We start from the raw sequence: 99,816 nt of genomic DNA, 5'->3' as shown, positions 1-99,816 counted from the left end.
CGGCGGAGACCACCACGGTGTGGGACACCCCGGGGGTGTTGTCCACGAAATTGGTGATCAGCCAGTTCAGGTTCTGTGCGGCCTGGCTCATCTGATTCAACTCAACGCTCCTGGTGATCTGCGCCGTTGCCGTCGGTCCGGCCACCGAAACTATCGAATCCGGGCTGCTGGGCACCATGCTGGGAGCCCGGCTGGTTCGCCTGTTCGGCCCCGGCCCGGCGGCCCTGCTGGATGCCGCGGCGCAGGTTGGTCAGCCGGCCGCGGACCTCCTCGGGGGCCCGGGAGACCTGCGGACCGGTCAGCGGCGAGGCCTCGGCGGTGCCGGAGACCAGGTTGGCCTGCGGGGTCCGGCGGGGGAGGCCGGACATCGTGACGCCGCTGGTCGAGGGCTCGCGGACCTGCTCGGCGCGGCGCCAGCGCTCGTCGTTCGCGGACGGGCGCCACGGGGCGTCCCCGGTGCCGGGCTGCGGCTGCTGGCCCTGCTGCGGCTGCTGCTGACCCTGCTGCGGGGCCTGGGGCTGCGGGGCCTGAGCCTGCGGAGCCTGGGGCTGCGGGGCCTGGGCCGGCCGGCCCTGTCGGCCCTGCGGGTCGGACGGCTGGAACTCCGGCGCCGAGGTGCCGGGGCGGCGCGGCTGGTACGTCCGCGGCCGCGCCTCCTGCCCGCCCTCCTGCGGGTACCACGGTTGCTCGGCCGCACCCCCGGACGGGCCGGTCGGCAGCGCCATCGGCTCCGGCCGGGCCTGCTCCTGGCGCACCGGCTCGGGCCGGGCCTGCTCCTGACGGACCGGCTCCGGACGCGCCGGGTTCGGCACGCTGGGCAGCACCGGCTCCACCAGACCGAGGCCCAGCGGGTCACGCGGGTCGATCTGGCTGGCCTCGAAGCGCGGCCGGGCGAACTGCTGGGTGCTCTCCATCGGCGCCGGCTCGGCCGACGGCAGCGGCTGGGCCTGCTGCTGCGGCGGCAGCTGCGGCTGGCGGTCGCGCTGCGGCGCGTCCGGGCCGGGGCGCTGCGGCCGGCGCTGGCCCTGCGGACCGGGCTGGCCCTGCGGGCCGCCCTGACCGGGGCCGCCCTGGCCCTGCGGGGCCGGCCGGCGCTGCGGCAGGCCCTCCTGCGGGCGGTTGCCCGGACGGGCGCCGCCCTGCTGCTGCGGAGCGCCACCCGGCCGGCCCGGCCGACCGTGCTGCGGCTGCTCGCCAGTCCGGGGGCCCGGACCGCCGTCGAACTCGCCACCCGGGCGCGGCCGTTCCTGGCCGGGACGGCCCTGAGCGGGCTGCTGCTGGCCGCGGCGGGGCAGGCCGCCGAGGCCGCCCTGGGCCGGGCCCGGCCGGTTCGAGCCGCGCTGCGGCAGGCCGCCCTGCGGGGACTGCTGGGGCTGCGGGGACTGCGGGGACTGCGGGGCCTGCTGGGCCGGCTTCTGGCCCTGGGGCTGCGGGGCCTGCCGGCCCGGACCCTGAGGTCCCTGGGGCTGCTGGCCCGGCTGGACGGGGTTCTCGCGCAGCGACTTGCCGACCTGGCGGGTCGGCAGGCCACCGGCCCGGCCGCCGGGCGCGGCAGGCGCACCCGGGCCGGTCGGAGCACCCGGAGCACCCGAAGCACCCGGAGCGTTCGGTCCGGTCGGAGCACCGGGGCCGGTCGGGCCGGTCGGAGCGGTCGGGCCGCCCTGGCCGAGCTGCGGGCGGCCGCCCTGCGGGGCACCGCCGGCCGGGCCCTGGCCGAGCGCGGCCGGGCCGCCCTGGCCGGGCGGCACCTGGCGCTGCTGGCGCGGCGTCGGGGCGACCCCGCGCTGCTGCTTGGCCTGGGCGGGGCCGGGCCGGCCGGCGCCGCGGCGGTCGGCGGAGTTGGTGACGTCCACCGGGAGCATGACCAGCGCGGTGGTGCCGCCGGAGTCGCTGGGGCGCAGCTGGATGCGGATGCCGTGTCGCAGGGACAGGCGGCCGACCACGAAGAGGCCCATGCGGCGGGAGACGGAGACGTCCACCGTCGGCGGGTTGGCGAGGCGCTCGTTGATCTCGGCGAGGTCGTCGGGGCTCAGGCCGATGCCGGTGTCGTGGATCTCGACCAGGACGCGGCCGTCGGGCAGCGCGTGGCCGGTGACCCGGACGCGGGTCTGCGGGCTGGAGAACGAGGTGGCGTTCTCCAGCAGCTCGGCGAGCAGGTGGACGAGGTCGTTGACGACGCGGCCGGCGACCTCGGCCGACGGTACGGCGGCGAGTTCGATGCGCTCGTACTGCTCCACCTCGGAGGCGGCGGCGCGGAGCACGTCGACCAGCGGGACGGGCCTGGTCCAGCGGCGGCCCGGGTCCTCACCGGCGAGGACGAGGAGGTTCTCGCCGTTGCGGCGCATGCGGGTCGCGAGGTGGTCCAGCTTGAAGAGGTTGGCCAGCTGGTCCGGGTCGGCCTCGCGGCTCTCCAGTTCGGAGATGAGCGACAGCTGGCGCTGGATGAGGCCCTGGCTGCGGCGCGAGAGGTTGGTGAACATCGCGTTGATGTTGCCGCGCAGGAGGGCCTGCTCGGCGGCGAGGCGGACGGCCTCGCTGTGCACCATGTCGAAGGCGTGCGCCACGTGGCCGATCTCGTCGGTGGAGTCGACGGCCACCGGTTCGACCGTCGTGTCGACGTCGTGCGGGTCGCTCTCGGAGAGGGTCTTGACCAGCTCGGGCAGGCGGCGCTCGGCGACGTCCTCGGCCGCGGCCTGCAGACGGGTCAGCGAGCGCACCATCGAGCGGGCGATCAGACCGGCGCCACCGAGGGCGACGAGCAGCACCAGGGCGATGGCGGCACCGATGATGATGGCCTCGGTGTCGGCCTGGGACTGGAGGTCCTGGGCCTTGCCGTCGAGGTCCTCGATGAGCTTGGACTCGATCCGGCGCTCGGCGGTGATCTTGGCGCTGGCCTTCTCGTACCAGTCCTTGTAGGTCACCGGGTCGGTCTGGTGGATGCCGCTCGGCTGGAGGATCGAGCGCGCGTACCGGTCGGCGTCGGCGATCACCGAGTTGTAGCTGAGCTGGCCGCGCAGGTTGTCCAGGTCGTGCGCGGTGTAGATGTTGTTGAAGCTGGTGAGCGAGTTGTCGTACGAGGTGCGCAGGCGGATACCGAAGGACTCGTCGCTGGGGCTGAGGTCGGGGCCCTTGGGGTTGGCGAGTGCGGCGCCGATCAGGGCGCGCTGCTGCGAGGTGGCGTTCTTGGCCAGCGAGAACTGCTGCAGCGAGCGGGTCGCGACGAGCAGGTCCTTGTTGTTGGACGCGAGCGCGATGTCCTGGGTGATGGCCAGCAGGTCGCGGATGATCACGTCGTAGGCGGTGATCGTCGACTGGATGTTCTGGTTGTTCTGGTACGGCGTGTTGCGCGCGTCCGAGATCGAGTTCAGGTCCCTGCGGATCTGGAACAGCAGCGCCTTCCCACCCGAGAGTTCGAGGTTCTCGAACTTGTCCGAGGACGTGGTGAAGGTGCGGCTCAGGTCGTCGGTGGTCCGGCGGGCGGTGACGATGTCGTCGTCGAGCGGGTCGTTGGGGCGCGCGGTGATGTAGCCGGCGCTGATGTCGCGCTCGGTCTGCAGGGCGTCCGCGAGGTTGGTCGCCTTCTTGGCCAGGTCGGACAGGTTGGCCATCTGGGAGAGCTGCTGCGAGTTCTGCATCGAGGCCTGGATCCGCAGGCCACCGAGGACCAGGGAGACCAGGACGGGCAGGGCGAGCAGGGCGATCAGTCGGGTCCGGATGCGCCAGTTGCGCATCGCGAGCCGGCTCAGACCGGTGGCCCGCCGCCTGGTCAGGGTGGTCCGGAGCTTGTCCCGGGCGGACTTCCGTTCCTGGCCGTCGTCCTCCGGGTGGCCGGGGGCCTCGGGGAGCACCGGCTCGGGCGGGCCGCCGGGGGCCGCCGCCTGCTGGGGGGCTGCCACGGGCTCGTGCGACTCCGGGTTACCCGCGGCGCCGCTACCCCTTTTGAAACGTCCCTGCACTGGCGTCGCAACCTCTGGACCGGGCGTCCCGCCGCGTCGCCGCGGACCGGACGGTGTCGAGTTTCCTTCCGCTCCCCGGCTGGTCCGGGTGAGCGCGTCGCCGGGGTGGACTTCTCCCTACCCACGGTCCGTGGCATTCCAGCACAGCCGGGGAATCCCAACAAGGGCCGCCAGGACACGCCGCGCGGCGCTACCGAACGCGTGCGTGACTTCACTGACTGTGCCGTAACAGGACCGGAATACCGCATTTTTCGGACACTCGCCGGATACATGCCAACCCGGCCCGAGATCGAGAAGAGTCACAGACCTTCCGGAATGACCGTTATCGGAGATATGCCGGAAAATCCCGTTGCGGCGATATGTCGGATATCTGCAATTCGCTCATGAATTTGTGAGCAAAATCACAGTCTAATGTGTAGCTTTGGTCACGGTCCCTGTGGAATGAGATCTCGTAACCTGGCTGTCTCCGGAGCACGGCCCCGATCAGCCTGCCCAGAACCCCTCCGAATCATTCGGAATCACTCAGGTCGGTGACGATCCGCCGCGATCCGCCCGGCCGCGACCACGAGGTGCTCTCGATGTCCCAGGCGAAGAAGGCCGCCACCAAGTCCACGCTGCCCTGCCGCTCCACGGCGAACCCGCGCCGGACGACGCTGGCCTCGGTCGCGGACTTCAGCGCGATCCCGGGTGCCCGCAAGCCCGAGGACGCCGTCACCTACGGCACCGAACTGCCGGCCAGCACCGCCAACCCGCGCCGCACCCAGCTGATGGTCGCCCCGGCGCCCGTCGTCGTGCAGGACTGACCCGACCCCGCTCCGACAGGGCGTCGCGGCCGTGCCCCCGAGGGCGGCCGCGGCGCCCTGCGGCGTTCCCGGGCGGCTGCGGGGGCTCGCGGCCCAACCGCGCTGAACAGGGGCAAAGCGGTCAGCCGGGGCCCCACGCGATAGCCTGGACGACGATTGACGGGGCCGCGCCCACCGTGGGCGAGGCGCCCACCAGCGCCCGGGCGCGCCCCGGGCGGTCGACGAAGCGAGGGGTATCCCAGCCGTGCGCATTGCCAGGTTTTCCGTCCGGGAAGGGAGCCCTGCCGCCGGCAGCGTCTCCTTCGGCGTGGTGGAGGGCGACCCTTCCCAGCCCGACTCGCTGGTCGTCCACGCGCTGGCCGGCCACCCGTTCGGCCAGCCCCAGCCGACCGGCGAGAGTTACCGCTTCCAGGACGTCCGGCTGCTCAGCCCGATGCTCCCCAACAAGATCGTGGCGGTCGGCCGCAACTTCGCGGCGCACGCCGCCGAACTGGGCAACGACGTCCCGGACGTGCCGCTCACCTTCTTCAAGCCGTCCACCTCGGTGATCGGCCCGACCGAGAACATCGCGTATCCGCCGTTCTCCTCGGACGTCCAGCACGAGGCCGAACTCGCCGTGGTGATCGGCCGGATGTGCCGCGAGGTGCCGCTGGACCGGGTGCCCGAGGTGATCCTCGGCTACACCTGCGCCAACGACGTCACCGCCCGGGACGTGCAGAAGCGCGAGGGCCAGTGGGCCCGGGCCAAGGGCTTCGACACCTCCTGCCCGCTGGGCCCGTGGATCGAGACCGACCTGGACCCGGCCGACCTCGCCGTCACCTGCACGGTCAACGGCGAGCTCCGGCAGGCCGGCCGCACCTCCCAGATGGTCCGCTCGGTCGCCGAGCTGATCGTCCACATCTCCGAGGCCATGACGCTGCTGCCCGGCGACGTCATCCTCACCGGCACGCCCGCAGGGGTGGGCCCGCTCAACGTCGGCGACGAGGTCGCCGTCTCCATCGAAGGCATCGGCACTCTCACCAACAAGGTGATCAAGCGTGGCTAGTGAAAAGCTCAGCGGCTCCGCCGCGGGCAACCCGGCCGTCCGGGTTCGTTTCTGTCCGTCCCCGACCGGGAACCCGCACGTGGGCCTGGTCCGCACGGCCCTCTTCAACTGGGCCTACGCCCGCCACAACGGCGGCACGCTGGTCTTCCGGATCGAGGACACCGACTCGGCCCGCGACTCCGAGGAGTCGTACGACCAGCTGCTCGACGCGATGCGCTGGCTCGGCTTCGACTGGGACGAGGGCCCGGAGGTCGGCGGCCCGCACGAGCCGTACCGCCAGTCCCAGCGGATGGACATCTACGCCGACGTCGCCCGCCGCCTGCACGAGGCCGGCCACGCCTACCACTGCTACTGCAGCACCGAGGAGCTGGACGCCCGCCGCGAGGCCGCCCGCGCGGCCGGCAAGCCCTCCGGCTACGACGGCCACTGCCGCGAGCTGACGGACGAGCAGGTCGCCGTCTACAAGCTGGAGAAGCGCGAACCGATCCTGCGCTTCCGGATGCCCGACCGCACCCTCAGCTTCGACGACCTGGTGCGCGGCACGCTCACCTTCGAGCCGGAGAACGTGCCGGACTACGGCATCGTCCGGGCCAACGGCGCCCCGCTGTACACCCTGGTCAACCCGGTGGACGACGCCCTGATGGGCATCACCCACGTGCTGCGCGGCGAGGACCTGCTCTCCTCCACCCCGCGGCAGATCGCGCTGTACGCGGCGCTCGCCGAGATCGGCGTCGGCGACGGCGCCACCCCGCGCTTCGGCCACCTGCCGTACGTGATGGGCGAGGGCAACAAGAAGCTCTCCAAGCGCGACCCGCAGGCCTCGCTCAACCTGTACCGCGAGCGCGGCTTCATCCCCGAAGGCCTGCTCAACTACCTGTCCCTGCTGGGCTGGTCGCTGGCCGACGACCGCGACCTGTTCGGCATCGACGAGATGGTCGCCGCCTTCGACATCGCCAAGGTGAACGCCAACCCGGCCCGCTTCGACCTGAAGAAGTGCGAGGCGATCAACGCCGAGCACGTCCGCAAGCTGGCCCCGGAGGACTTCGTCCGCCGACTGGTGCCGTACCTCCAGGCCCCCGGGCTGCTGCCGGCCGAGCCGACCGCCGAGCAGCTGGACCTGCTCGCCAGGATCGCGCCGCTCACCCAGGAGCGGATGGTCGTGCTGAGCGAGATCGTCAACATGGCCGGCTTCCTGTTCGTCGACCCGGCCGACTTCGCCGTCGACCCGGACGACGCCGCCAAGGCGCTGACCGCCGACGCCCGCCCGGTGCTGGAGGCCAGCGTCAAGGCGCTGGAGGCGCTCGCGGACTTCAGCCCGGAGCCGATCCAGGCCGCGCTGCGCGAGGCGCTGGTGGACGGGCTGGGCATCAAGCCCAAGTTCGCGTTCACGCCGCTGCGGGTCGCCGTCACCGGCCGCCGGGTCTCGCCGCCGCTGTTCGAGTCGATGGAGCTGCTCGGGCGCCCCGAGACGCTGCGCCGGCTGAACTCCGCCCTGGAGGCCCTGCCGGCCGCCTGAGCGGGCCGCTGAGCAGGCTGCGGGCCCGGCCTCGTGCCGGGCCCGCGGCACACCCGGACGTCACCACCGGGTCGCCCGGCCGCTGCCTGGGGTTATCGATTTTGGAGCCGGGGCCGGCGTCGGGTAATGTTCTTTCTGCGCCGCCCGGGAGGGAACGGACGAGGGAGCGAAACCCTCCGCCCGGCCCCGAACGAGAGGCGCAACGCCTGAGAAGGCCCCGACAGGGGTTCAACTCTGGTGGGGTATGGTGTAATTGGCAGCACGAGTGATTCTGGTTCATTTAGTCTAGGTTCGAGTCCTGGTACCCCAGCGCAGTACGCAAGTCCAGCAGTACAAGTGAAGAACAAGCCCCCGTTGTGTAGCGGCCTAGCACGCTGCCCTCTCACGGCAGTAGCGCCGGTTCGAATCCGGTCGGGGGTACTGATCCCGCAAGGGATCACCTGGAAAGCCCCCGTTGTGTAGCGGCCTAGCACGCTGCCCTCTCACGGCAGTAGCGCCGGTTCGAATCCGGTCGGGGGTACTGATCCCGCAAGGGATCGCCAGGAAGCCCCCGTTGTGTAGCGGCCTAGCACGCTGCCCTCTCACGGCAGTAGCGCCGGTTCGAATCCGGTCGGGGGTACTCCAGAGCATGAAGCCGGTGGGTCACCCCACCGGCGCTTGCTTTGTGTTGGGGTATGGTGTAATTGGCAGCACGAGTGATTCTGGTTCATTTAGTCTAGGTTCGAGTCCTGGTACCCCAGCCAGAAATGCAGGGCCCCGGTTTCCGGGGTCTTTTTTTGCATTTCCCGGAGAATTCCGAAGGGCCCCGCGCGGTGGTGCTGCGCGGGGCCCTTTCCGGATGCGGCGGTTCAGCCGCGGCGGAGGGCCTCGGTGAGCCGGTTCGCGGCCTCGATGATGGCCTGGGCGTGCAGGCGGCCCGGGTGGCGGGTCAGTCGCTCGATCGGGCCGGAGACGGAGACGGAGGCCACCACGCGGTTGGAGGGGCCCCGCACGGGAGCGGAGACGGACGCGACGCCCGGCTCGCGCTCGCCGATCGACTGGGCCCAGCCGCGGCGGCGGACGCCGCTGAGCGCGGTGGCGGTGAAGCGGGCGCCCTGGAGGCCGCGGTGCAGCCGCTCGGGCTCCTCCCAGGCCAGCAGGACCTGGGCGGCCGAGCCGGCCTTCATCGGCAGGGTGCTGCCGACCGGGACGGTGTCCCGCAGACCGGAGAGCCGCTCGGCGGCGGCTACGCAGATCCGCATCTCGCCCTGGCGGCGGTAGAGCTGTGCGCTCTCGCCGGTGACGTCGCGCAGGTGGGTCAGGACCGGGCCCGCGGTGGCGAGCAGCCGGTCCTCGCCCGCCGCGGCGGAGAGTTCGGAGAGACGGGGGCCGAGGATGAATCGCCCCTGCATGTCCCTGGTGACCAGACGGTGGTGTTCGAGTGCGACGGCGAGCCGGTGGGCCGTGGGGCGCGCCAGACCGGTGGCGGCGACCAGCCCCGCCAACGTGGCGGGGCCCGACTCCAGTGCGCTCAGCACCAGAGCGGCCTTGTCGAGAACGCCGACGCCGCTAGAGTTGTCCATGCGCTAAGACTGCAGTCTCATTCCGCGAGACGCAAGTTCAATCTTCCGGGAAAAGCGCCACCCTGGATGCAGCAGCCCGGGAGACATCCAGGATGCGACCTCACCAGAGTGTCCGCATCGTGGACAGCGATCCGGCGTGCAGGTCGCGCGAACGCGCCCGCCACAGGGCGGCGGGAGCTCCGACCTCGACGACACGAGAAGGCCGGCAACGCGGCCGGCTGGAGGGAATCCGATGGGACGGACACTCGCAGAGAAGGTCTGGGACGACCACGTCGTGCGGCGCGCGGAGGGAGAGCCCGATCTGCTCTTCATCGACCTCCACCTGCTCCACGAGGTGACCAGCCCGCAGGCCTTCGACGGGCTGCGGCTGGCCGGCCGGACGGTCCGCCGCACCGATCTGACGATCGCCACCGAGGACCACAACACCCCCACCGTGGACATCGACAAGCCGATCGCCGACCCGGTGTCCAAGGTGCAGTTGGAGACGCTGCGCCGCAACGCCGCCGAGTTCGGCGTCCGGATCCACTCGCTCGGCGACATCGAGCAGGGCGTCGTGCACGTGGTCGGCCCGCAGCTGGGCCTGACCCAGCCCGGCATGACCGTGGTCTGCGGCGACTCCCACACCTCGACCCACGGCGCCTTCGGCGCACTGGCGTTCGGCATCGGCACCAGCCAGGTCGAGCACGTGCTGGCCACCCAGACGCTGCCGCTGGCGCCGTTCCGGACCATGGCCGTCACGGTCGAGGGCGAGCTGCCCGAGGGCGTCACCGCCAAGGACCTGATCCTGGCCGTGATCACCAAGATCGGTACCGGCGGTGGCCAGGGCTACGTCCTGGAGTACCGCGGTTCGGCGATCCGGGGCCTGTCCATGGAAGCCCGGATGACCATCTGCAACATGTCCATCGAGGCCGGCGCCCGGGCGGGCATGATCGCCCCGGACGAGACCACCTTCGACTACCTCAAGGGCCGTCCGCACGCCCCGCAGGGCGAGGACTGGGACGCCGCCGTCGCCTACTGGTCGACCCTGGGCACCGACGAGGACGCGGTCTTCGACCACGAGATCTTCATCGACGCGGCCGCGCTGACCCCGTTCGTCACCTGGGGCACCAACCCCGGCCAGGGCGCCCCGCTGGGCTCCGACGTGCCGGACCCGGCCTCCTTCGCCGACCCGCAGGAGCGCGCGGCCGCCGAGAACGCCCTCGCCTACATGGGCCTGGAGGCCGGCACCCCGCTGCGCGAGGTCACCGTCGACGCCGTCTTCGTCGGCTCCTGCACCAACGGCCGGATCGAGGACCTGCGCGCCGCCGCCGCCGTCGTGGAGGGCCGCCGGATCGCCGACGGCGTACGGATGCTGGTCGTCCCCGGCTCCGTCCGGGTCGCCCTGCAAGCCGTGGAGGAGGGCCTGGACAAGGTGTTCACCGCGGCCGGCGCCGAGTGGCGCCACGCGGGCTGCTCGATGTGCCTGGGCATGAACCCCGACCAGCTCGCCCCCGGGGAGCGCTGCGCCTCCACCTCGAACCGCAACTTCGAGGGCCGGCAGGGCAAGGGCGGCCGGACCCACCTGGTGTCCCCGCAGGTCGCCGCCGCGACCGCCGTCCTGGGCCGTCTGGCCGCACCGTCCGATCTGCCCTCCGACCTGGCGGACACCAACGTGGCTGTGGAGGCCTGAGAACCATGGAGAAGTTCACCACCCACACCGGCCGGGCCGTTCCGCTGCGGCGCTCGAACGTGGACACCGACCAGATCATCCCGGCCCACTGGCTCAAGAAGGTCACCCGTTCCGGTTTCGAGGGCGGCCTTTTCGAGGCCTGGCGCAAGGACGAGTCGTTCATCCTGAACCAGCCCGAGCGGCGGGGCGCCACGGTCCTGGTGGCCGGCCCGGAGTTCGGCACCGGCTCCTCCCGCGAGCACGCCGTCTGGGCGCTGCAGAACTACGGGTTCCACGCGGTCATCTCGTCGCGCTTCGCGGACATCTTCCGTGGGAATTCCCTGAAGAACGGACTGCTGACGGTCGTCCTGCCGCAAGAGACCGTGGAACAGCTCTGGGCGCTCACCGAGAGTAACCCTTCGGCCGAGATCACCGTTGATCTGGAAGCCCGCGAAGTCCGGGCCGAGGGCGTCACCGCGTCTTTCGAACTGGACGACAACGTCCGGTGGCGGCTGCTCAACGGGCTGGACGACATCAGCATCACCCTGCGGAACGAGGCCGACATCGCGGCCTTCGAAGCGACCCGTCCGACCTTCAAGCCCCGTACTCTGCCGGTTGCCTGAGATCCCCTCAGAACAAGCATTCTGGCGATCCACCGGATGGCCCGCCTCCCCTTCGGGGGGGCGGGCCATCCGCCGTTCCGGAGCACGAGTTAGCGCCGCGGCCCACCCCGGATTGCCCATTTGGCTTTGCCGGAGAGGGCCCCGCGCAAGTACAACTGCGGGTAGATGGCACAATCAGTACATGCACCGGCACCATGAACCTCCGTACGCGGGCGGCGAACCCGCGGCTCCGGAGTCCGTGGGCCGGGGATCCGAACGCCGAATTGACGATCGGCCGGACGTCGCCTCCGCACCAGCTGAGGGGCCGGACGACCAGGAAGTCGCAGCGCTCTACGCGCTTGTGGCCGAGCGGTTGAAGCAAGCTCACGCCCGCGTGCATGCGCTGAACGTGTCTGCCGATGCAAAGACCGCTCTCTCCCGTCAACTCCTCATCGTCACCGAGACCGCCAAGCGCGATCTTCCGGAGGCGGCAAGGCGGTTGAGTCGCTTTGTACATGACCTCGACGAGGGGCGCCCGCCCGTCGCCTGAGGTCGCCGACGCGCAAATCCATTGCGACACTAGGGTGATTCGCGCGTTTGGTAATTGAAAGTCCGCAGATACATACCTAACGTGCGAAAAGAACGGATGGAATCATCCGGCGCCCGTTTCCGAAGGGGAAGACGTGAACAAGGCTCAGCTTGTCGAAGCGGTGGCCGAGCAGCTGGGCGGTCGCAAGGCTGCCGCAGAGGCCGTCGACGCAGTGCTCGACACCATGGTCCGTGCCGTTGTGGCCGGTGACCGGGTTTCGGTCACTGGTTTCGGCACCTTCGAGAAGGTGGAGCGCTCCGCGCGCTTCGCCCGCAACCCGCAGACCGGCGAGAAGGTCAAGGTCAAGAAGACCTCGGTGCCCCGCTTCCGTCCCGGCCAGGGCTTCAAGGACCTGGTCAGCGGCAGCAAGAAGCTGCCGAAGGAAGGCCCCTCGGTGAAGAAGGCCCCCAAGGGCTCCCTCACCCCGGGCAAGAGCGGCGTCGCCGCCACCCCGGCCGCCAAGCGCGCCGCCACCAAGCGTGCCGCCACGGCCGCCGCCGCCGCTCCGGCCAAGAAGGCCGCCGCCAAGAAGACGGCGACCACGGCCGCGGCCAAGAAGGCGACCACCACCGCCGCCGCGAAGAAGGCGACCGCCACCAAGAAGGCGACCACCACCGCCGCCGCGAAGAAGACCACCGCGACCGCGACCAAGAAGACGGCCGCCGCCGCCAAGAAGGCGACCACCACCGCCGCCGCCAAGAAGACCACCGCGACCGCCAAGAAGGCGACCGCGACGGCCAAGAAGACGGCGCCGGCGAAGAAGACCGCCACCCGCAAGACCACCGCGCGCAAGACCTCTGCCAAGTAGTCCCGCGCAGCGGTCCTCGGACGGCCTTCGGCAGAGAGCCGCGGCACCCCCCTCCGTGAATTGCGGAGACCGGGTCGCCGCGGCTCTTTCGATTTCCGGGCGCTTAGTCAGGATTCCGCGACCGACGGTGACCAGGCACGGAGCGCGGCGGCGGGCGTGCCGGACGGCGGGGGAGGACCGGCGGGGGCGGTCAGCGCAGGACGGTCAGCCCGCGGCCGGGTCGGGGAAGGTCTGCAGCGTCACGAAGACCACCCGGCGGGCCTCGCCGGCGCCCTCGGTGCGGATCCGCACCCGCTGGCCCGGTCGCAGCAGCCGCAGACCGCCGGCGTCGAAGGCGGCCGCGTCGAACGGCACCGGGGTCCCGTCGTCGAGCAGCACGGAGCCGGCCCGGGTGGCGGGGTCGAAGGTGAACGCGGTGGCCTGCATGGCAGCAGCATAGCGAGCGGCCCCGGCCGGCCGGGCGGCGTCCCGCGGGGCGGCGGTCAGGCCCGCGCCAGCCGGGCGAACAGGGCGCCGGTGTACGGGCCGAGGCCGAGCGCCGCGGCCTCGCCGAGGTCCGCGCCGGTGTCGACGTCCCGGCGCACCGACTCCACGTCCGCCAGGAGGAGTTCGCGTGCCCCGCCGGCCGCGTGCCGGGCCCGCGAGCCGTCCCCGAAGGCGGGCGAGAGCGGGCGGCCGGGGGTGCAGGCGAGCAGCGTGGTGCCGAGGCCGGGGGAGTCCGGCAGGAAGGCCCGGCCGCCCGGTGGCACCGCGCCCAGCACCCGGGCCAGTTCGGCCGGGCGCAGGGCCGGCAGGTCCGCCGAGAGGGCGGCCAGCGGCGAGCGCGGGGCGAGCGCCAGGGCGGCCGCCGCGCCGTGCACCAGCGCCTCGTTGAGGCCCTCGCCGGGTTCGTCGGCGACCACCACCGCGCCCAGTGCCGCCAGCCGGGCGCCGGCCGCCGCGTCCCGGGTGACCACCAGGACCCGGGCGACGCCCGGGGTGGCCAGTGCGGCGGTGGCGGTGTCGAGCGCGAAGGACAGCGCGAGGTCCGCCCGGTGCGGCCCCGCGTACGGGGCCAGTCGGCTCTTCGCGAGGGCGAGCGGCTTGAGCGGCAGCACCAGCGACCAGTCGGTGATGGGTGCGGGGGGCGCGACGGGCCCGTTGGGGCGTACGGTGTCCTGGGTCATCGGCGTCATTGTGACGCCGGTCCCGGAGCCCTCGCCAGGCCGTCCGATCTGTGCGGACGTGCGTTTGATCACGCCTGCCGGGCGGGTTGGCGCGGTCGCTCGACAGCCGGTGAGCAGCCGGGCGAGACTGTTCCGCGCCCGTCACCCGGGCACCGGTCCCGCACCGGTGCGCGGCACCGGGAGGTTATGACCGCGGCACCCCACGTGCCGCTTCGGATGAGGAGGACCTGGGGTGGCCCGCCGCTCGTACGCCAAGTTCGGCAACGCCGACTACGGCATCTGGTACCGCTTCGCGGCCGTGCTGGTGAAGCCGGTGACGACCGCGCTGGTGAAGCCCGACTGGCGGGGCTGGGAGCACCTTCCGAAGGAAGGCGGCTTCATCGCCGCGGTGAACCACAATTCGATCATCGACCCGGTGATCTACGCGCACTGGCAGTACAACAGCGGCCGTCCGCCGCGCATTCTCGGCAAGTCCTCGCTGTTCTCGATTCCCTTCATCGGATTCATGCTGCGCAAGACCGGACAGATTCCGGTGTTCCGCGAGTCCACCGATGCCGCGCAGGCTTTCCGGGCCGCCATCGACGCCGTCAACGGCGGCCAGTGCGTGCAGTTCTACCCGGAGGGCACGCTCACCCGGGACCCGGACCTGTGGCCGATGACCGGCAAGAGCGGCGTCGCCCGGGTCGCGCTGATGACCGGCGCGCCGGTCATCCCGGTCGCGCACTGGGGAGCGCACGAGATCATCCCGCCGTACGGCCGTCCGGGCTTCGGGAAGGGCAAGTTCAACCTCTTCCCGCGCCACCGGGTCACCGTGGCGGCGGGGCCCGCGGTGGACCTGAGCAAGTACCGGGGGCAGGAGCTCACCGCGCAGGTGCTCAACGACGCCACCGAGGACATCATGACGGCGATCACCGCCGTGCTGGCCGACGTCCGCGGCGAGGAGCCGCCGGCCGAGCGCTACGACATGCGCAAGGCCGCCCGGAACCGCGCCGCGGCGGCCGCCGCCGAACGCCGGCGCGCCAAGGGCGGCAACGACGACGAGGAGGGCGGCCGGTGACCCGCTGCGCAGTGATGGGGACGGGCTCCTGGGGCACCGCCTTCGCGATGGTGCTGGCCGACGCGGGCAGCGACGTCGTCCTGTGGGCCCGCCGCCAGGAACTCGTCGACGCCATCAACACCACGCACGAGAACCCGGACTACCTGCCGGGCGTGCCGCTGCCGGGCTCCGTCCGGGCCACCACCGACGCCGCCGAGGCACTGGCCGGCGCCGACTTCGCCGTCCTGGTGGTGCCCTCGCAGACGCTGCGCGACAACCTGGCCGCCTGGACGCCGCTGATCGAGCCGCAGACCGTGCTGGTGAGCCTGATGAAGGGCATCGAACTCGGCACCGCCAAGCGGATGAGCGAGGTGATCGACGAGGTCACCAAGGTCGGCCCGGAGCGCGTCGCGGTGGTCAGCGGGCCCAACCTGGCCCGGGAGATCGCCAACCGGCAGCCCGCCGCCAGCGTCGTCGCCTGCGCGGACGAGGCGGTCGCCAAGCGGCTCCAGGCGGCCTGCCACACGCCGTACTTCCGCCCGTACACCAACACCGACGTGCTGGGCTGCGAGCTCGGCGGCGCGGTCAAGAACGTGATCGGCCTGGCCGTCGGCATGGCGGCCGGCATGGGGCTCGGCGACAACACCAAGGCGACGCTGATCACCCGCGGGCTGGCCGAGACCACCCGGCTCGGCGAGGTGCTCGGCGCCGACCCGCACACCTTCGCCGGGCTCGCCGGGATGGGCGACCTGGTCGCCACCTGCTCCTCGCCGCTGTCGCGCAACAACACCTTCGGCATGAACCTGGGCCGGGGCATGTCGCTCGCGGAGACCATCGCGGCGACCCGGCAGACCGCGGAGGGCGTCAAGTCCTGCGAGTCGGTGCTCGACCTGGCCCGGCGCAACGGCGTCGACATGCCGATCGTCGAGGCGGTGGTGGACGTCGTGCACAACGGGCGGCCCACCCAGGAGGCGCTCCAGGCCCTGATGTCCCGTTCGGCGAAGGCCGAGCGGCGCTGAGCGGCGCCGGCGGCGAGGCGGTGGTCCGGGGGCGGCTGACGCCCCGGAAACCCTTCGCACGGTAGTCTCAAACCCGATATGAGCATCGAACAGTCCTCCCCGAACCCGTCCGCTGCGAAGCCGCGCGTCGCGCTGGTCTTCGGCGGACGCAGCTCCGAGCACGGCGTCTCGGTGGTCACCGCCGGCAGCGTGCTCAAGGCGATCGACCGCGAGAAGTACGAGGTGCTCCCGATCGGGATCACCCCCGAGGGCCGCTGGGCGCTGGTCAGCGACGAGCCCGCCCGGATGGCCATCACCGACGGCCGGATGCCGGACGTCCCGGGCGTTGCCGAGTCCGTGGACGGGCAGGTCGCGCTGCCGATCGCCCCGGGCGACCGCGAGGTCGTCCTGAGCGAGCCGGGAAGCACCCCCAAGGCCCTCGGCGAGGTCGACGTGGTGTTCCCGCTGCTGCACGGCCCCTGGGGCGAGGACGGCACCCTGCAGGGCCTGCTCGAGCTGTCCGGCGTGCCCTACGTCGGCAACGGCGTGCTCTCCAGCGCGGTCGGCATGGACAAGGAGTTCACCAAGCGGATCCTGGCCTCGCACGGCCTTGGCGTCGGCCGGTACACCATCGTGCGGCCGCGCGACTGGGAGAGCGAGGCCGGCCGCGCCGCGGTGCGCGAGCGGGCCGCCGAGCTCGGCCTGCCGCTGTTCGTGAAGCCCTGCCGGGCCGGCTCCAGCATGGGCATCACCAAGGTCAAGGACCTCGCCGACCTCGACGCCGCGATCGAGGAGGCCCGCCGGCACGACCCCAAGCTGATCATCGAGGCCGGCGTGAGCGGCCGCGAGATCGAGTGCGGCGTGCTGGAGACCGAGGACGGCCCGAAGGCCAGCCTCCCGGCCGAGGTGCTGGTCGGCGACGGCTTCGACTTCTACGACTTCGAGGCCAAGTACATCGACTCGTCCGAGGTGCAGATCCCGGCGAAGCTCGACGACGAGCAGACCGCCGAGATCCGCCGCCAGGCGGTGGCCGCGTTCGACGCGCTCGGCTGCGAGGGCCTGGCCCGGGTGGACTTCTTCCTGCTGGAGGACGGCACCTGGATGGTCAACGAGATCAACACCATGCCCGGCTTCACCCCGATCTCGGCCTACCCGAAGATGTGGGAGGCCACCGGGCTGTCCTACCCGGAGCTGATCGACCGGCTGCTCCAGGCGGCGCTGCGACGCTCGACCGGCCTGCGGTAGCCGCACGCGAACGACGGAGGGCGGGCCGGGAAGCTCCCGGCCCGCCCTCCTCGGCGCCCTCGCGGGCTCAGCCCGGGATGGTGGCCTTCACCGCGCCGGTGAGGGCGGCGGCCGGGTCGAAGGGGTTGGCCGCCGCGCCGGCCGGGACGGTCACCTCGACGTAGGCGGCGCGCATGGTCGTCACGAAGCGGTAGCCGCCGTCGGTGAGCTTCTGCGACCACCAGGTGACGTCGTCCAAGGTCGGCGACCAGTCCTTGGCGTGCTCGCCGTCCAGTTCCTCCGGACGGTCGATGCCGCAACGCAGCACCGTGCGGGGCGAGCTGGCCCACGCGGCCACGAACGGCGAGGCGGGCGACGGGTCCTTGCGGGCGTGGCCGAGCAGTTCCTGCGGCAGGGCCGCGGCCAGCGCGCGGCAGTACTCGGCGGCCTTGCCGCCCGGCTGGGGAGCCGCCACCGACTCGTCGGCGGAGCTCCAACTGCCGAGCAGCACGACGACCGTGCAGGTCAGGGCGAGCGGCAGGGCCAGCCAGCGGACGGGCGCCGGCAGCGCCGTCAGCGCCCGGGGGATTCGGAGTTCTCTGGCCACCCGCCGATGGTAGCCGGGCCTTACAGGTGCACCACCGGACAGGTGAGGGTACGGGTGATGCCCTCGACCTGCTGGATCTTGGCCACCACCAGGCGGCCCAGGTCGTCCACGGTGGCGGCCTCGGCCCGGACGATGACGTCGTACGGGCCGGTGACGTCCTCGGCCTGGAGGACGCCGGGAATCTCGGAGATCGACTGGGCCACGGCGGTGGCCTTGCCGACCTCGGTCTGGATCAGGATGTATGCCTGTACCACGGGGACCTCCGGCGGCCGGTTACGGGGATCGCCGCCGTGATCGCCCGGACGGTCGTCGGGGTGGGAACGGGCTCACCGGCAGTCTGATCACCACGCTACCGCGCGGTGGGCCGGGGAGGGGAGACCCCGACACCCCGGAAGGGCGTACGCTGCGCGCGGGGGCGCGACGGGGACGAGTTCAGATGGACATGCGAGAGGACGGCAGATGCAGGGGACCGTGGGCGAGCTCGGCGAGTTCGGTCTCATCAGGGAGCTGACCGCCCGGGTGCCGCTCACCGACGCGGTGGACCTCGGCCCCGGTGACGACGCCGCGGTGGTGAAGGCCCCGGACGGCCGAGTGGTGGCCACCACGGACGTCCTGATCGAGAACCGGCACTTCCGCCGGGACTGGTCCACCGCCTACGACGTCGGCCGCAAGGCCGCCGCCCAGAACCTCGCCGACGTGGCCGCCATGGGAGCGGTGCCCACCGCGATACTGCTCGGCCTGGTCGCCCCCGCCGACCTGCCCACCACCTGGGCCACGGAGCTGATGGACGGGCTGCGCGACGAGTGCCAGGTGGCCGGGGCGACGGTGGTCGGCGGCGACGTGGTGCGCGGCGACACCGTCACGCTGGCCATCACGGCGCTCGGGGACCTCCAGGGGCGCGCGGCTGTGACGCGCTCCGGCGCGCAGGTCGGCGACGTGGTCGCGGTGACCGGCTGGCTCGGCTGGTCGGCCGCCGGACTCACCGTGCTGCAACGCGGCTTCCGCTCCCCCCGCGCCTTCGTCGAGGCGCACCGCCGGCCCGAGCCGCCGTACCACGCGGGCCCGGCCGGCGCCGAGTTGGGCGCGACCTCGATGATCGACGTGAGCGACGGACTGGTCGCCGACCTCGGCCACGTGGCCCGGGCCAGCGCGGTGGACATCGACCTGAAGGCCGCCGACTTCGACGTCCCGGCGCAGATGGCCGACATCGGACAGGCGGTCGGGGTGGACCCGTTGGTCTGGGTGCTGTCCGGCGGCGAGGACCACGCGATCGTGGCGACCTTCCCGCGCGGGGTCCAACTCCCGGCCCGCTGGCGGGTGGTGGGCGAGGTGACCGGCCGCCCCCGGGGCAGCCGCAGCGGCCGGGTGACGGTGGACGGCGCGCCCTGGGACCGGGTCGGCGGCTGGGACCACTTCGCCGAGTGACGGGCGGCCGCGCCGATTGTCGTACGGCACACGGCGGATGACCCCCGGACACCGGCGCGCGCCGGACGGCGTGTGACCCCCGGACTCGCGGCGCACGGGCTTCGCGGGTCCGTTTTGCGTAGGCTGGCGACAACCGAGCCCGCCCGCCGTCTGGTGTGGGTGGTCTGAACCACTGCGAGCGGGAGCGCACCCAGTCATGCGTATCGGTGTACTGACCAGCGGCGGCGACTGCCCCGGCCTCAACGCGGTGATCCGCTCCGTCGTGCACCGGGGCACCGACGTGCACGGCGACGAGATCGTCGGCATCCTCGACGGCTTCCTCGGCCTGATCGAGGGCCGCACCCGGCCGGTCTCGCACGACGACGTCACCGGCCTGCTCACCCTCGGCGGCACCGTCCTGGGCTCCGCCCGGGTGCAGCGCGACCGGATCTCCTGGGCGGTGGAGAACGCGAGGACGCTGGCCCGGGACATCGGCATCGACGCGCTCATCGCGATCGGCGGCGAGGGCACACTGACCGCCGCCAGGCTGTTCAGCGACGCCGGACTGCCGGTCGTCGGGGTGCCCAAGACCATCGACAACGACATCAACGCCACCGACGCCACCTTCGGCTTCGACACCGCGGTGCACGTCGCGACCGAGGCGATCGACCGGCTCAAGACCACCGCGGAATCCCACCAGCGCGTCATGGTCGTCGAATTGATGGGCCGTCACACCGGCTGGATCACCCTCACCGCGGGCATGGCCGGCGGTGCGCACGGCATCCTCATCCCGGAGAAGCCCTTCGACATCGAGGCGGTGGCCCGGATGGTCGACGACCGCTTCGACCGCGGCAAGAAGTTCGCCATCATCGCCGTCGCGGAGGGCGCCGCCCCGCTGCCCGGCACCATGCGCTTCGACCACGGCGAGGTCGACCAGTACGGCCACCGGACCTTCGGCGGGATCGGCAACCGGCTCGCCCACGAACTGGAGAACCTGCTCGGCAAGGAGGCCCGCCCGGTCATCCTCGGGCACACCCAGCGCGGCGGCACCCCGACCGCCCGGGACCGCGTGCTCGCCACCCGCTTCGGCTGGCACGCCGTCGAGGCCGTCCACCAGGGCGCGTTCGGCCACTTCACCGCGCTGCGCCGGACCGGGATCGAGCTGGTGCCGATCGCCGACGCGGTGACCCGGCTGAAGACGGTGCCGGAGGACCGCTGGGCGGAGTCCGAGGCCGTGCTCTGATCGCGAGCGGGTGAGGTGCCGCGCTCTGATCGCGCGCGGGTAGGTTGAGCTCATGGCCCACCCGTCTCCCACCCCCGCCCCTGGCCGGCGCCCTGCGCGTGGCCCCTCCACCGCACCCCCTCGCGTGCTCACCGTCGCAGGATCCGACTCCGGCGGTGGCGCCGGCATCCAGGCCGACCTCAAGGCGATGCTCGCCCTCGGCGTCCACGGCATGAGCGTGATCACCGCCGTCACCGCGCAGAACTCGCTCGGCGTCCAGGGCTACTGGGAGCTGCCCGCCGAGGCCGTCCGGGCGCAGTTCCGCAGCGTGGTCGACGACATCGGGGTGCAGGCCGTGAAGACCGGCATGCTCGCCTCGATCGAACTGGTCGAGACCGTCTCCGAACTGCTGGCCGGGGTGGACGCCCCGGTGGTCGTCGACCCGGTCGGCGTCTCCAAGCACGGGGACGCCCTGCTGGCCGCCGAGGCCGTCGCCACCGTCCGCGAGCGGCTGCTGCCGGTCGCCACCCTGGCCACCCCCAACCTGCACGAAGTGACCCAGCTCACCGGCCGGACGGTCGAGGACGAGGGGCAGATGCTGGACGCCGCCAAGGCGTTGGTCGACCTCGGGCCGCGCTGGGCGCTGGTCAAGGGCGGCCACCTGGAGGGCGAGGCCGCGGACCTGCTCTACGGAGGTGTCGACGAGGTGCACTGGTACCGGGCGCCGCGCTACGACAACCGGCACACCCACGGCACCGGTTGCACTCTGGCCAGCGCGATCGCGGCCGGGCTGGCCAAGGGCGAGTCGCTGCCGGAGGCGGTCGGCTCGGCCAAGGAGTACATCACCGGCGCGATCGCCGGCGGCTTCGCGCTCGGCGCCGGGATCGGCCCGGTCGACCACGCCTGGCGCTGGCGCTGACCCGGCCGGTGGGCGGGCCCCCGGGTCCGCCCACCACCGCGGGTGTGGCGGGGAACACGGGTGCGGCGGGACGGCGGTGGCCGGAAAGCGCGGCGGGAAAACAGTGAAGCCGGTTCATCCGAGGATGAACCGGCTTCACTGGAGGACCGGCATGCCGGTCTGCGCGTCAGCGCGAGACCTTACCGGCCTTGATGCACGAGGTGCAGACGTTGAGCCGCTTCGGCGTCCGCCCAATCACAGCGCGCACCGTCTGAATGTTGGGGTTCCAACGACGGGGGGTACGGCGGTGCGAGTGGGAGATGCTGTTGCCGAAGCCCGGCCCCTTGCCGCAGACGTCGCAGTTGGCAGCCACAGGAGTCACTCCAAGACTTCAGATCATTTACGTTCGACAACCCCGCTGGACCAGCGGAGCACTCGCGTGAACCTGACCGGACCGAGGGGTGAGCCTGGATTGTTCCAGGCAACCGGAAGAGCATACAACGCCTGTTCCGGTTCAACGAAACTACCATGTCCGGCAGGGTGATCGCTCCGGTCGCCGGTCCGGGCGACCCTCCCCGGCCCCCGATAACCTGCCGGTATCACCCCTCGCCGCGGCCCTGGCCGTGCTGCTGCCCCGCAGGCCGTCGCGGCGTCCCACCCGGAGGAGACCTGGTGCTGCACACGCTCGACGCCCCGGCCGTGCGCACCTGGTGCCAGCTCGCCCTGCGTGCGCTCGGCCAGGCCCGCGAGGAGATCGACGCGCTCAACGTCTATCCCGTTCCGGACGGCGACACCGGCACCAACCTCTACCTGACCGTCGAGTCCGCCGCCGCCGAGGTGGAGAGCCGCTTCGCCGACCCCGCCGCCGACCCGGCCCCCGGCCTGGCCGACACCGCACGGGCGATGGCCCGCGGCGCGCTGGTCGGCGCCCGCGGCAACTCCGGGGTGATCCTCGCCCAGTGGCTGCGCGGCACCGCCGAGACGCTCGCCGAGGGCGGCGGCGCCGACCAACTGCGGGCCGCCCTGCAACGGGCCGCCGACTCCGCCTACCAGGCCGTCGCGGAGCCCGTCGAGGGCACCCTGCTGACCGTCGCCCGGGTCGCCGCCCGGGAGGCCGTCCGGGCCGGGGACGGGCTCGCGCAGGTCGCCGACACCGCCTACCGGGCCGCCCGGGACGCGCTGCGGCACACCCCCGAACAGCTCGCCGTGCTGGCCGAGAACGGGGTCGTGGACGCCGGCGGGCGCGGCCTGGTCGCCGTGCTCGGCGCGCTCGCCGACGCCGTCGCCGGGCAGCAGCCGATGGGCCCGGTCGCGCTGCGCGGGGACGTCCGGGAGGTCGAGAGCTGCGCGGTGCACCTGAGGCCGCCGGGCCCCGGCCACCCCGCGTTCGAGGTGATCTACCTGCTCGACGCGCCCGACGAGGCCCTGCCCGCGCTGCGCGGGCGGCTCGGCGCGCTCGGTGACTCCCTGGTGGTCGGCGGCGGCGACGGCCTGTGGAACGTGCACGTCCACGTGGACGACGCGGGCGCCGCCGTCGAGGCCGGGGTCGAGGCCGGGCGGCCGCACCAGATCCGGATCACGCACTTCGCCGAGGCCGCCGCCCGGGCCGGCAGCGCCGCCGAGCGCGGCGAACGCCGGGAACGGGCCCGCGCGGTGCTCTGCGTGGTGTCCGGCGGGGGACTGGCCGAGTTGTGCGAACAGGCCGGCGCCGTCGCCCTGCACGCCGACCCGGACCGCCCGCCGGCCAGTGCCGAACTCGCCGCCGCCGTGCGCCGCTCGGCCGCCCGCGAGGTCGTCCTGCTGCTCAACGACCCCGAACTGCGCGCCGCCGCCGGGGCCGCCGCCGACCAGCTGCGCGAGGAGGGCGTGCGGATCGCGGTGCTGCCGACCCGCTCGCCGGTGCAGGGCCTGGCGGCGCTCGCGGTGCACGAGGGCGGCCGCCGCTTCGACGAGGACGTGGTCGCCATGACCTCCGCGGCCGGCGCCACCCGGTACGCCGAACTCGCCGTGGCCGAGGGGGAGTCCTGGACGATGGCCGGGGTCTGCCAGGCCGGGGACGTGCTCGGCCTGATCGACGGCGACGTCGCGGTGATCGGCACCGGGCTGGCGGAGGTCGGGGCGAGTGTCCTGGACCGGATGCTCGGCGCGGGCGGCGAACTCGTCACCCTGGTCCTCGGCGAGGGCGCCGACGAGGCGCTCGCCGACCGCCTGGTGGCGCACGCCCGGCACCGGCGGCCCGAGGTCGACGCGGTGGTCTTCCACGGCGGCCAGGAGTCCGCGCCGCTGCTCATCGGGGTGGAGTAGGGCACGCCGCGGAGCCCGGAATGTCGGCCCCGTGGTGTAAACAGGGGCCTGATGGGCGCTCTCGATGAACCACTGACCAAACTCGTCGGCGACCGCACCGCGAAGGTGCTCGCCGACAGCCTCAAACTGCGCACGGTCGGGGACCTGCTGCACCACTATCCGCGCCGCTACGTCGAACGCGGCCAGCTCACCAGCCTGGACGAGCTGGAGATCGACGAGCACGTCACCGTGCTGGCCCGGATCGAGAAGGTCACCCTGATCCCGTTCCGCGGCCGCAAGGGCGACCGGCTGGAGGTCGTCGTCACCGACGGCCGCAGCCGGCTCTCGCTGGTCTTCTTCAACCAGGGCTGGCGGCAGAAGGAGCTCAAGTCCGGCGCCCAGGGCCTGTTCGCGGGCAAGGTCGGCGTCTTCAACCGCAGCCGCCAGCTGGTCTCGCCGGACTACCAGCTGCTCGACGAGGAGGCCGGCTCGGACGCCGCCCGGCAGTTCGCCGGCCGGCTGATCCCGGTCTACGGCGCCAGCGCGCAGATGCCCAGCTGGAAGCTGTCGATCTGCATCGAGACGGCCCTCACCAAGCACCTGGCCGACGTCGGCGAGCCACTGCCCGCCGAACTGCGCGAGCGGCACGGGCTGATCCCGCTGCCCGAGGCGCTGGAGCTGATCCACCGCCCGCGCGGCCAGGCCGACCGCGAGCTCGCCCAGAGCCGGCTGCGCTGGGACGAGGCCTTCGTCCTCCAGGTCGCCCTGGCGCAGCGCCGGGCCGCCGAGTCCGCGCTGCCCGCCGTCCCGCGCAGGGCCCGCGCGGGCGGCCTGCTGGACGCCTTCGACGCCCGGCTGCCGTTCACCCTCACCGAGGGCCAGCAGAAGGTGTCCGCCGAGATCGCCGCCGACCTCGCGAGCGAGCACCCGATGCACCGGCTGCTCCAGGGCGAGGTCGGCTCCGGCAAGACCCTGGTCGCGCTGCGCGCCATGCTCGCCGTGGTCGACGCGGGCGGCCAGGCCGTGCTGCTCGCGCCCACCGAGGTGCTGGCCCAGCAGCACCACCGCTCGATCGTCGAGATGATGGGCGACCTGGCGGAGGGCGGCATGCTCGGCGGCTCCGACCTCGGCACCCGGGTGGTGCTGCTGACCGGCTCCATGGGCGTCCCGGCCCGCCGCCAGGCGCTGCTCGACATGGCCTGCGGCGACGCGGGCATCGCCATCGGCACCCACGCGCTGATCGAGGACAAGGTCCAGTTCCAGGACCTCGGCCTGGTCGTGGTCGACGAGCAGCACCGCTTCGGCGTCGAACAGCGGGACGCCCTGCGCGCCAAGGGCGAACAGCCGCCGCACCTGCTGGTGATGACCGCCACCCCGATCCCGCGCACCGTCGCGATGACCGTCTTCGGGGACCTGGAGACGTCCGTCCTCGACCAGCTGCCGGCCGGCCGCTCGCCGATCTCCACCCACGTCGTCCCCGCGCTGGAGAAGCCCAACTTCCTCACCCGGGCCTGGGAGCGCGTGCGCGAGGAGGTCGCCAAGGGCCACCAGGCGTACGTGGTCTGCCCCCGGATCGGGGACGAGGAGCCCGCCGCCGAGCCGAAGAAGAAGCGGAAGGCGGCCGAGGAGGACCTGGAGGACGTCGCCGACGCCGGTGCCGGGAGCGACGAACGGCGGCCCCCGCTCTCGGTGGTGGAGACCGCCGGGAAGCTGGTCGGGGGGCCGTTGCAGGGCCTGCGGGTGGAGATCCTGCACGGCCGGCTGGCCCCGGAGGCCAAGGACGAGGTGATGCGCCGGTTCACGGCCGGCGAGGTGGACGTGCTGGTCGCCACCACCGTCATCGAGGTCGGCGTCAACGTCCCCAACTCCACCGCGATGGTCATCATGGACGCCGACCGCTTCGGCGTCTCCCAGCTGCACCAGCTGCGCGGCCGGGTCGGCCGCGGCAGCGCCGCGGGCCTGTGCCTGCTGGTCAGCGACATGCCCGCGGGCAGCGCCGCCCGGGCCCGGCTGGACGCGGTGGCCGGCACCCTGGACGGCTTCGAGCTGTCCCGGATCGACCTCGAACAGCGCCGCGAGGGCGACGTGCTGGGCCAGGCGCAGTCCGGGGTGAAGTCCTCGCTCAAGGTGCTCTCGGTGCTGGAGGACGAGGAGGTCATCCTCACCGCCCGGACGGAGGCCACCCGGCTGGTCGCCGAGGACCGCGAGCTGGCCGCCCACCCGGAGCTGCGCACCGCGCTGGAGAGCCTGCTCGACGAGGACCGCGCGGCCTACATGGAGAAGGGCTGAGCGGCCGCCTCCGGCCCCGGAATTGTCAGACCCCCGCGAGAGAATGAAGGTGTTCAGGGCGCACCCCCAAGGTGCGTACCTGGCACGACATTTGGGGGTCCTGCCATGGCATTCCGTCATCTCAACGAGCTCCCGCTGGGCGACAAGGTCTTCCGGATCGAACTCGCCAGCGACGACGACCGCGAGGTCACCCTCACCCTGACCGGCTGGCGCGAGGGGGCGGCCGCCCAGCCGCTCGCCTCGGGCAAGCTCCGCCTGCCGGTCGAGGACGTCGCCTCGCTGCGGATCGCGCTCAACCGCGCGCTGCGGGCGCTGGCGATCGTCGCCGACGTCTCCGAGCCCATCCCCGACCGCGACGTGCTGCGCGAGCTGTACCCCGGCCACGGCGCCCCCTGGGTCCCGCAGCACGAGGAGGAGCTGGTCCGGCGCTTCCACGACGGCGAGACCGTCGCCCGGATCGCCGCCCGCTTCGGCCGCACCCCCGACTCCGTCCGCACCAAGCTGCGCGAGCTCGGGCACGACCCGCGCCGCCCCGAGTTCTGCCCGCCCGACGGCTGCCTGTCCTGGTCCCGCTACGCCTCGCCGGCGCTGCTCGGCGCGGCCGCCCCGGCCCCGCCGGCGGGCTCCGAGGCGAGCTGAGACGCGCCCTCGGGCCGGCTGAGGCGGGCTCCGGGGCGGGCTGAGCCGTGACCCCGAGGCCCCACCGATCCGCCGGTGGGGCCTCGACCCGTATAGCGTGGTCGGGCAGCGACGAAAGGACCTTCCCCCACCATGACCCGCGTGATCGCCGGGCTGGCCGGCGGCCGCCGGCTGGCCGTACCGCCAGGCCGGGGCACCCGCCCGACCTCCGACAAGGCCCGTGAGGCGATGTTCTCCACCCTGGAGGCGCTGCGCGGCACCCTGCACGGGACCCGGATGCTCGACCTGTTCGGCGGATCGGGCGCGGTCGGCCTGGAGGCGCTGTCGCGCGGCGCCGAGCACGTCCTGCTGGTCGAGGCGGACGGCCAGGCGGCCCGGGTGATCCGGGAGAACGTCCGCACGATCGGCCTGCCGGGCGTGGAGGTGAAGGCCGCCAGGGCCGAGCAGGTGATCGCGGGCCCGTCCCCGCAGACCCCGTACGACCTGGTCTTCCTCGACCCGCCGTACGTCGTGACGGACGACGAACTGCGCGAGATGCTGATCACACTCCTGGCCGGGGGCTGGCTCGCGGAGGACGCACTCGTCACCGTGGAGCGCAGCACCCGTGGCGGCGAGTTCGGCTGGCCCGAGGGCTTCGAGGTGCTGCGCTCGCGCCGCTACGGCGAGGGCACGCTCTGGTACGGTCGCGCCGCCGCCGAGACCAGCCAGCACGAGTAGCGGGCCGAGGCCCGCAGCAGCCGTCACCCCACGAGGGAGCACCCACGCCATGCGCCGCGCCGTCTGTCCCGGTTCGTTCGACCCGATCACCAACGGTCATCTCGACATCATCGGGCGGGCCTCGAAGCTGTACGACGTCGTGCACGTCACGGTCCTGATCAACCGCAACAAGCAGGGCATGTTCAGCGTCGAGGAGCGGATGGACCTGATCGAGGAGGTCACCGCGGACTTCGGCAACGTGGTGGTCGAGTCGTACCACGGCCTGCTGGTGGACTTCTGCCGGGAGCGCGGGATCCCCGCGATCATCAAGGGCCTGCGTGCGGTCAGCGACTTCGACTACGAGCTGCAGATGGCCCAGATGAACCACGGCCTGTCCGGGGTGGAGACGCTGTTCGTGCCGACCTCCCCGACGTACAGCTTCCTCTCCTCGACGCTGGTCAAGGAAGTCGCCTCGTACGGCGGGGACGTCTCCCACCTGCTGCCGGAGACGGTGCACCGGCGGCTGGTCGAGCGGATCGCGGAGCGCAGGGCCCAGCAGTAGGCGGGAGCGTCGGCGCCGCGGGGAGGGCGTCCGTTTCTGCCGGTTCGTCATGACTTGTCCGAAGCCCGGTCGACCGGTTCGGCTCGGGCGTTGTGACCTCGCCGCGCGGTGGCCGTACAGTCTGTATTCCTGCCCCTGCGGTGAGGTTCACCGCGTCGGGCCTGCCTCCGCCGGACCGTCGGCGGCACACGGAAAGACGAAGCCCCGTGGACGTGCAGAACAAGGTCGACGAGATCGTCGCGGCGGTCGAGAACGCCCGCTCGATGCCGATGTCGGCCTCCTGCGTGGTGAACCGGGCCGAACTGATCGGCCTGCTCAACGCCCTCAAGGCGGAGCTGCCCGCCGAACTCGCCCAGGCCCAGTCGATGATGGCCGACCACGAGCAGGTGGTGGCCGGGGCCCAGGCCGAGGCCGACCGGATCATCCAGGGTGCGCACGCCGAGCGCGGCTCGCTGATCTCGGACACCGAGGTGGTCCGCCGGGCCCAGGCCGAGGCCGACCGGATCCTCGCCGAGGCCCGTGGCGAGATCGAGGCCAAGCGTGCCGAGGCCGACGACTACGTGGACAGCAAGCTCGCCAACTTCGAGGTCGTGCTGACCAAGACGCTCGGCGCCGTCGGCCGCGGCCGGACCAAGCTGCGCGGTGACTCCAGCGTCTTCGAGACCGAGTTCGACGGCGAGACGGACGGCGAGGAGTTCCAGCCGCAGCGGATCACCCCCAGCCCCGAGGTCGACGAGTACGTCGATGTGAAGCTCGCCACGCTGGAGAACGTCCTCAGCGCCACCCTGGAGGCCGTCGGCAAGGGCCGCGACAAGCTGCTCGGCAAGCGGCCGATCGACGAGCTGGGCGCCTACCTGGCCGCCGCCGACGAGGCGCAGCAGGCCAAGGAGCGGGCCGAGGCGGTGGCCGCCGGCTTCGCCGCGGACGGCGATGCCAACGGCGACGACATCGCCTGGTACCGCGAGGACGTCCCGCAGCAGCAGACCTGGCCGGAGCAGACCCCGGCCGCGGCGGGCTGGCAGGCCCAGGGCGTCGACCAGTACGCGGCCGCCCAGCAGCAGGGCGGGCAGCAGCAGGGGCAGTACGCCGAGGTGTACGCCGGCGGCTACGACCCGGCCGGCCAGGGTGACCCGTACGGTGCCCAGTGGGGGCACCAGCAGCAGGGCGCCGCGGACGGCTACCCGCAGCAGCAGCACCCGGACTACGCGGCCCAGCAGCAGCACGGGGACTACGGCTATCCGCAACAGCAGCAGCCGGGTTACGGTGCGCAGCAGTACGACGCCTACACCTACCCGCAGCAGCCTGCCGCCCCGCCGGTCGTGCCGCAACAACAGCAGCAGCAGCCGGGTCTGGACGAGACCAGCTTCTTCGACACCAGCATGATCGACATGACCCGGCTCCGGGAGCTGGGCGGCCGCTGAGCCGGCCCCGCGCGGGCCCGGCGGAAGCTCCTGACGGGAGCGAAGTTGGGCCTGGCGGGAGACTCCGGTAGGCTGACCACTCCGGCCTTTTCGTGTCGGACTGTCGGCTTGCCCGCGCACCGCTGGTGCGGTGGCACCGCGATCGAAGATTCCCCATGGAAGTCAGGACACCTTGAACCGCCTCGACCACCGCGACCCCCTCGTGTTCGACACGCACGAGCTGGGACGTCGCCCGGGCTCGCTGCGCAAGGTGTCCCGCACCCTGGAGGCCCCCGCGGGCCTGGGGATCATCGACGTGATCGGCGTCCCCGAGAAGAGCGAGCTCCGGCTGGAGCTCCGCCTGGAGTCCGTGGTCGAGGGCGTGCTGGTCACCGGCACCGCCCAGGCCCAGGTCGAGGGCGAGTGCGCCCGGTGCCTGGAGCCCGTCGAGGACGACCTCGACGTCGACTTCCAGGAGCTGTACTACTACCCGGAGTCCGACGAGCGTCACCGCGCCCGGACCGCCGGGGCCGAGGACCTCGACGAGGACTCGGAAGAAGATACTTACCGCCTGGAGGGCGACTTCTTCGACCTCCAGCCGGTGCTGCGTGACGCGGTGGTGCTCGCACTGCCGCTGCAGCCGGTGTGCCAGGAAGACTGCCTGGGTCTGTGCTCCGAGTGCGGAGCGCGCCTGAGCGACGACCCGACGCACCACCACGACGCCGCCGACCCCCGGTGGGCGGCTCTGCAGGGACTCTCCGCCGCCCCCGGCGACGAGGGTGACGGGATCAAGAACAGCGACACCCGTGAGGGTCTCGCCGAGAACCAGGAGAAGTAGCCGTGGCTGTTCCGAAGCGGAAGATGTCGCGCAGCAACACGCGCCACCGTCGGTCCAACTGGAAGGCCGTTGTTCCGGCCCTCGTGGCGTGCGACCGCTGCCACGAGCCGAAGCTGGGTCACATCGCGTGCCCGAGCTGCGGCACGTACAACCGTCGCCAGGTCCTCTCGGTCTGATCGGCGGGGTGCACGGATCGATGTCGGACGGTAACTCCACCCGCAAGGCGTCCTCCGCCCCGAAGGGTTCCTCTTCGGGCGGTGGCAAGGCCGGTGGGCCGGCTTCGACCGAATACGACGTCCTGGAAGGGCGCCTCGGGTACACACTCGAGCGCGCCCTTCTGGTGCGTGCCCTGACCCACCGCTCGTACGCGTACGAGAACGGGGGTCTGCCCACCAACGAGCGCCTGGAGTTCCTCGGCGACTCGGTGCTGGGCCTCGTGGTGACCGACACCCTCTACCGCGTCCACCCGGACGTGCCGGAGGGCACGCTCGCCAAGCTGCGCGCCGCGGTGGTGAATTCCCGCGCGCTCGCGGACGTCGGCCGTGGCCTGGAACTCGGCACGTTCATCCGGCTCGGCAAGGGCGAGGAGGGCACCGGCGGCCGCGACAAGTCGTCGATCCTCGCCGACACGGTCGAGGCCGTGATCGGAGCCGTCTACCTGGACCAGGGTCTGGACGCGGCCACCGAGTTCGTCCACCGGCTGTTCGACCCGCTGATCGAGGAGTCCTCCCAGCTGGGCGCGGGTCTGGACTGGAAGACCAGCCTCCAGGAGCTCACCGCCTCGGTGGGCATCGGGGTGCCCGAGTACGTGGTCATGGAGTCCGGTCCGGACCACGAGAAGACCTTCACCGCGGCGGCCCGGGTGGCCGGCGAGGACTTCGGCAGCGGCGTCGGCCGCTCGAAGAAGGAGGCCGAGCAGAAGGCCGCCGAGAGCGCCTGGCGGGCGATCAAGGAGAAGTACGCCGACCGGCTGCCCGCCGGGGCGTGAGGGAGCAGTAGCCTTCCTCCTGCTGATCCCTTCCGCAGGAGGACTGTTCCCGTGCCCGAACTTCCCGAGGTCGAGGTCGTCCGCCGCGGTCTGGCGAACTGGGTCGCCGGGCGGACCGTCGCCGACGTCCAGGTGCTGCACCCGCGCGCGGTGCGCCGCCAGCCCGCCGGCGCCGCCGACTTCGCCGCCCGGCTGACCGGCACCACCCTGGGCACCGCGCAGCGGCGCGGCAAGTACCTGTGGGTGCCGCTGGCGGGGTCCGGCGCGGGCTTCTCGCTGATCGGCCACCTCGGCATGAGCGGCCAACTCCTCGTCCAGGACCCGTCCGTACCCGACGAGACGCACCTGCGGGTGCGGCTGCGGTTCACCGACGGCGGGCGCGAACTGCGCTTCGTCGACCAGCGGACCTTCGGCGGCCTCGCGGTCGAGGAGGCCGAGGACGGCGACCCGGAGGGCACGCCGCTCTCCATCGCGCACATCGCCCGCGACCCGCTCGACCCGCGCTTCGACGACGCCGCCTTCGCGGCCGCGCTGCGGGCCAAGCGCACCACCGTGAAGCGGGCGCTGCTCGACCAGACGCTGATCAGCGGGGTCGGCAACATCTACGCCGACGAGGCGCTCTGGCGCTCCCGGCTGCACTACGACCGCCCGACCGCGACGCTCACCCGCCCGCAGGCCGCCGAACTGCTGGCGAACGCCCGCGAGGTGATGACGGCGGCACTCGCCGTCGGCGGCACCAGCTTCGACAGCCTGTACGTCAACGTGAACGGCGAGAGCGGCTACTTCTCCCGCGACCTCGACGCGTACGGCCGCGAGCACGAGCCCTGCCGCCGCTGCGGCACCCCGATCCGGCGGGCCGCCTGGATGAACCGCTCCAGCTACTTCTGCCCCCGCTGCCAGCGCGTGCCGCGGGCCCGCAACGCGGGCTGACAGCAGGGGCCGGAAGCGGGGGCGGGGGAGCTCAGTGCTTGGCGAGTTCCGGCTGGTCGGCCGCCGCCTCGCCCGGGGAGCCGTGGGTGTCCTGGCCGAAGTAGGCGACCCCGACCGCGGACACCACCGCGAGCAGGAAGCCGACCACGCCGAGCCAGCCCAGGCCGGACTTGGAGGAGTCGCCGAGCCAGAGCACGCCGATCGCGCCGGGCAGCACCGTCTCACCGACCACCAGCGCCGCCGTCGCGCCGTTCACCGAGCCGATCTGCAGCGCCACGGTGTGCACGTACATGCCGCCGAGGCCGCCGACCAGGATCGCGTACAGCGCCGGGTCGGAGAGCAGCTTGGCGACGTCGAACGGGTCGATGCCGTTCAGGATGCGCACGCCGACGCCCAGCGCGCCGAAGCCCAGGCCGGAGAGCAGACCGGCGACGATCGCGCCCTTGGAGCCCATCCGCCGCACCAGCAGGCTGCCGCCGACCAGCAGCACGGTGGTGACCAGCAGCAGGCCCCAGTGGAAGGACATCGACGCGTGATGGCCGCCCTCAGGGCCGGCCGAGACGGCCAGCAGCACCAGCGCCGAGCAGAGCACGCCGATCGAGGCCCACTCCAGCTGCTTGAGCCGGATGCCGAGCAGCTTGATGCTCAGCACCGCGGTGATCACCAGGTTGGCGCTGATGATGGTCTGCGAGAGGAACAGCGGCAGCAGTCGCGCGGCCAGCGCGCCCAGCCCGAAGCCGATCAGGTCGAGCACCGTGCCGACGATGAACTCCCAGGTGACGGCAGCCTTCGCGGTGGAGGACAGGCTCGGCCCGCCGTGCTCGGTGGTGGCGCCGGCGGCGCCCTTGGCGGCCTCCTCGCGCGCGGAACGGCGGGATCCGACGGCCTGCAGGACTGAGCCGGTGCCGTAGCAGGCGGATGCCGCCACGGCGGTGACGAGGCCGATGATCACCGGGTGCTCCGATCGGGAGATGGGTCAAGAACAGGTAATGGGACCAGTGGTCCGGGACCACTATGCCCGTCCGCGCGGTACGGTCGGCACACCGCCCGGAACACCCTGGGCCCGCCGGGACGTACGTCCGGGCGCCGGCCGCGGTTCCCGTGCACCGCCCGCATCAGGGGCGAGTGGGGGAAACATCATCCCCGAGGAGGGGGGCGGCCCCGGCGGTCGGCGGGGAATCCTGTCATTACCAGTATGCGAAGGGTATGCCGTGCCTCGACGCCCGTCGGGGTAGCGTCGAGGGCATGAGAACCCTTGCACGACGTTCCCGGGGCGCCGGGCCGCTTGCCCTGGTGGCGGCGATGCTGGGGCTGCTGCTCCTGCTCGCACCGGCGGCCTCGGCCGCGGGCGGCCTGGACGACGCGGCCTCCACCCTGAAGCAGGGCCGGGTCTACGTCGACCCGGCGATGACCAGCCGATTCAGCCAGAGCCAGGCCGACGCCCTGACCGAGAAGATCAAGAAGGCCGACAAGCCGATCTTCGTCGCGGTCGTCCCGGCCGGCGCCCCCTACGGCGAGCGGACCGTCTTCAACGACCTGCGCACCAAGGTCGGCATCGACGGTGCCTACGCGATCTGGCGCGGTGACCAGTTCGCGGCCAAGGCGGACCTCGGCGCGATGTCGAAGGGCAGTGCCGAGCGGATCGCCGGCGCCGCCTTCCGCTCCCACAACGGCGACATCGACGCCACCCTGAACGAGTTCGTCGACAGCGCCGCCCCGCAGGCCAAGGGCACCGGGGTGAACCACAGCACCTCGATCGCCTGGGTGGTCATCCCGGTCGTGCTGCTCGCGCTGGCCGGCGCCGGCGTCTTCCTCCTCTTCCGCCGCGCCAAGGCGCGCAAGGAGGAGCAGGCCCGGGCCGAGCTGGAGCAGCTGCGCCGGGTGGTCGACGAGGACATCACCGCCTTCGGCGAGGAACTGGACCGGCTCGACTTCAACCCGGCCGCGACCGACGCCGACGACACCCAGCGCACCGACTACACCCACGCCCTGGACTCGTACGAGAAGGCCAAGCGGCTGATGGACGAGGCCAAGCGGCCGGACGACGTCAAGCCGGTCACCGAGGCGCTGGAGGACGGCCGGTTCGCGCTGGCCACCCTGGCCGCCCGGCGGGAGAAGCGCCCGGTGCCCGAGCGCCGTCCCCCGTGCTTCTTCGACCCGCGCCACGGCCCGTCGGTCAAGGACGTCGACTGGGCCCCGGCCGACGGCGCCGCCCGCACCGTCCCGGTCTGCCGGTCCGACGCGGACCGGCTGGCCGCCGGCCTCGACCCGGCCATCCGCACCGTCGAGACCGAGCACGGCCCGCAGCCGTACTGGAACGCCGGCCCGGCCTACGCCCCCTGGGCGGGCGGCTACTTCGGCGGCTTCGGCGGCGGCCTGCTGCCGGGCCTGCTGGTCGGCACCATGCTCGGCTCGATGATCAGCAGCCCGGCCTACGCCGCGGCGCCGATGATGGACCAGGGCTACCAGGACCAGCACGAGGGCGGCGACTTCACCGGCGCCGACTTCAACTCCTCCGACTTCAGCGGCGGCTTCGGCGACGGCGGCGGATTCGGTGGCGGGGACTTCGGTGGCGGCGGCGACTTCGGCGGCGGCGACTGGTGACCCGCTGAGCTCCACCGCGACACCCTGCGGCCCCGCCGGACTTCCTCCGGCGGGGCCGCTCCGCGTGGTCGACGGCCCCGTGGAGCCCTGACCGTCCGCCGCGTTCGTTAGGCTCGGGGCATGCACGGTCGCGACGCCCACAGTGAGGAACCGGTCCGGGTGACCGCCTGGGTCCGGGGGAAGGTCCAGCAGGTCGGGTTCCGCTGGTGGACCAGGGCACGGGCGCTGGAGACCGGCCTGACCGGCTACGCGAGCAACCTCGGGGACGGCCGGGTGCAGGTGGTCGCCGAGGGCCTGGCCGCCGACTGCGAACTGCTGCTGGACCTGCTGCGCGGCCCGGACACCCCGGGCGAGGTCAGCGGCGTCACCGAGATCTGGACGGCCGTGGGCCCCGGCTACGAGGGCTTCGAGATCCGCTGAGCCCGGCCACACCCGCGCGGGCCGGAACTGATCCGCAACTGCTGGTGTCATGCGGTTGCCATTCGGGCAGACTCGTGGTTGACTCCGCATCGAACGATGATCCACGAGCAGCTGGTGGACCCGGCCCGAAGCCCCCAGGCGTGACGACACCGCCAGGCAGGTGACAGGGTCGCGGTAGCGTGCGGTGATCGTGTTGACCCTTTCCGTCTTTGGTGAGACGCTGGAAACCCGCGCACACGACCGCGTTTTCCCGGCAGGCGTCTGCCCTCGTGAGCCCAGCTCACGGTGGTTGAGCCGTAAGTGCCCAGCCAGCACTACCGGTGACGCGCCGCGCGTGCGTCCCCCTTCCCCCTAGACCTGTACCGTTCCGGTTCGGTCACTCAGCGTGGAGGACCATTCATCATGGCAAAGGCGCTTCTCGGGTACGTCGGCGGCCCCGACCCGCGAATGCTCTCCGAGATGCGACGGCTTCAGCAGCGCGTCCAGGACCTTGAATCCGAGCTCCTTCGGATGCAGGCCGAGAACGACGCGCTCGCCGCTGTCGCTGACGGGCACTCGCTGCTCAACAGCATCGATCTGGATCAGCGGGAGCCGGCTCTCACCTGAGTCCCGCCCGGTCCTCGCAGATCGACGCCGCTGTGCACTGAGCCGCTCCGAAAGGGACGCAGCTTGCAAGGGACGCCCGGTTGTGGCGTCCCTTCGTCGTGTCCGGGCCCGGGACGCACGGCCCGCCGGGGATACAGTCGCCGTTGACGACAGGCCCCGGGCCCTGGCGAGCGACGAGGAGACCGGCCGCGTGCACCTGAAGAGTCTGACGCTGCGCGGGTTCAAGTCCTTCGCCTCCAGCACCACCCTGCGCTTCGAGCCCGGCATCACCTGCGTGGTCGGCCCGAACGGCTCCGGCAAGTCGAACGTCGTCGACGCACTGTCCTGGGTGATGGGGGAGCAGGGCGCCAAGTCGCTGCGCGGCGGCAAGATGGAGGACGTCATCTTCGCCGGGACCAGCGGGCGCGCCCCGCTCGGCCGGGCCGAGGTCAGCCTCACCATCGACAACGCCGACGGCGCCCTGCCGATCGACTACTCCGAGGTGACCATCACCCGGACCATGTTCCGCAACGGCGGCAGCGAGTACGCGCTCAACGGCGAGACCTGCCGCCTGCTCGACATCCAGGAGCTCCTCTCCGACTCCGGCATCGGCCGCGAGATGCACGTCATCGTCGGCCAGGGCCAGCTGGACTCCGTCCTGCACGCCGACCCGATGGGCCGCCGCGCCTTCATCGAGGAGGCGGCCGGCGTCCTCAAACACCGCAAGCGCAAGGAGAAGGCGCTGCGGAAACTGGACGCGATGCAGGTCAACCTCAACCGAGTCCAGGACCTGGTGGCCGAACTGCGCCGCCAGCTGGGACCGCTCGGCCGGCAGGCCAGGATCGCCCGACGCGCCGCCGGCATCCAGGCCGACCTGCGCGACGCCCGGCTGCGGCTGCTCGCCGACGACCTGCTGGCCCTCCGGCAGGCCGTCGAGGCCGAGATCGCCGACGAACTGGCACTGCGGCTGCGCCGCACCACCGTCGAGCAGGAGCTGGCCGGTGTCGTCCAGCGCGAGGCCGTGCTGGAGGCGCAGGTCCAGCAGCTCGGCCCGAGCCTGGAGGCCGCCCGGCAGACCTGGTACCGGCTCTCCGCGCTCGCCGAACGCACCCGCGGCACCATCGGGCTGGCCGAGGCGCGCGCCCGGCACGCCGCCGCGGGCGGGCAGGCCGAGGAGCGGCGCGGCCGCGACCCCGAGGAACTGGAGCAGGAGGCCGCGCGGGTCCGCGAGGACGAGGCCGCGCTGGCCGAGGCCCTGGAGGAGGCGCAGTACGCGCTGGCCGAGGCGGTCGAACGCAGGAGTGAACTGGAGCGTGGGCTGGCCACCGAGGAGCGTCGGCTGCGGGACGCCGCCCGGGCCGTCGCGGACCGCCGGGAGGGCCTGGCCCGGTTGCAGGGGCGGGCCGCCGCCGCCCGCTCCAAGGCGGCCTCCGCCGAAGCCGAGATCGGCCGGCTGACCGAGGCCGGCGGGGAGGCACTGCTGCGGGCCGAGGCCGCGCAGGCCGAGTACGAGGAGCTCCAGCGGCAGGTCGGCGGCCCCGCCGGGGACGAGGAGCGGGCCGAGGCCGCCCACCAGGAGGCCCGGGAGCGGCTCGCCGCCGTCGAACGCGACCTCGCCGCCGCCCGGGAGACGGCCGGCGCCGCCGAGCGCGAACGCGCCGGGCTCACCGCGCGGCACGAGGCGCTCTCCCTCGGGCTACGCCGCAAGGACGGCACCGGCGCCCTGCTCGACGCGGGGGAGCGGCTGAGCGGACTGCGGGGCCCCGCGGCCGCGCTGCTGCGGATCGCCCCCGGGCACGAGGTGGCGGTGGCGGCGGCGCTCGGTGCGGCCGCCGACGCGGTCGCCGTCGACTCGCCCGGCACCGCCGCCGAGGCGCTGCGGCTGCTGCGCGCCGAGGACGCCGGCCGGGCCGCGCTGCTGATCGAGGGTGCCGGCCGGGCCGCGCTGCCGATCGGGGGTTCCGCTGAACCGCTCGCCGGCGTCGGGGAGTTGCCGGACGGAGCCCGCTGGGCCGCCGAACTCGTCGACGGGCCGGCCGGGTTGGTCGGCGCCGCGCGGGGTCTGCTGGCCGGGGTGGCGATCGTCGACACCCTCGACGAGGCGCTGCGGCTGGTCGCCGACCATCCCGGGCTGACCGCCGTCACCGCCGCCGGGGACCGGCTCGGCGCCGACTTCGCGCAGGGCGGCTCCGACGGTGTGCCGAGCCTGCTGGAGACCCGGGCGGCGGTCGAGGAGGCCGCCCGGGCGATCGCCGAACTCGCCGTCCGTTGCGCCGAGTCGGCCGGGCGCCTGGCCGAACTCTCCGAGCAGCGGCGGGAGTCGGCCGCCGCCGTGGAGCAACTCGCCGAACAGCGGCGGCGGCAGGAGAAGGAGCGCGCCCAGGTGGCGGGTGCACTCGGCCGCCTCGGCGGGCAGGCCAGGGCCGCCGCCGGCGAGGCCGAGCGGCTGTCCGCCGCCGCCGCGCGGGCCGACCTGGGCCTGGCGGAACTCCTCGCCACCGCGGAGGAGTTGGCCGAACGCCTGGCCGCGGCCGAGGACTCGCAGGACGCCGGAGAGGACGAGCCGGACACCGCTGAGCAGCAGCGGCTGGCCGAGGCCGCCACCGGCTCCCGGCAGGCCGAGCTGGAGGCCAGGCTCGCGGTGCGCACCCACGAGGAGCGGGTCCGCGCGCTCGCCGGCAGGGCGGATCAGCTGGACCGGGCCGCCCGCGCCGAGCGCGAGGCGCGTGCCCGGGCCGCCGAGCGCCGCCGACGCGCCGAGCACGACGCCGGGGTGGCGAACGCCGTCGCGGCGGGCGCCCGACAGCTGCTGGCCTGCCTGGAGGTGTCGCTGTCCCGCGCGGACGCCGGGCGGGCGGCGGTCGAGCAGGCGCGCGCCGAGCGCGAGACCGAACTGCGGGCGCACCGCGAGCACGGCCGCGGCCTCAAGGAGGAACTGGACAAACTGGTCGACGCCGGCCACCGGGACGAGGTGCTGCGGGCCGAGAAGCGGCTGCGGATCGAGCAGCTGGAGGCCCGGGCGCTGGAGGAGTTCGGCATCGACGGCGGCGAACTGCTCGCCACCTACGGGCCGGACCAGCCCGTCCCGCCGTCGACCCCGGAAGAAGGACGGGAGCCGGGCGAGCCGCGCCCGTACGACCGGGCCGAGCAGGAGAAGCGGCTGAGGGCGGCCGAGAAGGCGTACCAGCAACTGGGCAAGGTCAACCCGCTGGCGCTGGAGGAGTTCGCGGCACTGGAGGAGCGCCACCAGTTCCTCGGGGAGCAACTGGACGACCTCAAGCGCAGCCGGCACGACCTGCTGGACATCGTCCGGGAGGTGGACGTGCGGGTCGAGCAGCTGTTCGCCTCGGCGTACCACGACACCGCCGCCCAGTTCGAGGGCGTCTTCGCCCGGCTGTTCCCCGGCGGCGAGGGGCGGCTGGTGCTGACCGACCCCGACCACATGCTCACCACCGGCGTCGAGGTGGAGGCCCGCCCGCCGGGCAAGAAGGTCAAGCGGCTGTCGCTGCTGTCCGGCGGCGAGCGCTCGCTGACCGCGGTGGCACTGCTGGTGGCGATCTTCAAGGCCAGGCCCAGCCCGTTCTACGTGATGGACGAGGTGGAGGCGGCGCTCGACGAGACCAACCTGCGCCGGCTGGTCGGGATCATGGAGGAGCTGCGGGAGAGTTCCCAGCTGATCGTGATCACCCACCAGAAGCTGACCATGGAGTCCGCGGACGCCCTCTACGGCGTGACCATGAAGGGCGACGGCATCTCGCAGGTGATCAGCCAGCGGCTGCGCGAGGGGCAGCGGGAGCGAAGGGCGCGCCCGACGCCTCCTCGGCGGCGCGAGGAGGCTGTTGCCTCCGGGCCGACAGGCTGATCCACCGGCCTGGCCCGGGCAGATGCTCCCGGACGCTCCGATCACGGATACTGGAGCGGTTGTGACTCCTCCCCCTCGCTCGCGAGGGGGCTTCTCGTTCAGCCGTTTGACGACCTCATGACGGCCAAGCCCTGACCGGTGCCGCACGGCACAGCGGTCAGCGTAAGGGAGGCGGCGACGCTCCGTGCGTCGGTGACCGAAGGATCACTCTGTCGTGGGATCCCGAGAAGGAGATTTATGTGGAATACGTGATCCTTGCCGTAGTCATCGCCGTGGTCGCCATCGGCGCGATCGCCGGCCTCGTCGTTTCCGGCAGACGACGCCGGCAACTGCCCCCGAAGTCGCAGTCGCCGGTCATCACGGCGCCGCCGACCACCCCGCGGGAGCCCCAGGTCGGCGAGGAGGCCGCGCCGCCGACCGAGGAGCCCCGACGCACCGTCGAGGAGGTGCAGCTCCCCGAGACCGAGGCTCCGACCGAAGCCTCGACCGGAGCCCCGGCCACGGCCCCGACCGAGGTCGAGGCCGCCGAGGCCGAGACGGCACCCGCCGTCGAGGTCCCCGAGCCCACCGCCGGCCGGCTGGTCCGGCTGCGCTCCCGCCTCTCCCGCTCGCAGAACTCGCTCGGCAAGGGACTGCTCTCGCTGCTCTCCCGCGAGCACCTGGACGAGGACACCTGGGAGGAGATCGAGGAGACCCTGCTGACCGCCGACGTCGGCGTGGCCCCCACCCAGGAGCTGGTCGAGCGGCTGCGCACCCGGGTGAAGGTGCTCGGCACCCGGACGCCCGACGAACTGCGCGCGCTGCTGCGCGAGGAGCTCGTCGAGCTGATCGGAAAGGACACCGACCGCACCGTCCGCTCCACCAAGCACGCGGAGGGGCCGGCCGTGGTCCTGGTGGTCGGCGTCAACGGCGTCGGCAAGACCACCACCACCGGCAAGCTCGCCCGCGTCCTGGTCGCCGACGGCCGCAAGGTGGTGCTCGGCGCCGCCGACACCTTCCGGGCCGCCGCCGCCGACCAGCTGCAGACCTGGGGCGAGCGGGTCGGCGCGCGCACCGTGCGCGGCCCGGAGGGCGGTGACCCGGCCTCGATCGCGTTCGACGCGGTCAAGGAGGGCATCGCCGAGGGCGCCGACACCGTGCTGGTGGACACCGCCGGCCGGCTGCACACCAAGACCGGCCTGATGGACGAGCTGGGCAAGGTCAAGCGGGTCGTCGAGAAGCACGGCCCGGTGGACGAGGTGCTGCTGGTGCTGGACGCCACCACCGGCCAGAACGGCCTGATCCAGGCCCGGGTGTTCGCCGAGGTGGTCGACATCACCGGCATCGTGCTGACCAAGCTGGACGGCACCGCCAAGGGCGGCATCGTGGTCGCGGTCCAGCGCGACCTGGGTGTGCCGGTCAAGCTGGTCGGCCTGGGCGAGGGTGCGGACGACCTGGCGCCGTTCGAGCCGGGCGCGTTCGTGGACGCGCTGATCGGGGACTGAGGCCCCGTACGCACGAAGGGTCCGCTCCGCGAGGGGCGGGCCCTTTCGCGTTGCCGCCCGGGGGCCGGAGGGGTGCCCGGGACCGGAGGGGCGTGCCGAGGCGGAGGGGCGCGCGCCGAGGCGTGCGGGGCGCGCTGAGGCCTACGAGGCGAGCCAGGCGGGTTCGGCGGTGCGCTCGCGGCCGCGGTGGCAGGCGTAGGCGAGCGTGCCGAGCAGCAGCCGGGCCTCGGGCGGGCAACCGGCGTTGTCGCGGGTGGGGCGGCGCAGCCAGCGGACCGGGCCGAGCGGGCCGAGCGCGGTGGGCGGGGCGGCGACGTAGCTGCCCTCGCCGTGGCAGGTGAGGTCCAGCGCGGCGTCGTCCCAGCCCATCCGGTAGAGCAGGTCGGGCAGTCGGCGGGCGGCGCCGGCGGCGACCAGGAACTGCAGCCGGCCGGTGGGCGGGGCGAGCACCGGGCCGACCTGGGTGCCCATCCGTTCCAGCCGGACCAGCGCCTGCAGTCCGGCCTGCTCGGGGACGTCCAGGACGTCGAAGGCGCGGCCGGTGGGGAAGAGCACCGAGCCGCCGGAGCCCGCCTCCCGGGACCGGTCCTCGCCGCCCGGTACGGGATGCAGGCCGGGCGCGGCGCAGCGGTCGGAGCCGCAGGGACAGCAGGTCGGGGCGGTGGCGGAGCCGGCCGGGGCGCCGGTGGCGACCGTCCAGCCCCAGCGGCCGGTGTACTCCGCGGCGGCTTGGGACGCGGTGACCTTGGTGCGGCGGCGCGCGCCCAGCGGCGTCAACCGCAGGTGTCCCAGTCGAAGTTCGCCGAACAGGTTGTCCATGCCTCCCCCAACAGGTTCCCGTCGCCGATGGTTACGGGATGGTGACTGTGTGTTGATGGTCCGTTGCGTGGTGCGTTGTGCGGTGGCGGCGTGCAGCGCCCGGTGTGCGCCTGTCGTGGTGGTGCGCCTCGAGCGCCGCCTTGTGGCTGGCGGCACCGATGCCGGATCGTGGGGTGGGCGAGGCGGCCGCCGATCAGGGTGGACGTCGAACTCGCCTGTGACTGCGGTGGGTTGCCGGGGCTGCCGGGTTTCGCCGGAGGCCTTGGCGGCCCGCATGTGCCGGGCCGCCGGACTTCCTAGTGAAGCGCGTGGGCCGTGGCTTCGGTTCACTCGTGGGGGTGGCGAAAGGTGGCGTTTCGCCAGGGCCGCTCCCGTGGGCGCCGCGCGGGGCATTACGTTCAGCACACGGACGTCATCGTGGAATCGACTCCGGTCCGCCGGGGCGCGGGAGTTGGGAATCTGACGGTCCGTCCGTAACGATGGCACACCAGTGCGAGAGCGTGGTACGGCGACACCTCAGGCACGGCACGGCTGGCAAGGGCCCGAAACCGTCGGGCGTCACGATCGGGGCCCCCAGGGGGCCGGGCGGGATGGGGACGTTCCCATGGCAGAGAAGCAACCCAACGAGAAGCTGACCACCTGGTTCGCCCGCAGCGGCTGGTCCAAGGGCGAGCTGGCCCGTCAGGTCAACCGCCGGGCCCGGCAGATCGGTGCCCACCACGTGTCCACCGACACCTCGCGGGTGCGCCGTTGGCTCGACGGCGAACAGCCCCGCGAGCCGATTCCCAAGATCATGTCGGAGCTCTTCTCCGAGCGCTTCGGCTCGGTGGTCTCGATCGAGGACCTCGGCCTGCGCGCCGCGATCCCGGTCTCCACCGTGGGCGGCGGCGTCGACCTGCCGTGGAGCGCGCCGCAGACCGTCCAGCTGATCAGTGACTACTCCCGCAGCGACCTGATGCTCAACCGCCGGGGCTTCCTCGGCACCTCGCTCGCGCTGACCGCCGGCGCCGCGCTGATCGAGCCGATGCAACGCTGGCTCACCCCCGGCCCGACCGGCGCCCCCACCCCGATCCTCGCCGCGGCCAACGGCGGCGACCCGTTCACCGGCCGGCTGTCCGAGCCCGAGCTCGAACTGCTGGAGCAGACCACGGTCATGTTCCGGCAGTGGGACGCGCAGAACGGCGGCGGGCTGCGCCGCAAGGCCGTCGTCGGCCAGCTCCACGAGGTCACCGACCTGCTCCAGGAGACGTACAACGAGAACACCACCCGGCGGCTGTTCCGGCTCACCGCCGAACTCGCCCACCTGGCCGGGTGGATGTCGTACGACGTCGGGATGCACCCGAGCGCGCAGAAGTACTACGTGCTGGCCCTGCACGCCGCCAAGGAGGCCGGGGACCGCCCGTTCGGCGCACTCATCCTCACCGACATGAGCCGCCAGATGATCCACCTCAACCGGGGCGAGGACGCCCTGGAGCTGATCCACCTGGCGCAGTACGGCAGCCGGGACACCGCCAGCGCGCGCCAGCAGTCCCTGCTGTACGCGATGGAGGCGCGCGCCTACGCCACCATCGGCGAGGTGAACCGCTGCGCCCGGGCCGTCCGGCTGGCCGAGGACACCTTCACCGACATCCGCGAGGGGGAGGAGGAGCCGGACTGGCTGAAGTTCTTCTCGCCGGCCGAGCTGAACGCCGAGAACGCGCACTCCTTCCGTGACCTCGCGTACCACTCCGACAACGCCCAGCTGTACGCCTCGATGTCCGCGCCGGTGATGGAGCGCGCGGTCGACCTGTTCCGCCAGGACGGCGACCACGTGCGCTCGTACGCCTTCAACCTGATCGGCATGGCCAGCGTCCACCTGCTGCAGCGGGAGGCCGAGCAGGCCGCGGTGATGGCCGAGCAGGCGGTGGACATCGCCACCAAGGTGCGCTCGGAGCGGCTGAACTCCCGGGTCCGCAAGACCACCGAGGCCGCGGCCGCCCGGTTCAAGGGCGTGGACGCGGTGAGCCGGCTCAAGGAGCGCGTCGTCCAGGACATCCCCGAGTACGTCTCGGTGGTCTGAGCACCCCGAGCCCGTGGGCCGCTGTTCCGGCCCCGAGGACCCCGCCGACCGTGACGGCCGCCGCCGCCACGGTCGGTGGCCGTCGTGCCACCGGCCGTCCCGTTCGGCGGCACGGTAACCCGTTCGGCCCTGCGGCACGGCCGTCGTTCACGCAGGTGTAACCCGTGCGTCGTACGCGTCACGGCCGCGAAACAACGGGCCGCACCGGCCGAAACCAGCCTTCGGCACTCTCCTCTTCATCGCCGACACCCCGGGTGGCACGGGACGGGTAATCCGGGTTTGGATCGGCTTCCACGCAGAGGAGACGCCGATGCCGGACGGCTTCAGCGCGGGCGACACCGCCTTCGTGCTCATCAGTGCGGCCCTGGTCATGGTGATGACCCCGGGCCTGGCCTTCTTCTACGGGGGCATGGTCAGGGCCAAGAGCACCCTGAACATGCTGGCGATGAGCTTCCTCTCGCTCGGCATCGTCAGCGTGCTCTGGGTCCTCTACGGGTACTCGCTCAGCTTCGGACCCGACTCCTTCGCCGGCCTCATCGGCAACCTGGACTTCCTCGGGATGCGCGGCATCGGCCTGAACGACCTCACCGGGACCATCCCGGTCACCGCGTTCGCCACCTTCCAGCTGATGTTCGCGATCATCACCCCGGCGCTGATCAGCGGCGCGATCGCGGACCGGGCCAAGTTCGGCGCCTGGGGCCTGTTCATCGCGCTCTGGGTGACCGTCGTCTACTTCCCGGTCGCGCACTGGGTGTTCTTCTTCGACGGCGGCCACGGCGGCTGGCTGGGCGACCGCAACGGTGTGATCGACTTCGCCGGCGGCACGGCCGTGCACATCAACGCGGGCGTGGCAGGCCTCGCGCTCTGCCTGGTGCTGGGCAAGCGGGTCGGCTTCAGGAAGGACCCGATGCGCCCGCACAGCCTGCCGCTGGTGATGCTCGGCTCCGGGCTGCTGTGGTTCGGCTGGTTCGGCTTCAACGCGGGCTCGGCGCTGGCCGCCAACGGCGTCGCCGCGATGGCGATGGTCAACACCCAGGTCGCCACCGGTGCGGCGCTGGTCGGCTGGCTGGTCTACGAGAAGCTCAGGCACGGCGCGTTCACCACACTGGGCGCCGCCTCCGGAGCGGTGGCCGGTCTGGTCGCGATCACCCCGGCCTGCGGCTCGGTCAGCCCGCTGGGCGCGGTGGCGATCGGCCTGATCGCCGGCGCGGTCTGCGCCGCCGCGGTCAGCCTCAAGTACCGCCTCGGCTTCGACGACTCGCTCGACGTGGTCGGCGTGCACGCGGTGGGCGGCGCGATCGGCTCGCTGCTGATCGGCCTGTTCGCCACCGGCGGGGTCGGCCAGACCGCCAAGGGCCTGTTCTACGGCGGCGGGCCGGCACAGCTCGGCAAGCAGGCGATGGGCGTGGCCGTGGTCGCGGCGTACTCCTTCGTCCTCTCCTGGCTGCTGGCGAAGGCGATCGACAGGACGGTCGGCTTCCGGGTCGCCGAGGAGGTCGAGGTGGCCGGCATCGACCAGGCCGAACACGCCGAGTCCGCCTACGATTTCAGCGCGGTGGGCGCGGGCCTGGCGCGGGCCCTGCCGGGCCTGGTCGGCGCCGCCGCGGCCGCGAGGGCCGCGGAGAGGCCCGCCGCCGCCGAGCCCGCTGCCGAGCCAGCCGCCAAGGCCGCTGGGAAGGCCGCCGACAGGACCACCGCCGAGCCCGCCGAGAAGACCGAGGTCGACGCCCGATGAAGCTCATCACCGCCGTGATCAAGCCGTACCGCCTGGACGAGGTGAAGGCCGCTCTGCAGGCCTTCGGGGTGCACGGCCTGACCGTCACCGAGGCCAGCGGCTACGGCCGCCAGCGCGGCCACACCGAGGTCTACCGGGGCGCCGAGTACACCGTGGACCTGGTCCCCAAGGTCAGGATCGAGGTGCTGGTCGAGGACGAGGACGCCGACGAGCTGATCGAGGTCCTGGTGAAGGCCGCCCGGACCGGCAAGATCGGCGACGGCAAGGTCTGGAGCGTCCCGGTCGACACCGCCGTCCGGGTCCGCACCGGAGAGCGCGGGCCGGACGCCCTCTGAGGACGCTCCTCTGAGGACCCTGAACCGCAGCCCTGAACCGCAGCCCTGAACCGTAGGACGCGCCGCAGGCGGGCCCGCCGCCCCCGAGGGGTCGCGGGTCCGCCGACGGCGCATCGGCGCCAGGTCGCCCGCAGGCCGTCCGCGGACCTCCCGGCGGCGGCCCGCGGGCCGTCCGGCGCCGCCCGCTCAACCGCACGACGGACGGGAGCACGCCATGACCACCGAGACCAGCCCTCCCGACTACGGCGCCGCCCGGGCCGCGCTGCTCGCCGGCCCCGGCCCGGCCGGGCGGCCCCGCCGGGCGGCTCTCGCCCGCCTCACCGACGACTGGCTGGCCGGTCTGCTCGCGGCCGCCGGCGGCCCGCCCGGCGTCGCGCTGGTCGCGGTCGGCGGCTACGGGCGCGGCGAGCTGTCCCCGCGCAGCGACCTCGACGTCCTGCTGCTTCACGACGGCCGGCTCGACCCCGACCTGCCCGAGCTGATCTGGTACCCGGTCTGGGACGCGGGCGCCGCGCTCGACCACTCGGTGCGCACCGTCGCCGAGGCCCGGTCCGTCGCCGCCGCCGACCTCAAGGCCCAGCTCGGCCTGCTGGACGCCCGCCACCTCGCCGGGGACCAGGCGCTCACCGCCGCCCTGCGCTCCGCCGTGCTCACCGACTGGCGCGCGAGCGCCCCCGCGCGCCTGCCGGAACTGCGCGACCTCGTGCGGGAGCGGGCCGAGCGGCACGGCGAGCTGTCGTTCCTGCTGGAGCCCGACCTCAAGGAGGCCCGCGGCGGCCTGCGCGACGCCGTCGCGCTCGACGCCGTCGCCGCCACCTGGCTCGCCGACGCCCCCCGGGACGGCCTGGACGCCGCCGCGCTGCGGCTCGCCGACGTCCGCGACGCGCTGCACCTGGCCACCGGCCGGGCCACCGACCGGCTCGGCCTCCAGGACCAGGACCAGGTCGCCGAACGGCTCGGCGTGCTGGACGCCGACGCCCTGCTGCGCCAGGTCTACGAGGCCGCCCGCACCGTCGCCTACGCGAGCGACGTCACCTGGCGGGCGGTGGACCGGGTGCTCGCCGCCCGGTCCGGCCGGGGCCGCCGGACCACCCGGCTGGCCTTCCCGTTCACCGGCGCCGGGCGCGGCGCGGGCGCGGTGGCCCGGGGCACGGTCGCCCGCCGGCCGCTCGCCGAGGGCGTGGTCGAGCAGGACGGCGAGGCGGTGCTCGCCCAGGGCGCCCGCCTGGCCGCCGACCCGGTGCTGCCGCTGCGCGCCGCGGCCGCCGCCGCGCAGAACGGGCTCACCGTCTCGTACGCGACGGTGCGCCGGCTGGCCGCCGAGTGCCGCCCGCTGCCGGTGCCCTGGCCGGACGAGGCGCGCGAGCAACTGGTCACTTTGCTGGGCGCGGGCGAGGCGGCCGTCCCGGTGTGGGAGGCGCTGGAGGCGGAGGGGCTGGTCACCCGGCTGCTGCCGGACTGGGAGCGGGTGCGCTGCCGTCCGCAGCGCAACGCCGTGCACCGCTGGACGGTGGACCGGCACCTGGTGGAGACGGCGGTACGGGCCGCGGCGATGACCCGCCGGGTGGCCCGGCCGGACCTCCTGCTGGTCGCCGCGCTGCTGCACGACATCGGCAAGGGCTGGCCCGGCGACCACAGCGAGGCCGGCGAGGTCATCGTCCGGGACGTCGCCGCCCGGATGGGCTTCGACCCCGAGGACACCGAGACCCTGGCGGTGCTGGTCCGCCACCACCTGACCCTGGTCGACACCGCGACCCGACGGGACCCGGACGACCCGGCCACCGTCGAGGCGATCACCAAGGCGGTCGGCACCACGGAACAGCTGGAACTGCTGCACGCGCTCACCGAGGCGGACGCGCTGGCCACCGGCCCGGCCGCGTGGAGCGGCTGGCGGGCCTCGTTGGTGGACGGCCTGGCGGCCCGGGTCGCCGCCCGGCTGGCCGGCGCCTGGGCCGCGCCCGTGGAGGCCGCGCCGACCGCCGCGCAGGAGCGGCTCGCGGTGGAGGCCGCCCGGACCGGCGAGCCCGCCCTGTCGCTGCTGGCGCAGTCCGAGGGGGCGGAGCCGGGCGCCGGGCCGATGGGCGTCGAGCTGACCCTGGCCGTCCCGGACCGGCCCGGGCTGCTCGGCACCGTCGCCGGGGTGCTCGCGCTGCACCGGCTGGCCGTCCGCTCGGCCGGTCTGCGCGAGCTGGACCCGATCGGCGCCGGCCCGGTGCTGCTGCTGTCCTGGCGGGTGGCCGCCGAGTTCGGCGAGCTGCCGGAGGCCGCCCGGCTGCGGGCCGACCTGCGCCGGGCGCTGGACGGCTCGCTGGACGTCGCGCGCCGGCTGGCCGAGCGGGACGCCGCCGCCCCGCGCCGCCGGGGCATCCCCACCCCGCCGCCGGTGGTCGCGGTGGCGCCCGCGGTGGCCTCGGCGACCGCGACCGTCCTGGAGGTCCGCGCGCACGACGCGCCGGGGCTGCTGCACCGGATCGGCCGGGCGCTGGACGGGGCGGGCGTGCGGGTGCGGACGGCGCACGTCTCGACGCTGGGCGCGGAGGCCGTCGACTCCTTCTACCTGACCGACGGGGAGGGGCGGCCGCTCGCCGCCGGGCGGGCGGGGGAGGTGGCGGCCGCGGTCCGGGCGGCGCTGGGCTGAGCCGCGACGGGGCCTTCGGGGCTCGCCGGGGCGTGGTCCGCCGGGGCCCGCCGGCGCCTGCCGAGGTCCGTTCCGAGGTCGTGGCAACCCGGGTGGAGACCGTACCCGGGGCGGCCGGATACCCTGGGGGGCGACGACCGTACCGATACCGATGCCGCAGAGGACCCGCGACGACGTGTTCGACACTCTTTCCGATCGCCTCGCAGCGACGTTCAAGAACCTCCGGGGCAAGGGCCGCCTGAGCGAGGCGGACATCGACGCCACCGCCCGCGAGATCCGCATCGCGCTGCTGGAGGCGGACGTCGCGCTGCCGGTCGTGCGGGCCTTCATCAAGCAGGTCAAGGAGCGGGCGGCCGGCGCCGAGGTCTCGGGCGCGCTCAACCCCGCGCAGCAGATCATCAAGATCGTCAACGAGGAGCTCATCGCGATCCTCGGTGGTGAGACCCGCCGGGTCCGGTTCGCCAAGAACGGCCCGACGGTGATCATGCTCGCCGGTCTGCAGGGTGCCGGTAAGACCACCCTCGCGGGCAAGCTCGGCCACTGGCTGAAGAGCCAGAAGCACACCCCGCTGCTGGTCGCCTGCGACCTCCAGCGGCCCAACGCCGTCAACCAGCTCCAGGTGGTCGCCGACCGCGCCGGCGTGGCCTTCTACGGCCCGCAGCCGGGCAACGGCGTCGGCGACCCGGTGCAGGTGGCCAAGGACTCGATCGAGTACGCCAAGCAGAAGCAGTACGACGTCGTCGTCGTCGACACCGCCGGACGCCTGGGCATCGACGCCGAGCTGATGCAGCAGGCCGCGGACATCCGCGCCGCGGTCAACCCGGACGAGGTCCTGTTCGTCGTCGACGCGATGATCGGCCAGGACGCCGTCACCACCGCGCAGGCCTTCCTCGACGGCGTCGACTTCACCGGTGTCGTGCTCTCCAAGCTCGACGGCGACGCCCGCGGCGGTGCCGCCCTGTCGGTCGCGCACGTCACCGGCCGACAGATCATGTTCGCCTCCAACGGCGAGAAGGTCGACGACTTCGACGCCTTCCACCCCGACCGGATGGCCTCGCGCATCCTCGGCATGGGTGACGTCCTCTCGCTGATCGAGAAGGCCGAGCAGACCTTCTCGCAGGAGGAGGCCGAGAAGATCGCCGCCAAGCTGCGCGGCGGTCCGAAGGCGTTCACCCTGGACGACTTCCTGTCGCAGCTGGAGCAGGTCCAGAAGATGGGCTCGATCTCCAAGCTGCTGGGGATGCTGCCCGGGATGGGCCAGATCCGCGACCAGATCAACAACATCGACGACAAGGACGTCAACCGGGTCGGCGCGATCATCAAGTCGATGACCCCGGCCGAGCGCGCCGAGCCGGAGCTGATCAACGGCTCCCGCCGGGCCCGCATCGCCAAGGGCTCGGGTGTCCAGGTCGGCGAGGTGAAGAACCTGGTCGAGCGGTTCTTCGACGCCCGCAAGATGATGTCCGCGATGGCCTCCGGCAAGGGCGTGCCCGGCATGCCGGGGATCCCGGGCATGGGCGGCGGCGCCAAGAAGTCCGGCAAGAAGGCCCCGCAGGCCAAGGGCAAGCGCAAGAGCGGCAACCCGCTCAAGCGGGCGCAGGAGGAGGCCGCGGCCGCCCAGCGCCGCGCGCTCGGCCCGGGCGGCGACCAGGACCCGGCCGGCGGCGGCGCGTTCGGCCTCGGCGCGGGCAAGGGCCCGGCCGACTTCGAGCTGCCCAAGGAGTTCAAGGACCTGCTGTAGAGCGGTCCGTGGTTCGAGCGGCCCGCCGTCCGGGATCTTCCGGGCGGCGGGCCGCTCGCATGCCCGATGATGGTGGTGTGCGAGTGACGATCAGGGCCCCGCGGGCCGAGGACAAGGACGTGTACGCCGAGGCGGTCCGACGGTCCGCCGACCACATCGGGCGGTGGAACCCGGTCGAGCCGGACGGCCTGGCCGAACTGCTGGACCGCCAGGGGCCGGGCCTGCGCACCTTCCTGATCGTCGACCGGGACACCGGCGGGCTGGTCGGCAAGGTGAACGTCGCCAACATCGTGATGGGCCGGTTCTGCAACGGCGCGCTGGGCTACGACGCGTACCTGCCGTTCGCCGGCACCGGGCGGATGACGGAGGGGCTGCGGCTGGTCCTGGACCGCTGCTTCGCCCCGCAGTCGGCCGGCGGGCTGGGCCTGCACCGGCTGGAGATCAACGTGCAGCCGGACAACGAGCGGTCGGTCGCGATGGCCAAGCGGCTGGGCTTCCGGCACGAGGGCTTCACCCCCCGGATGCTGTTCCTCCAGGGCGACTGGCGGGACCACGAGCGGTTCGCGCTGACGGCCGAGGAGTGGCCGGGCGCCGAGGTGTAGCCGCGGGCGGGGCGCCGAGGCCGCTGTGCCACGGGCGGGGCTCCGGGCGGCACGGCCGCTGACGGGGCTCAGGCAGTGGCGGGGCCCGTCGCGGCTGGTCAGGGGCGTGCTCGGCGCGGCGTTTCGGGTGGCTCGCCCGAGCCCGCGTCCGTATCGTCCGATGGGTGACCGAACCCGTGCCGCCGCGCCAGACCCCCGACCAGCCCTGGCGGTCCGAGGGCGCCCCGCCCCCGCCGCCGCCCCGCCGCCGGATGCCCGGCGGCTGGATGGGCCTCGCCCTCACCGCGCTCGTGGTGTTCCTGATCTCCGACCTGCTGCTGTCCTACTTCGGCAACGCCGGCGCCACCACGATCTCCTACACCGAGTTCAACAACCAGCTGAACAAGGGCAACATCACCAAGATCTACTCCAAGGGCGACGCGATCGAGGGCACCCTCAAGAACGCCCAGCCCAAACCGGACGGCGGCAAGGGCGACTACACCGACTTCGCCACCCAGCGGCCGTCCTTCGCCAACGACAACCTGTGGACCACGCTGCAGCAGCAGGGCGTCGAGGTCACCGCCACCTCCCCGGTGGTCCAGCAGCGCAGCTTCCTCGCCAACCTGCTGATCTCGCTGGCCCCCATGGTGCTGCTGATCCTGATCTGGGTGCTGCTCGCCCGCCGGATGGCCGGCGGGCTGGGCGCCGGCGCGCTCGGTCGCAAGGCCCCGCCCAAGCCGGTCACCGCCGACCAGGGCAAGCGCACCACCTTCGCCGACGTGGCCGGCATCGACGAGGTCGAGGCCGAACTCACCGAGGTGGTCGACTTCCTGAAGAACCCGCAGCAGTACCGCAGGCTCGGCGCCAAGATGCCGCGCGGCGTGCTGCTGAGCGGCCCGCCCGGGACGGGTAAGACCCTGCTCGCCCGGGCCGTCGCCGGCGAGGCGGACGTGCCGTTCTTCTCCGCCTCCGCCTCCGAGTTCATCGAGATGATCGTCGGCGTCGGCGCCAGCCGGGTCCGCGAACTGTTCGCCGAGGCCCGCAAGGTCGCCCCGGCGATCATCTTCATCGACGAGATCGACACCATCGGCCGCCAGCGCGGCGCGGGCGGCGGCATGGGCGGGCACGACGAGCGCGAGCAGACGCTCAACCAGATCCTCACCGAGATGGACGGCTTCACCGGCTCCGAGGGCGTCATCGTGATCGCCGCGACCAACCGCGCGGACGTGCTCGACCCGGCGCTGCTGCGCCCCGGCCGGTTCGACCGGCGGATCACCGTCAGCCCGCCCGACCGGGACGGCCGCGCCGCCATCCTGCGCATCCACACCCGGACCGTCCCGCTGGCCGGCGACGCCGACCTCACCCGGCTGGCCAAGGTCACCCCCGGGATGACCGGCGCCGAACTCGCCAACCTGGTCAACGAGGCCGCCCTGCTCGCCGTCAAGCGCAAGCAGGACGCGGTGAACGAGCGGGACCTCTCGGACGCCCTGGAGAAGGTCCAGCTCGGCGCCGTCCGGCCGCTGGTGATGCCGCAGGAGGAGCGCGAGCGCACGGCCTACCACGAGAGCGGGCACGCGCTGCTGGGCATGCTGCAGCCCGGCGCCGACCCCGTCCGCAAGATCACCATCGTGCCGCGCGGCCGGGCGCTCGGCGTCACCCTGTCCACTCCGGAGAACGACCGCTACTCGTACACCGAGCCCTACCTGCGCGGCCGGATCATCGGCGCGCTCGGCGGGATGGCGGCCGAGCAGGTGGTCTACGGGGTGATCACCACCGGAGCGGAGAGCGACCTGGAGCAGGTCACCAACATCGCCCGCGGGATGGCCGGCCGGTGGGGGATGAGCGAGAGGGTCGGGCGGCTGACCGCGGTGCCCGCCGACCCGCAGGGCGCCTACGGGCTCTCCGCCGCGCCGACCACCCTCGACGCGGTGGACGAGGAAGCCCGGCGGATCGTCGCCGAGTGCTATGAGGACGCGGTGCGGCTGCTGACCGAGCAGCGGGCCCGGCTGGACGCGCTGGCGGCGGCGCTGCTGGAGGCGGAGACGCTGGACGAGGAACAGGCGTACCGGGCGGCCGGGGTGCCGCGGAAGGGCTCCGACTCCGGCTCCGACTTCGGCTCCGACTCCGACTCCGACGGGAAGTCGCTCGACCAGGCGTGAACCGACGGGCCGGGGGCGCTCGCCGTGCTGGCGGGCGCCCCCGGTTTCGTCGCTGTCGGATCTGTTGCCGCCCGGGGCCGTTCCGGGTGTCGTCGTGGGCCCCGTTCCCAGCGCCAGCGGGGTCGGTCAGCCGCGCCGGCCGCCGGCCGCCAGCCGCTACCGGGGGCGTTCGGCGATCAGGTAGCGGAAGACGTTCTCCATCCGGACCGAGCCGTCCGCGCACAGGTACGGCTGCAGCGCCTCCTCCAGTTCCTTGGCGACCAGCGACGCGCCGGAGAACTCCTCGGCGGCCTCGAACAGACCGGTGGAGAGCAGGCCGCGCACCGCGCTGTCCAGGTCCGCGTAGGCGAACGGGCAGCTCACCCGCCCGCTGCCGGCCGGGCGCAGGCCGGCCGGGGCGAGCAGGTCCTCCAGCGTGCCGGGCGTGCTCAGCTCGAACGGGTCGCGCGCGGTGGTCCGGCCCGCCCGCCGACGCGCCACGTCCAGCACCGGGGCGCTCTGGCAGCGCTCCGGAGGGCCCCAGGCGGCCAGCACCACGTGCCCGCCCGGGAAGGTCAGCCGGGCGGCCTCGACGACCACCGCACCCGGCTCGGCGCAACCGGGCAACTGCTCGAACACCGTCACCAGCGAATGGGCCGAGCGGGGGACGGCGGCGGTCGGCCGGGCCCCCGCGCACACCCGCAGCCGGCGGCCGTGGGCCAGCTCGCGCAGCTCGTCCCGCGGCTCCTGGCCGGTGACCTGGGCACCGCGCCCGGCGGCGAGCAGCAGCGCCAGTCCGGACCGGCAGCCCAGGCCCAGCACGCTGGTCGCCGGGCCGACCTCCAGCCGGTCGTGGACCGCCTCGTAGAGCGGCACGAGCATGCGCTCCTGGATCTCCGCCCAGTCGCGCGCCCGCGCGGGCCGCGCAGCCCCGGGCTGTGGGTGGTGCGGTCGTGCGCCTGTCGGTCGTACGGTCGTGCCGGTCGTCCGAGCTGAAGCCATCGCGGCCTCCCATCCGGTCCTTCGGTGTGCTGCTACGGCTCCCCCAAAGTCCCGCCCCACTCCAGCGAACAGCGGGTCGGGCCCGGCGTCCAGAGGGGTGCAGGGTGGTGCGCGCGTGTCGCGGTCGTGCGCCCCCTGCGGTCGGCGGGGGCCGCCCCCTGCCGCCGGCGGGTGCGCGGTCGTCCGTGCGGCGGGTGCGGCGGTCGTCCGTCCGGCGGCCGCGGGCGTGTTATCGATTCGAAGTCAGGGGGCCGCGCCCCGTACCATTCGGGCCATGGCTAAGGCACCCGTTCTCACCCCTCAGGCGGAAGACTTCCCGCGCTGGTACCAGGACCTCATCAACAAGGCCGAGCTGGCCGACAACGGTCCGGTGCGCGGCACCATGGTCATCCGACCGTACGGCTACGGCCTGTGGGAGCGGATGCAGCAGGAGATGGACGCGCGGATCAAGAAGGCCGGCGCGCAGAACGCCTACTTCCCGATGTTCATCCCGCAGTCCTACCTGACCAGGGAGGCCGAGCACGTCGAGGGCTTCGCCCCCGAGCTCGCGGTGGTCACCCACGGCGGCGGCAAGCAGCTCGACGAGCCGGTCGTCGTCCGGCCCACCTCCGAGACGATCATCAACGAGTACTTCTCGAAGTGGGTGCAGAGCCACCGCGACCTGCCCCTGCTGATCAACCAGTGGGCCAACGTGGTCCGTTGGGAGCTGCGCCCGCGCGTCTTCCTGCGCACCACCGAGTTCCTCTGGCAGGAGGGCCACACCGCCCACGCCACCTACGAGGACGCCCGCGCGTACGCGTCGATGATCCACACCCAGGTCTACGGCGACTTCATGACGAACGTGCTCGGCATCGACGTCGTGCTCGGCCGCAAGACCGCCAAGGAGCGGTTCGCCGGCGCCATCAACACCCTCACCCTCGAGGGCATGATGGGCGACGGCAAGGCGCTGCAGATGGGCACCAGCCACGAGCTGGGCCAGAACTTCGCCAAGGCGTTCAACACGACCTACCAGCTCCAGGGCGCCGAGCGCGAGCACGTCTGGCAGACCTCGTGGGGCGTCTCGACCCGCATGGTCGGCGGCCTGATCATGTCCCACGGCGACGACAACGGCCTGCGGGTGCCCCCGCGTCTGGCCGCCGTCCAGGCCGTCGTGCTCGCCATCAAGGGCGACGACGCGGTCATCGCCAAGGTGCGCGAGATCGGCGCCACGCTGGAGGCCGCCGGTGTCCGGGTGGTCGTCGACGACCGCACCGACACCCCGTTCGGCCGCCGCGCGGTGGACTGGGAGCTCAAGGGCGTGCCGCTGCGCATCGAGGTCGGCCCGCGCGACCTCGAGAACGGCACCGCGATGCTGGCCCGTCGGATCCCCGGCGGCAAGGAGCCCGTCTCCATCGACTCCCTGGCCGCGCTGGTCCCGGGCATCCTGGAGGAGGACCAGGCGCTGCTGCTGCGCCAGTCCCGCGAGCGCCGCGAGGCCCGTACCGTCGACGTCAAGACCATCGAGGAGGCCGCCGAGGCCGCCGCGACCGGCTGGGGCCGGATCTCCTGGGCCGACCTCGGCCCGGAGGGCGAGGCCAAGCTGGCCGAGCAGGGCGTTTCGGTGCGCTGCATTGTCGCGGCCGACGGCTCGGTGCCGCTGGCGGACGACCAGGACGGCAATATCGCGATCGTGGCCCGCGCGTACTGATGCCTGTTACCAGCAGGTAATGACCGTTGTCGGCGACATTTGCCCGGAATGCGGATGAGTAAGAATCCGGTAACCGTCCGTGGCGTGTCCCGACCGCGGACATCCCTACTGGCCGGTCAACTGCCGGTATTAACGCAATAGCGGTACGGTGTACGGCCCGTAGCCCTGTCAACTCGACGGGTCCACGGGCCGTACGTCCAGGGGCGACAGCCCGCCCCCGGACGGAATTCACGAGGCCCGCCGAGCTGCGGCGAGCCGAAACCGGCAGGGGGTTGGTCTTGCGTCAGATCCGGAACGCGCAATTCGCGCGCGACCATGCATTCCTGGGAGTTTCCTGGGAATTCCCGAAGAACGAGAACATGCGGAACATCGGCTCGCACTCCATCGTTGGTCTAGCGTGAGCACGACACAGCCCCTCGTCCTCGCGGCCGAACTGGCCGCCGCCTGGAGTGACATCCAGGCCCACCACCAGGACCTCCCCGACCTGGCCTCGCCCGAGGCCCTGATCGGCGAATCCTCCTCGGCCTGTGGCACCCGGCTCGGTTTCGAGCGGCTCCTCCACGAGGCTGCCCACGGTCTGGCCGCGGCCCGGGACATCCGGGACACCTCGCGAGCCGGCCGCTACCACAACCGGCGCTTCCTGCTGCTCGCCTCCGAGCTCGGCCTGGCGCACCCGGTCGAACCGCACGCGAGCAGCGGCTTCTCCCAGGTGACCATGCTCAAGGAGACCCAGGAGCGCTACGCGGAGACCATCGAGCGACTGGACCGCGCCCTCGGTGCGCACCAGGAGGCGGTGGCCGGCGACGGTACGACGCGGGCCTTCCGCGGCCCGGCTGCCCGGCACGGCTCCTCCGGGGGCGGCGTCCGGGTCAAGGCGGTGTGCGGCTGCGGACGGAACGTCCGGGTCGTGCCGTCGGTGCTCGCCCAGGCGTCCATCGTCTGCGGCGCGTGCCAGCAGCCGTTCAAGATCTCGTGACCGATCGGTCCGCCGGGACACCGGAGGACCGGGAGATCGTCAGACCGGAACACCAGAAGACGGGGAAGGCCGGCGGACGGCTGTGCGGGCAGCGGATCCGGCCGGAGCGAGCGGTACATCGGTGAGTTTGTGGGCGGACCGGGAGCGAGGGCTCCCGGTCGCGCCTTGTGAACGGGCCTGCGGAGGCGGTCGGGGGGCGGCCTCCGGAGGGTCTCGTGCGCGGTCCGCGGACGGTCGGACGTGCGGCCTGGGTGCGGCTGGGTACGGCTGGGTGCGAGGCCGGGGAGCGGCTGGACGCGAGCCCGGGATGCAGCCGGGATGCAGCCGGGATGCAGCCGGGATGCCTCCTGCGGATGGCCGAGCGAAGGCGGTTCGCGCCGGTATGGCAGAATGGACAGCTGAGTACTCGGCAGCCGAGCAGGACCCCTCTCTCCTACGGCTGGCGTGTCCCTTGAACGGCCCACGGCGCAACCCCACGCGACGGCGCGGCCGCTCACCCACGTCAACACCAGGAGAATCCACTCCCGTGGCAGTCAAGATCAAGCTCAAGCGTCTCGGCAAGATTCGCTCCCCGCACTACCGCATCGTCGTCGCCGACTCGCGCACCAAGCGTGACGGCCGCGCGATCGAGGAGATCGGCATCTACCAGCCGACCTACAACCCCTCGAAGATCGAGGTCGACACCGACCGCGCCCAGTACTGGCTGTCCGTCGGCGCCCAGCCGACCGAGCCGGTGCTCGCCATCCTCAAGCTGACCGGCGACTGGCAGAAGTTCAAGGGCCTCCCGGCCCCGGCGCCGCTGCTGGTCGCCGAGCCCAAGGTCGAGGACTTCTCGCACCTGTTCGCGAAGGCCGTCGCCGGCTTCGAGGACGCCACCACCGGTGTTGCCATCACCCCGAAGGCCAAGAAGTCGGACAAGGTCGAGGCTGAGGCCGACGCCGCCGCCGAGGCCTGAGCGTGATCGAGGACGCCCTCGACCACTTGGTGAAGGGCATCGTCGAGCACCCCGACGAGGTGCAGGTGCGCTCGCGCAACCTGCGTCGGGGCAACACCATCGAGGTGCGAGTGCACCCCGATGACCTCGGCAAGGTGATCGGCCGGGGTGGCCGCACGGCGCGCGCACTGCGCACCGTGGTCGGCGCCCTCGGCGGTCGCAACGTCCGGGTCGACCTGGTCGACGTGGACAACATTCGCTGACGCAGCTGCTCGTTCAGCCGTCAGGGCTTGTGAGGCCGACCGGGACGCATGTCGTCCCGGTCGGCCTTCTCGCGTTTCTCGCACTTCCCGCATTCCGTCCCGCTTCAGGAACTCCAGGAGAACGATCACCGTGCAGCTCGTCGTCGGCAAGATCGGCCGCGCCCACGGCATCAGGGGGGACGTCAGCGTCGAGGTCCGCACCGACGAGCCGGAGCTCCGGCTCGGCCCCGGTGCCGTCCTGTTCACCGACCCCGCGTCGGCGGGCCCGCTGACCATCGAGTCCGGCAAGGTGCACAGCGGCCGGCTGCTGCTGCGCTTCGTCGGTGTCAAGGACCGCAACGCGGCGGAGGCGCTGCGGGGCACACTGCTCATCTCCGAGGTCGACCCGGAGGAGAGCCCCGAGGACCCGGAGGAGTACTACGACCACCAGCTGATCGGCCTGGACGTGGTGCTGCTCGACGGAACCCTCGTCGGCGAGCTGACCGAGGTCGTCCACCTGCCGTACCAGGACCTGCTCACGGTGGAGAAGGCCGACGGGACGGAGGTGCTGGTGCCCTTCGTCCGCCAGATCGTGCCGACCATCGACCTGGAGAACCAGCGTGCCGTGATCACCCCGCCGGTCGGCCTGATCGAACCCGAGCAGGCCGAGGTCGCCCGTGGCGCTTCCGCCGAGGGCGAGGACGCCGAGGACGCTGAGGGCACCGAAGGTGCTGAGGGCTCCGAGGGCGTCGACGGCGCCGAGGGCGCGGCCGGTGCCAAGGGCGCGGAGGGGTCGGAGTGACGGTGGAGGAGGGCGTCGCGCAGGTCCAGGACGGGATGCGGATCGACGTCGTCTCGATCTTCCCCGAGTACCTGGAACCGCTGAACATCTCGCTGGTCGGCAAGGCCCGCTCCCGCGGCCAGCTGGACGTGCACGTCCACGACCTGCGCGAGTGGACCCACGACGTGCACCGCACCGTGGACGACAGCCCGTACGGCGGCGGCCCCGGCATGGTGATGAAGCCCGAGCCGTGGGGCGAGGCGCTGGACGCGGTGGTTGCCGGCGGGCCCGAGGGCCAGCTGCCGACGCTCGTCGTGCCCACCCCCAGCGGGCGGCCGTTCACGCAGGAACTCGCCCAGGAGCTGGCGAGCCGCCCCTGGCTGGCGTTCACCCCCGCCCGGTACGAGGGCATCGACCGGCGGGTCATCGAGGAGGCGGCCACCCGGATGCCGGTGGTCGAGGCCTCGATCGGCGACTACGTGCTGGCCGGCGGCGAGGTCGCCGTGCTGGTGATGGTCGAGGCGATCGCCCGGCTGCTGCCCGGGGTGCTCGGCAACGCCGAGTCCCACCGGGACGACTCCTTCGCGCCCGGTGCGATGGCCGACCTGCTGGAGGGCCCGGTCTACACCAAGCCCGCCGAGTGGCGCGGCCGGACCGTGCCGGACGTGCTGCTCAGCGGAAACCACGGCCGGATCGCCCGCTGGCGGCGGGAACAGGCCTTCGCCCGGACCCTGGCGAACCGCACCGACCTGGTCGAGCGCTGGCGCTACGGCGCCTTCGACAAGAAGGACCGGGAGGCGCTCAGCGTCCTCGGCCTGGCCTGGGACGAGGAGCTCGGCCGATTTCGGTCCGCGGCCGTCGGTGTGGAAGAATAGGCCGCTGCTGTCTGTTGCTGGGTCCCCTTCGTAGGGGCCACGTGGACCGGCGCCCTCGCCACGGGGGGATCGTCGTCAGCCGATGCGGCCCGCAGCAAACCCCATTGTGACGAACTTCCGTGGGCGGCCCGTGGCGCCTGCGATGGAGAGCAACATGAGCAACAAGCTCGCTGCTGTCGACGCGGCTTCGCTGCGTAGCGACATCCCGGCCTTCCGCGCCGGTGACACCCTGAAGGTCCACGTCCGGGTCATCGAGGGCAACCGCTCCCGTGTCCAGGTCTTCCAGGGCGTCGTCATCCGCCGCCACGGCGCCGGCGTCGGTGAGACCTTCACCGTTCGCAAGGTCAGCTTCAACGTCGGCGTGGAGCGCACCTTCCCGGTGCACACCCCGGTCGTCGAGAAGATCGAGGTCGTGACCCGCGGTGCGGTTCGCCGCGCCAAGCTGTACTACCTGCGTGACCTCCGCGGCAAGGCCGCGAAGATCAAGGAGAAGCGCGACCGCTGATCCACCGTCCTCCGGCCTCGCCGGGGGATCGGATCGCTCCGAGGGGCCGGGCCACCGCACGGTAAGCTCACCCCCCGATGAGCACGCACGAACCACCCGCGGACCGCGACGGCAGTCCCGCACCCACCGGTGCGGACTCGCTGTCGCGGTCCGCGGTCGTTTCCGGGGCCGTCCCGGGGGCCGATGGGGAGCGATCCGGCCCCGGTGGGGACCCGCGGGCGGACGCCGGGGGTGCGCTGGAGGGTGAGGACGCACCAGAGGGTGAGAACGCCTCGGAGGGCGAGCGCGCACCGGAAGGTGAGTGCGCCTCGGAGGGCGAGTGCGCACCGGAAGGCGAGAGCGCGCCGGGGGACGAGGAGCCGGGCCACTCGCGCTCGCGGGACCTGTTGCTGCTCGTGGGGATCTGCCTGCTGGCCCTGCTGCTGGTGAACGCCTTCGTCGCGCGCCCGTTCTCGGTGCCGTCCGGGTCGATGGAGGAGACCCTGCGTCCGGGCGACCGGCTGGTCGCGAACCAGCTCGCCTACGCTTTCGGGGGCCACCCTCAGCGGGGCGACGTCGTGGTCTTCGACGGGACGGGCTCCTTCCTGCCGGGGTCGGGCGGGCCGACGGGCTTCTGGGACGGGCTGAGCTCGCTCGGCCGGGACCTCGGGCTGGCCCCGGCCGGGAACACGGTCTACGTCAAACGGGTGATCGGCGTCGGCGGGGACCGGGTGACCAGCACCGGCCCGGGCGGGCCGATCACCGTCAACGGGGTGCCGATCGACGAGTCCTCCTACCTGGCCCCGGGGGACCAGCCGTCGAGCGTGGCCTTCGACGTGGTGGTGCCGACCGGCAAGCTCTGGGTGATGGGGGACCACCGCAGCGCCTCCCGTGACTCCCGCGACCACCTCGGCGAGCCCGGCGGCGGCTTCGTGCCCGAGAGCAGGGTGATCGGCCGGGCGGACTGGGTGGTCTACCCGTTCTCGCGCTTGACCGGCCTGGACCGGCCCGCGGCCTTCGCCGCGACTGCGGGGACAGGCGGTCATGGGGAGCAGGGGTAGCAGGGGCAGGGGCCGGCTGGTGGACTGCCCGGCTCCGGAACCGGGCACCGGCGGGCCGGTCGGCGCCGGATCCGCAGGTGCCGGACCTGCGGATGCCGACTTCGCGAGTGCTGGATCTGACGATGCCGGATCGGGAGACGCCTCCCCCGGGGGTGCGGGCCCAGCCGTGGTGCTGCCGGTCCGGGGCCGGGCCGATCGCCGCCGCAGCGCCCGACGCGCGGCCCGGCGGCGCAAGCGGTCGCTGCTGCGGGAGTTCCCGCTGATCATCGTGGTGGCGTTGCTGGTCGCGCTGGTGATGAAGACCTTCCTGCTCCAGGTGTTCGTGATCCCCTCCGGCTCGATGGAGCAGACCATCCAGGTGGGGGACCGGGTGCTGGTGGACAAGCTGACCCCCTGGTTCGGCAGCGAGCCGCAGCGCGGCGACGTGGTGGTGTTCAAGGATCCGGGCGGTTGGCTGGAGAGCGACCACAAGCCGTCCGACGACGGTCCGGTGCTGGGGGCGGCCAAGCAGGTCCTCACCTTCGTCGGGCTGCTGCCGTCGGACAGCGAGCAGGACTTGATCAAACGGGTCATCGGCGTCGGCGGGGACACCGTGGAGTGCTGCGACGCGCAGGGGCGGTTGAGCGTCAATGGCACGCCGGTGGACGAGTCGTACCTCGCGCCCGCCAACCCGCCGTCCCGGCAGCCCTTCAAGGTGCGGGTGCCGCAGGGCCGGCTCTGGGTCATGGGCGACCATCGGGACGTGTCCGCCGACTCCCGCTTCCACATGGGAAACCCGGGTCAGGGGACCATCCCGTTGAGCGGTGTGGTCGGCCGGGCCTTCATGAACGCCTGGCCGCTGGACCGCCTCCATCAACTTGACGTGCCGAGTTCACTCTCCTCGTTGGCGCGGGCTCCGCAGGCGCGCGGAACTGCGCCGGAATCCGTGGGCGTTGGGCCGGTTCCGATGGAACCTCCGCTCGTTATGGGTGTGTTGGGCATCCTTCCGGCCGTCGTTCGCCGGCCGGGGCGGCCGCCCGAGTGAGCCGGGCCGGGCGTCTCGCGGCCGGGCCGCGCGCGTGGGACCGCGAGCCGGATGCCTTGGAGTGATAGAGAAGTGCAGGTGCGGCCGGGAGGTCCCGGTCGTGCGTCGAGGCTGTGCTGGTGTCAGGGGAGCCCGTGATGGGCAGTCCCGAAGCGTCCATGGTCGTGGTGAGCGTGGTGCCCGCTGTGCGGCACTGTGAGCGCGGGCGCGCGGGCGTCCGCACAGCAGGGAGGAGACGTTGTGGGGGATGTGGTGATCGGCGCCCGCTCAGGTGCCGGCGAGCCCGAGGGCTCTGGCGGTCGAGCGGCCCGGTCCGCCGAGTCCGGTGCGCCCTCGGCCTCGGTCGAGGACACGGCGGCCCAGACCGCCGACGAGCATGGCGACGGGACGGAGGGCCCCACCGGGGGTTCCTCGGAGTCCCACCGGCCCGACGCCGAGTCGGCGGACCAGCCGGAGTCGCAGGCCGCCGGCAAGCAGCGCAAGCAGCGTTCCTTCTGGAAGGAACTGCCGATCCTGGTCGGCATCGCGCTGGTCCTGGCTCTGGTGATCAAGACCTTCTTCGTCCAGGCCTTCTCCATTCCGTCGGAGTCGATGCAGAACACGTTGCAGGTCGGTGACCGTGTCCTGGTGGACAAGTTGACCCCCTGGTTCGGAGCGGAGCCCGAGCGCGGTGAGGTCGTGGTGTTCCACGACCCGGGCGGCTGGCTGAACGACGAGCCGACCCCGCAGAGCAGCAACTCCTTCGTCCGGGGCGTCCAGGACGTGCTCAGCTTCGTCGGCCTGATGCCGTCGGCCAACGAGAAGGACCTGATCAAGCGGGTCATCGCGGTCGGCGGGGACACCGTCGAGTGCGAGGGCACCGGGCCGGTGAAGGTCAACGGCGTCGCGCTCAACGAGCCGTACGTCTACCAGGGCAACACCCCCTGCGGTGACCACCCGTTCGACCCGGTGAAGGTGCCCAACGGCCGGATCTGGGTGATGGGCGACCACCGCGCCGACTCGCTGGACTCCCGCTTCCACATGGACCAGCCGGGTGGCGGCACCGTTCCGGTGGGCAACGTGATCGGGCGGGCCTTCGTCGTGGCCTGGCCGGTCGGCCACTGGTCGACGCTCTCGGTGCCGAACACCTTCGACCAGAAGGGTCTGGCGGCGGCCGCGCCGCTGGCGCCTCCCGTCGCCGGCGCGGTGGGCGCGGTCGCGCTGCTTCCGCTGGTGCGTCGGGTGCGGGAGCGGAGGGGCGGCCGGAAGGACTCCTGAGCTCCACCGGGTTCTCCCCAGCCCTTGCGCGGGCCGTGGTACTGACGAGTAATCTGCTCGGACGTGCCACGGCCCGTCGGCTTTTCCGCCGGTGCCCCCGGCGTGCCAGTGGTGTTCTCCGGTCGGCCAGAGGTGGACGGATTCGATGAGCGGTGTCGTTGAGCAGACGGCCGACCACCCGGCGTCGCCCGCCCGTACGGGCCGTCGGCCAGCGGCGGTGCTGCAGGGCGTCGCGATCGCGCTCGGGCTGGTGCTGATGATCGGCGGTTTCGCCTTGATCGCGATCGACTACCGGCCGTACAGCATCCCGACCGCCTCGATGTCCCCCACGCTTCGGATCGGGGACACCGTGCTCGCCCGGAAGATCGGCGGCGGGGCCGTCGGCCGGGGGGACGTGGTGGTCTTCCGGGACCAGGACTGGGGTGGCGAGCTCATGGTCAAGCGCGTGGTCGCGGTCGGCGGGGACACCGTCGCTGCCACCGGCAACGACCACCGGCTGACGGTCGACGGACAGGCGGTGGAGGAGCCGTACCTCGCGGCGCAGGGCCCGCAGGGCCCCTCGTTCAGCGTCACGGTGCCGCCGGGGCGGCTGTTCCTGCTCGGCGACAACCGGCTGGGCTCGCTCGACTCCCGCACCCACCTGGAGGTCGACGGCGGGACCGTCCCGGCCGGCGCGGTGGAGGCCAGGGTCGAGGCCACCCTGATGCCGTTCGGCCGGACGGGCGACCTCGGTCGGACCGCGGCCTTCGACGGGCTTCCCGGACCGAAGGCCGGTGCGCCCGGGCCGCTGCAACCGGCGGCCTTCGCGACCGTTGCGGGCGCGGCGCTGATCCTCGTGACTTCGGCGGTGGGCGGGGTGGCGGGCCTGACTCGCCGGCTCAGCCGGGGGCGCAGCTCCTGATCGCGGTCGTCGCGGCCCGGGCCGCTCTGCCGAACATCGCCCCGGACAGCGGCGCCGGGTGGCAGGATCGGTAGCGCCACCGACGCGAACGGAAGGAGTGTGGAGCGCTGCCATGACGGCACAACGGCGCAGGGCGGCACGGATCCTGCTGCTGGACGGGCAGGACCGCATCCTTCTCTTCCTGGGCTCCGACCCGGCGACGCCGGGGGAGGCGTGGTGGTTCACGCCCGGCGGCGGCTTGGAGCCCGGGGAGGACGTGCGGGAGGCCGCCGCGCGGGAACTCGTGGAGGAGACCGGCCTGCGGGGTGCGGACCTGGGGCCCTTGGTGGCGTACGGCACGGTGTCGTTCTCCTTTCAGGGGCGGCGTTACGAGCAGGATCAGTGGTTCCATCTGGCCCGGACCACGGACACGGGTCTCGACCACTCGGGGATGGGCGAGGAACACGCCCAACTGCTCGCGGCGCGCTGGTGGACGGTCGAGGAGCTGAGGGGGACCGCCGAGACGGTCTACCCGGTCGGATTGGCGGACTTCCTGGAGCGGCTGCTGGCCGAGGGCCCGCCGGTCGCTCCGGTGCGGCTCTGAGCGTGGGTGCGGTGGTCCACAATGGGTGGACGTGACAAGTTGAGGGGACGCCTGGATGAGTGCCGAAGATCTCGAGAAGTACGAGACCGAGATGGAGCTCAAGCTCTACCGGGAGTACCGGGACGTCGTCGGCCTGTTCAAGTACGTGATCGAGACCGAGCGACGGTTCTACCTCACCAATGACTACGAGTTGCAGGTGCACTCGGTGCAGGGCGAGGTCTTCTTCGAGGTGTCGATGGCGGATGCGTGGGTCTGGGACATGTACCGGCCGGCCCGGTTCGTCCGCAAGGTCCGGGTGCTGACCTTCAAGGACGTGAACATCGAGGAACTCGCGAAGAGCGATCTGGAGCTGCCCTCGGACGAGTCCGGCTTCGGGAACTGACGTTGGACTGCTCGGACCGGCGTTGTCCAGCTGAATTTCGCGCGATCGGGGCGTCTCACCCCTGCGGGTGACAAAAGTTATCCACAGGCCCGAGTTATCCACAGGGAAGCGAAAATTCCCGGCCCCGCCGTGCGCGACGGTGCAACCTCCACGGCGGAGGTGGTCACCGTGCAGAACACGATCACGCAGGACCAGGCCGTACCGGGCGCGGCCGTACTGGAGCAGGCCGGAGAGGCCGCAGCGGCCGCAGCCGTGCGGGAGGGCAAGAGGGACGGCACCGCGCCGGTCCCGAGCCGCAGTGCCGGTGGCCGCAGTACCAACAACGGGCTCGGCCGCTACGGCGAGCGGGTCGCCGCCCGCCGTCTTGCGGAGGCCGGGCTCCGCATCCTGGACCGGAACTGGCGCTGCGTCGAGGGTGAGTTGGACATCGTCGCCCTCGATGGCGACACCGTGGCGGTCTGCGAGGTGAAGACCCGCTCGGAGCGGGGCTTCCAACAACCCAGCGAGGCCATCGGCCAGGCCAAGGCCGCCCGGTTGCAACGCCTGGCGGAGCGCTGGATGGCCGAACGCTGGCCGGGCCACTTCGCACGGCTGGCCGGTCCCGGGTACGACCCCGGGCCCACGGACCCGCACTGGCCGCCCGCTCCGCCCGGGGGCGTGCGGATCGACCTGGTGGCCGTGGTCAACCGGGCCCGGGGTGCGGCCCTGGTCGACCACCTGCGGGGGGTGGTCTGAGATGGCCTTCGCCCGTACCTGTTCCGTCGCGCTGGTCGGCGTCGACGGAGTGATCGTCGAGGTCCAGGCCGATCTGGAGCCCGGGGTGGCCGCGTTCACCCTGGTCGGCCTGCCCGACAAGGCGCTGTCCGAGGCCCGCGACCGGGTGCGCGCGGCCGTGGTCAACAGTGGTGAGGCCTGGCCGCAGCGCAAGCTGACCGTCGGGCTCAGTCCGGCCTCGGTGCCCAAGAGCGGCAGTGGCTTCGACCTCGCGGTGGCCTGCGCCGTCCTGGCCGCGGCCGAGCGGCTCGACCCCTCCTCCATCGCCGAGCTGCTGATCATCGGCGAACTCGGGCTGGACGGCCGGGTGCGGCCCGTCCGAGGGGTGCTGCCGTCGGTGCTGGCTGCGGCCGACGCGGGATACCAGCGGGTCGTGGTCGCGGAGCAGACCGCGCCCGAGGCCTCGCTCGTCCCGGGCGTGACCGTGATCGGCGTCCGCAGCCTGCGGCAGCTGATCGCCGTCCTGACCGGCGCGCCCGCGCCGGAGGAGCCGTCCGACCCGATCGGCGGCCGGCCGGATCCGCTGATGGCCGGCCTGATGCTGCCCAGCGCCGGCGTCCGGGGACTGGCCGACGACAAGTCGGCGCGCCTCGACCTGGCCGACGTGGCCGGACAGTACGAGGCCCGGCGCGCCCTGGAGATCGCCGCCGCCGGCGGTCACCACCTGTACCTCAAGGGCCCACCGGGCGCGGGCAAGACGATGCTGGCGGAGCGGCTGCCCTCGCTGCTCCCGCCACTGACCCAGAAGGAGGCTCTGGAGGTCACCGCCGTGCACTCGGTGGCCGGGCTGCTCCCGGCCGGGCGCCCGCTCATCGGTACTGCGCCGTACTGCGCCCCGCACCACTCCACGACGATGCCGGCGATCGTCGGCGGCGGCAGCGGCCTGCCGAGACCGGGGGCGGTCTCGCTGGCCCACCGTGGCGTGCTGTTCCTGGACGAGGCGCCGGAGTTTCCGGTCCGGGTGCTCGACTCACTGCGCCAGCCGCTGGAGTCGGGCGAGGTGGTGATCGCCCGCTCGGCCGGCTCACTCCGGCTCCCGGCCAGGTTCCTGCTCTGCCTGGCCGCCAACCCCTGCCCGTGCGGCCGGCATTCACGGCGGGGCGAGGGGTGCGAGTGCACTCCTGCGATGGTCAGCCGCTACCAGGGGCGGCTTTCCGGGCCGCTGCTGGACCGGGTCGACCTCCAGGTCCAGGTCGCCCCGGTGACGAGGATCGAACTCATGGAACGGGACGCCACGGCGGAGAACACCGAGACCGTCGCGGCCCGGGTGCTGGCCGCGCGGGAACGGGCGGCGGCCCGGCTGGCGGCCACCCCGTGGCGGACCAACGCGGAAGTCCCGGGCCACGAACTGCGGACCCGCTGGCAGCTTGCCCCCGGAGCACTGAACGATGCCGCCCGCCAGTTGGAGCGAGGGCTGCTGACCGCCCGCGGCCTGGACCGGGTGCTCCGAGTCGCCTGGACGGTCGCCGACCTCGCCGGTCGCGACCGGCCGGACCAGCAGGACGTCCGCACCGCACTGGTCCTGCGCACCGGCGTCGAACAGGGGCTGCCGCTGGCCGCGCGGGTCTACGGCCGACTCGGTGGCATCCCGGCCCAGCGCAGCCGGCCGGTCGACGAACCGCCCGAAGGGCAGAGCTGGTCGGGCCGGTTCGAGAAGCCCGACCGTCCCGACTGCCCCGACCCGGAGAGTCCTGCTCTGGAAAGTCCTGGTCCGGAGAGTCCTGGTCAACCGGACCGCACCGATGCCCCTGGCAGATCCACCCGGTCCGGCTCCGCCAAGCGCCCCGGGAAACACGACCAGCACCTGGCGAACGAGGGCGGTGAGGCATGAAGCCGATGATGACGCAGCTTCAGCCTCCCGGCCGGGCGGAGTCCGGGTCCGGCCCCGATCCGGAGCGCCTCGCCCGCGCCGTGCTCAGCCGACTGAGCGAGCCCGGGGACGCGGTGGTCGGCCGGTGGCTCGGTCAGCTCTCCGCAGCCGACGTCGTCCAGGCGATCCGTGACGGGACGGTGCCCGCGCACCCCGGGCTGGACGGGCCCCGGCTGGCCGGCTACCAGGCGAGACTCCCCGGTCTGGACCCGGCCGAGGACCTGGAACGGGTACGAGCCGTCGGTGGACGCTTCATCATTCCGGGGGACACGGAATGGCCCAGCCAACTGGACGATCTGGGTGACGGGCGCCCGATCGGGCTCTGGACGACCGGCACGGGTTCGCTGCGGCTGCTCGCGCTCCGCTCGGTGGCGATGGTCGGTTCCCGGGCCTGCACGGCTTACGGCGCCCACGTCGCGGGGGAGCTGTCGGCCCAACTGGCCGAGCGAGGTTGGGTCGTGGTGTCCGGAGCCGCCTACGGGATCGACGCGGCCGCCCACCGAGGGGCGCTCTCCGTCGGCGGGATGACCATCGCGGTGCTCGCCTGCGGGGTCGACGTGGCCTACCCGAAGGGGAACGCCGAACTGATCCGGCGGATCGGCGCCCAGGGGCTGCTGGTCAGTGAACTCCCGCCCGGGGAGCACCCGAACCGCTTCCGCTTCGTGCTCCGCAACCGGGTCATCGCGGCGCTCACCCGGGGCACGGTGGTGGTCGAGGCGGCGATGCGCAGCGGCGCGCTGAGCACGGCCAGGCGGGCGCGGGACCTCAACCGCCACACCATGGGCGTCGCCGGCCCGGTGACCTCGGAACTCTCGGCCGGGGTGCACGCCCTGATCCGCAGCGGCGGCGCCACGCTGGTCACCGACTCCGCCGAGATCGCCGAACTGATCGGAGCGATCGGGGACGACCTGGCGCCACAGCGCAGCGGCCCGGTCCTGCCCAGGGATCTGCTGGAGCCGGCGGTGGCCCGGGTGCTGGAGGCCGTCCCGGCGACGGCGGAGGGTGCGCCGATCGAGCGGTTGGCTCGGCAGTCCGGACTCCCGCCGGACGAAGTGCTGCAGCGGCTCTACGAGTTGGGCTCGCTCGGTTACGTCGAACGGCACGGCGCGCACTGGCGCCTGGTGCGGAGGAGGTGACGGTCGGAACGAAGCGCACATCCGTGTCGTGGGGATGGAGTGTCGGAATCGCCCGGCTGACCTGCTGATCCGGTTCGTCCGTTCGCGTGCCCGGATTCGATGGCGCGAACGCCACCGGATCGGGGGACGACCGAGTGGCGGTAGCGCATTGCAGCGAGTCGGTCACGCTACGCTCCACATGCCTTCCCTATCAGCACATGACTCGGCAGAACGGCGCAGACCAACGCATGCCCACACACATTCCCGGACACAGAGTGACCGGTGGCGCCCGGTCCTCGGGAGGGCCGCGGACCGAGCGGCGCCCCGTGACCGAGTTCCCGCCCAAGGCGACGGGGACGATGGGAGGCCTGTCGCGCCAGGGCGGTCGGCCGACGGCGGTGCCGGGCCAGCCCGTCGACGCGGTCGCCGCCGCCACCACCACCGGCGACGGCTCAGCCCGCCCGATCGCTGCCTGCGCCCTGCCATCGGACGGCACTCCTCCGCCAGGCCCGGAGCAGGGGCCGGGCGGTCAGGGCCCCGGAGCCCCGGGGCGCACCGCGCTCGAAGAGCTCTGGCGCTCCTACAAGGAGACCGGCGACCAGCGGCTGCGCGAGCAGCTGATCCTGCACTACTCACCGCTCGTCAAGTACGTGGCGGGCCGGGTCGGGGTCGGCCTGCCCTCCAACGTCGAGCAGGCCGACTTCGTCTCCTCGGGGGTCTTCGGGCTGATCGACGCGATCGAGAAGTTCGACGTCGACCGCGCCATCAAGTTCGAGACCTACGCGATCAGCCGGATCCGCGGCGCGATCATCGACGAACTGCGTGCCCTGGACTGGATCCCGCGCTCGGTGCGGCAGAAGGCGAAGGCCGTCGAGCGGACGTACGCGACGCTGGAGGCCCGGCTGCGCCGTACGCCGCACGAGCCCGAGGTCGCTGCCGAGATGGGCATCGCGATCGAGGATCTGCACGCGATCTTCAGCCAGCTGTCCCTGGCCAACGTGGTGGCCCTGGACGAACTGCTGCACCCGGTGGGGGAGGGCGGCGACCGGCTGAGCCTGATGGACACCCTGGTGGACCACGGCGCCGACAACCCGGTCGAGGTGGCCGAGGACCGCGAGCTGCGCAGGCTGCTGGCCCAGGCGGTCAACACCCTCCCCGAGCGGGAGAAGACCGTGGTGACGCTCTACTACTACGAGGGCCTCACCCTCGCCGAGATCGGCCAGGTGCTGGGGGTGACGGAGAGCCGGGTGAGCCAGATCCACACCAAGTCCGTCCTCCAGCTGCGCGCCAAGCTGTCGGACATCCGGTAGCGAGGGCCGGGGTCGTCCCGGCCCGGCCGACCTCCGGGCCGGACCTCCGGGTTGCGCGCCCACTCGCACGCCTCGCCGCGCGCCCGCGCGCCCTCGCTCCCCGCCCAGATGCGCGGCGCCGTACCGGCCGCAGGTAGGGCTCCGTACAGTGGGAGCGTGCCGAAGATCCGAGCGGCCACGGTGGCCGAGCATCGCCAGCTGCAGCGCGCAGCCCTCCTTGACGCTGCCCGCACCCTGCTCACGGAGGGCGGTATGGAGGCGCTGACCTTCCCCGCGCTCGCTGCGCGCACTTCCCTGGCGCGCTCCTCGGTCTACGAGTACTTCCGCTCCCGGGCCGCCGTGGTCGAGGCGCTCTGCGAGGTGGACTTCCCGCTCTGGGCTGCCGAGATCGAGGCCGGGATGGAGAGCTGCGACAGCGCGGCCGACCGGATCGAGGCCTATGTCCGCGGCCAGCTGGCGTTGGCCGCGGACCCGCGCCACCGGGCGGTGGTGGCGATCTCCGCGCTCGAACTCGACGAGGCCGCGCGCGAGCGCATCCGGGCGGCGCACGGCAAGTTGGTCGGTCTGGTCGTCCGGGCCCTGGAGGATCTCGGTCACGCGCAGCCCCGGCTCGCTGCGGCGCTGCTCCAAGGGGTCGTGGAGGCGGCCGTGCGCCGGGCTGAGCAAGTGGCGGCGGGGGACCGCGCCGGGTGTGCGGCCGAGCGCCCCGAGCTGATCGCGGACGCCGCCGTGGCCATGGCCCTGCACGGTCTCGACCGGGCCTGAGCCGCCATCCGGCCCGGTCCCGTCCGGTCCATCCGGTTCAGCTGATTCGTCAGGTGCGTCCGGCGCCGCCCAGCGGCAGCAGCCGCGCTGCTCCCGCGCCGAACAGGGCCAGCGGGTCGAGGTAGCGTCCGCCGCGCAGCAGCCCCCAGTGCAGGCAGTCCCGCGCTGGACAGTGCCGTCCGTCGGGGACGAGCCGCCCGATCACCTGTCCGGCGGGTACCTCGGTGCCGACCGGGGCGGTGCCGGCGACGGGCAGGTAGGTGGTCCGCAAGGGGGGCGACCCCGAGCCGGGGTGGGTGACGGTCACCACCGGGCGCCCCGCCACCAGCCCGGAGAACGTGACCACCCCGGCGGCAGCCGCCCGTACCTCCGCCCCGGGCGCGGCGGCGAGGTCCACTCCCCGGTGTCCGGCGGCCCATGGCGTGGCCGGTGGTTCGAACCGCCCGAGCACCCCGCCGGGCCCGCCCACCGGCCAGGCCCGCGCACTGCCCGAACCGATCCGGCCGGTCTCGCCGCCTCGGCCAGTACCTCCGGTACCCCCGTCCGGACCTGGGCCGGCACCGCCGCTGAGAGCGGCGCCCCGCGCCGCGCCGCCCGAGACCAACAGCACCAGTGCCGCCAGCACGGCGACCAGCCCCCGCAGCACACCAAACGAGCGCGGCCCCAACCGGTCCGGCCCCAAGCGGTTCGGCCCCAAGCGGTCCGGACCGACAGCGGACGGAATCGGGCACCCAGCATGAGCAGTCATGCCCCGAGGCTTGCTGCGCCGCCGCCCCGGTGCCACCCACTTCCGGACTCCTGTGGACAAACCGCCCTCGTGGCCTGATCCCATCCCTCCAGCGGGTGTACGGATGCCGCCATCCGGTGTACAAGCACCGCGGCAGCAGCGCTCCCGGGGCCCGGCCGGCCCGCTTCCGGTCCTCCTCCGGTCCTCCTCCGGTCCGTCTCCGGCCCAGCTCCCGCCAGCGCGGATCCGCCCGCCCAGGGCCTCCGCCGGTCACGGAGTCGCCCGCCCCGCAGCGCTTCCCGTACACTTCACACGCGACCCGGTCCGCCGGGTCGACTTCGCACGCCCCGCCACCGGTGGACGGACGCGGCCCGGCCGCTGCCCCCACCAGGTGCGAGTGCCGCTCGGTCCGCCGAGCCCGCCTGGTCCCCGGACCGTGCGGGTTCAAGCGGCTCGGCACGTTCGGGGCGTCAGGCGTGGCTGTCACCTGGCTGCCACGGACAAACCGAGCCTGACCCGGCCGGACGCACCGCGCGAGCGGGGAGCGCCACCGCGCGAACCCGCCGTCCGTTGCGCGACCGCCGGGCCGTAACACCTGAGGAGCACGGCTATGGCCGTCGTCACGATGCGGGAGCTGCTGGAGAGCGGCGTCCACTTCGGTCACCAGACCCGCCGTTGGAACCCGAAGATGAAGCGCTTCATCATCACGGAGCGCAACGGCATCTACATCATCGACCTCCTGCAGTCGCTGAACTACATCGACCGCGCCTTCGAGTTCATCAAGGAGACCGTTGCCCACGGCGGCAGCGTCCTCTTCGTCGGCACGAAGAAGCAGGCCCAGGAGGCCATCGCCGAGCAGGCCACCCGCGTGGGCATGCCCTACGTGAACCAGCGCTGGCTCGGCGGCATGCTGACCAACTTCTCGACCGTCTACAAGCGCCTGCAGCGCCTGAAGGAGCTCGGCGAGCTGGACTTCTCGGACGTGGCCGGTTCCGGCCTCACCAAGAAGGAGCTCCTGGTCCTCCAGCGCGAGCACGACAAGCTGGAGAAGACCCTCGGCGGTATCCGTGACATGCAGCGCGTTCCCAGCGCCGTGTGGATCGTGGACACCAAGAAGGAGCACATCGCGGTCGGCGAGGCCCGGAAGCTCAACATCCCGGTCGTCGCCATCCTCGACACCAACTGTGACCCCGACGAGGTCGACTACAAGATCCCGGGCAACGACGACGCGATCCGCTCCGTCACCCTGCTGACCCGCGTGATCGCCGACGCCGTGGCCGAGGGTCTGAAGGCCCGCGCCGGTGTCGCCAAGGGCGACGTCAAGGCCGAGCCGGGCGCCGACCAGCCGCTGGCCGACTGGGAGAAGGACCTCATCGAGGGCGAGAAGAAGGCCGAGGAGGCCCCCGCCGCCGCCGAGGCTCCGGCCGCTGAGGCCCCCGCCGCCGAGGCCCCCGCCGCCGAGGCCCCCGCCGCCGAGGCGCCGGCCGAGCAGGCCTGACGTACCAAGGGTGAGGGGCACCCGCCGGTACGACACCGGTAGGTGCCCCTCTCTCCCGCGCCGGGACCGAATCATCGGTCCCGGCGTCTCCCCACGCAGACACGCGAGACGCGAGAAGAGATTCACACCATGGCGAACTTCACCGCCGCGGACGTCAAGAAGCTCCGTGAGCTCACCGGCGCCGGCATGATGGACTGCAAGAAGGCTCTGGACGAGGCTGAGGGCAACGTCGAGAAGGCCGTCGAGCTCCTGCGCATCAAGGGCCAGAAGGGCGTTGCCAAGCGCGAGGGCCGTGACGCCTCCAACGGCGCCGTCGCCGCGCTGATCGCCGAGGACAAGAAGTCCGGCGTTCTGGTCGAGCTGAACTGCGAGACCGACTTCGTCGCCAAGGGTGACAACTTCGTCAAGGTCGCCGACGCGATCGCCGCTCACGTGGCCAAGACCGCCCCGGCCGACCTGGACGCCGCCCTGGCGTCCGAGATCGAGGCCGGCAAGACCGTCCAGCAGTTCGTCGACGAGGCCAACGCGACCCTGGGCGAGAAGATCGTCTTCCGTCGCTTCGCCCAGTTCGACGGTGACGGCTTCGTCGCGGTCTACCTGCACAAGACCAGCCCCGACCTGCCGCCGGCCGTCGGCGTCCTGGTCGAGCTGGACAAGGAGAACGCCGAGGTCGCGAAGGACGTCGCGCAGCACATCGCCGCGTTCGCGCCGAAGTTCCTGTCCCGCGAGGAGATCCCGGCCGAGGACCTCGAGAACGAGCGTCGCGTCGCCGAGGCCACCGCGCGCGAGGAGGGCAAGCCCGAGGCCGCCCTGCCGAAGATCGTCGAGGGTCGCGTCACCGGCTTCGTCAAGGAGAACTCCGTCCTGGAGCAGGCCTTCGCGAAGGACAACAAGAAGACCGTCGCCAAGGTCCTCGAGGAGAACGGCGTCGCCCTCAAGCGCTTCGCCCGCTTCCGCGTCGGCGCCTGAGCCACGTTCCACCTGGTCCCCGGCACCCTTACGCTGGGAACCGCCCCCGCCCGTTGACCGGGGCGGGCGGAACGCCGAACGGGCTCACCCAGTGCCAACCGTCCACGGGCGGGCCGCGTCGGCACCATGAACGACGAGGAGGCCATTGCCGTGCAGGACACCGAACCGGTTCCCGCGGCAGTGGCCTCCTCTCGCGTACGCGCAGGCCGGGCATCCGCACACCCGCGCCTGTGAGCCAGTAGGTGCAAAAAGGAGAAGTCCATGCAGGAGACGCAGGAGACCGCGCAGGACCCCAAGGCCGGCTCGCGCCGCCGGGTGCTGCTCAAGCTGTCCGGTGAAGCCTTTGCCGGTGGTGGCGGACTCGGCGTCGACCCGGACGTCGTGCACGCGATCGCCCGGGAGATCGCCACCGTCGTCCGTGCCGGTACCGAGGTCGCGGTGGTCATCGGTGGCGGCAACTTCTTCCGGGGCGCCGAGTTGCAGGTCCGCGGCATGGACCGGGCGCGCTCCGACTACATGGGCATGCTCGGCACCGTGATGAACTGCCTGGCGCTGCAGGACTTCCTGGTCAAGGAAGGCATCGAGACCCGGGTCCAGACCGCGATCACCATGGGCCAGGTCGCCGAGCCGTACCTGCCGCTGCGGGCCGTCCGGCACCTGGAGAAGGGCCGTGTGGTGATCTTCGGAGCCGGTATGGGCATGCCGTACTTCTCGACCGACACCACCGCCGTCCAGCGGGCCCTGGAGATCCACGCCGACGTCCTGCTGATGGGCAAGAACGGCGTGGACGGCGTCTACGACTCGGACCCCCGGACCAACCCGGACGCGGTGAAGTTCGACGCGCTGGAGTACTCCGAGGTCATCGCGCGCGACCTCAAGGTCGCCGACCTCACCGCGATCACGCTGTGCAAGGACAACAACCTCCCGATGCTGGTCTTCGAGCTGCTGGCGGAGGGCAATATCGCGCGCGCGGTGAAGAGTGAGAAGATCGGCACACTCATCAGCCAGGATTCTGTCCGGGCCTGAGCAGCAATCAGCCGTACGGGACGGCGCCGTCGCCGTGACCGGCCTCGACGCCGACACCGGTCGGGACAATCGCAGATGAACCGGACAGGGAGATCACAGTGATCGAAGAGACCCTCCTCGAAGCCGAGGAGAAGATGGAGAAGGCCGTCGCCGTCGCCAAGGACGACTTCGCCGCCATCCGCACCGGCCGTGCCCACCCGGCGATGTTCGCCAAGATCGTCGCCGAGTACTACGGCACCGTGACGCCGATCAACCAGCTGGCCTCGTTCTCGGTGCCGGAGCCCCGGATGGCGGTCGTCTCGCCGTTCGACAAGACCGCGCTGAAGGCGATCGAGCAGGCGATCCGCGACTCCGACCTGGGCGTCAACCCGTCCAACGACGGCTCCCTCATCCGGGTGGTGCTGCCCGAGCTGACCGAGGAGCGCCGCCGGGAGTTCATCAAGGTGGCCCGGGGCAAGGGCGAGGACGCGAAGGTCTCGATCCGCGCGGTGCGCCGCAAGGCCAAGGACGCCATCGACAAGCTGGTCAAGGACGGCGAGGTCGGCGAGGACGACGGCCGCCGCGCCGAGAAGGAGCTCGACGACACCACGGCCAAGTACGTGGCCGCCGTCGACGAGCTGCTGAAGCACAAGGAAGCCGAGCTGCTCGAAGTCTGATGAACGACGCCCCTGACGCCCCTGGCTACTGGGGCCCGTCCGACCAGCAGTTCCAGCCCTACCGCCCGGCGCCGCAGCCCCGGCCGCAGGCTCCTCTGCAGCAGGCGCACCCGGCGCCGGGGTACGGCGAGTACCCGGCGCCGCCGCAGGCCCAGGGCTACCCCGGTCACCCGGGCGGCGGGGCCGCCCACCCGGGTGCGCCGGGCGGCGCGCCGGGTGACCCCGGCCACCGTTCGGATCACTCGCAGCAGCCTCCGGTGTACTGGGGCGGCGACGCGGAGGAGACTCAGGTCATGCCTCCCGTACCGGCGGGCCCCGGCCCGTTCCCCGGCGTGCCGGAGCAGGGCCCGCCGGCGGGCTCCGGCCGGCCGGGTGACCCCGCCGCCGGTCAGTCCCGGGAGGCCGGTCGGCTGAGCGGCCCGCTGTTCCGGGACGACCGGTCCGAGGCGGCGGTGCCGGGTGTGACGGAGACGGTCGTGCTGCGCGCGATAACCGATGACGCCACCCCCGGCCGCGGCGCCCCGCCGCGCCCCGGGGCTCCGGTGCCTCCCGCGCCGCCGCCGAGTTACCCGGCGGCCGGGCAGCCCCACTTCGTGCCGTCGTCCCATCCAGGGCAGGAGACACCCGTGGCCGCCCAGTCCGCCCCGCAGCCGCAGCCGCGCAAGCAGCGCGGTGGCCGTAACCTCCAGGCCGCGATAGGCGTGGGGGTCGGTCTCGGTGCGGTGATCATCGCCTCGCTGTTCGTGGTGAAGGCGCTGTTCCTGTTCGTCGTGATGGCCGCGGTGTCGGTCGGCGTCTGGGAGCTGACCAGTCGGCTCGCTGAGCGCAAGCAGATCAAGGCGCCGCTGGTGCCGCTGGTCGCGGGCGGCATCGCCATGATCGCCACCGGCTACTGGGCCGGGGTGCAGTGGGCCGCGGCCTCGCTCGCGCTGACCGGGCTGGCGGTGATGGTCTGGCGGATGGCCGAGCCGCCGGAGGACTACCTGCGGGACATAACGGCCGGGGTGTTCACCGCCTTCTACGTGCCGTTCCTGGCCACGTTCGTGGCGTTGATGCTGGCGGCCGACGACGGCCCCCAGCGGATCGTGCTGTTCCTGATCGTCACGATCTGCAGCGACACGGGCGCCTACGCCGTGGGCTACAAGTTCGGCAAGACCAAGCTCGCCCCGACGATCAGCCCCGGCAAGACCCGTGAGGGCCTGGCCGGCGGCATCGGCCTGTCGATGCTGGCGGGCGCCGTGCTGATGGAACTGATCATCGACGGCGGCAGCTGGTGGCAGGGCCTGATCCTGGGCGGTTGCGCGGCGGTCACCGCGACCCTGGGCGACCTGGGCGAGTCGATGATCAAGCGCGACCTCGGCATCAAGGACATGGGCACGCTGCTGCCCGGCCACGGCGGCATCATGGACCGGCTGGACTCGCTCCTGCCGACCGCCCCGGTGGTCTGGCTGCTGCTGGCGGCCTTCGTCGGCAGCTAGGGTCCCGCCCTCGACCCGGCCTCCGGCCGCGAGCGGCGGAAGGGCCCCGGACGCCTGCGCGTCCGGGGCCCTCGCACGTCCCGGCCTGCTCCCGGCGTCTGCGACACTGGATGAACCATGCCTAAGCCCGGAGAACTCACCTTTGTCGCGCCGCGCGGCGCCAAGCCCCCGCGACACCTCGCCGACCTGAGCCCCGCCGAGCGCAAGGAGGCCGTCGCCGAGCTGGGCGAGCAGCCGTTCCGCGCCAAGCAGCTCTCCAACCACTACTTCGGCCGGATGTCGAACGACCCGGAGGGCTGGACGGACATCCCCGCCGCCAGCAGGGAGAAGCTCACCGGGAGCCTGCTGCCGGACCTGATGTCGGTCGTGCGGCACGTGTCCTGCGACGACGACACCACCCGCAAGACGCTCTGGAAGCTCTTCGACGGCACGCTCGTCGAGTCGGTGTTGATGCGCTACCCGGACCGCGTCACCATGTGCATCAGCTCGCAGGCGGGTTGCGGCATGAACTGCCCCTTCTGCGCGACCGGCCAGGCCGGGCTGACCCGCAACCTGTCCACCGCCGAGATCGTCGAGCAGATCGCCGCCGGGATGCGCGCGCTCAAGGCCGGCGAGATCCCCGGCGGCGAGGCGCGGCTGTCGAACGTGGTCTTCATGGGCATGGGCGAGCCGCTGGCCAACTACAACCGGGTGCTGGCTGCGATCCGCCGGCTGACCGACCCGGCGCCGGACGGTTTCGGCCTGTCCCAGCGCGGTGTCACGGTGTCCACCGTCGGCCTGGTCCCGGCGATGAACCGGCTGGCTGACGAGGGCCTCAGCTGCCGCCTGGCGCTGTCGCTGCACGCCCCGGACGACGAGCTGCGCGACGAGCTGGTGCCGGTGAACACCCGCTGGAAGGTCGCCGAGGTGCTGGACGCCGCGTGGAACTACGCGGAGAAGTCGGGCCGGCGGATCTCCATCGAGTACGCGCTGATCAAGGACATCAACGACCAGGCGTGGCGGGCGGACCTGCTTGGCCGGCTGATCAAGAACCACCGGGTGCACGTCAACCTGATCCCGCTGAACCCGACGCCGGGCTCCAAGTGGACCGCCTCCCGGCCCGAGGACGAGCGCGAGTTCGTCCGCCGGCTCCAGTCGCACGGGGTGCCGACGACCGTCCGCGACACCCGTGGCCAGGAGATCGACGGCGCCTGCGGCCAGCTCGCCGCGGCGGGTTGATCCGACGGGTCACCGCAGGCCGGCAGGTCGGCGAAAGCCGGCGGGTCAGCGCCGGCCGAGAGGTCAGCGCAGGCCGGCGGCCGCCAGTGCGGCGGTCGCCCCGCCGGTCACCAGCAGCGTGGTGCCCACCGCCAGGGTGCGCAGCGCGACCGCGCCGAACAGCAGCCGGGGCGAGGTGCCGAGGCGCAGCAGCACGTCGGTGACGTCCCGGCGGTCGGCGCGGACCTCGGCCAGCCGGGCGGCCACGGCGGCGGCCGCGCAGCCGAGCACCAGGCAGGCCTCGACGGCGGGCAGCACGTCCGCGCTGTCGGGCGTGCCGATCCAGTAGCGGATGGTGGTGAGCACGAGCGCGAGGGCGAGGGTGAGCACGGCCAGCGGCGGGCCGAGGCGGCGGGCCTGGGAGGTGAGTCCGCGGCCGGCCAGCAGTCGCAGCGGGGTGGGCCGGCCGAGCGCGAGCAGCCGCCCGGCCCAGGCCAGCAACGGGCCGGTGAGCAGGGCGAGTCCGACCGCGCTGGCGGCCCAGCCGCCGAGTGCGGCGGTGCTGGTGCTGCCGAGCCCGGCGGGCAGGTGGATCGGTCGGCCGTCGGCGGCGGCGCCGGGCCGCAGGGCGATGAGTTCGAGGGCGAGGCCGATCACGGCGAGCCCGACCGGCAGGGCGACCCGCAGCGGGCCGAAGCCGGTGCCGCCGTGGGTGCGGGTGCGGCCGCCGGGCAGGTACTCGGTGGGCGGGACGGCGCAGACGGCGGCGATCCCGGCGGTGAGCGGGACCAGGGCGAGCAGGGCGACCGGCGCGACGGCCGGCAGCGGTACGCCCATGCCGAGGTCGGCGGCGAGCGCGGGCCCGGCGATGTCGTTGCGCAGGACCAGGAAGACCAGCAGGGTGAGCACGCTGCCGAGGGTGCAGGCGAGCACGACCTCACCGGCGATCAGGGTGCGGATCCGGCCGGAGCCGGCTCCGGCGGCGCGCAGGCCGGTGATCCGTTCGGGCCGCTGGGCGGGTACGGCGCGGGCGGAGACGGCCGCGAACCAGGCGACGGCGGCGAGCGGGGGCAGGCACCAGAGCAGTCGCACAAGCGCGTCCTCGCCGCCGAGCGGGTCGCTCATCGCCCGGCCGAGGGAGCGCAGCAGGAAGGCGGAGACCACGGCGGCGGTCAGCACGGTGAGCAGCCAGCGGCCGAGGTCGGGCACCCGGTAGCCCCGGGCCAGACGGAGATAGAACACGTCGACTCTTTCAGCGGCTGGGCGTCGTCAGCGGCGGGTGGCCGAGACGGCGGACGCGCCGGCCGCCCCCGGGACGGCGGGGCCGCGCGGGACGGGGGCGGCGGGGGCGGTGAGCCGTCCGTCGACGAGGGCGACGGCGCGGTCCGCGAACCGGACGAGCTCGGGGTCGTGAGTGGCCAGGACGAGGGTGAGCTGGTGCGACCGGGCCGCGCTGGTCAGTATCCGCAGGACCTGGTCGGAGGTCTCGCGGTGGAGCGGGGCGGTGGGGTCGTCGGCGAAGACGACGGGCGGCAGCGGGGCGAGGGCGCGGGCGACGGCGATCCGCTGGCGCTGGCTCTGGAGCAGCCGGTCGGGGCGCTGCCGGGCGACCTCGCCGACGTCGAGGCGTTCCAGCCATTCGTCGGCGGCGGTGTAGGCGGCCTTGTTGCCGGCGCCGGCGAGCAGCAGCGGCAGGGCGACGTTCTCCCGGGCGGTCAGCTCGGGCACCAGGTGGGGTTCGGAGCCGACGAAGCCGAAGCGGTCGCGGCGCAGCCGTTCGCGTCCGGCCCGGCCGAGGGTGTGGACGGGCGCGCTGTTGAACCAGACCTCGCCCTCGTCGACGGTGAGGAGGGCGGAGAGGCAGCCGAGGAGGGTGCTCTTGCCGGAGCCGCGCGGGCCGGTGACGGCGAGCACTTCGCCCTCGCGGACGCCGATCGAGATGCCCCGTAGGGCGGGGGTGCCGTGATGGGACTTGACGATCCCCCGGGCCCACAGCACGTCGTTGTCAGGCGGTGCCGCTGACATGAGGTTCCATCCTGGGTGGCCGCAGGGATATGACAGTCGTCAGATTAGAACGACTGGGGCCTGGTGCGGTTGCGGCGCTCTGGTCCATCGCGGGCAAATCACCCGCAATCAGGCATGTTTGATCGGCTGTCCGCGCCGGAAAAACGCCGAAGGGCGGTCCCGGGGGAGTGGGACCGCCCTTCGGCGGAGGGTGGGGAAGGAGGATCAGGGGGTCAGATCTTCGCCCACGCGTCGGTGAGGCTGGTCCGCAGGATCTGCTCGATCTCGTCGAAGGTCGACTGGTTGGAGATCAGCGGCGGGGCCAGCTGGATGACCGGGTCGCCACGGTCGTCGGCGCGGCAGTACAGGCCGTTGTCGAAGAGGGCCTTCGACAGGAAGCCGTAGAGGACGCGCTCGACCTCGTCGTCGTTGAACGACTCCTTGGTGACCTTGTCCTTCACGAGCTCGATGCCGTAGAAGTACCCGTTGCCGCGGACGTCGCCGACGATCGGCAGGTCGCGCAGCTTGTTCAGGGTGCCCAGGAACGCGGCCTCGTTGTCGAGGACGTTCTGGTTCAGGCCCTCGCGCTCGAAGATGTCGAGGTTGGCCAGCGCCACCGCGGAGGAGACCGGGTGGCCGCCGAAGGTGTAGCCGTGCAGGAAGGTGTTGTCGCCCTTGTAGAACGGCTCGGCGAGGCGGTCCGAGATGATCGTGGCGCCGATCGGGGAGTAGCCCGAGGTCATGCCCTTGGCGCAGGTGATCATGTCGGGCTGGTAGCCGAACTTGTCGGCGCCGAACATGGTGCCCAGGCGGCCGAAGGCGCAGATGACCTCGTCCGAGACCAGCAGCACGTCGTGGCGGTCGCAGATCTCGCGCAGGCGCTGGAAGTACCCGGGCGGCGGCGGGAAGCAGCCACCGGCGTTCTGCACCGGCTCGACGAAGACGGCGGCGACGGTCTCGGCGCCCTCGTTGAGGATGGCCACCTCGATCTCGTCGGCGCACCAGCGGCCGTAGGCCTCGGGGTCGACCGTGCCGTCCGGGCCTTCGAGGAAGGCGGGGGCGCGGTAGATGTTGGTGTTCGGGGCCTTGTGGGTGCCCGGCACCAGCGGCTCGAACGGGGCCTTCAGGCCCGGCAGGCCGGTGATCGACAGGGCGCCCTGCGGGGTGCCGTGGTAGGCGACGGCGCGCGAGATGACCTTGTACTTGGTCGGCTTGCCGGTCAGCTTGAAGTACTGCTTGGCGAGCTTCCAGGCGGTCTCGACGGCCTCGCCGCCACCGGTGGAGAAGAAGACCTTGTTCAGGTCGCCCGGGGCGTAGTTGGCCAGGCGCTCGGCCAGCTCGACGGCCTTCGGGTGGGCGTAGCTCCACACCGGGAAGAAGGCGAGCTCCTTGGCCTGCTTGGCGGCGGCCTCGGCCAGCTCCTCGCGGCCGTGGCCGGCCTGGACGACGAACAGGCCGGCGAGGCCGTCGAGGTACTTGCGTCCCTTGTCGTCCCAGACGTAGGTGCCTTCGCCCTTGACGATCGTCGGCACGGGGGAGTTCTCGTACGACGACATGCGGGTGAAGTGCATCCACAGGTGGTCGTAGGCGGTCTTGGAAAGGTCCTTCTGCGCCGGGTCGGCTGTCATCGGGTGCCCCAGGTGTAGGTCTGTTTCCGGAGCTTCAGGTAGACGAAGCTCTCGGTGCTCCGCACGCCGGGAAGCGCGCGGATGCGCTTGTTGATCAGTTCGAGCAGGTGCTCGTCGTCCTCGCAGACCAGTTCGGCCAGGAGGTCGAACGAGCCTGCGGTGCAGACGACGTAGTCGACCTCGTCGAGGGCGGCCAGCGCGTCGGCGACGGGCTCGATGTCGCCCTCGACCCGGATGCCGACCATCGCCTGGCGGGTGAAGCCGACGGTGAGCGGGTCCGTGACGGCGACGATCTGCATCACGCCCTGGTCGAGCAGCTTCTGGACGCGCTGGCGCACGGCCGCCTCGGACAGGCCGACGGCCTTGCCGATGGCGGCGTACGGCCGGCGTCCGTCCTCCTGGAGCTGCTCGATGATCGCCTTGGAGGCGGCATCGAGGGGAACGCTCGCGTTCCGGTCGCGGTTGGCCACGCCGCCACTGTGCCTGATCGTTCTCCTGTTCGCAAGCGAGGAATCTGCTGATTTCGTCGTGATCTTGGAATCCGCGTACGGATTTCATCGCCTACGCGTACCGCACCTGTCGATACCAGCAGTCATGCGGCTACCCTGGCACGGTACGCGCGCAGCCCCGCAGCGCAGCGCGCGTTCCCCCAAACCAGTGGACCGCGCCGTCCAGGGCCCGGCCACCCGACACCCTTCGCGCGCCGGACCCGCCGACGTACCATGGCGCCGGAATCTGCAACGCCGCAGGCCCAGACCGAGGAGAGACCCCGTGAGCGACCTTCGCACGCTGCGCAACTACATCAACGGTGAGTTCGTCGACGCGGCGGACGGCCGGACGCTCGACATCGTCGACCCCACCACCGGTGAGGTCTACGCGACGTCCCCGCTGTCCGGTGCCTCCGACGTGGACGCCGCCATGGCCTCGGCCGCCGCCGCCTTCCCGGCCTGGCGCGACGCCACCCCGAGCACCCGCCAGAAGCTGCTGCTCAAGATCGCCGACGCGGTCGAGGCCCGGGCCGACGAGCTCGTCGAGGCGGAGGTCCGCAACACGGGCAAGCCGCGCGGGCTGACCCTCTCGGAGGAGATCGGTCCGATGGTGGACCAGATCCGCTTCTTCGCCGGTGCCGCCCGCATGCTGGAGGGCAAGGCCGCCGGGGAGTACATGGACGGGATGACCTCGATCGTCCGCCGCGAGCCGGTCGGCGTCTGTGCCCAGGTCGCGCCGTGGAACTACCCGATGATGATGGCCGTCTGGAAGTTCGCCCCGGCCATCGCTGCGGGCAACACCGTCGTCCTGAAGCCCTCGGACACCACCCCGGCCTCCACCGTCCTGCTCGCCGAGATCATCGGCGGCGTCCTCAAGGACCTGGAGCTGCCGGCCGGCGTCTTCAACGTGATCTGCGGCGACCGCGAGTCCGGCCGGCTGATGGTCGAGCACAAGACCCCGGCGATGGCCTCCATCACCGGTTCGGTCCGGGCCGGCATCCAGGTCGCCGAGTCCGCCTCCAAGGACGTCAAGCGAGTCCACCTGGAGCTGGGCGGCAAGGCCCCGGTCGTGGTCTTCGAGGACGCCGACATCGCCGAGGCCGTCGAGGGCATCTCGGTCGCGGGCTACTTCAACGCCGGCCAGGACTGCACCGCTGCCACCCGCGTGCTGGTGCACGAGTCGATCCACGACGCCTTCGTCGAGGCGCTGGCCAAGGCCGCGGCCGAGACCAAGACCGGCGGCGTGGACGACGAGGACGTGCTGTACGGCCCGCTGAACAACGCCAACCAGCTGAAGCAGGTGGCCGGCTTCATCGAGCGGCTGCCCGCCCACGCCAAGGTCGAGGCCGGTGGCCACCAGGTCGGCGAGAAGGGCTACTTCTACGCCCCGACCGTCGTCTCCGGCCTGCGGCAGGACGACGAGATCATCCAGAACGAGGTCTTCGGCCCGGTCATCACCGTGCAGAAGTTCACCGACGAGGACCAGGCCGTCGACTACGCCAACGGCGTCGACTTCGCGCTGGCCTCCTCGGTGTGGACCAAGGACCACGCCCGCGCCATGCGGATGTCGCGCCGCCTGGACTTCGGCTGCGTCTGGATCAACACCCACATCCCGCTGGTCGCCGAGATGCCGCACGGTGGCTTCAAGAAGTCCGGCTACGGCAAGGACCTCTCCGCGTACGGCTTCGAGGACTACACCCGGGTGAAGCACGTCATGACCGCGATCTAGCGGGTCGTGACGGTCGAGCGCTGTATGACTGCGATCTGATCGAAGGTCCATCGTGTGAACTGACAATGGGCCCGGGTCCTTTCGACCCGGGCCCGGTGTCTTTGCATCCTGTCGGCCGTTCGCGTGACCGGCTGACAAGATGAAACTGCACTTCGGGGCCGCGACTCCCTAGCCTTACCGGCATGAGCATCCCCACCGCTGACTCAGCCGCCGGCCAGGCGGTCAAGGCCGCCGACCGCGCGCACGTCTTCCACTCGTGGTCCGCCCAGGCGCTGATCGACCCCCTCGCGGTGGCCGGCGCCGAGGGCTCGTACTTCTGGGACTACGACGGCAACCGCTACCTCGACTTCTCCTCGCAGCTGGTCAACACCAACATCGGTCACCAGCACCCGAAGGTGGTCGCCGCGATCCAGGAGCAGGCGGCGAAGCTCTGCACCATCGCCCCCGGTTTCGCGGTCGAGGCGCGCAGCGAGGCCGCCCGGCTGATCGCCGAGCGCACCCCCGGCGACCTCGACAAGATCTTCTTCACCAACGGCGGCGCCGAGGCGGTCGAGAACGCCGTCCGGCTGGCCCGGCTGCACACCGGCCGGCAGAAGGTCATGTCCGCCTACCGCTCGTACCACGGCGCCACCGCCAACGCGATCGCCCTCACCGGCGACCCGCGCCGCTGGGCCAACGAGACCGGCGTCTCCGGCGTGGTGCACTTCTGGGGCCCGTACGCCTACCGCTCCAACTTCCACGCCGAGAACGAGGCGCAGGAGTGCGAGCGCGCGCTGGAGCACCTGGAGCAGGTGATCGCCTTCGAGGGCCCCGGGACGATCGCCGCGATCATCCTGGAGACCGTGGTCGGCACCGCGGGCATCCTGATCCCGCCGGCGGGCTACCTGGCCGGGGTGCGGGAGATCTGCGACCGCTTCGGCATCGTGTTCATCCTCGACGAGGTGATGGCCGGCTTCGGCCGCACCGGCGAGTGGTTCGCCGCCGACCACTGGGGTGTCACCCCGGACCTGCTGACCTTCGCCAAGGGCGTCAACTCGGGCTACGTCCCGCTGGGCGGCGTGGCGATCAGCGCCGAGATCGCCGCCACCTTCGCCGAGCGGGCGTTCCCGGGCGGGCTCACCTACTCCGGCCACCCGCTGGCCTGCGCCTCGGCCGTCGCCACCATCACCGCCATGGCGGAGGAGGGCATCGTCGAGAACGCCAGGCACATCGGCGAGACCGTGCTCGGCCCCGGACTGCGGGAGCTGGCCGAGCGGCACCCCTCGATCGGCGAGGTCCGCGGCCTCGGCGTGTTCTGGGCGCTCGACCTGGTGAAGGACCGCGGGACCCGCGAGCCGCTGGTCCCGTACAACGCGGCCGGCGCCGCCAACGCGCCGATGGCCGAGCTGGCGGCCGCCTGCAAGCAGCGCGGGCTCTGGCCGTTCGTCAACATGAACCGCCTCCACGTCGTCCCGCCGTGCACCGTCACCGAGGAGGAGGCCAAGACCGGTCTCGCGGTGCTCGACGAGGTGCTGTCGCTCGCCGACGCGCACACCGTCTGACGTACCGACCGGACGGCCCCGGGTGTCGCGCACGCCCGGGGCCGTCCCACGCTCCGGAGGCCTCCCCCATGCCCAGCAGCACCACCCCGACCCGCCCCCACAACTCCCGTACGATCCGCCGGCGTTCGGTGCTCGGCGGGGCCGCGCTGCTCGGCGCCGGCACGCTGACCGGCTGCGGCATCCCGTCCGCGTACGTCGCCGAGGACCGCCGCTCGGTCCAGGACCGCTCGGACCGCGAGCAGCGGCTCGCCTTCTCCAACTGGACCCAGTACATCGACACCGACGACCAGGGGCACCGGCCGACCCTGGACGCCTTCACCGAGCGGACCGGCATCGCGGTCACCTACACCGAGGACATCAACGACAACGACGAGTTCTTCGGCAAGATCAGCCCGGTGCTCACCCAGGGCGCGGACCCCGGCCGGGACCTCATGGTGGTCAGCGACTGGATGGCCGGCCGGTACGTCTCGCTCGGCTGGGTGCAGGCCATGGACCGGGCCAACATGCCCAACGTCACCGCCAACCTGGACCCGCAGCTCGCCGACCCGGCCTTCGACCCCGGGCGTCGGCGCAGCGTGCCCTGGCAGTCCGGGATCACCGGCATCGCGTACAACCGCAAGGCGCTCGGCCGGGAGCTGAAGTCGACCGCGGACCTCTGGGCACCGGACCTCAAGGGCCGGGTCACCCTGTTCGCCGGGCTGGACGAGGCGCTCGGGCTGCTGATGCTCGCCCAGGGCGCCGACGTCTCCCGGTTCGGCGAGGACGACGCGCACCGGGCGATGGACACCGTGCAGAAGATGGTCGACACCGGCCACATCCGGCGCTTCACCGGCAACGACTACACCAGCGACCTCGCCTCCGGCGCCGCCGTCGCCTGCCAGGCCTACTCCGGCGACGCCGTCCAACTGACCGCCCAGAACCCGGACATCGAGTTCGTGGTGCCGCAGGAGGGCGGCGAGCTGTGGGCGGAGAGCCTGATGGTCCCCAACCGGGCCCGGCACAAGCGCAACGCCGAGCTGCTGATCGACCACTACTACCAGCCCGAGGTGGCCGCCGAACTCGCCGCGTTCGTCCAGTACATCTGCCCGGTGCCGGCCGCCCGCGAGGTGCTGGCGGCCAGCGGCGACAAGGAGAAGGCCGAACTGGCGGAGAACCCGCTGCTCTTCCCGACCGACGAGATGCGCGCCCGGCTGCACACCATGCGCGACGTCACCTCGGCGGAGCGGCCCGAACTGCACAAGGTCTGGGGGCGCATCACCGGCGTGTAGGCCACCGGCGTGCAGCGATCAGCGGCGGACGGCGTCCAGCGCGAGCAGCGCCACGTGCAGGGAGAGGCAGGACTCCACCTGGTCGAGGTCGACGCCGAGGATCCGCTCGACCTTGTGCAGGCGGTCGTAGAAGGACGGCCGGGACAGGTGCGCGGCGTCGGCCGCCGCCGACTTGTTCCGGCCCTGCTCCAGGTAGATCCGCAGCATCTGCACCAACTGGCCGTTGTGCTCGGCGTCGTGGGCCAGTAGGGGGCCCAGCTCCCGCTCCACGTAGGTCTGCAGCCGGGCGTCGTCGCGCAGCAGGTGGAGCAGGCCGCGCAGCCGGACATCCGGCAGCCGGTAGTACGAGGCGGCCCGGCCGCCGGGCGCGTCGTGCAGGGCCGCGTCGGCGACCTGGGTGGCCTCCAGCAGGGTGCGCCGGGCGTCCCGGACGGAGCCGACCGAGGAGCCGACCGCGACCACCGGGGCCGGTGCGGCGGCGGCGTCGTCCCGGCCGGCCTCGGCCGACATCCGGCGCAGCGTGGCCGAGAAGGCGTCCAGGGCGGCGTGCTCGTCCTGCTGGGTGCCGAGCGTGATCAGCACACCGACGCCCTCGTCGTCCAGCGCGCCGACCAGGGCGGAGAGCCGGCAGGCCCGGACGGCTCCGGCGGCGAGCTCGGTGAAGTCGCGCAGCCGGGCCTGCGCCTCCAGGGCGGCCGGGATCGGGCCGCGCCGCTGCCGCAGCACCACCCCGACCAGCCGGCGGCCCTCCAGCGGGACGCCGAGCGCCTGGGCGCGCAGGGCCACTTCGGAGACGGTCAGCGCGTGGGTGAGGATGCCGGACAGCAGGGTGCGGTGGGTCTGCCGTTCCAGGCTCTCCCGGTCGCGCACCACCAGCCGGTTGAGCGCCAGCGCGGAGGCGCCGCGCTCCAGCAGCATGGTGTGCGGGTGGGCCTCGTCCTCGGGCAGCGGGCCCGGATCCTGCACCAGCACCAGCCGGCCCCAGTCCTGGCCGCGGGCGCCGACCGTGGTCACCAGCCAGCCGCTGCGCGGGTCGTGCCCGGTACGGCCGGGCGGGCGGACCCCGCGGGAGCGGCGCTCCCAGTCCTCCAGCAGTTCGACCTCCGGGCGGCCGGCGGTGTCGTGGGCGAGTACCTGGTGCGCGAGGTTCTCCAGGACGACCGGCGCGCCCGCCATCCGGGCCACCTGGCGGATCACCTCGGGCGGCTCGGCGCCCTCCACCACCAGCTCGTTGAACACCTGGTGGACGGCCTCGGAGACGCGCAGCTGCTCCAGCTGGGCGTTGACCACCAGCGCGTGCACGGCCTCGGTGACGGCGACGAAGCGCAGCTCTCGGCGGAGCGTGATCAGCGGCAGGCCGCGTTGTTCGGCGGCGTGCACCAGGGCGCGGGGCAGCGAGTCGAAGTAGCGCCGGCCGTACTCGACGACCAGTCCGGCGACCCCCACCTCGTCCAGTTCGCGGACGTAGCGGGCCAGGCCCTCGCGGTCGTCGGGCAGCGCGATGCCGGTGGTGAGCACCAGTTCGCCGCCCTGGAGCATTCCGGCGACGTCGGGCAGTTCGCTCACGTGGACCCAGCGGACGGGTCGCTCCAGGTGGTCGGCGCCGGCGACGACCTGGGGCAGGCCGCGCCGCATCACCTCCAGGTCGAGCACGCGGGCGACGGTGGGGAGCATCGCGGGCCTCCAGGGCCTTGGGGGACCAGAGTGTCAGGTAAATCATCCATCGCGGCGACGACCTGTCGCCCTCGGTGAACCCTTGCACCTTGTAAGGCCCTACCTGCCGAGGTTGTCGCAGTGACCCTTGTCACGCCGGGGCGGCAGCGGGCATGGTCAGCGGGTCGGCTGTGGCGAAAAACAGACCTCACGCCGGAATCCATCGCGTTGCCGGAATGCAACAGCGGAATCCCTTGTCCGGAGTCCGCCGGACTGCCAGGATCGCGCAACCCCGGTGATCGACCGGTCGGATTCCCCCACCGCACAACCGTGAGAATCGCCGTGGCAGTCGACCCACCGGCACTTGGAGGAACCAGATGGACCTGACCGACTTCGGCGCGGGCGCGCAGTACATCGCGGGCCGTCAGACCCGGGGGAGCGGCGAGCCCTTCCAGGTCGTCAACCCCGCGGACGGCAGCGTGGTCGAGCAGGTCGCCCTGGCCACCACCGGCGAGGTCGACGCGGCCGTGGCCGCCGCGAAGGCGGCTCTGCCCGGCTGGTCCCGCGCCACCCCCGGTGCCCGCTCCGAGGCGCTGACCGCGCTGGCCGCCGTGCTGGCCTCGGCGAGCGCCGACCTCGCCCGGGTGGAGACCGCGCAGACCGGCAAGCCGGTCAAGCTGGCCACCGAGTTCGACGTCCCCGGCACCATCGACAACGTGGCGTTCTTCGCGGGCGCCGCCCGCAACCTGGAGGGCAAGGCGGCCGGCGAGTACTCCGGCGACCACACCTCCTACGTGCGCCGCGAGGCGATCGGCGTGGTCGGTTCGATCTCGCCGTGGAACTACCCGCTGCAGATGGCCGCCTGGAAGATCCTGCCGGCGATCGCGGCGGGCAACACCATCGTGCTCAAGCCGTCCGAGCTGACCCCGCTCACCTCGCTGATGTTCGCCCGGGCCTGCACCGAGGCGGGCATCCCGGACGGCGTGGTCAACGTGGTCACCGGCGCCGGCCGCACCACCGGCGAGCACCTGGTCGCGCACCCGGACGTCGCCATGGTGTCCTTCACCGGCTCCACCCCGGTCGGCCGCAGGGTCGCCGAACTCGCCACCGGGAGCGTCAAGCGCACCCACCTGGAGCTCGGCGGCAAGGCCCCGTTCGTGGTCTTCGACGACGCCGACCTCGACGCCGCGGTGCACGGCGCGGTCGCCGCCTCGCTGATCAACGGCGGCCAGGACTGCACCGCCGCCACCCGCGCGTACGTCCAGCGCCCGCTGTACGACGCGTTCGTGGCCGGCGTGGCCGAGCTGTACGCCGCGATCAGGATCGGCGACCCGCTCGACCCGCACACCGACCTCGGCCCGCTGGTCTCGTACACCCACCGGGACCGGGTGGCCGGCTTCGTCGAACGCGCCCGCTCGTACGCCACCGTGGTCACCGGCGGCCGCGCGCCGGAGAAGGGCCACGACGGCACCGACCTCACCCGCGGCGCGTACTACGCGCCCACCCTGATCACCGGCGCCGCCCAGGACAGCGAGGTGGTCCAGGGCGAGATCTTCGGCCCGGTGCTGGTCGTGCTGCCCTTCGACACCGACGACGAGGGCCTGCGGCTGGCCAACGACACCCCCTACGGCCTGGCCGCCTCCGCCTGGACGGGCAACGTGCACCGCTCGCTGCGCGCCACCCGGGAGATCGCGGCCGGGTGCGTCTGGGTCAACGACCACATCCCGATCATCAGCGAGATGCCGCACGGCGGCTACAAGGCGTCCGGCTACGGCAAGGACATGTCCCAGTACTCGCTGGACGAGTACACCCAGGTCAAGCACGTCATGTTCGACACCACCGCGGTGGCCCGCAAGGACTGGCACCGCACCGTCTTCGGAGACAGATAACCCCTGCCCAGGGGCGCCGCCCCCAGGGCGCCCCGATTCGACCTCTTACCCCCAGGAGGCCCGTTCCATGGCGTTCAACGAGTTCACCGACGGTCTGCCCGAACCGGTCCGCAAGGCCTGGGAACGCAGCCTGACCAGCGGCCGGGCCGCGATCGGCCGCCGCACCCTGCTGCGGGCCGCCGCGCTGACCGCCGGTGCGGGCACGCTGGCCGCCTGCGGGATCCCGGCGGCCAGGACCGCCGGCGGCGACTCGACCGCCAACGCCGCCAAGGACCTCTCGGACACCGAGAAGGTGGTCAACTTCTCCAACTGGCCGCTGTACATCGACACCGACGAGAAGGACAAGCAGAAGCACGGCACCCTGGACGCCTTCACCGCGGCCACCGGCGTCAAGGTCAGGTACAACGAGGACGTCAACGACAACGTCGAGTTCTTCGGCAAGGTCAAGCCGCAGCTCGCGGCCGGCCAGGACACCGGCCGCGACCTGATGGTCCTCACCGACTGGATGGCCGCCCGGCTGATCCGGCTCGGCTGGGCGCAGAAGCTCAACCCGGCGAACGTCACCACCGCGATCACCACCATCGACTCCCGCTTCCGCGCCCCCGACTGGGACCCGGGCCGGCTGTACTCCTACCCGTGGGCCGGCATCCAGGTCGTCATCGCCTACAACAAGAAGGCGACCAAGGGGAAGGAGGTCACCAGCGTCTCCCAACTGCTGGACGACCCCGACCTCAAGGGCCGGGTCACCTTCCTCTCCGAGATGCGCGACAGCATCGGGATCACCCTGCTGGACCTGGGCAAGGACCCGGCGAAGTTCACCGCCGACGACTACGACGCCGCCGTCGCCCGGCTGCAGAAGGGCGTCGACAGCAAGCAGATCCGCCGCTTCACCGGCAACGACTACGGCCAGGAGCTGTCCTCCGGCGACATCGCGGCCTGCGTCGCCTGGGGCGGCGACCTGATCCAACTGCGCGCCGACAACCCGGACATCGAGTTCGTCATCCCGGAGAAGGGCTACGTCTCCTCGACGGACAACATGCTGGTCCCGGCCCGGGCGCAGCACAAGGCGAACGCGGAAAAGCTGATCGACTTCTACTATCAGCCGAAGATCGCGGCGCAGCTGGTCGCGGGCATCGGCTTCGTCTCCGCCGTGACCGGGATGAAGGACGAACTCGCCACCCTCGCCCCGGACAGCGCGGCCAACCCGCTGGTCGTACCCACCCCCGAGATGGCGGCCAAGTCGCACGTGTTCCGCACCCTCACCGAGACCGAGGAGAGCGACTTCGAGCAGAAGTTCTCCAAGCTCATCGGCGCCTGACCCCCACGCGCGGCCCACTCCCGGCAGAGAACCCAGGAAGACACCCATGACAGACCAGCAGCGCGACGCGGCCGCCGGCGGCGACGTCCGCCTCACCGGCATCGGCAAGACCTACGGCGCCTTCACCGCCGTCCACCCGCTCGACCTCACCGTCCCGCAGGGCTCCTTCTTCGCCCTGCTCGGCGCCTCCGGCTGCGGCAAGACCACCACCCTGCGCATGATCGCGGGCCTGGAGGAGCCCACCAGCGGCACCGTCCTGATCGGCGGCCAGGACGTCACCGCCCTGCCCCCGTACAAGCGGCCGGTGAACACCGTCTTCCAGAGCTACGCGCTCTTCCCGCACCTCGACATCTTCGAGAACGTCGCCTTCGGCCTGCGCCGCCGCGGCCGCAAGGACGTCAAGAAGCAGGTCGAGGACATGCTGGAGCTGGTCGAACTCGGCCAGTACGCCCGGCGCAAGCCGCACCAGCTCTCCGGCGGCCAGCAGCAGCGCGTCGCCGTCGCCCGCGCCCTGATCAACCACCCCCAGGTGCTGCTCCTCGACGAGCCGCTCGGCGCGCTCGACCTCAAGCTGCGCCGCCAGATGCAGCTGGAGCTCAAGCGGATCCAGACCGAGGTCGGCATCACCTTCGTGCACGTCACCCACGACCAGGAGGAGGCCATGACGATGGCCGACACCATCGCGGTGATGAACGGCGGCCGGGTCGAGCAGCTCGGCGCCCCCGCCGAGCTGTACGAGAACCCCGCCACCACCTTCGTGGCCAACTTCCTCGGCCAGTCCAACCTGCTGCCCGCCGAGGTCACCGGCGCCGACGGCGGCGACCTGCTGCTCAGCGCGGCCGGCGTGCGCCTCGCCGTGCCCAAGGCGCGCTGCGCCACCGAGGCCAGGCAGGTCCACCTGGGCGTGCGCCCGGAGAAGATCACCATCGCGCACGCCTCCGCCGAGGTCGCCGACGGCCGCAACCGGCTGGCCGGCACCGTCCTCGACTCCAGCTTCATCGGCGTCTCCACCCAGTACGTGGTGCGCACCGACGGCGGCCAGGAGGTCACCGTCTTCGAGCAGAACATGGAGCGCGACGCCCGGATCGTCCCCGGCGCGCCCGTCCTGCTGCACTGGAACCCGGCGCACTCCTTCGCCCTGGACGCCGCACAGGCGATCGACGCGGGCACCGCGGAGGAGGCCGCATGACCACCACCACCCCGGCCGCCCCGTCACAGGTCATACCGCTCGCGGAACCGGCGCGGAAGCCGAAGCGCAAGCTCACCGCGTACTGGCTGCTGCTGCCCGGCATCGCCTGGCTCGTCGTCTTCTTCGCCGTCCCGATGGTCTACCAGGCGTCCACCTCGCTGCAGACCGGCTCGCTCGAAGCGGGCTTCAAGGTCACCTGGCACCTCGCGACGTACTGGGACGCCCTGGTCGAGTACAAGTGGCACTTCGTCCGCTCGTTCTCCTACGCGGGCATCGCCACCGTGCTCTGCCTGGCGGTCGGCTACCCGCTCGCGTACACGATCGCCTTCAAGGCCAGCAAGCGCTGGCGCAACGTCATCCTGATCCTGGTCATCGCGCCGTTCTTCACCAGCTTCCTGATCCGCACGCTGGCCTGGAAGACCATCCTGTCCGACGGCGGGCCGGTGGTCGGGGTGCTCAACACCCTGCACGTCCTGGACGTCACCAACGCGCTCGGCCTCACCTCCGGCGACCGGGTGCTCGCCACGCCGCTCGCCGTGGTCTGCGGCCTCACCTACAACTTCCTGCCGTTCATGATCCTGCCGCTGTACACCTCGCTGGAGCGGATCGACCCCCGCCTGCACGAGGCGGCCGGCGACCTGTACGCCCGGCCGTTCACCACCTTCCGCAAGGTCACCTTCCCGATCTCGCTGCCCGGCGTGGTCGCCGGCACCCTGCTCACCTTCATCCCGGCCTCCGGCGACTACATCAACGCCCAGCTGCTGGGCTCGCCGAGCGAGCAGATGGTCGGCAACGGCATCCAGAAGCAGTTCCTGAACGTGCTCGACTACCCCACGGCTGCCGCACTGAGCTTCATCCTGATGGCCCTGATCCTGGGCATGGTGACGGTCTACATGCGCAAGGCCGGGACGGAGGAACTGGTCTGATGTCCCGGATTACCAAGTGGATACGCGCCCACCTGGTGGTGCTGGCCGGCCTGCTGGCCCTCGCCTACCTGGTGCTGCCCAACCTGGTCGTGCTCGCCTTCTCGTTCAACAAGCCGGTCGGCAAGTTCAACTACGAGTGGAACGAGTTCTCCACCGACGCCTGGACCAACCCCTGCGGCGTGGCCGACATGTGCCAGTCGCTCTCGCTCAGCCTGCAGATCGCGGTGCTCGCCACCATCGGCGCCACCGTGCTCGGCACCATGGTCGCCTTCGCGCTGGCCCGCTACCGCTTCCGCGGCCGCTCGGCCACCACCGCGATGATCTTCCTGCCGATGGCCATGCCCGAGGTGGTCATGGCCGCCTCGCTCGGGACGCTGTTCCTCAACATGCGCATCCCGTTCGGCTTCACCACCATCCTCATCGCGCACATCATGTTCTGCCTCAGCTTCGTGGTGACGGCCGTCAAGGCCCGCGTGATGAGCATGGACCCGAGGCTCGAACAGGCCGCCCAGGACCTCTACGCGACCCCCGTCCAGACCTTCCTGCGAGTCACCCTGCCGCTGGCCGCCCCCGGCATCGCGGCGGGAGCGCTGCTCAGCTTCGCGCTCTCCTTCGACGACTTCATCATCACCCAGTTCAACTCGGGCCCGACCACGGTCACCTTCCCGATGTTCGTCTGGGGCGCGTCGCAGCGCGGCATCCCGGTGCAGGTGAACGTCATCGGCACCGCGATGTTCATCGCCGCCGTCGCGCTGACCGTCGGCGGCCAGTGGCTGGGCAACCGCCGGAAGGCCACCGCCTGACGTACGGTCGGGAGTGGTGGCCGAACAAACCATCGCCTAAGTACAGAAAGTGGCTGATAATGCATGGACTCCGCCCGCGCACTCAGTGACGCCAGGCCCACTCCCTTCTGGCTGGAGGACCCGGGCCGGCCGGCGGCACTGCCCGCCCTGGTCGGCGACACCACCTGCGACCTGCTGGTCGTCGGCGGCGGCTACTCCGGCCTGTGGACCGCCCTCATCGCCAAGGAGCGCGACCCCTCGCTGGACGTCGTGCTGGTCGAGGGCAACGAGGTCGGGTGGGCCGCGTCCGGGCGCAACGGCGGATTCTGCGCGGCCAGCCTCACCCACGGCTTCGGCAACGGCCTGCAACGCTGGCCCGCCGAACTCGCCCAGCTGGAACGCCTCGGTGCCGCCAACCTGGACGGCATCGAGGCCACCCTCAAGCGCTACGGCATCGACGCCGAGTGGGAGCGCACCGGCGAGATCGACGTCGCCACCCAGCCGCACCAGGTCGAGGAACTCCACGAGATCGCCGAGGCCGTCGCCCGGTACGGCTTCGACATCACCGTCCTGGACGCCGACGAACTGCGCGCCGAGGTCGACTCGCCGACCTTCCTCGGCGGCCTCTGGGACAAGGAGGGCGTGGCGATGGTCCACCCCGCCAAGCTCGCCTGGGGCCTGCGGGACGCCTGCCTCGGCCAGGGCGTGCGGATCTTCGAGCACACCCGGGCCACCGACCTGCGGGAGTACGGCAGCGGCATGGCCGTCCGCACCCCGTACGGACGGGTCTTCGCCCGGCGCGTCGCACTCGGTACCAACGTGTTCCCGTCGCTGGTCAAGAGGGTCCGGCCGTACGTCGTACCGGTGTACGACTACGCGCTGATGACCGAGCCGCTCAGCGACGAGCAGCTCGCCGCGATCGGCTGGCGCGGCCGGCAGGGACTCGGCGACAGCGCCAACAAGTTCCACTACTTCCGGCTCTCCGCCGACAACCGGATCCTGTGGGGCGGCTACGACGCCGTCTACCACTACGGCGGCCACGTCCGGCACGAGTACGACCAGCGGCCGGAGACCTTCCGCACGCTGGCGAACCACTTCTTCCGCTGCTTCCCGCAGCTGGAGGGCCTGCGGTTCACCCACGCCTGGGGCGGCGCCATCGACACCTGCAGCCGGTTCTCGGCGTTCTTCGACACCGCCTACCGGGGCAAGGTCGCGTACGCGGCCGGGTACACCGGGCTCGGCGTCGGCGCGACGCGCTTCGGCGCCGAGGTGATGCTCGACCTGCTGTCCGGCGAGCGCACCGAGCGCACCTCGCTGGACATGGTGCGCAGCAAGCCGATGCCGTTCCCGCCCGAGCCGGTGCGCTGGGCCGGGATCGAGATCACCACCCGCTCGCTGGAGCGCGCGGACCGCAACGGCGGCCACCGCAACCTCTGGCTGCGCACGCTCGACCGCATGGGGCTCGGCTTCGACAGCTGACCTCGCTGGCCGTGCTGGCCGTGCTCGCCGTATTAGCCGTGCTCGCCGTGCCTTCCGTGTCATCCGCGTTATCCGCGTTATCCGTGTAAGAGAGACCCGCCGTCCGCCTCTCCTTGGTGACGGCGGGTCTCGGTTTCCCCGCCGCGTCCTGACCAGGACGACCTGACCGGAACCAGCGGCAAGAAGCGGGGACAGACATGGGGACAGGCATGGAGAGCACCGGACTGCACTGGCTCGCCCAGGTGACACCGGACCCGGAGGCCTTCCGGGAGCAATGGGAGCGCACCGGGCTGGGGCTGATGCTGCTGCCGGCCGGCCGCCGCTGGGACGTCCTCTCCGTCCCCGGACGGCTCGGGCGCCCGGCCCTGGAGATCCTGGACACCGGCTCCTGCGGCCCCGTCCTCACCGACTTCGGGGACGAGCACGTCAGCTTCCTGGTCCCCGTCGGCACCGCCGCCCGCTGGATCGGCACGGGCGTGCGCGGCGCGGGGGAGGGCACCTGGATCATCGTCCCGCACCCCGGGCGCCGCAGCCGCGGGGTGCGCTGGCTGGTCCCGCCCGACGGCTCCGGACGGCTCAACGACCCGGTGCTGCTGGAACTCGCCCTGCACGAGGCCGCGGCCGGGCTCAGCGGCTGGTGATCCCCCGGGGCCGGGCTCCGGCCCCGGCCGGCGGTGGCGCGCGGGGCGGGCGGTCGCGTCAGACTGGAAACGTGACCACCGCCCCGGACGCCGTCGACGCGCCCCTTCGACCGGGCCCGGCCCAGCTGCGCCTCGCCGCACTGGCGGCCCCCGTCTGCGACCGGTACGGGCTCGCCCTGGCCGGTGGGCACGCGCTGCGCGCCCACGGCGTCGCGGCCTGCCCGCAGGACGGACTCACCCTGGTGACCGGCGGGGCCGACCTGCCGGAGGTGGCCGCCGCGCTGGGCGAGGCCTACCGCGCGGCCGGCGGCGGGGTCGCCGAACGCCCGGGCACGCCGCGACTGGAGCAGCTCACCGTCCGGCTCGCGCTCGGTGGGCGGTCGCACTCGGTGGAGCTGCGGAAGGAGCCGCTGGCCCACCGGCCGGCGCGCTTCGACCTCGCCGCGCCCCCGTCCGGCGAGCCGGCGGCGGCGCTGTCGGCGGTCCTGCCGGTGGCGCTGCCAGTTGTCCTGCCGGTGGTCCTGCCGGTCGTCGCCCTGGAGGACGCCGCCGCGCTCACCACCGCGCTGCTGGTGGACCGCGGCATGCCGCGGGACCTGGTCGACGTGCACGCCCTCACCGACTGCTACCGGGAGGGTGAACTCCTCGCGCTGGCAGGCGAATTGGACGCAGACTTCCAGCCCGCGGCGCTCGCCGACCGGCTGGAGACGCTGGCTGAGGCGGCGGACGGCCGGTTCCGGGCCAGGGGTGTCGCGGCACGCGCGGTCGGCGAGCTGAAGCGGTGGGCGCTCGCCTGGGCCCAGGACCTGCGGCTGGACCTGCTGGAGACCCAGGAGGCGGCCGACGGTCTGCACGACCCGTACCTGGAGGACGAGGAGTCCTGAACGCGGGGTGGCGGCGCTTCGTCCTCCTGCGCCCGTCCTTGCCGGTCCGGCTTCACACGTTCGTGCTCTTTCACGCGTTCGGCCGAGCAACCGGACGACCTGTAAGGCTGAATCCGCGATCCCCGTCAGCCTGTTCGTTGAGGCCTGGCGCGGTGGCCACCAGACTGGAGACGAACGCGGTAGCCCCGTGAATCCCGTCGCCCGGCCCACTCGCGGGCGGCGCCAGACAGGACCGGCGGCAGGACGCCGCCCGGGACTTCGGAGGCAGACGGACTTGAGCAAGCACATCACTCACTGGATCGGCGGCGAGCCCGTCGCCACCGCCGGCGCGGCGCCCCGCCGCGGTGACATCTTCGACCCGGCCACCGGCCAGGTCGCCGGCCAGGTCGACTTCGCCGGGATCGCCGAGGTCGACCAGGCCGTGGCCGCCGCCGCCTCGGCCTTCGCCGAGTGGCGCACCGCCTCGGTCGCCAAGCGCACCACCGTGCTGTTCGCCTTCCGCGAGCTGCTGAACGCCCGCCGCGACGAGCTGGCCGCGATCATCGTGTCCGAGCACGGCAAGGTCCACTCCGATGCGCTCGGCGAGATCGCCCGCGGCCTGGAGGTCGTCGAGTACGCCTGCGGTATCCCGCAGCTCGTCAAGGGCGGCTTCACGGAGCAGGCGTCCACCGGCGTCGACGTCTACTCGATCCGCCAGCCGCTCGGCCCGGTCGCGATCATCTCGCCGTTCAACTTCCCGGCCATGGTGCCGATGTGGTTCTTCCCGCTCGCCATCGCGGCCGGCAACACCGTCGTCCTGAAGCCCTCGGAGAAGGACCCGTCCGCCGCCAACTTCCTCGCCGGACTGTGGAAGGAGGCCGGCCTGCCGGACGGCGTCTTCAACGTGGTCCACGGCGACAAGGCCGCCGTGGACCGCCTGCTGGAGCACCCGGACGTCAAGTCCGTCAGCTTCGTCGGCTCCACCCCGATCGCCCGCTACGTCTACGAGACCGGTACGCGCTACGGCAAGCGCGTGCAGGCCCTGGGCGGCGCCAAGAACCACATGCTGGTCCTGCCCGACGCCGACCTCGACCTGGCCGCCGACGCCGCCGTCAACGCGGGCTTCGGCGCGGCCGGCGAGCGCTGCATGGCCGTGTCCGTCCTGGTGGCGGTCGACCCGATCGGCGACGAGCTGGTCGACAAGATCAAGCAGCGGATCGCCACCCTGAAGGTCGGCCCCGGCTGCAACGGCGACTCGGAGATGGGCCCGCTGGTCACCGGACAGCACCGCGACAAGGTCACCTCCTACGTCGAGTCCGGGGTCGCCGACGGCGCCGAGCTCGCCGTGGACGGCCGCAAGCACCCGGTCACCGCCGAGGACGAGAACGGTGCCCCGACCTCGGACGGCTTCTGGCTCGGCCCCACCCTGTTCGACCACGTGAAGCCGGGCATGTCCGTCTACAACGACGAGATCTTCGGCCCGATCCTCTCGGTCGTGCGCGTCGCCTCCTACGACGAGGGCCTGGCGCTGATCAACGCCAACCCCTACGGCAACGGCACCGCCCTCTTCACCAACGACGGCGGCGCGGCCCGGCGCTTCCAGTTCGAGGTGGAGGTCGGCATGGTCGGCATCAACGTGCCGATCCCGGTCCCGGTCGCCTACTACTCCTTCGGCGGCTGGAAGGCCTCCCTGTTCGGCGACGCCCACGCGTACGGTCCGGACGGTGTGCAGTTCTTCACCCGCGGCAAGGCCGTGACCCAGCGCTGGCTGGACCCCTCGCACGGCGGCATCAACCTCGGCTTCCCCACCAACAGCTGATCCTCCGCTCCGCGGTCGTGCCGGCCGGACCCCTCTCCCCGGGGTCCGGCCGGCCCTTTGTGTCTCGTTTGCATCCGGCCGCGATCACGCGTAGAGTTCTTCGAGCTGCCTGGCTGGGAGCACCGGACACGCATCTCCGCGCGGACGGTCCCGGGGTAGCCAATCCTTTTGAAACACCATTTCCTGGTTCGGGCCGGGTCGCGCCTTGTCGCGGCTTGGCTCTTATTCGGCGTGTTCGTTTTATTGGATTGCGGCCGATTCGCTTTTCGGAGTGGGGATCGGCTAGAGTTTGAAACGTCGGACGGGGCGTCAAGC

At 72.5% G+C, this 99,816-nt stretch carries 86 protein-coding genes, 5 tRNA genes and 2 pseudogenes; 76 read left to right on the top strand and 17 right to left on the bottom strand.

Annotation, left to right across the window (positions count from 1 at the left end; all coding sequences use genetic code 11):
• Both ABT015_RS25850 and ABT015_RS25845 read right to left on the bottom strand, forming a co-directional pair.
• Nucleotides 1-91, bottom strand: a pseudogene (locus ABT015_RS25850) (roadblock/LC7 domain-containing protein); the annotation flags it as partial.
• A gap of 10 nt (nucleotides 92-101) precedes the next feature.
• Nucleotides 102-3,896, bottom strand: coding sequence for a sensor histidine kinase (locus ABT015_RS25845; protein WP_350882972.1), 3,795 nt, complete (start codon nucleotides 3,894-3,896; stop codon nucleotides 102-104).
• A 590-nt stretch (nucleotides 3,897-4,486) separates the two neighbouring features.
• Between ABT015_RS25845 and ABT015_RS25840 the strand changes: the two genes are divergently transcribed.
• The 8 genes from ABT015_RS25840 (at nucleotide 4,487) to ABT015_RS25805 (ending at nucleotide 8,063) form a co-directional block, all read left to right on the top strand.
• A complete protein-coding gene (locus ABT015_RS25840; protein ID WP_350882970.1) occupies nucleotides 4,487-4,759 on the top strand; it encodes a hypothetical protein in 273 nt (90 codons plus the stop codon).
• 244 nt (nucleotides 4,760-5,003) lie between these two features.
• A complete protein-coding gene (locus tag ABT015_RS25835) occupies nucleotides 5,004-5,804 on the top strand; it encodes a fumarylacetoacetate hydrolase family protein (protein WP_063347716.1) in 801 nt (266 codons plus the stop codon).
• Nucleotides 5,797-7,320, top strand: coding sequence for a glutamate--tRNA ligase (gene gltX, locus ABT015_RS25830; protein ID WP_350882968.1), 1,524 nt, complete (start codon nucleotides 5,797-5,799; stop codon nucleotides 7,318-7,320). The genes ABT015_RS25835 and gltX overlap by 8 nt, the downstream gene beginning before the upstream one ends.
• 238 nt (nucleotides 7,321-7,558) lie before the next feature.
• Nucleotides 7,559-7,630, top strand: a tRNA-Gln gene (locus tag ABT015_RS25825).
• A 37-nt stretch (nucleotides 7,631-7,667) separates the two neighbouring features.
• A tRNA-Glu gene (locus ABT015_RS25820) sits at nucleotides 7,668-7,740 on the top strand.
• A gap of 27 nt (nucleotides 7,741-7,767) precedes the next feature.
• Nucleotides 7,768-7,840, top strand: a tRNA-Glu gene (locus ABT015_RS25815).
• Between the two features lie 26 nt (nucleotides 7,841-7,866).
• Nucleotides 7,867-7,939: transfer RNA gene (locus tag ABT015_RS25810), tRNA-Glu, on the top strand.
• Between the two features lie 49 nt (nucleotides 7,940-7,988).
• Nucleotides 7,989-8,063: transfer RNA gene (locus ABT015_RS25805), tRNA-Gln, on the top strand.
• Between the two features lie 105 nt (nucleotides 8,064-8,168).
• Here the strand turns inward: ABT015_RS25805 and ABT015_RS25800 are convergent.
• Entirely contained in the window at nucleotides 8,169-8,882 is a 714-nt protein-coding gene (locus tag ABT015_RS25800) for an IclR family transcriptional regulator (protein WP_063347714.1), read from the bottom strand.
• Nucleotides 8,883-9,114: 232 nt separating this feature from the next.
• Here ABT015_RS25800 and leuC point away from each other — a divergent pair, with 232 nt between their 5' ends.
• The 4 genes from leuC (at nucleotide 9,115) to ABT015_RS25780 (ending at nucleotide 12,529) form a co-directional block, all read left to right on the top strand.
• The gene (gene leuC / locus ABT015_RS25795; RefSeq protein WP_350882966.1) at nucleotides 9,115-10,551 is read left to right on the top strand and encodes a 3-isopropylmalate dehydratase large subunit; all 1,437 of its coding nucleotides are present in this window, start codon (nucleotides 9,115-9,117) and stop codon (nucleotides 10,549-10,551) included.
• A gap of 5 nt (nucleotides 10,552-10,556) precedes the next feature.
• A complete protein-coding gene (gene leuD, locus ABT015_RS25790) occupies nucleotides 10,557-11,153 on the top strand; it encodes a 3-isopropylmalate dehydratase small subunit (protein ID WP_350882964.1) in 597 nt (198 codons plus the stop codon).
• Nucleotides 11,154-11,334: 181 nt separating this feature from the next.
• Nucleotides 11,335-11,682, top strand: a complete 348-nt coding sequence (locus ABT015_RS38020) for an SCO5555 family protein (RefSeq protein WP_371517045.1) — start codon at nucleotides 11,335-11,337, stop codon at nucleotides 11,680-11,682.
• 133 nt (nucleotides 11,683-11,815) lie between these two features.
• Complete coding sequence (locus ABT015_RS25780; protein WP_350882962.1) at nucleotides 11,816-12,529, top strand: HU family DNA-binding protein; 714 nt, start codon at nucleotides 11,816-11,818, stop codon at nucleotides 12,527-12,529.
• Between the two features lie 204 nt (nucleotides 12,530-12,733).
• Here ABT015_RS25780 and ABT015_RS25775 read toward each other — a convergent pair whose 3' ends face one another.
• Nucleotides 12,734-12,955: a hypothetical protein gene (locus ABT015_RS25775; protein WP_063347710.1), complete on the bottom strand. Its 222-nt coding sequence runs from the start codon at nucleotides 12,953-12,955 to the stop codon at nucleotides 12,734-12,736.
• Nucleotides 12,956-13,011: 56 nt separating this feature from the next.
• A complete protein-coding gene (gene cofC, locus ABT015_RS25770; RefSeq protein WP_350882960.1) occupies nucleotides 13,012-13,695 on the bottom strand; it encodes a 2-phospho-L-lactate guanylyltransferase in 684 nt (227 codons plus the stop codon).
• A gap of 232 nt (nucleotides 13,696-13,927) precedes the next feature.
• On the opposite strand from cofC, the gene ABT015_RS25765 reads away from it, so the two are divergent.
• From ABT015_RS25765 to ABT015_RS25755, 3 genes are all read left to right on the top strand, one after another.
• On the top strand, nucleotides 13,928-14,752 hold the full coding sequence (locus tag ABT015_RS25765) for a lysophospholipid acyltransferase family protein (RefSeq protein WP_350882958.1): 825 nt from the start codon (nucleotides 13,928-13,930) through the stop codon (nucleotides 14,750-14,752).
• A 14-nt stretch (nucleotides 14,753-14,766) separates the two neighbouring features.
• On the top strand, nucleotides 14,767-15,750 hold the full coding sequence (locus tag ABT015_RS25760; RefSeq protein WP_079135606.1) for an NAD(P)H-dependent glycerol-3-phosphate dehydrogenase: 984 nt from the start codon (nucleotides 14,767-14,769) through the stop codon (nucleotides 15,748-15,750).
• Nucleotides 15,751-15,828: 78 nt separating this feature from the next.
• A complete protein-coding gene (locus ABT015_RS25755; RefSeq protein ID WP_350882957.1) occupies nucleotides 15,829-16,974 on the top strand; it encodes a D-alanine--D-alanine ligase family protein in 1,146 nt (381 codons plus the stop codon).
• Nucleotides 16,975-17,041: 67 nt separating this feature from the next.
• Here ABT015_RS25755 and ABT015_RS25750 read toward each other — a convergent pair whose 3' ends face one another.
• Together ABT015_RS25750 and ABT015_RS25745 are read right to left on the bottom strand one after the other, a co-directional pair.
• Nucleotides 17,042-17,560: a DUF3515 domain-containing protein gene (locus tag ABT015_RS25750; protein ID WP_350882955.1), complete on the bottom strand. Its 519-nt coding sequence runs from the start codon at nucleotides 17,558-17,560 to the stop codon at nucleotides 17,042-17,044.
• A 20-nt stretch (nucleotides 17,561-17,580) separates the two neighbouring features.
• On the bottom strand, nucleotides 17,581-17,814 hold the full coding sequence (locus ABT015_RS25745; RefSeq protein WP_350882953.1) for an Lrp/AsnC family transcriptional regulator: 234 nt from the start codon (nucleotides 17,812-17,814) through the stop codon (nucleotides 17,581-17,583).
• A 205-nt stretch (nucleotides 17,815-18,019) separates the two neighbouring features.
• Here ABT015_RS25745 and ABT015_RS25740 point away from each other — a divergent pair, with 205 nt between their 5' ends.
• The 3 genes from ABT015_RS25740 to thiD all read left to right on the top strand — a co-directional run bounded on the left by ABT015_RS25740 (nucleotide 18,020) and on the right by thiD (nucleotide 21,105).
• On the top strand, nucleotides 18,020-18,985 hold the full coding sequence (locus ABT015_RS25740) for a thiamine-phosphate kinase (RefSeq protein WP_350882951.1): 966 nt from the start codon (nucleotides 18,020-18,022) through the stop codon (nucleotides 18,983-18,985).
• Between the two features lie 196 nt (nucleotides 18,986-19,181).
• A complete protein-coding gene (locus ABT015_RS25735) occupies nucleotides 19,182-20,207 on the top strand; it encodes an ATP-dependent 6-phosphofructokinase (RefSeq protein WP_350882949.1) in 1,026 nt (341 codons plus the stop codon).
• Nucleotides 20,208-20,259: 52 nt separating this feature from the next.
• Entirely contained in the window at nucleotides 20,260-21,105 is an 846-nt protein-coding gene (gene thiD / locus ABT015_RS25730; protein ID WP_350882947.1) for a bifunctional hydroxymethylpyrimidine kinase/phosphomethylpyrimidine kinase, read from the top strand.
• A 166-nt stretch (nucleotides 21,106-21,271) separates the two neighbouring features.
• Here thiD and rpmB read toward each other — a convergent pair whose 3' ends face one another.
• Nucleotides 21,272-21,457, bottom strand: coding sequence for a 50S ribosomal protein L28 (gene rpmB, locus ABT015_RS25725; RefSeq protein ID WP_014138233.1), 186 nt, complete (start codon nucleotides 21,455-21,457; stop codon nucleotides 21,272-21,274).
• Between the two features lie 299 nt (nucleotides 21,458-21,756).
• Between rpmB and ABT015_RS25720 the strand changes: the two genes are divergently transcribed.
• The 10 genes from ABT015_RS25720 to mutM all read left to right on the top strand — a co-directional run bounded on the left by ABT015_RS25720 (nucleotide 21,757) and on the right by mutM (nucleotide 31,709).
• Complete coding sequence (locus tag ABT015_RS25720) at nucleotides 21,757-23,388, top strand: DAK2 domain-containing protein (protein ID WP_350882945.1); 1,632 nt, start codon at nucleotides 21,757-21,759, stop codon at nucleotides 23,386-23,388.
• Nucleotides 23,389-23,439: 51 nt separating this feature from the next.
• Nucleotides 23,440-25,656 carry an ATP-dependent DNA helicase RecG gene (recG, locus tag ABT015_RS25715; RefSeq protein ID WP_350882943.1) on the top strand — a complete coding sequence of 739 codons (2,217 nt, stop codon included), beginning with the start codon at nucleotides 23,440-23,442 and terminating at the stop codon, nucleotides 25,654-25,656.
• Between the two features lie 105 nt (nucleotides 25,657-25,761).
• Nucleotides 25,762-26,295, top strand: coding sequence for a hypothetical protein (locus ABT015_RS25710; protein ID WP_350882941.1), 534 nt, complete (start codon nucleotides 25,762-25,764; stop codon nucleotides 26,293-26,295).
• A gap of 132 nt (nucleotides 26,296-26,427) precedes the next feature.
• Nucleotides 26,428-27,012, top strand: coding sequence for a 16S rRNA (guanine(966)-N(2))-methyltransferase RsmD (rsmD, locus tag ABT015_RS25705; protein ID WP_350882939.1), 585 nt, complete (start codon nucleotides 26,428-26,430; stop codon nucleotides 27,010-27,012).
• Between the two features lie 49 nt (nucleotides 27,013-27,061).
• On the top strand, nucleotides 27,062-27,553 hold the full coding sequence (gene coaD / locus ABT015_RS25700) for a pantetheine-phosphate adenylyltransferase (protein WP_350882937.1): 492 nt from the start codon (nucleotides 27,062-27,064) through the stop codon (nucleotides 27,551-27,553).
• A gap of 206 nt (nucleotides 27,554-27,759) precedes the next feature.
• A complete protein-coding gene (locus tag ABT015_RS25695) occupies nucleotides 27,760-28,974 on the top strand; it encodes a F0F1 ATP synthase subunit B family protein (protein WP_350882935.1) in 1,215 nt (404 codons plus the stop codon).
• Between the two features lie 172 nt (nucleotides 28,975-29,146).
• Nucleotides 29,147-29,791 carry a YceD family protein gene (locus tag ABT015_RS25690; protein WP_350882933.1) on the top strand — a complete coding sequence of 215 codons (645 nt, stop codon included), beginning with the start codon at nucleotides 29,147-29,149 and terminating at the stop codon, nucleotides 29,789-29,791.
• 2 nt (nucleotides 29,792-29,793) lie between these two features.
• A complete protein-coding gene (gene rpmF, locus ABT015_RS25685) occupies nucleotides 29,794-29,967 on the top strand; it encodes a 50S ribosomal protein L32 (protein WP_030056747.1) in 174 nt (57 codons plus the stop codon).
• Nucleotides 29,968-29,987: 20 nt separating this feature from the next.
• Nucleotides 29,988-30,779, top strand: coding sequence for a ribonuclease III (rnc, locus tag ABT015_RS25680; protein WP_350882931.1), 792 nt, complete (start codon nucleotides 29,988-29,990; stop codon nucleotides 30,777-30,779).
• Between the two features lie 51 nt (nucleotides 30,780-30,830).
• Nucleotides 30,831-31,709 carry a bifunctional DNA-formamidopyrimidine glycosylase/DNA-(apurinic or apyrimidinic site) lyase gene (gene mutM / locus ABT015_RS25675; protein ID WP_350882929.1) on the top strand — a complete coding sequence of 293 codons (879 nt, stop codon included), beginning with the start codon at nucleotides 30,831-30,833 and terminating at the stop codon, nucleotides 31,707-31,709.
• Between the two features lie 31 nt (nucleotides 31,710-31,740).
• Here the strand turns inward: mutM and ABT015_RS25670 are convergent, their stop codons facing one another.
• Entirely contained in the window at nucleotides 31,741-32,661 is a 921-nt protein-coding gene (locus tag ABT015_RS25670; RefSeq protein ID WP_350882927.1) for a DMT family protein, read from the bottom strand.
• A gap of 293 nt (nucleotides 32,662-32,954) precedes the next feature.
• Between ABT015_RS25670 and ABT015_RS25665 the strand changes: the two genes are divergently transcribed.
• The 5 genes from ABT015_RS25665 (at nucleotide 32,955) to ftsY (ending at nucleotide 40,664) form a co-directional block, all read left to right on the top strand.
• The gene (locus ABT015_RS25665) at nucleotides 32,955-34,313 is read left to right on the top strand and encodes a hypothetical protein (protein WP_350882925.1); all 1,359 of its coding nucleotides are present in this window, start codon (nucleotides 32,955-32,957) and stop codon (nucleotides 34,311-34,313) included.
• Between the two features lie 120 nt (nucleotides 34,314-34,433).
• Nucleotides 34,434-34,733 (top strand): acylphosphatase, encoded by a 300-nt coding sequence (locus tag ABT015_RS25660; RefSeq protein ID WP_350882923.1) that lies wholly within the window; start codon nucleotides 34,434-34,436, stop codon nucleotides 34,731-34,733.
• 402 nt (nucleotides 34,734-35,135) lie between these two features.
• Entirely contained in the window at nucleotides 35,136-35,339 is a 204-nt protein-coding gene (locus ABT015_RS25655) for a hypothetical protein (protein ID WP_063347689.1), read from the top strand.
• Nucleotides 35,340-35,529: 190 nt separating this feature from the next.
• Nucleotides 35,530-39,180 carry a chromosome segregation protein SMC gene (gene smc, locus ABT015_RS25650; RefSeq protein ID WP_350882921.1) on the top strand — a complete coding sequence of 1,217 codons (3,651 nt, stop codon included), beginning with the start codon at nucleotides 35,530-35,532 and terminating at the stop codon, nucleotides 39,178-39,180.
• 239 nt (nucleotides 39,181-39,419) lie between these two features.
• The gene (gene ftsY / locus ABT015_RS25645) at nucleotides 39,420-40,664 is read left to right on the top strand and encodes a signal recognition particle-docking protein FtsY (protein WP_350882918.1); all 1,245 of its coding nucleotides are present in this window, start codon (nucleotides 39,420-39,422) and stop codon (nucleotides 40,662-40,664) included.
• 141 nt (nucleotides 40,665-40,805) lie between these two features.
• Here the strand turns inward: ftsY and ABT015_RS25640 are convergent, their stop codons facing one another.
• Nucleotides 40,806-41,483: a bifunctional DNA primase/polymerase gene (locus ABT015_RS25640; RefSeq protein WP_350882916.1), complete on the bottom strand. Its 678-nt coding sequence runs from the start codon at nucleotides 41,481-41,483 to the stop codon at nucleotides 40,806-40,808.
• Between the two features lie 604 nt (nucleotides 41,484-42,087).
• On the opposite strand from ABT015_RS25640, the gene nsdA reads away from it, so the two are divergent.
• The 7 genes from nsdA (at nucleotide 42,088) to ftsH (ending at nucleotide 52,731) form a co-directional block, all read left to right on the top strand.
• Complete coding sequence (nsdA, locus tag ABT015_RS25635) at nucleotides 42,088-43,542, top strand: transcriptional repressor NsdA (RefSeq protein WP_350882914.1); 1,455 nt, start codon at nucleotides 42,088-42,090, stop codon at nucleotides 43,540-43,542.
• Nucleotides 43,543-43,852: 310 nt separating this feature from the next.
• Nucleotides 43,853-45,277 carry an ammonium transporter gene (locus ABT015_RS25630; RefSeq protein WP_350882912.1) on the top strand — a complete coding sequence of 475 codons (1,425 nt, stop codon included), beginning with the start codon at nucleotides 43,853-43,855 and terminating at the stop codon, nucleotides 45,275-45,277.
• Complete coding sequence (locus ABT015_RS25625) at nucleotides 45,274-45,612, top strand: P-II family nitrogen regulator (RefSeq protein ID WP_063347683.1); 339 nt, start codon at nucleotides 45,274-45,276, stop codon at nucleotides 45,610-45,612. Before ABT015_RS25630 ends, ABT015_RS25625 begins: the two co-directional genes overlap by 4 nt.
• Nucleotides 45,613-45,826: 214 nt before the next feature.
• Complete coding sequence (locus ABT015_RS25620; protein ID WP_350882909.1) at nucleotides 45,827-48,250, top strand: [protein-PII] uridylyltransferase; 2,424 nt, start codon at nucleotides 45,827-45,829, stop codon at nucleotides 48,248-48,250.
• 175 nt (nucleotides 48,251-48,425) lie between these two features.
• Nucleotides 48,426-49,991 (top strand): signal recognition particle protein, encoded by a 1,566-nt coding sequence (ffh, locus tag ABT015_RS25615; RefSeq protein WP_350882982.1) that lies wholly within the window; start codon nucleotides 48,426-48,428, stop codon nucleotides 49,989-49,991.
• 59 nt (nucleotides 49,992-50,050) lie between these two features.
• Nucleotides 50,051-50,593 (top strand): GNAT family N-acetyltransferase, encoded by a 543-nt coding sequence (locus tag ABT015_RS25610; RefSeq protein WP_350882907.1) that lies wholly within the window; start codon nucleotides 50,051-50,053, stop codon nucleotides 50,591-50,593.
• 164 nt (nucleotides 50,594-50,757) lie between these two features.
• Nucleotides 50,758-52,731: an ATP-dependent zinc metalloprotease FtsH gene (gene ftsH / locus ABT015_RS25605; RefSeq protein WP_350882905.1), complete on the top strand. Its 1,974-nt coding sequence runs from the start codon at nucleotides 50,758-50,760 to the stop codon at nucleotides 52,729-52,731.
• 156 nt (nucleotides 52,732-52,887) lie between these two features.
• Here ftsH and ABT015_RS25600 read toward each other — a convergent pair whose 3' ends face one another.
• Entirely contained in the window at nucleotides 52,888-53,712 is an 825-nt protein-coding gene (locus tag ABT015_RS25600; protein ID WP_402454066.1) for a class I SAM-dependent methyltransferase, read from the bottom strand.
• 274 nt (nucleotides 53,713-53,986) lie between these two features.
• Here ABT015_RS25600 and proS point away from each other — a divergent pair, with 274 nt between their 5' ends.
• The 18 genes and pseudogenes from proS (at nucleotide 53,987) to ABT015_RS25510 (ending at nucleotide 70,733) form a co-directional block, all read left to right on the top strand.
• On the top strand, nucleotides 53,987-55,399 hold the full coding sequence (gene proS / locus ABT015_RS25595) for a proline--tRNA ligase (protein ID WP_063347678.1): 1,413 nt from the start codon (nucleotides 53,987-53,989) through the stop codon (nucleotides 55,397-55,399).
• A 397-nt stretch (nucleotides 55,400-55,796) separates the two neighbouring features.
• Nucleotides 55,797-56,375 (top strand): hypothetical protein, encoded by a 579-nt coding sequence (locus tag ABT015_RS25590; protein WP_063347677.1) that lies wholly within the window; start codon nucleotides 55,797-55,799, stop codon nucleotides 56,373-56,375.
• 526 nt (nucleotides 56,376-56,901) lie between these two features.
• Nucleotides 56,902-57,330, top strand: a complete 429-nt coding sequence (rpsP, locus tag ABT015_RS25585; protein WP_063347676.1) for a 30S ribosomal protein S16 — start codon at nucleotides 56,902-56,904, stop codon at nucleotides 57,328-57,330.
• 2 nt (nucleotides 57,331-57,332) lie between these two features.
• A complete protein-coding gene (locus tag ABT015_RS25580; RefSeq protein WP_030056773.1) occupies nucleotides 57,333-57,572 on the top strand; it encodes an RNA-binding protein in 240 nt (79 codons plus the stop codon).
• A 130-nt stretch (nucleotides 57,573-57,702) separates the two neighbouring features.
• Nucleotides 57,703-58,353, top strand: coding sequence for a ribosome maturation factor RimM (rimM, locus tag ABT015_RS25575; RefSeq protein WP_350882900.1), 651 nt, complete (start codon nucleotides 57,703-57,705; stop codon nucleotides 58,351-58,353).
• 35 nt (nucleotides 58,354-58,388) lie between these two features.
• Nucleotides 58,389-59,207 (top strand): tRNA (guanosine(37)-N1)-methyltransferase TrmD, encoded by an 819-nt coding sequence (trmD, locus tag ABT015_RS25570; RefSeq protein ID WP_350882980.1) that lies wholly within the window; start codon nucleotides 58,389-58,391, stop codon nucleotides 59,205-59,207.
• A gap of 154 nt (nucleotides 59,208-59,361) precedes the next feature.
• Nucleotides 59,362-59,712, top strand: coding sequence for a 50S ribosomal protein L19 (gene rplS / locus ABT015_RS25565; protein ID WP_063347674.1), 351 nt, complete (start codon nucleotides 59,362-59,364; stop codon nucleotides 59,710-59,712).
• A gap of 386 nt (nucleotides 59,713-60,098) precedes the next feature.
• Nucleotides 60,099-60,752, top strand: a complete 654-nt coding sequence (gene lepB / locus ABT015_RS25560; protein WP_350882898.1) for a signal peptidase I — start codon at nucleotides 60,099-60,101, stop codon at nucleotides 60,750-60,752.
• A gap of 277 nt (nucleotides 60,753-61,029) precedes the next feature.
• Nucleotides 61,030-61,776 (top strand): signal peptidase I, encoded by a 747-nt coding sequence (gene lepB / locus ABT015_RS25555; protein ID WP_502897404.1) that lies wholly within the window; start codon nucleotides 61,030-61,032, stop codon nucleotides 61,774-61,776.
• A 240-nt stretch (nucleotides 61,777-62,016) separates the two neighbouring features.
• A complete protein-coding gene (gene lepB / locus ABT015_RS25550) occupies nucleotides 62,017-63,033 on the top strand; it encodes a signal peptidase I (protein WP_350882896.1) in 1,017 nt (338 codons plus the stop codon).
• A gap of 145 nt (nucleotides 63,034-63,178) precedes the next feature.
• Nucleotides 63,179-63,934 (top strand): signal peptidase I, encoded by a 756-nt coding sequence (gene lepB, locus ABT015_RS25545; protein ID WP_350882894.1) that lies wholly within the window; start codon nucleotides 63,179-63,181, stop codon nucleotides 63,932-63,934.
• Nucleotides 63,935-64,046: 112 nt separating this feature from the next.
• Nucleotides 64,047-64,517, top strand: coding sequence for an NUDIX hydrolase (locus ABT015_RS25540; RefSeq protein ID WP_350882892.1), 471 nt, complete (start codon nucleotides 64,047-64,049; stop codon nucleotides 64,515-64,517).
• 55 nt (nucleotides 64,518-64,572) lie between these two features.
• Nucleotides 64,573-64,899 carry a DUF2469 domain-containing protein gene (locus ABT015_RS25535; protein ID WP_030056781.1) on the top strand — a complete coding sequence of 109 codons (327 nt, stop codon included), beginning with the start codon at nucleotides 64,573-64,575 and terminating at the stop codon, nucleotides 64,897-64,899.
• 168 nt (nucleotides 64,900-65,067) lie between these two features.
• Nucleotides 65,068-65,634 carry a YraN family protein gene (locus ABT015_RS25530; RefSeq protein WP_402454079.1) on the top strand — a complete coding sequence of 189 codons (567 nt, stop codon included), beginning with the start codon at nucleotides 65,068-65,070 and terminating at the stop codon, nucleotides 65,632-65,634.
• Nucleotide 65,635: 1 nt separating this feature from the next.
• Nucleotides 65,636-67,234 (top strand): annotated as a pseudogene (locus ABT015_RS25525) (YifB family Mg chelatase-like AAA ATPase); the annotation flags it as partial.
• A gap of 278 nt (nucleotides 67,235-67,512) precedes the next feature.
• The gene (dprA, locus tag ABT015_RS25520; protein WP_350882890.1) at nucleotides 67,513-68,679 is read left to right on the top strand and encodes a DNA-processing protein DprA; all 1,167 of its coding nucleotides are present in this window, start codon (nucleotides 67,513-67,515) and stop codon (nucleotides 68,677-68,679) included.
• Nucleotides 68,680-68,984: 305 nt separating this feature from the next.
• Nucleotides 68,985-69,968, top strand: a complete 984-nt coding sequence (gene whiG / locus ABT015_RS25515) for an RNA polymerase sigma factor WhiG (protein ID WP_350882888.1) — start codon at nucleotides 68,985-68,987, stop codon at nucleotides 69,966-69,968.
• Nucleotides 69,969-70,148: 180 nt separating this feature from the next.
• Nucleotides 70,149-70,733, top strand: a complete 585-nt coding sequence (locus ABT015_RS25510; protein ID WP_350882976.1) for a TetR/AcrR family transcriptional regulator — start codon at nucleotides 70,149-70,151, stop codon at nucleotides 70,731-70,733.
• A gap of 49 nt (nucleotides 70,734-70,782) precedes the next feature.
• Here ABT015_RS25510 and ABT015_RS25505 read toward each other — a convergent pair whose 3' ends face one another.
• Nucleotides 70,783-71,130 (bottom strand): peptidoglycan DD-metalloendopeptidase family protein, encoded by a 348-nt coding sequence (locus tag ABT015_RS25505; protein WP_350882886.1) that lies wholly within the window; start codon nucleotides 71,128-71,130, stop codon nucleotides 70,783-70,785.
• A gap of 940 nt (nucleotides 71,131-72,070) precedes the next feature.
• On the opposite strand from ABT015_RS25505, the gene rpsB reads away from it, so the two are divergent.
• The 6 genes from rpsB to rlmN all read left to right on the top strand — a co-directional run bounded on the left by rpsB (nucleotide 72,071) and on the right by rlmN (nucleotide 78,305).
• On the top strand, nucleotides 72,071-72,958 hold the full coding sequence (rpsB, locus tag ABT015_RS25500; RefSeq protein WP_350882884.1) for a 30S ribosomal protein S2: 888 nt from the start codon (nucleotides 72,071-72,073) through the stop codon (nucleotides 72,956-72,958).
• A gap of 129 nt (nucleotides 72,959-73,087) precedes the next feature.
• Nucleotides 73,088-73,927: a translation elongation factor Ts gene (gene tsf / locus ABT015_RS25495; protein ID WP_063347667.1), complete on the top strand. Its 840-nt coding sequence runs from the start codon at nucleotides 73,088-73,090 to the stop codon at nucleotides 73,925-73,927.
• 261 nt (nucleotides 73,928-74,188) lie between these two features.
• Nucleotides 74,189-74,953 (top strand): UMP kinase, encoded by a 765-nt coding sequence (pyrH, locus tag ABT015_RS25490; RefSeq protein WP_030056790.1) that lies wholly within the window; start codon nucleotides 74,189-74,191, stop codon nucleotides 74,951-74,953.
• A 98-nt stretch (nucleotides 74,954-75,051) separates the two neighbouring features.
• Entirely contained in the window at nucleotides 75,052-75,609 is a 558-nt protein-coding gene (gene frr, locus ABT015_RS25485) for a ribosome recycling factor (protein ID WP_063347665.1), read from the top strand.
• Nucleotides 75,609-77,087, top strand: a complete 1,479-nt coding sequence (locus ABT015_RS25480; RefSeq protein ID WP_502897403.1) for a phosphatidate cytidylyltransferase — start codon at nucleotides 75,609-75,611, stop codon at nucleotides 77,085-77,087. Before frr ends, ABT015_RS25480 begins: the two co-directional genes overlap by 1 nt.
• 117 nt (nucleotides 77,088-77,204) lie before the next feature.
• Entirely contained in the window at nucleotides 77,205-78,305 is a 1,101-nt protein-coding gene (rlmN, locus tag ABT015_RS25475; protein ID WP_350882881.1) for a dual-specificity RNA methyltransferase RlmN, read from the top strand.
• A 63-nt stretch (nucleotides 78,306-78,368) separates the two neighbouring features.
• On the opposite strand, the gene ABT015_RS25470 is transcribed toward rlmN, so the two are convergent.
• The 4 genes from ABT015_RS25470 to ABT015_RS25455 all read right to left on the bottom strand — a co-directional run bounded on the left by ABT015_RS25470 (nucleotide 78,369) and on the right by ABT015_RS25455 (nucleotide 82,386).
• A complete protein-coding gene (locus tag ABT015_RS25470; RefSeq protein WP_350882879.1) occupies nucleotides 78,369-79,526 on the bottom strand; it encodes a hypothetical protein in 1,158 nt (385 codons plus the stop codon).
• 27 nt (nucleotides 79,527-79,553) lie between these two features.
• A complete protein-coding gene (locus tag ABT015_RS25465) occupies nucleotides 79,554-80,309 on the bottom strand; it encodes an ABC transporter ATP-binding protein (protein ID WP_350882877.1) in 756 nt (251 codons plus the stop codon).
• Nucleotides 80,310-80,521: 212 nt separating this feature from the next.
• The gene (locus ABT015_RS25460) at nucleotides 80,522-81,916 is read right to left on the bottom strand and encodes an aspartate aminotransferase family protein (protein ID WP_350882875.1); all 1,395 of its coding nucleotides are present in this window, start codon (nucleotides 81,914-81,916) and stop codon (nucleotides 80,522-80,524) included.
• A complete protein-coding gene (locus ABT015_RS25455; protein ID WP_030243538.1) occupies nucleotides 81,913-82,386 on the bottom strand; it encodes an Lrp/AsnC family transcriptional regulator in 474 nt (157 codons plus the stop codon). Before ABT015_RS25455 ends, ABT015_RS25460 begins: the two co-directional genes overlap by 4 nt.
• A gap of 301 nt (nucleotides 82,387-82,687) precedes the next feature.
• Between ABT015_RS25455 and ABT015_RS25450 the strand changes: the two genes are divergently transcribed.
• From ABT015_RS25450 to ABT015_RS25440, 3 genes are all read left to right on the top strand, one after another.
• Nucleotides 82,688-84,133, top strand: a complete 1,446-nt coding sequence (locus ABT015_RS25450) for a gamma-aminobutyraldehyde dehydrogenase (protein ID WP_350882873.1) — start codon at nucleotides 82,688-82,690, stop codon at nucleotides 84,131-84,133.
• A 182-nt stretch (nucleotides 84,134-84,315) separates the two neighbouring features.
• Nucleotides 84,316-85,674: an aspartate aminotransferase family protein gene (locus ABT015_RS25445; RefSeq protein WP_350882871.1), complete on the top strand. Its 1,359-nt coding sequence runs from the start codon at nucleotides 84,316-84,318 to the stop codon at nucleotides 85,672-85,674.
• Nucleotides 85,675-85,742: 68 nt separating this feature from the next.
• On the top strand, nucleotides 85,743-86,942 hold the full coding sequence (locus ABT015_RS25440; RefSeq protein ID WP_350882869.1) for a polyamine ABC transporter substrate-binding protein: 1,200 nt from the start codon (nucleotides 85,743-85,745) through the stop codon (nucleotides 86,940-86,942).
• Between the two features lie 18 nt (nucleotides 86,943-86,960).
• On the opposite strand, the gene ABT015_RS25435 is transcribed toward ABT015_RS25440, so the two are convergent.
• Nucleotides 86,961-88,616, bottom strand: a complete 1,656-nt coding sequence (locus ABT015_RS25435; protein WP_350882867.1) for a PucR family transcriptional regulator — start codon at nucleotides 88,614-88,616, stop codon at nucleotides 86,961-86,963.
• Nucleotides 88,617-88,972: 356 nt separating this feature from the next.
• Between ABT015_RS25435 and ABT015_RS25430 the strand changes: the two genes are divergently transcribed.
• The 9 genes from ABT015_RS25430 (at nucleotide 88,973) to ABT015_RS25390 (ending at nucleotide 99,501) form a co-directional block, all read left to right on the top strand.
• The gene (locus tag ABT015_RS25430) at nucleotides 88,973-90,484 is read left to right on the top strand and encodes a gamma-aminobutyraldehyde dehydrogenase (protein WP_350882865.1); all 1,512 of its coding nucleotides are present in this window, start codon (nucleotides 88,973-88,975) and stop codon (nucleotides 90,482-90,484) included.
• Between the two features lie 67 nt (nucleotides 90,485-90,551).
• Nucleotides 90,552-91,802, top strand: coding sequence for a polyamine ABC transporter substrate-binding protein (locus tag ABT015_RS25425; protein ID WP_350882863.1), 1,251 nt, complete (start codon nucleotides 90,552-90,554; stop codon nucleotides 91,800-91,802).
• Nucleotides 91,803-91,848: 46 nt separating this feature from the next.
• Entirely contained in the window at nucleotides 91,849-92,991 is a 1,143-nt protein-coding gene (locus tag ABT015_RS25420; protein ID WP_350882861.1) for an ABC transporter ATP-binding protein, read from the top strand.
• Nucleotides 92,988-93,917, top strand: a complete 930-nt coding sequence (locus ABT015_RS25415; protein WP_350882859.1) for an ABC transporter permease — start codon at nucleotides 92,988-92,990, stop codon at nucleotides 93,915-93,917. The genes ABT015_RS25420 and ABT015_RS25415 overlap by 4 nt, the downstream gene beginning before the upstream one ends.
• A complete protein-coding gene (locus ABT015_RS25410; protein WP_350882857.1) occupies nucleotides 93,917-94,720 on the top strand; it encodes an ABC transporter permease in 804 nt (267 codons plus the stop codon). The genes ABT015_RS25415 and ABT015_RS25410 overlap by 1 nt, the downstream gene beginning before the upstream one ends.
• Nucleotides 94,721-94,783: 63 nt before the next feature.
• A complete protein-coding gene (locus tag ABT015_RS25405) occupies nucleotides 94,784-96,178 on the top strand; it encodes an NAD(P)/FAD-dependent oxidoreductase (protein ID WP_350882855.1) in 1,395 nt (464 codons plus the stop codon).
• A gap of 209 nt (nucleotides 96,179-96,387) precedes the next feature.
• Nucleotides 96,388-96,819 (top strand): bifunctional DNA primase/polymerase, encoded by a 432-nt coding sequence (locus tag ABT015_RS25400; protein WP_350882853.1) that lies wholly within the window; start codon nucleotides 96,388-96,390, stop codon nucleotides 96,817-96,819.
• A 71-nt stretch (nucleotides 96,820-96,890) separates the two neighbouring features.
• Nucleotides 96,891-97,703: a hypothetical protein gene (locus ABT015_RS25395; protein ID WP_350882851.1), complete on the top strand. Its 813-nt coding sequence runs from the start codon at nucleotides 96,891-96,893 to the stop codon at nucleotides 97,701-97,703.
• 274 nt (nucleotides 97,704-97,977) lie between these two features.
• Nucleotides 97,978-99,501, top strand: coding sequence for a CoA-acylating methylmalonate-semialdehyde dehydrogenase (locus ABT015_RS25390; protein WP_350882849.1), 1,524 nt, complete (start codon nucleotides 97,978-97,980; stop codon nucleotides 99,499-99,501).
• The last annotated feature ends 315 nt before the right edge of the window (nucleotides 99,502-99,816 follow it).

The sequence above is a fragment of the Kitasatospora sp. NPDC094016 genome, assembly GCF_040304045.1.
Taxonomy (GTDB): Bacteria; Actinomycetota; Actinomycetes; order Streptomycetales; family Streptomycetaceae; genus Kitasatospora.
Note: the sequence above shows the minus strand (reverse complement) of the source record. Positions and strands in the feature narration are given on the sequence as shown.

Coding starts and splice junctions, on each gene's coding strand:
- ABT015_RS25800 (WP_063347714.1), bottom strand. CDS start 8,882: ATGGACAACTCTAGCGGCGTCGGCGTTCTCGACAAGGCCGCTCTGGTG.
- leuC (WP_350882966.1), top strand. CDS start 9,115: ATGGGACGGACACTCGCAGAGAAGGTCTGGGACGACCACGTCGTGCGG.
- leuD (WP_350882964.1), top strand. CDS start 10,557: ATGGAGAAGTTCACCACCCACACCGGCCGGGCCGTTCCGCTGCGGCGC.
- ABT015_RS38020 (WP_371517045.1), top strand. CDS start 11,335: ATGCACCGGCACCATGAACCTCCGTACGCGGGCGGCGAACCCGCGGCT.
- ABT015_RS25775 (WP_063347710.1), bottom strand. CDS start 12,955: ATGCAGGCCACCGCGTTCACCTTCGACCCCGCCACCCGGGCCGGCTCC.
- cofC (WP_350882960.1), bottom strand. CDS start 13,695: ATGACCCAGGACACCGTACGCCCCAACGGGCCCGTCGCGCCCCCCGCA.
- ABT015_RS25760 (WP_079135606.1), top strand. CDS start 14,767: ATGGGGACGGGCTCCTGGGGCACCGCCTTCGCGATGGTGCTGGCCGAC.
- ABT015_RS25755 (WP_350882957.1), top strand. CDS start 15,829: ATGAGCATCGAACAGTCCTCCCCGAACCCGTCCGCTGCGAAGCCGCGC.
- ABT015_RS25740 (WP_350882951.1), top strand. CDS start 18,020: ATGCAGGGGACCGTGGGCGAGCTCGGCGAGTTCGGTCTCATCAGGGAG.
- ABT015_RS25735 (WP_350882949.1), top strand. CDS start 19,182: ATGCGTATCGGTGTACTGACCAGCGGCGGCGACTGCCCCGGCCTCAAC.
- thiD (WP_350882947.1), top strand. CDS start 20,260: ATGGCCCACCCGTCTCCCACCCCCGCCCCTGGCCGGCGCCCTGCGCGT.
- recG (WP_350882943.1), top strand. CDS start 23,440: ATGGGCGCTCTCGATGAACCACTGACCAAACTCGTCGGCGACCGCACC.
- ABT015_RS25710 (WP_350882941.1), top strand. CDS start 25,762: ATGGCATTCCGTCATCTCAACGAGCTCCCGCTGGGCGACAAGGTCTTC.
- rsmD (WP_350882939.1), top strand. CDS start 26,428: ATGACCCGCGTGATCGCCGGGCTGGCCGGCGGCCGCCGGCTGGCCGTA.
- coaD (WP_350882937.1), top strand. CDS start 27,062: ATGCGCCGCGCCGTCTGTCCCGGTTCGTTCGACCCGATCACCAACGGT.
- rnc (WP_350882931.1), top strand. CDS start 29,988: ATGTCGGACGGTAACTCCACCCGCAAGGCGTCCTCCGCCCCGAAGGGT.
- ABT015_RS25665 (WP_350882925.1), top strand. CDS start 32,955: ATGAGAACCCTTGCACGACGTTCCCGGGGCGCCGGGCCGCTTGCCCTG.
- ABT015_RS25660 (WP_350882923.1), top strand. CDS start 34,434: ATGCACGGTCGCGACGCCCACAGTGAGGAACCGGTCCGGGTGACCGCC.
- ABT015_RS25655 (WP_063347689.1), top strand. CDS start 35,136: ATGGCAAAGGCGCTTCTCGGGTACGTCGGCGGCCCCGACCCGCGAATG.
- ABT015_RS25640 (WP_350882916.1), bottom strand. CDS start 41,483: ATGGACAACCTGTTCGGCGAACTTCGACTGGGACACCTGCGGTTGACG.
- nsdA (WP_350882914.1), top strand. CDS start 42,088: ATGGCAGAGAAGCAACCCAACGAGAAGCTGACCACCTGGTTCGCCCGC.
- ABT015_RS25630 (WP_350882912.1), top strand. CDS start 43,853: ATGCCGGACGGCTTCAGCGCGGGCGACACCGCCTTCGTGCTCATCAGT.
- ABT015_RS25625 (WP_063347683.1), top strand. CDS start 45,274: ATGAAGCTCATCACCGCCGTGATCAAGCCGTACCGCCTGGACGAGGTG.
- ABT015_RS25620 (WP_350882909.1), top strand. CDS start 45,827: ATGACCACCGAGACCAGCCCTCCCGACTACGGCGCCGCCCGGGCCGCG.
- ABT015_RS25610 (WP_350882907.1), top strand. CDS start 50,051: ATGCCCGATGATGGTGGTGTGCGAGTGACGATCAGGGCCCCGCGGGCC.
- ABT015_RS25600 (WP_402454066.1), bottom strand. CDS start 53,712: ATGGCTTCAGCTCGGACGACCGGCACGACCGTACGACCGACAGGCGCA.
- proS (WP_063347678.1), top strand. CDS start 53,987: ATGGCTAAGGCACCCGTTCTCACCCCTCAGGCGGAAGACTTCCCGCGC.
- trmD (WP_350882980.1), top strand. CDS start 58,389: ATGCGGATCGACGTCGTCTCGATCTTCCCCGAGTACCTGGAACCGCTG.
- rplS (WP_063347674.1), top strand. CDS start 59,362: ATGAGCAACAAGCTCGCTGCTGTCGACGCGGCTTCGCTGCGTAGCGAC.
- lepB (WP_350882894.1), top strand. CDS start 63,179: ATGAGCGGTGTCGTTGAGCAGACGGCCGACCACCCGGCGTCGCCCGCC.
- ABT015_RS25540 (WP_350882892.1), top strand. CDS start 64,047: ATGACGGCACAACGGCGCAGGGCGGCACGGATCCTGCTGCTGGACGGG.
- ABT015_RS25535 (WP_030056781.1), top strand. CDS start 64,573: ATGAGTGCCGAAGATCTCGAGAAGTACGAGACCGAGATGGAGCTCAAG.
- dprA (WP_350882890.1), top strand. CDS start 67,513: ATGACGCAGCTTCAGCCTCCCGGCCGGGCGGAGTCCGGGTCCGGCCCC.
- rpsB (WP_350882884.1), top strand. CDS start 72,071: ATGGCCGTCGTCACGATGCGGGAGCTGCTGGAGAGCGGCGTCCACTTC.
- tsf (WP_063347667.1), top strand. CDS start 73,088: ATGGCGAACTTCACCGCCGCGGACGTCAAGAAGCTCCGTGAGCTCACC.
- pyrH (WP_030056790.1), top strand. CDS start 74,189: ATGCAGGAGACGCAGGAGACCGCGCAGGACCCCAAGGCCGGCTCGCGC.
- ABT015_RS25480 (WP_502897403.1), top strand. CDS start 75,609: ATGAACGACGCCCCTGACGCCCCTGGCTACTGGGGCCCGTCCGACCAG.
- rlmN (WP_350882881.1), top strand. CDS start 77,205: ATGCCTAAGCCCGGAGAACTCACCTTTGTCGCGCCGCGCGGCGCCAAG.
- ABT015_RS25465 (WP_350882877.1), bottom strand. CDS start 80,309: ATGTCAGCGGCACCGCCTGACAACGACGTGCTGTGGGCCCGGGGGATC.
- ABT015_RS25460 (WP_350882875.1), bottom strand. CDS start 81,916: ATGACAGCCGACCCGGCGCAGAAGGACCTTTCCAAGACCGCCTACGAC.
- ABT015_RS25445 (WP_350882871.1), top strand. CDS start 84,316: ATGAGCATCCCCACCGCTGACTCAGCCGCCGGCCAGGCGGTCAAGGCC.
- ABT015_RS25440 (WP_350882869.1), top strand. CDS start 85,743: ATGCCCAGCAGCACCACCCCGACCCGCCCCCACAACTCCCGTACGATC.
- ABT015_RS25435 (WP_350882867.1), bottom strand. CDS start 88,616: ATGCTCCCCACCGTCGCCCGCGTGCTCGACCTGGAGGTGATGCGGCGC.
- ABT015_RS25430 (WP_350882865.1), top strand. CDS start 88,973: ATGGACCTGACCGACTTCGGCGCGGGCGCGCAGTACATCGCGGGCCGT.
- ABT015_RS25425 (WP_350882863.1), top strand. CDS start 90,552: ATGGCGTTCAACGAGTTCACCGACGGTCTGCCCGAACCGGTCCGCAAG.
- ABT015_RS25420 (WP_350882861.1), top strand. CDS start 91,849: ATGACAGACCAGCAGCGCGACGCGGCCGCCGGCGGCGACGTCCGCCTC.
- ABT015_RS25415 (WP_350882859.1), top strand. CDS start 92,988: ATGACCACCACCACCCCGGCCGCCCCGTCACAGGTCATACCGCTCGCG.
- ABT015_RS25410 (WP_350882857.1), top strand. CDS start 93,917: ATGTCCCGGATTACCAAGTGGATACGCGCCCACCTGGTGGTGCTGGCC.
- ABT015_RS25405 (WP_350882855.1), top strand. CDS start 94,784: ATGGACTCCGCCCGCGCACTCAGTGACGCCAGGCCCACTCCCTTCTGG.
- ABT015_RS25400 (WP_350882853.1), top strand. CDS start 96,388: ATGGAGAGCACCGGACTGCACTGGCTCGCCCAGGTGACACCGGACCCG.